Below are 115,343 nucleotides of genomic sequence, written 5' to 3'. Positions count from 1 at the left end.
ATACTGGATATATACTGAATCCGGAATATCAGTCAAATATCTTTCGATTTGGTTTATTATTGAAATATCGTTTTTTTCTATGTATTTTTTCAACCGGGCTTCAGACCCTTTGTTTTTACATAAAGTATGCAACGATGTATATAGCCTCTCAGGAAGCAGGGCTAAGGTTAACTGTTCATGATCCTGAACAAGAGGCAGTATGTCAATGCCATGAATTTCGTGCTTCGACAGCGCAATGGTATCTTCTCTTAACGCTATTCCGAGTCGTTCAATTTCCTCATGGTCATCTGCCGTATCATAAAACCTATGGACATCAGACTGAAGCATATTTACATTTTCCATAACAAAGGCTAAAGGCTTGATTTCACGGATTGCTCGGAAATACTCTTTTACTAAAGAATTGTTCAGGCAGACAACAGAACTTTTCTGTCTGTTGGCGTTTGAGAAGCCCTGACATGGCGGTCCGCCGATGACAATGTCAATGCCGCCGAGATCTGTACTTAATTCGGCGAAGTTACAGCCGACCACATTTGGTATCATGCGGACTTTACCATGATTTCTTAAATACGTCCTCTGAGCATTAGGATTATTCTCCGCCGCTGCAACTATATGAAATTTGCCTGTTTGTGCGAAACCCCAGCTTAGACCTCCGGCGCCCGCAAACAAATCGAGTGTTTTCAGCATATCATTTTTCTCCTGAAAAGAGTGTTATTTTCTCATACAGCTGTCTCAGCGTCTGCTGAGATATATCTTTTTTAAGCTCACATTCCCAGACCGTAATAACCCGCCAGCCTGATTGTTCCAGGCACCTTCTGTTCGCTTCATCTCGTTCACGATTGGCTTGCAGTTTTGGTATCCAGTAATCAGCGTTGCTTTGAGGAAGCACTGATTGCTTGCAACCGTCATGCATATGCCAGAAGCATCCGTTTACAAAAACCATAACCTTATATTTTGGCAGAACGATATCTGGTTTTCCAGGGTATCGTTTATCATTTTTCCTGTATCGCAGTCCACGAGAAAAAAGGTATTTCCTCACAATCTCTTCGCAGCTACTGTTTACTGCTCGGATTCTCGACATATTGAAACTTCTGGTTTCCTTGGAATGGTTATCTGGCATATATCCCCCATAAAACAGAAAATCAGTGCATCAGCGGTCTTTAGCTCCTCCGCTGCGCACCCATTCATCTATTTCATCAGTCTTGAATTTCCATAGCTTTCCGACTTTAGCGGATGGCAATCCCTTTTTTTCAATCCAGTTAAGAACCGTCTGTCGGGTAACTCCGAGATATTTACAAGCTTCTTTGAGAGAAATCCACCGTTCCTCATTGATGTTCTCCATATAACCTCTCCTTGAGCAGAATAACCCTAAAAATATAATACTGCAAAAGTTATAAAATATCAACTACTATTGTAAATTTATATACATTTGCGTATAGACTTCGCACCTGCTTGATGGTATTGTGTCATGCTGAAGGGAGGTAGTTGAAATGAAGAAAAAAACTGCCGGAATAGCCATAATCGCCCGTGTCGCTCTGTGTGCCGCTGTGTGGCCTTGGAGCGCCGAAGTCGAGGATTTACCCGCCGAGCCGGTGAAAACCGCCATAAGCGCCGAAATTGAGGCTCGGTCAGAAGAAACACCGCATATTATTATCTCTGATGATATGCATACCCCTACATCAGAGGATGTCGCAGAAAGCGAACCGCAAATAACAGAGATAACAGCAGTAGAAAAAACAGAACCAGCACCGAAGCCTGTGTCAAAATCCACACCAGCCTCCGCCGAACCAAAGCCAGGAGGTAGAACAGTCATTGACGGCAAGCCACATATATGGTTACCGGGCTTCGGGTGGATAGTCGACGAGGGCGGTGGAAGCGTCGGAACAATGGTCGGCAACCCAGGCGACGAGCTCACCGGTAACAAAGTTGGCATCCTGGGCGGCGCGACTGTCGGCAGCGACGGCGATATCAATAAGCAGGTCGGGATAATGGGCGGCGGTACAGTTGCCGAGGATATTTATGAGAACGGTCATAAAATCGGAATTATGGGCAGCGATGGATCTGCACCAAGCAGCACATCACCTCCGGCATACGCAGATCCGGAGATTACGGGTGATGTCATATACACCGAGCTTCAGCCGCCAGTAACAAAAGATAGCACTCCTCCGGCATATAAACCAAACGGAGAGCCATATAATCCATAAAACTTACGAGGAAGCACACTCAGCCAGTTAGACCAAGTGTGCTTCCTTTTCTGTTCAGGAACGCAGGGCTCTGAAGCTATGAGTTACATCTCCGAGTGTTCAGCTTCGGGGTATATAGTACGCTGTGAGTGCATATTTCACATCTTCTCATAAATCTGTTTAAGCTCCAAGCCGGTGATTTCACCGGCTTCCGCTTTGTCCTTATACTCCAAAGCCAGGGCGACAGCGGCGTTCCATTCGTCAGTGGAGAGCTTACCCCTTGCGTGTCGGGTCTTAAACTTGTTATATACTCTGTCGTACTCAAGGCGGGCGGGTGTTTTACCTTCTTTGCGCGCTTCCTTTTTGTGAGCCCCGACCTTCCGGCAGGTCTTCTCTTTTTCGCCCGGCGCAATATTGTTGCAATAGCATGTGTCGTATCCGCTGCTTAAGAGGAAAAAGTGTTTGCAGTTGTGGCAGCGGCGAGGGGCATTGCCGTTCATCAACCCTCTGAAAAAATCTGTGTGCAGGAATGAAGCGATGGATGTAAATACCAGCCTCTCGGCTATGATATATTTTTTCTCATCATCCGGACTCGGCATGGTGTTGTACTCAATCATGGCTTCGCGCGTTTGCATAAACATATACTCCGGAATAGGCGGCAGGAGTGAAGCCATCACCCTCTGCGCCTCTTTGTCAGAAAAGAATTTGTAGACGCCGAAAGCATAATGCTCTGCATTCCGCTTTTTCAGATTTTCAAAATAGTGATCTAGCATTTTTGTTATATAAAAACGAAAGCCGATAATCTCATCGGGAATCCTGCAAATGTTATTTATAAATCTGGCATAAATCTGATACTCTCGTGTCGTCGGTATGATTAAACGTTGAAATTCATCGGGGAAATCCCTAAACGCAATGGTCAGCGTGTTGTGCGTTAACTTGCTGTCTATATTCAGATGTTCATACAGCGGAAAGGTTAATACGGCGTCCTGATACTCGTTCAGTTTGTCCTGCACGGCGGTGACAAGAGCGAGATCTTTTTTTATGTTCGGGTCAAAGAAATGCTTAGCCATAAAATCAAGAGTCTCCGATGCCTTGCGCCGGAAGGTAAGCAGACGGTCATCGGCGACATTCAATACTTTCGTTGAAACCTGTCCGACAGGCAGGTTCTTGTCATCGAAGATTACACGGTCATTCCAGAAATGCACCGTGAACTCCTGTATCTTATTTTCCTTATCGCTGATAGGTCTGGTCTCTATCGCCATGTTCTTCTCACCCTCTTGTATCCGATAGATTTTCGCAATGTACCTGACATAACTCCGATCTCTTGTGCTGAAAAATCGTCTCTGTTATATTGATTGTATCCGATAAAAAAATATTAGTCAATCGGATACAAAAGAAAGGAGGTCACTATGTCACAGAACAAGCTAATCACAATGGACGCCGGAACGCTGCTCACAACCCCCCTGCCGCCGATGCGGTTCATCGCCAGCCAGCTCATCCCCCAGGGACTGCACATCCTTGCGGGAGCGCCGAAAATCGGTAAGTCGTGGCTGGCTCTGCAAATCTGTCTGCGGGTAGCGTCGGGTGAAACGCTGTGGAATTTTCCCGTTACGAGCGGGACTGTTCTCTATCTCTGTCTGGAGGACAGCTTCAGCAGGATACAGAACCGGCTGTTCGACATCACGGATGAAGCGCCGGATAATCTGCGTTTCGCAACAATGTCGGCGGTCATCGGCGAAGGTTTGGAAAATCAGACTGAGGATTTTCTGAAATTCTATCCCGATACGGTGCTTATTGTCATCGACACGCTCCAGAGGATACGGAAAGCGAGTACCGACGCCAACCCTTACGCCAGCGACTACCGCGACATCGGTATTTTGAAACAGCTGGCGGACAAGCATCGGATTGCAATCCTGCTCATCCACCATCTGCGTAAGATGAACGACGACGATCCCATGAATATGATTTCCGGCACGACAGGAATAAGCGGAGCGACGGATTCAAACTTCGTTCTGAAAAAAGACAAGCGCAGCGGGAACGCCGCCACGCTCTACTGTGTTGGTCGGGATATTGAATATCGGGAGCTGCAGTTGGAGTTTAATAGAGCGGCGCATGTTTGGAATCTGCTGTCCGACAGCATCACGGACGATTCGCAGCCGAGCGACGAAATTATTATTCATCTCTCTGCTGTTATGGAGCCTCTCCTTTCGTTCACGGGAACGGCGACAGATCTGGCAGGCAAGATTGAAAAAATGTGCGGAGCAGTTATTCTACCCAACGTCCTCATCAAGAAAATGATCCGCAATCAGGCGGAGCTTTCTGAGCAGGGTATCACATTTGAGATGAAGCGCACCCACGACAGAAAAGAAATCAGCATCCAATATGAGCGCGTCGGCTGCGTCGGTAATGACGGCAAAACAGATACAGCGTCAGTATCAAATTTGTCGACGCACCCGTCGCAGCCGACGCAAGGAGAAGAAATGTAACCAAGTTGGCTCACTTTGTATGCTGCCGTTACCGTACCTGAGAAAAGTGATCCATCTTGGCTCACTTTGCGGGCGTAGTCACCGAATTCGGAAAAAGTGATCCGCATGGCTCACTTTAATGTTCAGGATTGTTTCAGCCAAGAATCCTGCCAGCGGACAAAAGCTATAATCGGCATCAGCGAAAAATATACCAAATCGGGGGTGAACCATGGGGTCGAAAACCATGCAGGTTAAAGGCGCGTGGTCGGTGATGGTACCCCGCGCCGCAAACACCGCCCCGCAATGCAGGGCGGGGACGGTACCTTTTAGGTGTCGGTGATTGCCGTTTGGTACCTTCAAAAGTGTCAGTAAAAATGAGTAATCCGGAAATGTCCGCAGTATTACGGCATTCAGCCTGGGGTTGCAGGTACACGTTAAGCGGTACCTCCCTCAAAAACCAAACAGGAAGGAGAAAACCATGTTAGAACAAAGAATCAAGACAGGGCTGGCCATAACGCAGAAACATCTGTCTCTCTGTGATGAAAATCTCCGGAAAGCGGAGGTTAGTTCCCGCAATGCTTTCGTCGAAAAAGCTATCGAATACTACGCCGGATACTTAAATGCAGAGCAGAATTCAAGGTATTTTGAAAGCGCATTTGCTACCAAAGCACAGCAAAAGGTTGAGCAAATTGGGAAATCTCTTGGCACGGGACAGTTCAAAATTGCCGTCGAGCTGGCGCTGATTTCACACATTTTAGCGTCTCAAGCCAAGATATCGGGAGAAGATTTCCGGCGTCTTCGTGATAAATGCGAGTATGACATCAGGCGTTTGGAAGGTGTCCAGAAATTTGAAGATGCATATAAATTTCAGCACAGCGAGGACGTGTAGCTGTCAATATTTATGACAAGGAGGCTCACTATGCCATTTTTATTCAAAGGAGATTTCAGGGTCAACAGCACGATTATAGGCGGGGTTCAGTATGTCACCTTCAGCTTTTTCGATGGGGAAAAGCTCATTTTTGACAAGGTTGGCGACCTTATACAGCAGTCCTTTCGGGCAACCGAAGCCGGTAAAATTCCGAACAAAAAATCGGAGAATTGTATAGCTATTGAAACGGATTGATGGTATTGTGTGTTGCTGAAAGAGAGGTGTTTTGATGGAAAAAGAAATAGCGGCAATCTACTGCAGGCTCAGCCAGGATGATGGAGATCTCGGCGAAAGTGGCAGCATCCAGACCCAGAAATCCATACTCACACGGTACTGCAAGGACAACCATATAGCCATCGGCGATATATATTCTGACGATGGCTATACCGGACAGAACTTCAACCGCCCGGATTTCAGGCGCATGATGGACGACATCGAGGCGGGGAAAATCAATGTGGTCATTGTCAATGACCTGGGCCGTTTCGGCAGGGAGTATGCCGAAATGGGGCTCATCATCGAGCATTATTTTGAAGAAAAAGATGTTCGTTTCATCTCGCTGTATGACCGGGTGGACACGGCAAAAAGCAAGGACAACCTCATAATGGCGTTCACGAATGTTATGAACTCCTTCTACGCAAGGCAGGCTGGCTCCAAAACAAAAGCGGCTCACAGGGCGAGGGCGCTGGATGGAATGTACCTTGCCGGACATGCCCTCTTCGGGTATATGAAAGACCCCAATGACCGGCATAAGCTCATTATCGACCCGCCCGCGGCGGATGTTGTGAGAGAGGTTTTTCAGCTGTTCGCTGACGGCGTCGGCTATGTGCGCATGACGAAAATCCTGCGGGAGCGCAAAATCCTAAACCCCATGGCCTACTTCAATCAGAATAATCCCGACTACTTCAAGAGCGATTACTGGCGTAAGCCCTTCGACTGGCACGCCACTTCCGTGCGGTCTATCCTGATGAATCAGGCCTACATAGGGAATGTGGTGTTCGGAAAAACGAAAGTAAAAGGTCTCTTTGACAAGAAAAGAATCCCTGCCCCGCAGGAGGAATGGATTATCGTTGAGAACATGCATGAACCGATTATATCGCGTGAACTGTGGGATATGGTGCAGCAGCTGATGAAAAGTCGCAGGCGGGAAAACAGCAAAGGCGAGGTTCAGATGTTCGCAGGGCTGGTCAAATGCTCGAAGTGCGGCTCCTCCCTTAACGTCAACTTCGATAAGAAGAAGGGTAAGTACACCGGCTTTTCCTGCTGGGTATATAAGAACTACGGTAAGGATCGCTGCACGTCTCACGCCATTGGGTGGAAGACTATGGGGCAACTCGTGCTGGAGGATATCCGCCGGAATGCGAAAGCGGCGAAACTGGCGACGCCCAAATACAAGGAAATGCTCATCGCCGTCAAGACCGAAAAAAAGAAGCAGGAAACCGAAAAATGCAAGCGTGAACTCAAGACCGTGGACAAAAGAATCGCTGAATTGGACAAGATTCTGAACAAGCTCTACGAGGACTTGGCGCTCGAAAAAGTCACCGAGGAACGCTACCAAACCATGTCCAAAGGCTATGAAGCAGAGCAGTCTGGCTTGAAAGAGCGGCGGAATAAGCTGACGGAGATCATCACACGGGCGGAATCGGTATATGAAAATATCGAAAAATTCCTGCCGCTGATACAGAAATACACCGACATCACCGAGCTTAATACGCACATCCTCAACGAGTTGATACAGAAAATCGTCGTCTATGAAAAGACAGATAACCCTGACGGCAGCAAGAGCCAGCGGGTGGACATCCATTATAAGTTCATCGGGTATGTGGAGATGAAGGAAATGTTTGGGCTGCCTATGGTCATGGCGATGGCGAAGGATGTCGAGATTGACGATGCGCTGGTGGCCGAAGCAAAAGAACTGGCGAAAGACCTTGCCGGATGAATACCGATTGCGAGCAGAGGAATATTTTGGTATAATAAGTCTAAATAGCAGAACCTTCAGACGATTTTAAACCCATCGAATTCGAGGGGTTTAAAATCTTGAGCTACTTAAATTACTTCCCTGCGAGGTAATTTATTTTATATGCGGGGGTGGAAGTCATGAGTATTTTGTCAATATGGTTTTTCCTGATGATAGTACTGGTGCTGATGCTTTTGCTCAAGCTGGTTATTTATTTCGTCTGCCTTTTACAAAGAGAACTGTTAATACCGACAGATTTAGTAAGGCGATATTTGCCGTTGCTATGATTGCCTTTTTCCCTGTGATGATTATTTTGGCAGCGGCAAAGAAAGCGTAGGGGTTAGGTATGGCGAGGAGGATATGCCCGCGTTGCGGTTCGAAGAAAGCGGCAAAAATTTTATACGGCATGCCTGCAATGAGTCCTGAGCTCCAGGAACGGCTCGACAAAGGCGAAGTTGTTCTCGGTGGATGCCTTATTACCAACTGCGATCCGGTATATCACTGCAACAAATGCAAGAAGGATTTTGGAGCACCGACCGCTGACCTTGAAGCCGACGCCATCTCTTTTTATTTCAACATAGGCGGCTTTTTCGGCGACAATTACTTGATTATGATTATAAAATCGGAAGATGACGCCGCCGTAAACTTTTCTTCCGGAGCAGGATATCTGCCCGAAGAACCTACCATTAAAGAAACGCTCAGCCAGGAAGAGTGGCAGGCGTTTATGCATAAAGTCTTTCATTGCTATATCACCGACTGGAGGAAACGCTACGTTGACCCGCACATCATGGACGGAACGCAATGGGAGCTTGAGGTCAATTTTATGAACGGTAAGCCGATTAAGGTATATGGCAGCAATAAGTATCCTGTTCATTGGGACAAGTTTTTAAAAACGGTTAATTCGTTGGGATATCATATTTCATGACTGCGCCACGGAGTTAAAAATAAACTTGAGACAAGGAGAAAAGGGTTATGGCAAAGTATATGGTTACTGAAAATGAGGTTAAGAAGGCACTGGCTATTGACAGCTTCAGAAATATGACTAAAGACAAAATCATGGAGTTTGTTTCAGCAATTCCGAATATGGATAAAGATATTGCAATCAAAATTATTGAGCAGTTTCCCTCTTACACTGAATCAGCAAATAACATGCTTGCACAGTTAAATATCATATGCGATAACGCAATGAAGGCAAATGGCGAAAGCCAGAAGGAAGCAATAGAGGCCTATAAGAAAATTCTCGATGACCTTGGTGAACTCTTAAAAAAGAACTCAACTACTGCTGAAGAAAGAGCGCAAATAACAGAACAGATGATAACTGTTGCAGATCGTATCTCAGCAAAAGATACTGAGAACAAACATTTTCTCAATGATATAATCAAATACGGAGTCCCTATTATAGGGGGCGCGCTTGTGTTGGGGGCTGCAATCTTAGGCGTGAATGTTAAAGGTACTAAGATTCCTACTTTGAAAAAATTCTAAACGGTTGTCAAATTTCCGGAAGCACAGACATTGCTACAAGATAATTTATTTTATATGAGACGGACATACACAAAAGAATCAGGAAGACATGGTTGGGTTGAAAAATAATTATGGGGAGGGTACATGAGATGACTGCTACGACAATCAAAATTCATAACTGCAATAACATCACGAGCGGCGAATTAGAACTTTGTGATGATACGCTTAATATCCTGTTTGGCAGGAATGGCAGTGGCAAGTCCACTATTGCACGGGCTATTTACCTAAAGTCGCAGAGCAAAGAACTTACCGAACTTGCGCCATACGGTAGTGCAAGCGAAGCGACTGCACCATCAATTGATGGTGTAACCGATGGCAACATAGCCATTTTTGATGATAATTATGTCAGCCAGTATGTTTATCAGCCGGATTCTTTGATAAAAGATGCCTTCGAAGTACTGATTCGTTCATCAGAGTACGATGAAGCTAAGAAGAACATTGATGATGCCTTGACTAAAATCCGAACCACAATAACTGAGCGGCAAGGCATCGCTGAATTACGCAGTCAGATTGGTGTTTTGATTGATACAATCAAATTTACCAGTGGTAATAAAATAGCAAAGAGGGGCGGAGTAAAAGGCCTCCTTGAAGGAAAAGGCGCATACTTCAACCCCCACCCTGAACTAAGTGACTTGAAGCCCTTTTTGGAGGGAGACACTGTATCCAAGTGGGCAGCTTGGCGTCTGCAAGGATATGAGCAATTCGGGAACAAAAAACTGTGCCCCTATTGTTCTGCGGGTGATACAGAAAAAACCGAAACCATAAATCGTGTATTCGCAGAAAGTTTTGATAAAACGAGTGTTGAGGCGGCTTCGGCAATATCAAAAGCACTTGAGGCTCTCAGGCCGTATTTAGATGAAACAAAGATATCTGAACTGATGTCTTTGTTCGGTGTAAAAGATGATTTACAGGTGCTTGAAACGCAGCTCACAAAACTCTGCGCCGAGGCAAATTATTTGCACGGAAGGCTGACAGCGATTTTGTCGTTTAACGGATCATCTGTTGACAAAGACAATATTGGCGACTTGCAAACAAAACTTGCTGATATGAAGGTTGATTTTCGTGCTTGTGATACCTATTTTACAACGGAATTGACCAAGAATGAGATGGGTGCAGTCAATACTGAAATCGATGACCTTCTTACGAAGGTAAACGCCTTGAAAGGTGAGATTGGAAAGTACAATAAGTATATTCAGGATAAGATTAAGGACAGGAAGCAGGATATTAACGACTTTCTGAGCCTTGCTGGCTTTAAGTATACATTCGAAGTCGAAGTGAGTGGCGAAAATAACGCTAAGGCTCTACTAAAGTTCATTCTTCCTGACGGCAACCCCGGCAATGTACAGTCGCCAGGCAAACATCTGAGTTGGGGCGAAAAGCACTCTTTCGCTCTGATACTTTTTATGTTCGATGCTATTAGGAGCGATGCCAAGCTGATAATACTTGACGACCCGATATCATCATTCGACAGCAACAAAAAGTATGCTATCATAAACCGTCTTTTCAAGACCGGAGAACGAGGCAATAGTCTCTATGAGAGAACTGTCTTGATGCTCACGCATGACTTTGAGCCAGTCATCGATTATATTCAGACAAATTCAGGGCGGCAGACCCCGACTTCGGTTTGCGCTACTTACTTTGAAAATGTCGGTGGACAACTCCAGTGTACACCGATTCAAAAGGGTGACGACCTGATGTCCTCTGTAGTCCTTTTCAAAGAACTGGCTATGGACGGCAATATCGATATTGCAGCAAGAATCGGCTGTCTGCGGAAGTTTATTGAACATCAATTTAAGAATCCGCAAACGGAGTCAAACGCTTATAACATCCTATCCAGTCTGATTCACGGTCGTCCGGAGCCAACTTCAGATTCAGATGGTAAGATCAAACTGACTGATGAACAAGTTAATGAGGGTGTCGAATACATAAAAGGTTTTATCACAGAATTTGATTATGCGACTGTGCTTGGCCAATGCTCTGCTCAAAATCTGTTGAGCAGATACGGCAGGGAAACATCGGCATATATAAAAATGCTGATACTCCGCGCTTACACCGAGCAGAACAAAGATGCACGGGAGCGGCTACGGAAAAAGAATGATGTCCTCCGGAAATATGTTGACGAGACGTACCACATCGAGAACGATTATATATATTCTCTTGATGTGAGGCGCTTCAACATTGTTCCTGAAAATTATATCACAGACGCAGATATGTTTGTTACAGCTGAATTGGCGGAGTGACTTCGCAGAAATTTTAACCAGAAAGGAGACCAACTATGGAGTATCTCTTTAATAGTAAAGGTAATCATATAGCAAATTTAGTTAATGGGCATCTCCATGCTCCATCTGGGCAGAACATCGGACATTTTCTCACAAACGAGAAGATTCTGATTGATATGCAAGGAAAGTATCTGGGAGAAATTGTCCAAGGCAATAGGCTCATGTTCAATAAGACCTCGCCTTATTTGAATATGAATTTCGGCTCATACGGTAATTATGGCAATGTTGGAAATTACGGCAATCCGGGGAATTACGGCTCAATCGGGATTATAGGCGGCTATCGGGATGTTTCGTTATAATGCCGACCATCCTTCCTTAAGCTCGTACTACCAACTGAGTATAGAAAAGCTGTCTTTTTAACAATCATACGGAGGATTGAACATGTCCAATTTAAACGCGGAAGAATATAAAACATTTGAAAGCATTAAGCATGTGCGGGAAAACGGTACTGAATTCTGGTATGCTCGTGAGCTTGCTGAAGTTTTAGAATATGTTCAATGGAGAAATTTTCAGAAAGTAATTGACCGTGCTGTTCTTGCCTGCAAAAACAGCGGATTTAAGGTTAACGACCATTTTGCTGAGGTCAGCAAAATGGTCGACATAGGCAGTTTAACTCAAAGAAAAATTAAAGACTATGAACTTACACGCTATGCTTGTTATTTGATTGTTCAAAATGGTGATCCACGCAAGGAAATAATAGCATTGGGTCAAACCTATTTTGCCATTCAGACACGTCGTCAGGAAGTTCAGGATGCCTTTAATCAGCTTGACGAAAATAATAAACGATTAGTTGTTCGCGGCAATATTAAGCAATGGAATCAGCTCCTTGCTGAAGCAGCACACAACGCCGGAGTTCTTACCGATGAAGAATTTGCAATTTTCCAAAATGCCGGCTACATGGGACTTTATGGCGGCATGACTGTCTCAGATATTCATACGAAAAAAGGCTTAAAGAAAGATGACAAAATTCTTGATTATATGGGTAGCACAGAGCTGATCGCCAATCTGTTCAGAATTTCGCAGACGGAAGAAAAACTGAAGCGGGATGAAGTATCAACGGCTGCCGCAGCAAATAACACGCACTATGAAGTGGCTGAAAAGATACGCAAAGCAATTATTGAAATGGGAGCTACCCTTCCGGAAGACCTGCCGGTGCCGGACAAAAGCATTCGAACAATTGAGCGGGAGGAAATCCGTAAGCTCAGGGATTCAAAAAAGAAGCTGATGCTGGATGAATAGGTAAATATGCAATAATGTAGAAATGCCTTAATATACAAAAAAATTAATTAAAGGAGGGAGAAACAATGGCTGTAGAACACATTCCAACAGGAGAAGTCCATTCTGGTGTCAAAGGTGGCAAAACTGGCTGCGGAGTAGACACAACAAAGATCAGCGATCATTGGCAGAATACGAGCAAAGCAATTACATGCGATAAAAATGGGTGTAAGAATTAATCAGGTATCATACGGTTTAAACCCGTCGATTTCGGCGGGTTTAAACATACTACCTTACGAACAACCACCGGTCGTGGGTTCAATTCCCACCACCAGCTCCAAAAATATATTAAGGAGGTATAGAATGTTCAAAGGAATTTACACACCGATTGTAACTCCTTTTGCAGAGGATGAATCGATCGATTACGGGAAGCTGAAGCACAATCTTGACCTATTGGCGAAGACTGAACTTGACGGTATAGTAGTTCTTGGATCAAATGGCGAATTTGTCTATCTTACTCATAAGGAAAAGCTTGAACTTATAAAGTTCTGTATTGACAATTTTACCAAGGAAAAGAGGATAATCGTCGGCACGTCCTATGATTCCACTCTAGAGACGATAAACTTTTGTAAGGAAGCAGCAGATTTGGGTGCAGATGCAGCTCTTATTCTTCCTCCTCATTATTACAAAGGAAGTATGAATGAGGAAGTGCTCTACAATCACTTTATTGATGTTGCAGATGAATCGCCCATTCCTGTAATGCTTTATAATATGCCAGGGAACACAGGTATAAATATGTCATCAAAGTTAATAGCAAGACTAGCTAAGCATCCAAATATTGTAGGTATTAAAGATACATCAGGCAATATCGTTCAGCTTTCGGAGATAGTAAGGGATACTGACGATGACTTTATAGTATTTGCGGGGAATGCAGGCTATTTATTACCGGCACTTACCGTCGGAGCAAGAGGTGCAACAGTAGCTCTTGGAAACATACTCCCCAACCAGTGCTGCAAGCTGGTAAGTCTTGTAAAGGAAGGTAAGCTGGAGGAAGCTAGAGAGCTCCAGCTAAAGCTTATAGATATAAATTTCATGGTTACTGGGGGCATGGGAGTTCCCGCCCTTAAGGCTGCAATGAATATGCTTGGTTACCAGGGAGGAATACCGAGGAGACCACTGAGACATCTCGAAGAGGACAAAAAACAAGTAGTAAAAGCAGCCCTTGATAAGCTGGGCGTACTTTAATATATCAAAGGAGGAATACAAATGCCAATAATCCAGGTTGAAATGCTAAAAGGAAGAACTGTAGAACAGAAGAGAGCAATGGCAAAAAAGGTAACTGAGGCTTTGGTAGAGACAGTTGGATGTAAGACTGAGGCAGTTAAGATTATAATTAGAGAGATGGAATTTGAAGATTACGCACAAGGTGGAGTTCTTCACTGCGACATAAATAAATAGTGAATTGCAGCCATATTCAAATGGCTGTATGAGCGATCACAGATCGTCCAAAGGGCTGCCTTTAGGCAGCTTTATTTTTCGATCTCCACTTTTGCGATTTAACTTAATACAATATATTAATAAGAGAGGGGGATACAATAATGATAGGGGAACATTTACAATTGAGATATTTGTCTTGGCCAGATATCAGAGAGAAAATTGTTTCAGGCTACGATACGGTGATCATTAGTCTTGGAGCAATGGAGCAGCATGGGCTTCATCTACCGGAGTGTACAGATGAAACTATTGGTATAGGATTGTCATGCGGACTTGCAGAAAGATTGGGCAATGCATTGGTTGCACCCACTATAATCCCAGGGCTTTCAGAGCATCATATGGTGTTGCCTGGCAGCTTAAGCCTCAGACCTGATACATTCAAAGCTGTAGTTGAGGACTATGTGCAATCCTACCTAAGACATGGCTTCAAGAAATTCATCTTCTTAGCCTCCCATGGCGGAAACATGGATACAACGATCAAGCTCATAGATGATTTTAAGATAAAATTTCAGGACTCGGTTTTCTTGAATGCACTTACTCTGGACCGTTTGATAGCTATACTATCAAAAATTGAAAAGGAGAGCTCTATGCCCATTGGAAGCTGCGGTGGTCATGCTTGCGCCTTTGAGACATCGCTGATGCTATATCTTGCTCCTGAGTATGTAAGAATGGATAAGGCAAAACCAGGCTATGTCGGTCCTCCAACTAGAGAGTTGGTTGAAACCATGTTTAAACATGGAGTAACTGGGATATCAGAAATAGGAGTTCTGGGCGACCCAACCCTAGCTACGGAAGAATTGGGTAAAAAGTTCTTTGAAGCAACAGTTGAGGCCATGTATCAGAATATTTTAGAACAAACAAAGGAGGAATAACGATGTCTGAAATTGAAAAAAAGCTTGGTGAATTAGGTATTATACTACCAGGCCAGACAAAATCTATGGGTAACTATGTTACTGCGAGAAGATCAGGAAATATGCTTTACCTATCTGGGAATGGCCCAATGAGGGAAGGCAAGGTGGTCATGTCAGGAAAACTGGGGGCTGACCTCTCAATCGAGCAAGGCTATGAGGCTGCAAGGATAACTGCAATAAATATACTGGGAGTACTTAAGAGCGAGCTCGGAGACTTGGATAAAATCAAGCAATTTGTCAAGGTATTAGGCTTTGTTCAAAGCACAGATGATTTTTTTGATCAACCAAAGGTAATTAACGGTGCATCTGACCTTTTCGTAGAAGTGCTTGGTGAGAAAGGCAGGCATGCAAGGTCAGCAATCGGCACAAGTGTCTTGCCGTTTAACCTTCCGGTAGAGATAGAGGTCATAGTCGAGGTAGATTGACACGAAAAGCTTTTGGCATTATACTAATATAGTGACTGAAGTAACTATGCGCCCATAGCTCAGCCGGATAGAGTAGCTGGCTTCGAACCAGTTGGTCAAATTCAAATAATTGGTATATATAATTGCTACAGATATTGAAAAGACTGCATTGCAGGGATCCTGTCTGGAGGAGAGAATTATAACAAATCTCAAATCCGTGCAGTAGCGGTAGTGTAAAATATTTTGTGTATTCACCTTTGGATTAAGATAATTTCTTGGTAGAAAAGATTGAAAACACTAGGATTCAAGTTGTTAAAGTTCGATTGATCATCAGCTTAATTTAATCACAGCGCCAAATAGGCTGTCAAGGCTCACTTTCTTGACAGCCTTTGTATGCCTTTAAAGATTAAAGTGCTACTCTGCCTTCGAAGTAGATTGCAAAGTGATTTAGTATATAATCCCAGTTCCTGATTCTAGAGGTCCATTTTGCAGTAGCGTCAAACATAGCAAGATACAGGCTTTTCATCAGTGCTGCATCCGACGGGAATACTGACTTGCTTTTTGTTACCTTTCTTAGCTGCCTGTTGAAATTCTCCATGGCGTTTGTTGTGTAGATTATGGTTCTGACCTCTTCTGGGTATTTGAAGTATGCTGATAGTTCTGCCCAGTTGCTTCTACAGGATTTGACGCATGACGGGTATTTTTTGACCCATTTATCTTCGAACTCGTCCAGGTTTCTTAGCGCTTGTTCCTCGCTTGGAGCTTTGTAGATATCTTTTAGATCTCTCATTAGTTCTTTTACATCTTTGTAGCTGACATACTTTGTTGAGCTTCTTATCTGATGGATTATGCATCTTTGTATCTCTGTTCTTGGAAATACTGCATGTATTGCTTCTGAAAAGCCACTTAAGCCATCTATGGAGGCTATCAGGATGTCTCGTACCCCTCGATTCTTAAGCTCTGTTATAACGGTAAGCCAGAATTTAGAGGATTCATTTTCACCAACCCACATCCCAAGAACATCTTTCTTGCCTTCCATATTGATCCCGATTATGATATATACTGCCTTTTTGGTCACTATGCCATCCTGTCTGACGTTGTAGTGGATAGCATCAAGGAATATTATGGGGTAGACTGCTTCAAGCCCACGATTCTGCCATTCTGCTATGGTTGGCAGGATCTTGTTGGTGATCTGTGATATTAGGCCGTTGGAGACTGAAAATCCATAGATGTCTTCTATGTGCTTTGATATGTCTGCTACGGTCATTCCTTTGCCGTACATTGATATTATTTGCTCTTCGATATGGGATATATCGGTTTGATACTTTTTGACTATCTGTGGCTCAAATTCACCGTTCCTGTCTCGAGGGATGTTGATGTCCAATTCTCCAGTCTTTGACTTTAATGTCTTTGAACTGTAGCCATTTCTAGCATTTAAGACTCCTTGAGGCTTTGAACCTTTTGAGTAGCCTATTTGCTCATCCAACTCAGCTTCAAGCATCTGCTCGATCGTCTCTCCTAGCATGTCTTTTAGACTCTCGTAGATGTCGTCTACAGATTCTGGCTGGTAGAGCTCTAAAAACTTTTTGATTGCTTCTGTTCTCTTTGGATCTCTTTTGATTTTTGCCATAATTAAATACCTCCGGATTGATTTTATTTTATCTCAATCCAGAGGTATCTCATACACAAAATATTTTACAGTCTCAATACTAGTATAAATCTCCAGCTGCTTTAATTGTAATTTTGGTTGCATTACCAGGTAAGTAAGCAAGAGGAACATCCTCCATTTGAACAATTTGAAGTGTATCAGGGTTAGCCCCAGCATTTAGAGCTTCATCTAAAGCCATATTCTTTGCAAGTTCAAGTGTTTTTTCCCTTCCTAGCTCATCAAGGGAGAATACTTTTTCAATTTGACCACTAACTTGAGCAATAGCTGCTCCAATTGCATTTGCAACACCGCCTTTGGGATGTTTTATAACTTCTAAAGCACCTTTGAATTGCTTGTTAAATAATATACCTCCACCTCCAACTAGGATTACAGGTATAGGATCAGAACTGGTTTTCATTTTGTCAATTTCGCTTTCAACCATATCAATCATCTTGCTGTAAGCTTGTTCAACAAATGCTCTATCTAAGTGTTCAACGGCTTTTTTGTCGCCTATTTCAGCAATACCAGCCGCAACAGCAATATCAGTAGCAGTTATAACATCTCCTCCAAAAACCAATGATTTTTGTGTTATCTCAAATCCCACACTTTCTGGGCCAATCTTGATTTCTGATCCATTACCATAGATTATGGTACCTCCACCTAAACCTATTGATGAGATATCGGGCATTCTGAAATTTGTTCTGACCCCTCCAATTTCAACAGCAAGTGATGACTCTCTAGGGAACCCATTTGAAAGCACTGCTATGTCAGTTGTGGTCCCACCTATGTCAACTGTTATTGCGTTTTGTTTCTCTCCAAGGTATGATGCACCTCTCAGACTATTGGTTGGACCGCAAGCTACAGTAAAGATTGGATATTTCATAGTATACTCAATTGACATCAACGTACCATCATTTTGTGAAAAAAATACTTTTGCCTCTATGCTTTCTTTTTTTAGAGCGTTAATAAATCCCATTGCTGTAGCTCTTGCTACATTAATAATTGAGGCATTTAAAATAGTGGCATTTTCTCTCTCTAGTAGGCCCACACTGCCAATTTCACTCGATAACGATACATGCATATGTTCACCCATTACTTCTTTGATGATTTTCTCTGCTCTTTCTTCGTGATCTTTTGAGACAGGAGAGAAAACTGAAGTTACTGCAACAGAGTCAACTTTTCCGCTTAATTCTGAGGCGATTTTTTGAAGTTCAGTTTCATTGAATGGGACTATCTCATCCCCATTGAACTCATGACCACCTTCTACAAGATATACATGTTTCCCAATAACTTTTTTCAAATCATCAGGGATACCTGCTAAAGGCTGTATAGCTAATGTAGCTGGGGCACCAATTCTGATTATTGCTACTTCATTCAACTCTTTCCTTTCAACAATTGCATTTGTACAATGGGTTGTACCAAGCATGGCGTAATTTATTAAAGATCTATCCACGTTAGACTCATTAAGCAACCTACTAAGAGCCAAATCTATACCTTCGCTTACATCTCTCGTTGTGGGTGTCTTAAGAGAATGAATTACATTTGAATTCTGGTCAAGTAAGACAGCATCCGTATTTGTACCACCTACATCAATTCCAATTTTATAACTAGTCAATTCCATGTCCCCCTTACTTCTGAAGTTCTTCTACAGGTATATAGTCAGTATCATATCCAAAGTATCTCGGTCCTACAAGTTCAATACCCCTATCGGTACGCCATTTATTGTCACATGGGATACCTATGACTACACATCGGGCGCCATATCTGATACCTTCAGTAGTAATAGGCGTACCAGTTTCAGCATCCAAGACAGTTATAAGATCAGGCGTCATGCATAAAAGTTTCCCATCCGATTCAGCTAGTAGGTGTTCGTTCTGAAATTTCAATCGGCAGGTTCTATAGCTATTCTCACCTAAGCCTTGTATAAGGGCTTCCCCTTTAGCAAAACCACCTTCCGTCTTTCTTTCTATGTCTACAACTTTACCTTCGAATAATTTGTGGCCATTCAATAGTTCTAGCAGTTCATTGATTGGGTTCATATTGTCTTTCTTGCCTGTTGTGATTATTTCACCTATTTTTTGTTCCAATGATAGTGACTGTTTGATGGAGGAGTCCTTAACCTGTTTTCCAATCATGGGGTAGATTGAAATCATAACAGATCCTCCCATTGTAATTGTTGCAGTTCTTGCAATTTTCTCTGCCCATAAACCATCTACAGTATCAAGAACAATACTATTACCTTTCTCATCAGAAAGTACCATTGGGGTTGACTTAACACCATCTATATAGAAAGTAACCATTTGTAGTTCGGGAAAAGCTCTACCCATGCCATCTGCATCAACTACAGGCAAACCAAGCTCCGCTGCAAGAGCCAAGGGGAGTAGAGAGTTTACCCCTCCTGCCTCTATTGGCATTGTAGCTTTTATAGGTTTTTCCAGTATCTTTTCCATTGCTTTAAATGAGACAAGAGCTTCTTTCCCACTTGGAATTTTTTCAATCATCACAGTCGGAGCTCCCATCATAGCAGATGGAACTATTAAGTCATCGTCTTCGATATCATTAATATCCAATAACTTTATTGGTCCATATTTTTCAACAGCTTGGATAGCCATTAATTTACCAACATATGGATCGCCACCACCTCCTGTGCCAAGTAGGGCAGCTCCTATAGCTATGTTTTCAATTTCTTCTTTACCAATTAAGCGCATTAATTTTCCTCCTTAAGTATTGATTTCCCTTTAAAAGCAAGGTTCAATCCAATTTGAATCACAAAAGCAACAGCAAATGAGTCTAGACCAGATGCTCCTGTAAGACGAAGCATTCCTAATCCAACTGGCGCTGCAGTTGTCATAAAAGCAACAACAGAAGAAATTGCCCAGTTTGCTATACTTAACCAACGAACATCTTTTATTCTATCAATATTATCAAAACTGTATGCTTTTTTATTCATAAAATAATCAGCCGCGTATATACCACCTACAGGAGGAATCAATACACTTAGGAAACTTAGGAACATAATAAAATTATCATATATTCCCAATACGGCCAGACTTATTCCGATAACACCTGCACCTATTGTTAAGATGTACTTGGGTATTTTTGAAAAGATAATTGAAAAATTCAATGAAGCTGAGTAAATATTTGTATTGTTTGTTGTCCATTGTGCAAGGATTAGGACTACCATCGCACCTGTACCCCAACCAAGTCCTATAAAGATTGAGATAATATCAGTTTGAGATGTTGCTTTTGCCAATATGGCAGAAATTATAAGTACTACAACAGTTCCTACAAAATATCCAAAAGTAGATGATAAGATTGCATCTTTAGTTGTTCTTGCATATCTTGAATAATCTGGTCCGATTATTACTCCAACCGCAAGTGAACCAATAACCATTGAAATTGCTGTTCCAAGAGGTATTGGAGAAGCAGTGACAGGGGTATTCAATAATTCACCAAATGAGAAATTGTTAAGTGTTATAAATAATGACCCGAATAGAAGTATCCCTAATAGTGGAACTGCAACAACACTCAGTTTTTCAATGGCCTTATAACCAAACATAGCTGTTAAGGTCATTAATATTCCACCTAAAACAATCAAAATATTTGAGCTAACTGAGACGTTGAATACATTTAATATTACTTGTGCCAATGTATCACCGAAAAGATCAAGTTGGACTCCGAACCAACCGAATAATGCAATGGCAGTCACTAATGATACTAGCATTGCTCCTCTTTTTCCCAAAGAGTATGAAGATACAAGGGACATCGCCAATCCAGTTCTTGCTCCAACGACACAACAAATACTACTAAGTATTGCCAACACAAAAGAACCTACTAAAGTACTAATTATAGCCTGGCTAAGTGGCATACCACTACCAAGTGCTCCACCCAAAGCTGTTGCAGAAAGAGATATAACTCCTCCTATCCACACTAGCCCGAGCTTAAACCATCCATTTCTTTCGCTCTCTGGGACAGGCTGTTTCTCGTAGTCTTTGATAATGGATTTTTCCTTTAAGACTTCTTGTGTGGGGTTTTTTACATTTTCCATAAAATCGTCTCCATTCAATTGATTAAATTTTAAGAATCTTTTAAAAGCAATGGTAGCATTAGGTAAAATAGTAGTCAACACATGATAAAATAATAACGATAATCAATCGTTTTCATTCGGGGGAAAACGTTAGATATTAAGAAAACTTAAAATATAGAACCAAGATAGCATAAGCACAGTATTTTTAATCCACAGTGCTTTTAATCCATTGATAAACATATATTTAATATAGAAAGAGGAATATAGGGTATTAATTATAATCTCATACATTGGGGATCCGTGCAGTAATCCGTGCAGTAGATATGGTAATGGATGATAAAGGATACTATAATTTACCACTTTGCTCCCAACCGAAGGATTATTACCAATTGTAGATATGAAGAACATAAACCTTGGAAATGCTGATGATTATTGACATTGGAGGTGTTTGGAGGTATACTATTATAGTATCAAAATTCATGTGCGCCCATAGCTCAGCTGGATAGAGTAGCTGGCTTCGAACCAGTTGGTCGGGGGTTCGAATCCCTCTGGGCGTACCAATTACAACATTTGCAAGGGTTTTTATACCCTTGCTTTTTTCATTTTAGCCACCTTTTAGCCACCATGGGATTATTAATAATAAAAACCTTATCCATTTTCAGATAAGGTTTAAGGTTCTAATTGAACATTGCATCGAATGTTTTCACTGCTTCGAACTTGGTATCCTCGAGGGTATGAGCATAGATTTCAGTAGTCTTTATAGAACTATGGCCTAAAAGCCTTGAGACAGTTAGGAGCTGTACTTCATTCTCTATCATTCTCGTCGCATAGGTATGTCTTAGGCTGTGGAACTTCTTATGAGGGACTGCAGCCTTTTTTAATGCTCTCTCCCAGCTCCTCCGAAGATTCTTAGCTTCAATATAGGTTCCCGTGATAGAAGGGAAGAGTAAATTATTATCCTCATAAGCTGGGCCTAGCTTTAACTTCTCTTCTTTTACCAGGATATAAAGGTTCTTCAGCTCTCTTTTTAGAGTCTCAGGCAAAGGCACCTCCCGATTAGAACTTTTAGTTTTAGGTCTTGTTACCTTCAATTCATATTTATAGTTGTCTTCATCTTCGTACACTCTGACAGTCCTTAGGGATTTATTGATCCTGACGACATCTCCCTTGATGTCTTTCTTCTCCAGGGCTAAAATCTCACCCATCCTAGCACCGGTCATAAAGGCAAACAGGATTATATATTTCAACTTCTTATTACCTACTGAGTCAAGTATTCTTTTGATCTCTTCATCGGACAAAGTCTCTATATTAACATCCTGATCCTCGATATCATCCTCGTTCTCTCGCGGTAGTTTTAATCCTACTAATGGATTTCTTACGATATACCCCTCAGATAATGCGTACCTAAAAAACTTGCTTAAGAACTTATGGAGGTTCTCCAATACTTTATAACTCTTACCGGTCTCAATGAGTTCATTATAGTACTTGAGGATAATAATCTTACCTATCTGTGATACAGGTATCTTGCTGATCATTGAACCTTCAACGTAGTTCCTATAAGTTGACTCATGTCTTTCGAAGGTTGAGGACTTGTTTCCGCTGCTTCTTTCAACGGTCCAGAGCCAATCATGGATGGCCTTCTCCAAAGGGATGGATCCTAAGTCAGGATTGATGCCTTTTTCCAGTGCCAGAATATAATCCTTTTTGAGGCTCTCAGCTTCACCTTTGGATTTACCATAGAAGTTCTTATAAAGCTTCTTTCCCTCTTTATCGATTCCTATCAGGAGTCGGGTCCTAAAGTAGTCACTTCCATTGATATTGGTATTTACGATAGGTTTACGAGCCATTCACTTTATCTCCTTTCTTTAAAAGGAGAATAATTGCTTCTGGTAGGTCCTTTGCTCCGTATTTTGAAACATGATTGGAGGCGAGCTGTTGGACAAATTCCGGTGGATTATTAAGACCGTATTCAACAAGTAAATGTTTAATCTCGTTTATTGATTCAATTCTTCGTTTTTCTATCAATTCCGACCTGTGGATATCGTAAAGTCGATTGAATTGAGCATTACCGGTTTGTAGAACGTCGTCTATTATCTTAAACTCCTCCAGTATCCTTCGCTCATCTAAGTCTGATTCAGCTTTAACTCTTGCGAGATAGTTAATTATTATGTTTTGAATTAGAACAGAATTTGTTATTTTAACGCCTGGAAGCCCATTTGACAAGCTTTCTTTGAACTTATTAAATACTTCTAATATTTCAGGATCCAATTCGCTGAAATCAAAATCTGTCTCAAAGGTAAGTCTTTCATAGTCTTCGTGGCTGAGAAAAGAAGTAACGTCAACTTCTAATGCTTTTGCTATCTTCTCAAGTGTACCTTTATCTGGAACTCTATTATTATTCTCGTAGTTTGAGTAAGTAGACCTTGGAATTTTCAATATTTCTTCTGCCATCTGCTTTTGACTAATACCCTTTTCTTTTCTGATTTTTTTTATATTCGATCCAACTTGTATAAATTCATTCAACCTCATACTCTCGCCTCCTCAAGTAGAGAATATCAAAGCTGAGGTTCAATTACAAGAAAATAATTTCAAAAGTGAAACATTAATTTTATTTTTATACTTGCAGTATTCAATAAAGAATATTATAATCAAGTTAATAGAAAATATTCAATTACGAAACAGTATAGGAAAGAGGTGAATATTTTGAATTTCAAGGTAAAGATTTCACGAATTGAAAGAGGCTACAAACAAATCGACTTAGCCTCAAAAGTTGGGATAACGCCACAATATCTTAGGCTAATAGAAACTGGAAAAGCAAATCCAACAAGAGAAATCATGAAGAAAATAGCGGCTGAACTCGGAAGATCTGTTGAGGATCTATTCTTTTAACTAAGTAAGGGGAGGGTGTAAAAAATGAGTGATAAGTATTTACTTTCAGTAACTGAGGCTCAAACTTATTCTGGCATAGGAAAAAATACACTGTATGAACTAATCAGATCAGAGAAAATCCCTACTGTGAGGATAGGGCGTACGATAAAAATCCATAGGCTAGGCCTTGAACAGTTCCTCGATAAAGTGGCAGCGGAGAAATCAATAATTTAACCAATAGAGCGGTGTACTACTGCTAAAGGGGGACTATTAGCTATGCATTTAGAAAAAAACGATCTAAAGAGGCTTCGAAAAGAAAACAAAAGAAAGAAACGAGTTGAAGCTGCCATTAATAGACGTAAGGAACAAACCCTGGATACTAGAAATGAGTTTGGTATCAAGGATCCAACACCTAAAAGCGCTGTAATCAGAATTATTAAAGGAGGTAAACTTGATGGATATGAAACCTAGCAGAGAGCCTCCAAATGCGGTACTAATGCTGAAGCATCAAATAAATGAACTAGAACATATTTTGATCTGGAACCCCTTGGGATTCTTGGCACGACAGCTGCATGAGAGGAGTAGACCGAATGGAAAGAGTAAAGATCGATGAACAGAATGAAAAATTAATTAGCGCTCTGCAACTAGCAGCTGAGGGATTTAAAGTATTCCCTTTAATACCAGATCAGAAAACACCTATGAAGAAAGGTTGGCAAAAGCTAGCTACAAATGATCCTGTAGAAGTGGAGAAGCTCTTCAGATGGGGCGACATGAATATTGGGCTGAGGACAGGAGAGGGGCTCCTCGTAATAGACCTGGACGTAAAGGGTGGTAATGATGGTATAAAGACTCTCGAAGATTGGGAGCTATTAAATGGGCGATTACCTCCAACTAGGACTAGCAGGACGGCCTCAGGAGGACTACATCTGTTGTACAGAACATCAGAAGTAGTAAAGAATAAAACCGGTGTTCATATTGGGGTTGACATAAGAGGGGATGGTGGCTACATAGTAGCTCCGGGGAGTACAATAAATGGCAAGCCTTATGAATGGGTTGTATCTCTTGATATAGCTGAAGCTGATGACTTAGTTATGGATTTTCTCGAAGGCAAGAACCCTGGCCAGAAGTTTATTTTACCAACTATAATTCCGAGGGGTGAGCGCAATGATTTGCTTTTTAGATACGGGTCCAGTTTGCAAGCGAAAGGTAAAACTGATGATGAAGTCCGAGAGGAGCTTAAACGAGCAAATATTGAGCGCTGTTTGGAGCCATTAGAGGATAAGGAACTTGAAATTATAATCAATCAAGTATTGAAGTATGATAAGGGTTCTTGTGCTAATGACGATGAAGATATACTGCCTATATTTGAAGCAGATGGTAGGTATTATAAGTACGGTCCGAAAGGTTCGACTATTGAGATTTCAAATTTTATTATAATCCCTCAGCGGTTCATTGAGGTAGTTGACAACCCAAGTCTTGACGAGCTGGAGGCTAACGTTCAAATAATTGGGGGCAAAAGCTTCAAAAGGTCCTATCGAACCAGTGATTTTGATGACATGAATAGATTTCTCCAGGCTACAAACAGCCTCGAGGCGAGATTCACAGGCAATAAGACCGATTTACAATATATCAAGACAATAGTATCTAAGAACGTTGAAATTAGAATAACCGGATATGCTGTTGGAGGGATGCAGTACATTAATAAGAGCTGGTATTTCGTGACCGCAGAGGGAGCATTGACATGTGAAAACGCCCTAAGGGACGATTACATCCACGTTTGCGCCAATGGTATACAAACAGAACTCCTGAGTATCGAACCAATCGGTAGGGAGGAGCTTAGAGGTATTGCCGGTAGTTTGCTCAGTTTCAATTCTCAAGGAATCTCCGCCGGGATAATGGGCTATTTAGGCGCTTTGTTTTTCAAAGAGAGACTTTGGGCCACCCATAAAATTAAATTTTCACATCTTATCGTTTCAGGGGAAGCTGGATCAGGTAAAAGCCAGACGCTCGAAAACATTATAATCCCAATGTTAGGGATAGTAAGCGGTACTCACTCAGCGAGTGGAGTCACAAAATTTGTTATGGATAAGAACGTGAGCTCCAATAATACTTTATCTTACATCTTAGACGAATATAAACCAGACATGCTTGCTCCTCATATAATGAACGCAATTTCAAATATAGCAAGAGTGAGCTACGATCGGCTGAAATCATCTAGAGGAACAAGGAACCAGGAGCTTGAGGATCTTTATTTGACAGCTCCTCTATGCATGTTCGGTGAAGCCTCGACCTCTGAAACGGCAGTAATTGAAAGAAGCTTGCTTTTAACCTTTTCTAAAAAGGAATCGAGGGCTCATAAAGAGAATTTTGAAATCTTGAAGCATAGCAAAAGGCTTTCAAAACTAGGTAGGAGTTTGCTGAACAAGGCCTTGAGCCTCGATGATGAATCAATTGAAATCATACTCGTGAAGGTTGATCAGTACTTGAAAGCGAATTGCAGCATCAAGGATGAGCGGATAGTCAACACACTGCGCATTAATTATTTTGGGCTTACCATACTAAAATTGATATTTAATGACCTAGGATTAAACTTCGAAGAGGAGACAGGAACGAGACTGGTTGATTTATTTGATACTCTCCAAAACATCGTAATCGATGAGAACCTCGGCGGGGGTGACTCAACAAAATCCGCTGTGGATATTACTTTGGAGCTCATGAGCCAGGCACTAAAGAGCCGGAATTGGTTTCAGCAAGATTACATCGTCCATCGGGCGAGTAAATCAAGCCGCGTCATCGGCCTACGGATCCCTGAGCTTCATGCTGTAATGACTAAGTATATCAAAGAATATAATATTCAAGAGCGTTTCTTAAATCCTTATGATTTCAAAAAGCAAATAGCTAAAGCAAATTATGTAGTAGATTTGAGTAAAAAGTGGAATGTTACTATTCAAGGCCAGTCAACGAGTCGATGTTTTTTAACTATCGACTTGGACAAGGCGGAACTGGAAGGCCTTGAGCTGGACGGATTTGAATACCTTCTGAACATTTGTGAAGAGTTTTGAGCCAAATAGGGTCAAAAAAAGGTAGAAAAGGTAATTCGAGGGTAGTTTTTATCAAAAATGAGAATGGCTTTTTTCCAATAGGTTGAGGGGTGAAAAGGTAGAAAAGGTAAAAAAGGTAAAATTAAAAAATACAGACTATACGTGAGAGTTTCTCACAACAATAAAACTAAAATAAATCTTGTATATATACTACGTGTGTCTCAAAAAAAGTTACCTTTTCTACCCTTTTGGCTGTACCCGTTGGAAAATGAATATTTAAGACTACCCTAAAAACTACCCTAAGACTACCCAAAAGGTAAAAACTTCTCGCTTTAATGCAATGATGCAAACAACGAAAGGGGATGGAAGCAATGAAAGAAACTGAAGAATTACGAGGACTGAAACTGGAAAGAGCCAAACTGGATTCGAGGATCCAATATCTCTTGTGGCTACAAGTTAGTTGGAAGGGGAAGCTTAGCAGAGTAGAACCTCTATCTGATGAGTTTGAGAAAGTAGTCGAGGAGTTGGCAAGGATACCTAATCAACTTCGGGAGCTGCAGTATAAACGGCAGCCTATCCATTGGAGGATATGCAACATCGAGATGGGTGAACTATAAGTAATTATATAGCATCTGACATAAGCTACACCAAAGGAGGTAAACCCGTGGATATAAAGAAGAAAGGGGATACCAAAATGAAAAAAGTAAAAGACGAAATAATTATTCAAATCATACCGGCTCCTGCTGATATGATAGCAACTTATAATTCAATTCCAGACTTGTATGAAAGAGTGGTTTGCCTAGCTTTAGTAGAGGATGAGTACGGCGAAAGGACTGTTAAGCCAATGGACTGTATGTATGATGGCGAAATCAGTTTCTGCACTGAATCAGATAATTTCAAAGGTATAATTTTTTCAAAACTTCCTACTGAGGAGCTTGAAAGGATAGATTTGGAGAACAGAGAATAGACCCTTAGCGGAGGAGTGATTGAGATATATCTTCATAAAAGACTTGACGAAGATCTCCAGCAAGAACTGCTGCGAGAATATGAAGAGACGAAAGATGAAGAGAAGAAAGAACTACTGATCCTCCATAACTTAAAGCTTGTAAAGTATTTTAGCAGTAAATATACAAAAGTGGATAGTCCTGGCAGAGATGAAGAGGACCTCTTCCAGGAGGGAACTATCGGGCTGATCAATGCAATCAACACCTACGATCCAGAATGTGGAAAGTTTTCAGCATATGCTGCATTCTGCATTCGAACGGCAATATTTAATTATATGCGGGATAGAGCCTCAAGTCTTAGGATCCCAGCTCATAGAAGAGAGCAGTTGCATAAGATCATCAAAGCCAGGGAGGAGCTCCTCCAGGATCTTCAACGTCAACCTACGGATAAGGAAATAGCTGATCTATTAAATATCCCAGTGGATGAGGTGAGATATCTAAAACTTATTTCCAGAGAAACCCTAAGCTTGGATACTCCGATTGGTGAAGAGGAGGACATGCTATTAAGTGACACGATCGAGGATGCTACATCGCGATTTGAAGATACACTTTGCAGCAGTATATTCATTGAGGAGTTTTTTAAGAGTATGCAGCAGGAGCTGACAGCTGAGGAGTTTGAAGTAATAAGACTATCACTGGGTCTATTCTGCAGGATCCACTCATACAAAGAAGTAGCAGAAAAACTAAGACTTGACTCTCCTAAACAAGTTCAATCAATCAGGGAGAAGGGAATGCGGACTCTTAGGAAAAAAGTCTTTATCCAGGGCTTACTCAAGGATAGATCCGTCATGAGAGAAATAGAGAAGGAGGTGGATGATAGGACCAGATGGTATTCCTCGCCAACCTTTGGGGAAATGAAAACTCCAAGGGATCATACCTCCGGATCAGCAGTAGAGGACATAGTTATTAAAAGAATAGGATATCGGGAAAGATCCCTTGATAGTCTATATCAGAACGCAATTAACACAAACAAGAGGATGCAGAAAGAGAGAGATGAGGATGAGGCCAAAACTAATAATGGAGTTTGAGGGAATATTTGATAGAGTGGTTCATGAAGATGCATACAACTTGAAGGCACTATTCGTAAATGATGAGAGTGAGACTGTGGTAACAATCAATAAACTGTACGAGCCTGAATTGCCCCTGGCATTAGTCCCCAAGAGGACATACAAGCTAATACTAAACTGCAGAGTAATGGCCAGGCAGCAGTCAGAAGGGAAAGGATATTACTTCTCGAATAGTATATACATCAAGAGCATTGAAGATACTGAAACTGGGGAGAAGATTGTATCAAGGTATAGGAATATCCCTTTGGTTGGTGGCCAGGATTCTGGAGCTTGATTCCATAGGAATAAAATGAAAGATGATAGATTGATGTATGGTCAATAATATTCTCCGGAGAAAAACATTTCGTAAAGAAAATAGTATCGCGTATCTTCAGTACAAGTATTATTCTACGGTGCGTAGTAATCGAAATCAGTCTGGTTAATAGATCCTTGATCTGATCAAGTGCCTGTGGGTCTTAACATTATTGCATTGGTTGCCCTCTTACCCTAACCCAGGGGGGTCAAAATCTCTAGAGCCTTTTCCGTATAGACCGGGACCACGCCATCAGCAAGAAACTTTCTCCCAAAATGGGAGATATCTAAAGAGATGCTCTGTGCGCTGCAGATCCGGAGGAGCTCTTTGACTTAATAAAGTAGCAATTTTGGAGAATCGATCTGAAGCATATAGAAAGAGAAATCATCTGTAAATGTACAAAATTCATGAAAAGAATTACAAATACCAATAAAAAATATCAAAAAAGGTCGTTTTATTACAGAGATTCTTAATAATTAAGGAGTGATCAGAATGGCAAAATTTGCAGTTAAACCGATTGAGTCTCTTGAGATGGAGTTTGCTGATGGGACAGTAAAGGAAGCAATATTCACTAAGGAAGCGCTCTATTTGTTTCAACATGAATTTGGAGACATGGAGGAGCTTATAAAAACAGAACTACCTATCAAACCATACGACTTTATGTCAAAGGTACTATACAGCGGGATGAAGATGGCAGACAGGACTATTACGCTTGACGAGGCAAAGATGATCCTGATCGGGGGCGGTGAGGAGATCATGCATGAGATTGCTAGACTCTTGACTGATAATTTCCTTGCAACGGCAACAGAGGACCAGAAGGAGATGTTCATGGAGAAAATCAAGGAAACCAATAAACAGATAGAACAAGTCCTGCTCGAGGCTGCAGAGCTGGAGGAAAAAGCTAATGAATAGGATCCTGCAGATGATAAGGTGGTGAAAATATGGCAAGGGTAATAGTAAAGCCTCCGGAGCCATTAGAAATTGAGTTCTCTGATGGAACGTCAAAATTTGCGACATTCAACAACGAGGCATTCATTCTCTACACTTACGAGTATGGACCACTCAATCAAGCAGCATTTGCAGATATGATATCCAAGCCTTACGATTTCACAGCCAGGGTCCTACATTCTGGTATGATGGTCCACGATCGGAATGTTACACTCGAAGAGGCAAGGAATATAATCGTCTCCGGTGGAGAGGATCTCCTACTTGAGATATCAAGGCTTATGACAGAGAACTTCCTTACGGGAGCTGAAGCTCAGGAGCTGGATAATAAGTCAGTCAAGGCTATCACTTCACAAGCTCCTCCATCCACTGATCAAGGGATAGACAATGCTTTCTGGGAAACCCTATATTATAGCTATTGCATAAAACTCTCAAGGCCAGAGGTGGAGTTCTACAATAGCACAACAGCTAAGGTTCTTAGGATGCTTGATATCCATACCGGAGGATTAACAAGGAAGCAGCCAGTGGAACAGGTTTATTCTATGAGAGATTTCTTAAAATAAGGCGGTGAGTAAATGAGTTTCAGAGGATATAAACGGTCAATTAAACTTGAGTTTGACTATAATGAGGTTAAGGCCGGGGTGCCAAACGTCAGGAAACAGATGGCTATTTTGAACGCTGAGTTCAAAGCCTCTTCAGCTGAAGCTACAGCAAGCGGTAAAGCAGTGGATGCCTTGGGGGTTAAATTCGACTTCTTAAAAAATAAGATCTCAATACTCAAGAAGGAAGTTGAGCAGCACAAGGAGAAACTTGACCAGGCAAAGGCAGCTTATGGAGATAACACGAAGGCGGTCCAGAACAACACAACCAATCTTCAGATAGCAGAGGCAAAGCTGAAGGAAGCCAGGGCTGAGCTGGACGCAGTTATAAAGGAACTTGACAAACAAAAGACCATTCTGGGTAAGACTTCAGAAGAATGGAAAACCTTCGGGGATAAGGCAACAGAGATTGGTAAAGATCTAACTACTAAGGTCACCCTTCCAGTACTAGCAGCTGCAGCTGCTAGCTTCAAACTTGGAGCTGATCTAGAGGATGCAATGGGTAAGGCTAGGGCAGTCTTCAAAGGATTCTCACAAGATATGGAAGCGTGGTCTGAAAGGGCATTTACAAACTTTGGTCTTGCAAAGACCACCGCCCTCGACATGGCCAATGCTTTCGGAGCTCTGGCCAGCGGGATGGGAATAAACACTCAGCAGACAGTTGACTATTCAAAAGCATTAACGCAGCTCTCAGTTGACATGGTAGCTTTCCATGGTGGAAAGCTTGAAGTAGCTCAGACGGCTCTGACATCTATATTCACTGGAGAGACTGAAGCTCTTAAGAAGTACGGGATCGTAATGACTCAAGCAAACCTGCAGCAGTTTGCACACTCAAAAGGGATCAGAGAGAAGATCTCTGAGATGACAGAAGCGGAGAAGGTCCAGCTGAGATATGATTTTGTTATGGATAGATCAAGGGATGTCATTGGTCACTATAGCAAGGAGCAAGACAACGCTACAACTCAATTATTGAAGTTTCAGGAGGGGCTTAAGAAGCTGGGAGAGAGTTTTTCAGAACAGATCCTTCCGATGTTCCTGCCATTTATCGAATTTACAAATAACATGATAGAGAAGTTTTCGAATCTAAGTGATGGAACGAAGACTCTAATCGTAACTATCGGAGGTATAGCTGCAGTAATCGGGCCGGTCATTCTTGCTATTGTTGGACTTTTCAAAGCAATCTCTATAGTTAATGACGGAATGAAGGCAGCGAAAGGGCTCATGGACGTGGTCTCCGGAGCTGGGAAGGCTTTCAATACTCTGCTGGATAGTACGAGATTCCTGGGATTCTTGAAGTGGGCTGGTATCATTGCCGGAGTTGCTGTTGCATTGTTCGCAGTGGTGACAGCCATCAACTTCCTGATAGGTAAAGGAGGGGAAATGAACTCCTTTATAAAGAATATGTCAGACATGTTCGGGACAGTTACTAATGGGATAAAAGAAACTACTTCGTCCTTCAGTTCAGTTACCCCAAACTATGTGAATGGTAGCCATAGAAACGGTCTTGATTTTGTCCCTTTCGATGGTTATATCGCTCAGCTGCACAAGGGTGAAAGAATAGTACCAGCTGAAGAGAATCGAAAAGGCTCGGGAGATAATTATGTATTTAACCTAAATGTGCGGATGGATGAGATTGATGATGTGTCCAAACTGGTAAGAGTGTTTGATAATTTCAAACAGGCAAAGAGAGCAGGGGTAGTATAGAAAACCACAGTTCATTTGATTGTTAAGACACCCTAAAAAACCCTGGATATTTCATTGAAGAATCCATTCATCAATACGTCCAGCATGACGCTAAAAGGCTTCCACCTCTTTACCACTCTGTGGATTGCCACCGCAGAGAGGATTTTTATTTTAATTACTTGTTGACAGTAAAACATATCAATGCTATTATAAACATAATAAAACTAATATAAGAATATTAAAACGTAATATGAAAGGGGGTTAAGTTATGGGAATAGAAAATCTGCAAGACATCAACACTATCAAAGAGATAGCTGATTTTCTGAAAGTGCATCATAGTACGATCAGGAGAGCAATCGAAGCGGGCGAACTAAAGGCTCTAAAAGTAGGAAAATCATGGAGGGTTGAAAGGGAAGCTGTAATCGAATGGTTGAAGGATAAATAATGGAACCGAGGGAGGGAAAAGTTTGGAGAACTTAACGACAACTATTGAGGTTAGAGAAAAACTTGAGCAATATTTAAAGACTTTAACCCTGGATGAACTATGGGAGGGTCTGCTAAAAGCAGTGGAGTACATCAGATCGAATGAAGAATAACAGAAAAGGTATCCAGCAGCCGGCAAGCTTTGTCTGAATACCTTTAGAGAGCCCATCAGGAAGATGGTACTAAGCAAATTATATCATCCTTCTGATTCAAATCAAAGGAGGTTAATAAAATGATTAATGTTGTGCAGATGAACGACTTATACTCAGAGGAGATTCTAAAGGAAAAAAAGCAGGCAAGAGAAAACCAGATAAACAGACTTAAAGCACTAGGGATTGAACCAACTGAGGAGAACATTCAGGAACTTGCCCAAAAAGATAGAGAAATGACGGAAAGATTACTTGCGGAGACTCATAAGAAGGAATTAGAAGATAGAATAAAGGAAAAGGAATTAGAAAAAAGAACCTTTCGCGGTAAATTATTTGAGACGGAAGAAGAAGCAGAGTATCATCGAAAAAAATGGAGAGAGGCAGGAGTTATGGTAGATACGCTCGAAAAAATATATAGTAACTGCTACCCTCATGAGCTTCCTCTGTTAGTTATGAAGAGAATTGATGACTCAGTAAGGCTCAAGAACAACCCTATCTCAAATGATTTTGAACTTACTCTAAAATACTATCTCCTAGGTAAAGTTGACGGGATCAGATCAGAGAGAGCTAAAAGAAAAAACATCCTGACTTCCCCTCAAAATGATGAGAAGTTGGAGGCTCAATAAGTTAAAGGTCAAGGCTCGAAAGAGCCTTTTTTGCTTTTTCATATTTTATTTTCTTTATCTTGCCACAAGAGGGCATTATAGGGTATATTTTAGACAAGAGGGGGAGGTTGGATGAAACCAGCAGACTGGATTAATTTGATTGTTTCTATTATTGTTGGAGGACTAGCTATCTATAGCGCATGTACATCTAAAAGAGTTGAGAAAAACATCAGACGGATGCTCGATATTCAGTCATACAATAAAAATAGAAATCGAATGCTGAAAAATATGAATCATTGTATTCAGATTCTAATCGAGGATGATGCTATTAGCTTAACTAATATATCTGTGATACAGTCATCTATACATAAATTAAAACAGTATCCCAACATATTCACTCAGGAAGAGAAAACGAATATGGATTCAATAATAAACTCCCTTAAAGAAGAAGTAATAAGTGATACTAAGAAAAAGGTATTATTGGACAATCTGAATAATTTGAAAGCTAAACTAGACAAAGGAGATGCGATAATCGATGACGAAAAGTGATAAAGTTTTAGATCTTATTGTTAGCTTGATTAATCTTACCAAACGTTCACTGTATAAATGGGAAGTAGTATCTGAATATTTAGACAAGAACCGCAATGAAAGATTAAGACATTTCTTGATCTCTAGCAATGAGTATTATGATGCTTTTGAGCATGAAAGGCCATACTTGAGTGAGTTCAACTCATATTGCACCAAAATAGACACCGGTTTGATTTATTTATTCTCATTCTATGACAGATCAAAAGAGGATTACTATTATATATTAAGTGCTCAACAATCTAGTTCGGGCGAGATCATTGAATTAAATCTTGAACATCAACTTCAAGAGTCACTATCAAGTCTCAGATACCACATTAAAGACCAAATAGACTCTATCGACTCTTTCGTTGATTCAATTATCTCAAAGGGTAAGTATTTAGATGACAAGTAAGTTATCATACAGTAATAAGACAATAGAGCTATGTTCTAAGAAAAGATTATATAAGAATAGAAAATATTTGATTCAGCTACAAAGGTTAGCGCAAGATCATAAACTACCTAAGAACCTATTGGCCGGGATATATCTAATAGAAACGAACTTCAGGCCGATGACGATTAGGTATGCAGAATATGTTATGACCGTATTTGGAATGATACGGAATAAGATTTCTAAATCACCGTTCAAAAACTATACAATTGGACGATGCCAACTTGGGGTAGCTTATATTTTGAAATACTACGACAAATACACTTACAAGCATGTTAAGAAAATATACAGTTTGACTATTAGAGATTTTGGAAACATTATTAGATCGATGCACTATAAAGAAAATTTCAAGATATGTGCAGTTATGATTGAAGATATTTACAAACGAGCCTTAAGAACAACCGATGATTTTAATTTACAACTCAGAATTATCGGACAGGCATTTAATGGAAGGTACTCATATGGGTTATTGCTTGAAGAGGTAGTGAATTTTTTGAACAACAATGAATATTATAAAAAAATCTGCCAGGATTAATCTCCTGGCATTTTTGTGAAATCATAAATCGGATAGGAACAAGAAGATTTTAGCAAGTTACCAGCAAGTTAAACTAAAACGCAAAAACGTGTAAAAATAGACATTTTAACCACGCATCAAAATGCCCTACAAGGCCTCTGAAATTAGTTAGACATAGTAAAGTATGGCTGATTTACCCATGTTTTTGGGGCATGGGTAGTGGTGAGCTTGGCTCTAATAAATCTCAGATATCGACAAAGAGCTAATAGAAATTGATGAGAACCTGATTAGAAACGAGCTGCACTTTACAGAGAGAGCGGATCTCTTACTAAGAAGAAAGCAGATATACGAGGAGTTGTATCCGGAGACTAAGAGAGAAGCAACACTTAAGCAGAATCTACCGAAAGACGGAATCCGACTAACGGAAAAACCCTCATTCGTAGCAGACACCTCAGAAAAAACTGGCAGGAGTGAAACCGTCATCAAAGAAGAGCTCCAAATAGCAAAGAACCTTGAGCCAGAGGAAAAGAAAGTAATCAGAGAAGCAGACTTGCCAAAGACAGACGCTATACAGCTTGCGAGGATGCCCCAGGAAGAGAGAAAGCCGATAATAGACCTAATAGCCAAAGGTGAGGTTAAAAGGGTCAGGGAAGTCCAACCAGAGCCAGAGAATAGGAGGTTCATATGGAAAAAGTAGAAACTCTTACAATTCAAGAAGTATCCGAAATACTTGGTAGAAATCCTCAGTTTATACGTAGAGGAATCGCTCAGGGCACACTCCCTATAGGCGCAGTAGTCCGGGGAGAGGGAAAGGATTCCTTCATCATACCGAAACTCAGGTTTGAAAAATGGGTGAACGGCGATGACCTATAAAATCTTATCAAATAGTAGGAAATGGAGTAGTAAGAAATTAATGCCAAATTCTATTTATCCATTTGAAAGGAGGAATATCCGTGACAAAGTTAAAAGAAAGAGTAGTAGAAATCGAAATAGTTGATATTAACGATAAGGAGCTTGAGCGTATAAGGGAAGACTTTTTAGACCTGATGGTCGATAAGTTTATAACCTGGCATGCGGCGAGAGAAAAAGATTATCAAATGGATATCAGTTCAAGTAATGGGGGAAAAGATGATTAAAAGGATATCAGTGCAGGAAGCTCACAAAAGATCAGGTCTAGCCGTCAATAATTTATATGGACTACTAAGGTCCGGAAGATACAACTGGGGTGAAGCATTAGATCCTAAATTATCTGGAAATAAGAATTGGGTGTATCTGATTTATGAAGATTTATTTATGGATTGGCTAAGGGAAAGGAGTTAAAGGAAAGAAGATCTACAAGAGTTGGTTATACCTTAGATTATCAATAAAGGATGGGGATCATGAATTTTGAGATTAGCTTAAACTCAAACGATAGCCATAAAAATATCAGAACAAAGGGAGAAAATCTTATTGCATTGCCAGAGAATTATACAGTAATAGACATAGAGACTACTGGCCTAGATCAGAGATTCGACCAAATCATTGAGATTGGGGCAATTAAAGTTGTTAATAATGCTATAGCTGATACTTTTGAGTCTTTGATACAGCCTAATCCAGGTTTTGTATTAGGTGATGACGATGAATGGCATGAGGAGTATGTTGATGATTTTATTACTGAACTAACTGGAATAACTAATGAGATGCTCAAAGCAGCTCCTACCCCTGAGGAGATATTACCTGAGTTTGTAGCCTTTATTGGAAAAGATATTCTTCTCGGGCATAATGTTCATTTTGATATAAACTTTTTATACGATCTGTTGTTCGAAACATTAGGATATAGGCTATGTAACGATTTTGTTGACTTACTTAGATTATCGAGAAAAGTATACCCACATTTTGAAAATCACAAATTAGCTACATTGGCCAGTCAATTGGGAGTAAATGAAATTAAAGGCCACAGAGCATTGTCGGATTGTAGGATCACTCATGAGTGCTTTCAAGAGTTAATTCAAAATTTGTATGTTAATAACATTGATCTAAATTCCTTGTGGAAGTCAAGATCAGGGTCGAATAGAGCAATAGATTTACGTGATTTAAAACCAGAAGGATTTGCAGTAAACGAGGATCACCCAATCTATGATAAAAATTGTACTTTTACTGGCAAGTTGGAGCGCATGGATAGAAAAACAGCTGCTCAAATAGTTGTCAACCTTGGAGGCAAATGCCTAAATAGTGTAACAAAAGAAACGAATTTCTTAGTACTAGGTAATTTCGACTATTGTTCTAGCATCAAGAACGGAAAAAGTTCTAAGCTAAAGAAGGCAGAAGATCTCATATTAAAGGGGCAGGACTTGAAAATTTTAAGTGAGGATGTTTTCTATGACTTTGTTACAGGATGTTAGCTAAGGAGATATAGTTTTACCATGGTGCACATATATACATATCGATATGACCTCTCAAAATGCGATTGCAGCGATTAAAAATCAAGAGCCATCCAATGGGGCTCGCAATGCTACTAAATACTCAGGGTGGACCGAGGAACCCAGAATCCATTGAAGTAAGAATAAGTGTCACCTATAAGAAAACGAAGAATAATAATTAGGTGAACACATTGCAAACACTAGTACACAAAAGAATAATTTTAGCCACCTTTTAGCCACCATGACATAATTTATAAGGGTATAAGAAAACATAATATAACATATTAAACATTGAAAAATACACAATATAAAATGTGGTAATACATAACAATTAATCAAAACTCAATCCAGTTGGTCGGGGGTTCGAATCCCTCTGGGCGTACCAAAACAAAAAGCACTACAAGCTTCCTTCTTGAGAAAGCTGTAGTGCTTGATTTATTTTCAAACCTCTACAACATTTGAAACATAGTTTCCACTGGATCTAGTATCGGAAGCTTGGTTAGTTTTTTAAGCTCAGTACTCAAATATGGAAAATGAGTACACCCAAGGATGATTGCATCCGCACCAATAGTGTTGTAGAATTGAACTATATGATTTAGTGCAAACTTTTCTATTATAGCCTTAGCAGGAAGATTAGCTTCAATAAGTATTACAACTGGTAATAAAGCTATGCCAACCACATCGATCTCAGGATTGACACCCAGCATAATTTTCTCAATTCCTGAGGAGGTTTGGTTATTTGCAGTTAGCAGACCAACGAAACTGTATTTGGAAGCAATGGATTTATAGGCTGACAAAGGAGTAATTATCCTGATTTCTTCCTCTATGGAAATTGCTTGGAAATCCACAGCCGTACTCAAGGAGTTGCAATAAACTATAATAGTATCTCTGCCCTCATCCTTGATCCGTCGTACAAGCTTGCGAATATCCTCTGCAAGCTCATTAGGCGACAAGATCTGAAGGCTGGATTGCTCCTCGGGGGATGATGAAACCGGATACCCCTTAGCAGCTATTCCTTTTGCGGCGAAGAAATCCACTCCCATTTGTGTATCGACATAAGTTCCAGCTATGATACCAATTCCACTGCGGTCCATAAAGACACCCCTTCGTTAGCTGTTTTTGTGCATCAAGCGATTGTTGGCATTCACCCGATTACAATACCAGAGTAACACAGCAAAGTGACTGAATCAAGGTTGATTTTATCAAATATTGGCTTAAGCTTAACACTGTCAAATATAAAGCTGTGATATAATCAAATCAAATGCGAAGTGGGAGGGTAATTGAATGTCGATATTATTAAAACCCATCAAAACAGATAAAATAGTACTTAATAACCGCCTCGTCTTGCCACCTCTTGAGACTACAAAGGCAAATGAGGATGGTACTGTCAACAAAGAGTTGATAGATCATTATGATAAAATGTCTAAAGGCGGATGTTTCGGCCTTATCATAGTTGAGCATTCATTCATTTCACATCAAGGTAGAGCTAGTGAAGGTCAGCTTTCTGCAGCAGAGGATTCAAATATTCCCGGTCTAAGAAAGTTAACGGAAGCGATCCATTTAAACGGATCCAAGGTAATAATGCAGTTGAACCACTGCGGCAGCATGGGCAATCCGGTAATTACGAAAAGTGAAGTAATAGGACCTTCAAGCATAGTGAATCCTCGGAGCAAGGCACAAATGATGCCTAAGGAAATGACGAGGGATGATATCTCTGGAATTATCAGGGAATTCAGTAGTGCAGCGAAGCGGGCTAAATTATCGGGATTCGATGGAGTGGAGATACATTCCGCACATGGATATTTGCTCAACCAATTCTACTCTCCGATCACAAATAGAAGGACAGATGAATACGGAGGAGATATAAGAAACAGGATCAGGCTTCATTTGGAAGTGATCTCATCTGTTAGAGAGGAAGTAGGCGAAGAGTATCCGATCCTGCTAAGGCTTGGTGCTTCTGACTATAGGGATGGTGGAACCACGATCGAGGACAGCATTTTAGCTGCTGTGGAGCTTGAAAAAGCTGGCATAAGCATAATCGACATATCAGGAGGGCTTTGCGGCTATACACTTCCTAATAACTCAGCGCAAGGGTATTTCAGGGATTTAAGTAAAGCAATAAGGAACAGAGTAAATATACCCGTAATATTGACCGGAGGAATAATTGATCCGTTTTCTGCTGAGGAAATTGTTGAGCAAGGATATTCAGACTTGGTAGGAGTGGGACGAGCAGCATTAAAAGACCCAATGTGGGCATGTGAGGCAATAGAATTACTAAAAGGATAGAATAAATAGAACAAGATTAAGACTTAAGGAGCTGCATAATGAAAAAGAACGAAGCATTTTACATACTAATGGTCCTTGCCGGCTCAGTTCTTTGGGGGACCACGGGGACAGCTCAGCATTTCGCCCCGACTGGTGCATCTCCACTCTCCATAGGTGCAGTAAGGCTTGCTATTGGGGGGTCAGCTTTAGCCATTCTGGCATTATCAAAGGGTGCGGTCAAAGGCAAAGATATTTGGCTTAATCCAAATACCTTCATCTCAGCTGCAAGCGTGGCAGCATATCAGCTTTTCTTTTTTGCTGCTGTACTTAAGACAGGGGTAGCAATGGGCACAGTCGTTGCAATAGGAAGTGCGCCTGTATTTGCAGGTATTTTTTCAATGATTATGGGTAGAGAAAAACCTGACACAAAGTGGCTTCTTGCAACACTGGTATCGGTGGTAGGATGCATTCTTCTGATTACCGGTGGTCAGGAGCTTTCAGTGAACATAAATGGAGTGCTGCTAGCTCTTGCGGCTGGAGCGGCATATGCTGGCTACACTGCCTTCAGCAAACAATTGCTGGATAAGTACTCAACCTTCGCAGTAACGGGTGTGGTCTTCTTTATTGGCGCAATACTTCTTTCTCCGATGCTTGTTTTGTATGACCTTAGCTGGCTGAAATCCGTTCAAGGAATAGGGGTAGCTCTTCATTTGGGACTTCTCGCAACAGCTCTGGCATATGTCCTTTTTACTTATGGCCTGTCTGGGATTTCAATGCATAAGGCCGTGACCTTATCTCTTACAGAGCCTGCAACAGCCTCCATGCTTGGTGTATTCCTATTGAAGGAGCAGTTGTCTCCTGTATCGTGGATAGGCATAGCTCTCGTATTTGCAGGTTTAATAATTGTATCGGTTAAAAGGTCAGAAAAAAAGCTATAAATTTACAAAAAACCTTGTCATGCAATTGACAAGGTTTTTTTTTAGCCATATAATTATATCAACTAATAGAATATGATTCCAATGAGTGGAATTACCGGAGAGTGAAATAGATGCAAAGCGTAGATAGAATATGCAGGATCATAGAAGCAGTTGTCGACTCAAAGGACGGCATAGGTGTAATTGAAATAAGTGAGGCAGTTGAATTGCCTGCAAGTACCACCCACAGGATACTTTCGTCCCTTGTTGATCTGAACTACCTAGTACAGGACAGAATAAGCAAAAAGTACACCCCAGGAAGAGTTTTGTTTTCTATATCTGGAAAGCTTGTAAGGGAGAATTCCCTGGCAGAATTGGGCAGACCATTCCTCATGGATCTGTCTGATAAAACAGGGGAGACCGTACATTTTTGCGTGCTCGAGGATTACAAGACCTACCTGGTAGACAAGGTCAGATCAAATAAAAACCTTACACACACATCAAACATGAGCTTTAGGGATGAACCCTATATAACGTCCTTTGGGAAGGTTTTATTGGCTAATATGAGCGACGACAAAATTGAGGAATACCTTGCCAACACAACACCTGTAAGAAGAACCCCTAACACTATAACAGACAGGGAAGAGCTAAGGGCTGAATTTAAGAAAATCAAGGATCAGGGCTATGCCATTGACAACGAAGAAGCAGAGGAAGGACTGTTTTGCATTGCGGCACCTATCCGCGATTCAAAAGGCCAGATCTCAGCTGCAATGAGTATATCTGGTCCTGCCTTCAGGATAAAAGATGACTTTGATAAAAATCTGAAATTTGTATTGTCAGCCGCTGGCGAAATGACCAAGGCAATTGGATGGAAACTTAGCAACAAAGAAAGATAAACCTAACTAATACTGATCATATAGTTGAACAACTGGGGGATAATTATGGCAAAAAAATACAAGGTTCTATTGATAATGGTATTCGCTATGATATTGGGTTACCTGCCTTGGTATAACTTTTCAGCAGTATCTAGCTTCATCCAGTCAGATCTTTCTCTGACCACAGCAGAAATGGGTACCATTCTTTCTGTTTTTCAAGCAGGTTATGTACTGACTGTAATTTTTACAGGCTGGCTTGCCGATAAATTTGGAAGAAAGAAAATAGTTTCCATAGCGACCCTTCTTACCGGATTATTTTCAATATTGTTCTCTCTGTTGGCCACGGGCTTCGAGAGCACGTTGTTTTTCCGAATACTTACAGGTCTCAGTGCTGGAGCGATTTATGCACCAGGGATAGCTCTATTGACCAATTGGTTTGACAAAAAGGACAGAGGGATGGCTGTTGGTGCTTATACTGCTGCATTGACTATAGCATATGCCGGAGGCTACTTCATAGCTTCTCCCATAGCTGCAGCCAGCGGGTGGAGATCAGGGATATTCTGGACATCAGTGCCAGCCCTTATCGCAGGATTTCTGCTGATACTATTTATTGAAGAAAAACCAAAGGATACAACGAGTCCTACATCTCAAAAATCAAGCCTTTCCTCTGAAAAGATGATAAATAAGAAGTTCAAAAATACTGTAATAGCAATAGCAATAATAGCTTATGCCGGACACATGTGGGAGCTTTACACCTTCTGGGGCTGGATAGGTAATTACCTATCTTCGGTCATTTATCTCGGTGGTGCATCACAAGCCGAAGCCGTAGCCAATGGAGGGAGGATAGCGGCGTATGTAATACTTCTAGGCGCTCCCTCGGTATTTATAGTTAGTTACATGTCAGATAAACTTAACAAAATACGACTGATCATGGCAGCATCGATTTTCAGCATACTTGGTGAACTTGCATTCGGGCTTTTGAGCAGCATGAGCCCTGCCTTGGTAATAGCCATAGCTCTATGGGTAGGTTTTTGGGCCGTTGCTGATTCTGGGATATATAAGGTCATACTCACTGAATATGCCGATTCAGATAAAACAGCTACGCTACTTGGAGTACAGTCTGCAGTCGGTTTTGGTGCGACGATAATTTCTCCTTACGTATTTGGCAGAATATTGGGAAGTGTCAACAAGGGTCTTTCAATGACGATAGAGTACCCCAACTGGGGATTGCCTTTCATGATACTTGGAATAGGAGCTTTGGTATCACCTTTGGCGATGATTTATCTTTCAAGAGTTATGAGGAAATATGCTGAATAGAAAATGGATCAAGAAATGCAAAGTTGGCAGGCAAAAATTGGGAGGTGAATTTTAAGTCTGTCGAAGCTTTTAAGTGCTCAATAGAACCGCTAGTTACAATTTCAAAGGGAGGTATTAGATGAAACCGTTATTTGAAATCATGCAAGCCGACGAATTTGAACAAGTCGTTTATGGGTACGACAAGCACTCTGGATTAAAGGCATTGATATCCATCCACAACACTGCATTGGGACCTGCATTTGGGGGGACCAGAATGATGCCCTACGATAAGGAAGAGGACGCCCTGGCTGATGTTCTTAAGCTGGGTAAGGCTATGACCTGGAAAAATGCAGCCTGCGGAATCGACTTTGGTGGTGGAAAGGCAGTTATAATCGGAGATGCTAAGAAGGACAAAACAGAAGATCTCTTGAGAGCCTTCGGCAGGATGGTAGAGGGCTTGTCAGGAAGATACATAACAGGGGTCGATATTGGTACAGATGAAAACGATATGATCATCGTACGCAAGGAGACCAAGTACAATGTAGCACTGCCGGAATCCTATGGAGGAGGAGGCAGTACATCTGCAGCTACTGCATTTGGTTGTTTTGAAGGTATAAAGTCTGCTGTCAATGAAGTCTATGAGGACAAGTCGCTTAAGGGTAAGAAGGTTGCCATCCAGGGTGTAGGAAATATTGGGTCGGTTCTTGCAAAATACCTTATTGAGGCTGGTGCTGAGGTCATAGTAGCTGATGTCAATGAGGATTCAGTTGCTAGGCTTAGAAGCTCACTTCCTGTGGAGGTCGTTAAGCCGGATGAGATACTTGGACTTGATGTAGACATCCTTTCACCCTGTGCTTTAGGAGGCATACTTAACGACGATACTATCCCAAAACTAAAGTGCAGGCTAATAGCAGGTTCAGCAAACAACCAGCTTGCCGATGAGAAAAAACACTCTCAAATGCTAAAGGATGCAGGGATAGCATATGCGGTAGATTTCATAATGAGTGCAGGTGGTGTAATCAACAACTCGCACCAATTCATTGGCTACAATAGGGAAAGGGCATATAATCAGGTAGCAGGAATAGGAAATTCAATAACCAAGGTATTTAAGATCGCAGCAGAGAGCAACACCACAACCTATGATGCAGCTATGATCCTGGCTAAGCAGAGGATCGATAGTGCAATAATGAGAAAGAGCTATTACCTTAAGTGATATTAAAGATGTATTAAGTGATCAATTAGGAGGGATAACAATGGCAAAGAAAAAGAGCATATTGGATCTGTACAAAATGAAAGAAAACAAGGAGAAGGCAACCTGGATAACTGCATATGACTTCCCTATGGCATCCTTTGCTGAGCAGGCAGGTATGGACATGATCCTTGTTGGAGACTCACTTGGAATGGTAGTTCTTGGTTACAAGGGTACAGTTCCTGTAACTATGGATGATTGTATATCACACTGCCAGGCAGTAAGAAGAGGAGCTCCAAATACATTCGTGATCGGCGACATGCCTTTTGGCTCATACCACACCACTGACGGAGAAGCAGTTGCAAATGCTGTCAGGTTCCTTAAGGAAGCAGATTGCGACGCGATAAAGCTTGAGGGTGGAGTCAGAGTTGCAAGCAGGATAAAAGCGATTGCTGATGCGGGTATAGTAGTATTTGGTCATATAGGCTTAACTCCTCAAAGCGCCGGACAATTGGGCGGCTTCAAAGCACAAGGTCTTTATGTAGACAGTGCAAGAGATTTGATCAAGGATGCACTTGCTGTACAGGAAGCGGGAGCTCTTGCCCTATTGGTTGAGGCAGTACCACCTGAACTGACGGAGTTTATAGCCAAAAAGCTGACCATACCTGTATATTCTATTGGTGCGGGTCTTCCTTGCGACGGGCAGCTGATAATATGTGGAGATATGCTGGGCTTGTTCCAGGCATTTACACCTAAATTTGTTAAGAAATATGCCAATGTTGCTGAAGTGATCACAAATGCATTTAAAGAGTATGTGGACGATGTAAAGACTGAGAAATTCCCTGAAGACCAACATGTTTACCACATAAAGGACAGCATTGAAGACTTCCAGAAGCTATTCAAGGAGTTTGAATAATCAATAATAAAATCAGGAAATGGAGATGAGATGATGAGTGAATTATTACAACAAAGAAAAGACAAACTGTTTGGAAACCACGTATTGACAGTAACGCCTCTTCACGAAGATGGGACTATTGATGAAGAATCCACTAGAAATCTAGTTGACTATGTAATAGACAGAGGGGTACATGGTATACTGACCCTTGGAAGCACAGGAGAAGTATTCGCCCTTACTGAAGCAGAAAGAATGCAGTATGTGGAGATAGTTATAGATCAAACCAAGGGAAGAGTTCCCGTTGGAGTTGGTGTAAACGATTCTTCAAGTGACAGGGCTGCAATGCTTGCAAAGCACGGAGTGGAGCACGGTGCAGATTATATTTTTACAACCGGCCCATACTATCATCCTCACAGAAATGACGGCATCTATAGACACATAAAGCATATAGCTGATTCAGTTCCTGAGCATCCTATAATGGTTTATGATGGTGGAGCAGGAATCGAAATGGGACTGCCACTTTTAAAGAAAATGGCGGACGACATGCCAAATCTTCATTGCGCCAAGCTTTTCGTTCCATATGCACCTAAAATTGCAGCCTATGAAGAGGCAACAGGCGGTAAGCTTCAAGCGTGGTCAGGCCACGACCAGATGAACTACCTTATGCTTCTTTACGGAGCCAAGGGAATGACATCGGCTGCAAGCAACATCCTTCCAAGAGAGCAAACTGATATGTTCAACTTTATCCAGGAGGGCAAGATAGACGAAGCTAGAGAGATTTTCCTTGAGAAGCTGGCAACGATCAATTCATTTGCTTTCCCTAACGTTCTATCCTATATTCCTGCCTATAAAGCTGCATTGTACTGGATGGGAGTAATAAAGACTGACGTATGCAAGGTAGTAATGGAGCCGATCGATGAAATACAAAGAAGAGAATTGAAGGCTACCATGAAGAGGATAGGACTACTGTAACAGAGTTTACGTCTGATATTTAATATTCGCTAACAATTAATTTTAAGCGAGCCTATTATCGAAAGTTAATGAGGCTCGTTTTTACATATCCGAGTAAGAATTTATGGACTATTGTCTTTTAACCAAATGCTTGATAGAATCATCTGAACAACTAATTTTCTAAATTCAGCTGTTATATGCTTAAACAAAATAATCAGGGGGGATAGAGGATATGTCAGCGGAAATGGTATTAAAAAATGGTGTAATCTATAGTCTTGATGGTAAGAAAGCTGAATCATTAGCAATCAGTGAAGGTATAGTTAAAAAAATAGGTTCAGATGAAGAAGTTGAAGCATTAATAGGTGAGGACACTTATGTAATTGACCTTAAAGGTAAAGCTGTAGTACCTGGTTTCAATGACACCCATGTTCATTTAGTTGGTTATGGTGCTGCAATAAATGCCGTGGATCTTAATGGAGTAAGTTCAATCGACGAGCTTATAACTAAATGTAGGGACTTTATTGATGAGAAACAAATAGATCCAGGCAAATGGGTTTATGGCAGAGGATGGAATCAAAATTTATTTGAGGTTGACGGCAAGAGATTTCCGACTAATGAAGATCTGGATAAGATATCAACTGAACACCCGATTTTACTTATAAGAGTTTGTGGTCATATAGGACTGTCAAACTCGAAAGCTCTCCAAAATGTTGGTATAACAGAAGATACCTTTATAGCTGGAGGCTCATTTGATAAAAATTCAGAAGGTAAACCTAATGGAATCATCAGAGAAGCTTCCTTGGAGTGGTATAAGAAAAACATCGTACCAAAACCTTCTTTAGAAGACATTAAGATATCAATCCTGTCCGGAGCTCACGAGCTGCTGAAATGGGGAGTGACGTCGATCCACTCTGAGGACTCTTACGACTTAGGATACGGCGGAGACTTTATGGATATCTACAAAGCATATAGAGAACTGGAGGCAGAAGGAAGACTGCCTTTGAGGGTTTATCAAAAAGTATCTCTTCCGAAACATGAAGATATTGAGAAGTTTCTAAAGACAGGATTAAGAACTGGTGATGGCAGTAATTTCTATAGAATCGGACCAGTTAAACAATGGTGCGACGGAACAATGGGAGCAAGGACTGCAGCGCTTATAGAGGGCTATAGTGATGATCCGGAAAATAGAGGTATACTTGTCTATGAGGAGGAAGAATTGTACCAAAACATCTTGCTGGCTCATAATGCAGGTATGCAGGTTTGTCTTCATGCTATAGGGGATAGAGCTTTGTCGACGGTTTTAAGTGCTTACGAAAGAGTTATATCAGAATCAAATCTGCCACATAGACACAGGATCGTCCATTGCCAGGTCGGTAATCGTGAATTATATGAAAAGCTGGCTAAGTTGAACTTGAGTATTAATATTCAGCCATTGTCAACCGCATCAGACATAAGCATGATGAACTCAAGGCTGGGCTCAGATCGAGAAAAGGAATCTCACAATTGGAGAACTATAACAGATTTAGGAGTATGTATTTCAGCCAGCTCAGACGTGCCTGTCGAGCTTCCTAATGTATTCTACGGCATTCATGCTATAGTGAATAGAAAAGATCTGAATGATAAACCGGAAAATGGCTGGTTGCCTGAGCAAGCAGTAACAGTTGAAGAAGCACTTAAGATGTATACAATAAACTCTGCTTGGAACGCATTTGAGGAAGAAATCAAAGGCACCTTGACTGAAGGAAAACTTGCGGATATGGTTATATTAGACAAAGATCCTTTTATGGTAGATGCAGGCTCAATTAAAGATATTAGAGTATTGGCAACTCTGGTTGATGGAAAGATAATGTTTGGAGAAAGCAACATATAACTAAACATTAGCAAGATTCTATGTTCGTTTTGAGAGGTGATATCTAGTGTCAGAATCAAAGAGTCGGAAAATATTCAATTCAATTGCGAAGATATATGGAAGGTTCTATAATTATCAAAAAAGAAACTTCATAAAAGTTATCGATCAAGTTAAACCTGAAATAGATATTACCTCTTTCAATACAGTTCTTGACGTTGGATGCGGGACAGGGGCTCTCTGCTCGGTTTTAGCCTCAAAAGGCCTGGAGGTAAAAGGAATAGATCCAGCTGAAAGGATGCTTGAAGAAGCAAGAAGCAAGCCAGAGAATAGGTCCGTAAGCTTTATTCAAGGAAGTGTACTGGATGGTCTGCCCTTTGATGACAACAGCTTCGACATAGCCATTGCATCCCATGTGGCTCATGGAATGAAGGCCGACTCAAGGAAGAAAATGTATTCGGAAATGAGCAGAGTAGCAAAGGAATATGTAATAATACACGACTACAATGATAGAAAAACACCCCTCACATCATTTGTGGAATGGCTTGAGGGGGGCGATTATTTTCACTTCATTAAGCATGCTGAACCTGAAATGAAGGATTGCATGAAGGAGATGAAAAACTGCTTTTCTGATGTAAGAGTATTAAATATTGGCAAAACCTCAAACTGGTATGTATGTAAGCCCAACAAGTAACATCCTGTGAAATGATGTTAAATAAGGGGTATAATATTTACGAATGCATAACTAAGCAAAGTATGGGGGTATAGACCTTAAGAGCAATTTGGACGCCAATACTCTTAAGCGAGCCGGAGCGTAACCGACCTATTCAGGTCGGTTTTTTGATGTTGTAAAGAAAATAACCTAGCAAGGGAGATGAAAATGATGAAAAGAAATTGTATTATGAGATACTTAGTGTTCACTTTAGTGTTACTGATGACTTTTGGTGGAATTAGTCCGATAGCTTATGCGGGGAAACCTAGCACTATAACAGGTGTAGAAATTACAACACCGGATATTCCGGAGACCATAGTTGAAGGAGATTATATTGATTTTCAAGTAACCTCAAAATATGGCAGCTCAAAGGAAGTAATTTGGTCATATTCTCCAAATCTTAGCCTAATAAGCGGGCCTATCGTTGTAAAAAAACAGGTGGTAGCTACCTTTAGGTTCTCACAAACCACTCCTGCCACTTATACTGAATATGTAAAAGTAAGAGATAGCAATGGATACGAAGACACGCTTTGGGCAACCTTTACGATACCTGGTACAGCTCCTGAAAACAAACCTCCAGTTGCAGAAAACCTTGAACTAACTACTAATGAGGATCAGACCATATCTGGTACAATTTATGCTTTCGACCCGGATGGCGATAGCCTTACAACAGCAATTACCTATGGTCCATCACATGGATCAGCAAATATCCAAGGATTGAATGTCACCTATACGCCCGATCCGAATTATTATGGTTCAGATTCACTTGTAGTGACGGTATATGATGGCAGAGGGGGCGAAGATACTGCGAATGTCTCTATTACAATAATCCCTGTAGATGATCCACTAAGGTACGTTGCTCTTGGTGACTCTATCCCATCTGGAATTTACTACACAAGTTTGTGGAATTACCTCTCAGGAGGAACGAACTCTTACAGCTATGTCGAGCAGTTGGCGGACTATCTCAATGTTGAAGATGCAAACTTCGTCGACGCAAGCGTCAGCGGATACAACACCGTAGATGTATATAACCAGGTTGGGTCTATAACAAAGTCAATCATTGATGCTGACATAATTACATTGTGTATTGGTGCTAACGACATAATGGATGCAGCTGGAAGAAATACTTCAGGATTAATGAAATATTCAATTAACTGGGATTTGGCAGCTACAGGCAGAGACAATTTTGAATATTATTGGTGGAGGTTAATTGATAGGATTGAAAGTATGAATCCGGATGTAACTTTGGTGGTAATGACGATCTATAATCCATATCGTATTGCAGATTCGTATTACACCCAAGTTGATCCCTATTTCTCGAATAGCACAGGCAAACTTGGCCTCAATTATATAATTAAAAATACGATCCAGCTTTATGATTCCGGAGGGAAGGATATTTTTGCCGACACCTTCAAGTACAAGGTCGTCGATATTTATAAAGCCTTTAACGACTATTCCAATAAAGACAGTCTGACCGGATTCTATCGAAGCTTCTGCGATCCTCATCCGAACCAAACTGGTCAAAATCTTATATTTGCAGAACACATGAAGACCTTTTAATAGAATTGGATTCAACGATTCCGGTACCTTATTTGGGAAATTCCCATAAAGGTACAGGTACCTTTATGTTAGTTTATAAGTTCACAGTATGCTATAATGTTCACAAGGAGGTGCGTTATGAAGAAGATAAGGATTTTGTTTACTGTTATTATTATATTTTCCATGTTGATTGGAAATATCGCCTATGCAGTAGAGCCCATAAAGGTCTATATTGAAAACTCCAGACTTGATATGGAGGTGTCACCTCAGATCCAAAACGGAAGGACTCTGGTGCCGTTAAGGGCAATATTCGAGGCTCTTGGAGCAGATATCAACTGGGATCCTGTCACGAGAACAGTAACAGGTACGAAGGACGAAACCGTTGTGACACTTACAATCGACAGTAAAACTGCATACATAAACGGATCCGCAAAGGAGCTTGATGCTCCTGCAGTAATAGTCTCAGGCAGGACTATGGTCCCTGCTAGATTCATAGCAGAAAGCCTTGGGGCAGTGGTTGGCTGGGACAGTGATTCAAAGACCGTCCTTGTGAACTCAGACATAGACAAGATAATGCTTTATAAAATATTGAGGATAATAGATGGCGACACACTGGTAGCATCTAGGAATGGTGTCGAAGAGACAGTCCGACTTATAGGAGTCGACACACCTGAGATTTTCATAAATGGTCAGCAGGTCAATGACCCTCAGGCTATCGCAGCTCTTGAATACGCAAAAACAGCTCTTACGGGGAGATTTGCAGAGCTTGAGCTGGACGTCGAGGAAAGAGACCAATATGGAAGACTCTTAGCTTACATCTGGCTGGACGGTGTAATGCTCAACAAGGTCCTTCTTGAGAACGGAATAGCAAAGGTCGCAACATATCCACCAAATGTAAAATACCTGGATGAGTTTACTGTGTCTGAAAAGCTTGCTCAGGATAAAAAGCTGGGTATTTGGGGAGTACAGCAGATCCAACCTTTAGTACCGGACGAAGGTTTATTCAAGATCGACAAAACGAAAACACTCGTAGGGCCTATTGGAGATCCAAAGACATCTCAATTCATTGGAAGCATCAAAAGCGACAAGTATCATAAGCCTGGTTACACACATCCAGGCCCCATCAAGGATGAAAACCTGATATACTTTGAAAGCCTTGAACATGCAATAATGAACGGCTACAAGCCGTGTGGCTACTGCTTCTAAAGACACATCACACAAAAAGCACTTTTAAAGAGTGCTTTTTTTATGGGCAAAAATATAGTACAGCTATAATTTACAACGATATTTAGAAGTGATATAATTACTAAATGTTAATAAACTAAAGCGATAACAAGGCGCAGTGTAATCATTGGTCAAAGGAGTAAGGACATGAGCATATTACTTGAAACTAAAGCTCTCGAGATGCATTTTAAGGGATTAAAAGCTGTTAAGGATTTCGATTCGACAATTGAAGAGAACAAAATATATGGTTTGATCGGTACTAACGGCGCCGGGAAAACCACTGTAATAAACATGCTTTCAGGTGTACTTAAGCCAACTTCCGGCAGCATAATTTATCTAGGCAACGACATAACAGGTATTAAGCCCCATAAGATAGCTAAACTCGGAATTTTGAGAACTTATCAAAATCTAAGGCTTTTTAAGAAGATGACTGTCATTGAAAATGTCGTCATAGGAGCACAAATCCATAAAAACTACAATAATATGCAGGCGATCCTTCAGCTTCCAGGCTTCAAGAATGAAGAAAGAGAACTATATGATAAGGCAATGGATATGCTTAAGATCATGGGGATAGATTCCATGGCTCAACATACATCTGGTTCTTTGCCCTATGGAGCTCAAAGAAAGCTTGAGATAGCAAGGATATTGGCTGCATCACCGAAATTGTTGCTGCTTGATGAACCGGCAGCTGGTATGAATCCCCATGAAAGTGCCGAATTGATACGTATATTGAGAAATATCAGGCAGCAGTTCAATCTTACGATAGTCCTCATAGAGCATGATATGAAGGTAGTCATGGGATTATGCGATTATATCTACGCAATGGCCTTTGGCGAGGTCATAGCAAAAGGCTTGCCTGAAGAGATAAGGAATGACCCAAAGGTTATCGAGGCATTCCTGGGGAGGGCGAGAGAACATGCTTAAGATAGAAGATTTGTGTGTTAAATACGATTCCATTAGAGTAGTGCACAGTGTTTCGCTGGAGATAAATGACGGTGAGATCGTTGCAATGATAGGGGCCAACGGAGCAGGAAAAAGCACAATACTTAAGACTATATCAGGACTTTTAAAAGCAGAATCCGGGAAAATCACCATGGATGGTGAAGACATAACTCGTGTCGACAGCCACGTGATAGTCCAAAGAGGGATCATACAGGTGCCGGAGGGAAGGCAGATATTTACAAAGATGACAATAGAAGAAAATCTCAAGCTTGGAGCATTTCTGCAAAAAGACAAAGCAAAGGTTGAAGTGAACTTTGAAAGAGCCCTGACGCTGTTTCCAATTCTCAAGGAGAGGCTAAAGCAAATGGCAGGAACGCTTTCGGGAGGAGAGCAGCAAATGCTAGCGATCGGAAGGGCACTTATGGGAGATCCCAGGCTCTTGCTTCTTGATGAGCCTTCGATGGGATTATCTCCTCTAATGACTCAAAATGTCTTCGATGTACTTAGACAACTTAAAAACGATGGGATCACGATGCTCCTTGTCGAACAAAATGCATATGATGCTATGGAGATCTCCGATAGAACATACATCCTTGAAACTGGAGTAGTTAAAATATCAGGCTGGAGCAAGGAACTAATTGAGGATCCAGGGATAAAGAAAGCCTACCTGGGAGGTGAATACGATGCCTGATTTTGGATATTTTCTAAGCCAGCTGTTCAACGGTATAAAGCTGGGCAGCGTATATGCCATGGTTGCCATAGGTTATTCTATGGTTTACGGGATACTAAGGCTGATCAATTTTGCACACGGAGACATAATGACAGTAGGGGTATATACCATACTCGTCCTGTTTACGACATATGGATTGCCTTTATGGCTGACGATAATCATTTCGATTGCTCTTGCCATAATAGTCGGACTCACTGCAGAAAGGATAGCGTACAGGCCATTAAGAAGCTCAGGAGAGGAAACGACCCTGATATCGTCATTGGCTGTCTCAATACTTATACAAAATATCATAGTAATGGTGTTCTCTCCTCAAAGAGTAGCCTTCCATCTCCCGGAATACCTGTCTAAGCTTCACACATTTGGCACAGTAAGATTGTCGACGATGAACATCATAACCTTTGTTGCAGTATTTGTAATACTTATAGCTCTTTCATACATGATAAAGAATACTAGAGTAGGAATGGCTATGAGAGCATGCTCCGACAATATGAATGCAGCCAGGCTGATGGGTATAAACATAACCACAATAATCGTTATCGCCTTTGCCATAGGCTCGGCACTGGCAGCTCTTTCAGGCCTGATGCTTGCAGGTGAATATAAGACAATCGATCCCCTGATGGGATTTGTTCCAGGACTAAAGGCATTCTGCGCAGCTGTACTTGGAGGTATAGGGAGCCTTGGAGGGGCTGTATTGGGAGGTTTTATTCTTGGGATCATAGAAATGCTCTTTGCAGGTCTTATGCCTACAGAGATAACACCCTACAGGGATGCATTCGTATTTCTGGTACTGATACTTGTTTTACTTGTCAAGCCTAACGGAATCCTTGGTTCTAACGAAGGGGGGCGAAGCTGATGAAGCTAAGGGACAGTTATCTTTTCCGGCTCATCTTATTCGTGCTTGTTCCATTGGCAGTAATCATTTACGCGGGCCTTGACAGCGGCGGATATTATGCTGGACTTATAAATTTGGTTGGAATAAACATAATTCTCGTGGCCAGTCTAAATCTGGTCAATGGATTCTCAGGGATGTTTTCAATGGGTCATGCTGCTTTCATGGCTATCGGAGCCTATACCTCTGCGACCTTGACATTGAATGCGGCACAAAAGGCAACATATATGCCTGGTCTCCCGGAGTGGCTGATGAACCTGGTTCTTCCTTTTCCATTGGCACTTCTGGTGGGAGGGTTATTCGCAGCGGCAGTGGCAATTCTCATAGGATTTCCCGTATTGAGATTCAAGGGGCATTACCTTTCTGTTGCAACGATAGGGCTTATAGTGATCGTAAGGGCGGTATTGGACAACGAGGACCAGTTTACAAACGGAGCCAGGGGAGTAACCGGACTGCCCTCATACGCATCAACGTGGATCATTTTCACAATAGCAATCCTGGTATTATACCTCCTTCACAGACTGATCAACAGCGCCTATGGCAGAGGTCTTATAGCCATGAGGGACGATTACGTAGCAGCGCAGACGCTGGGTGTAAACCTGACTACTAAAAAACTTTCAGCCTTCTGCATAAGTGCATTTATAGCAGGAGTTGGAGGCGGCTTATGGGGTCATATGCAAAGCGTAATTTCAGGTAAGTTCTTTTATATCGACTACAGCTTTAAAATAGTACAGACCTCTATAATAGGGGGGATGTCATCTTTAAGCGGATCAGTTGTCGGGTCGATCCTCATGACTTACATCCCGGAATTTTTGGCACCGCTGGAGAATGGTCTAAGGATTTTCGGAACGAGACTCCCTGAGCTTTATGGGATATCAAACATCATACTATCATCCTTCCTAATAGTCCTCATTATCTTTAGAAGGCAGGGGATCATGGGCTATAGCGAAATTATAACTGAAAGCATATTCTCGATCAAAACCTACAAGAGCATATTCGACAAAAATGAATACCAGATATTCATAGAATCACTCAAAGGCAGCTTAAAAAACATGGGCAGTATTCCGGCACGAATAAGTGCAAGGATCTCAAATAATAAAAGAAAAAAGAAGGGGGAGTAGAAATGAAAAGCAAAATGACTAAAAGAACAGTCTCCATTTTGATAATATTGACAATGGTACTGTCAATGGCAGGCTGTGGAACCAAAGAGGAAGCCGGTGCAGAGACAATAAACGTAGGTGCGATTTTCAATCTGACAGGCGGGCAGGCATCTATCGATGAGCCTTCATACAACGGCTTCAAGCTGGCAGCCGATGAAATCAATGCTGCCGGAGGGGTAAACGGCAAGATGATCAATGTCGTATCCTATGATGGAAAGACAGAACAAACAACTGTAGCCAGCAATGTTAAGAAGATGATCGACGTCGACAAGTGCGTAGTCATTTCTGGATTGTCAGATTCCAACTACGCTTTGGCAGCAGGAAACGTAGCACAGGAGAATGGCATCCCATTCATCACATCAGGTGCAACTCTTCCAACTTTGCCTGATCAGGTCGGAGACTTCGCATTCCTGGCTCCATTTGGCGACGACATACAGGCATATGCGGCTGCTGAGTATGCAATCGATGAACTGGGAGTAACAAAGGCATATATGCTGATCGACCAATCAATGGAGTTCACAAAGACACTTGCTTTCTTCTTTGAGGAAAGATTCATTGAAAAGGGTGGAGAGATAGTACTTAAGGACAACTACATGAACAAGGACCCGGACTTTTCAGCTCAAATCGACAGATTCCTGGCTAATCAAAACGGAGCTGAAATACTATTCATTTCAGGTGTTCCAGATGATGCAGGAGTTGTAGTCAAGCAATTCAGAGATAAGGGTGTAACTCTTCCTGTAATCAGTGGAGACGGCTTCGATACTCCACTTCTTATTGAAGTAGCCGGACCAGCTGCTGAGGACACTTATGTCGCAACTCATACCTCCCTGGAAAACACAGCTGAAAAGGTACAAAACTTTGTTAAGGCATATACCGATGAGTATGGAAGAGCTCCTGAAAATGCATTTGCAGCTCTTGGTTACGATGCAATGTACCTTATTGCAGATGCTCTCGGCAGAGCAACTGACGTAACTGATCCAACAGCTATCCGTGACGCAATAGCTCAAACCAAGGGTCTAGAAGTTGTCACCGGAGTAATCACCTATGAGGATGGCAGCCATGTTCCAAATAAATCGGTAACCATAAATAAAGTCGAAGGCGGAAAATTCGTATTCCAAAAAGAAGTCAGCATGTCCAACTAATTTATTTTCATGACGACAATAGAAAGGGGATGGTCAATCAATGGCTAATCACGAACTATTAAAGCTTACAGCAAACCAGGTCAAGGCAGGGGGATATGACAAGGCAATACTTGCTATAGGATCATGTGAGGCCCATGGCAAACATCTTGCTGAGGGAACGGACACCATAGTGTCATATAAACTATCGTGCATGATCGCCGATAAGGTAGATGGGTTGCTTGTGCTTCCACCGGTAACTGTAGGGTACAGCGCACACTACGACACCTTTCCATTTACCATATCCCTGGGATATGATACTATCACACAAGTTATTTATGACATAATTGAGTCTGTGCTAAGAAACAGCGTAAATAGAATCTTCCTTATGAATGGTCACGACGGAAACATTGCTCCCTTGGAGATCGCATCGAGGAAAATAAAAGAAAAATACCCACAGGCAAGGATCGCAGCACTTCCTGCATGGTGGGTAACTGCAGGAGACCTGCTGCCAGAAGGAACCTTCGAGGTTTGGAATGGCCTTGGACATGCAGGAGAAGGCGAGTCCTCGATTGCTTACTACCTTTTCCCGGAATGGTGCGAGAAGGAGCTGGCAACATGTGTTATTCCTGACAAGCTGCCAAAGTATGTTGAAATGAAATGGGATTTTGCAGAGTTAACAAATACAGCTCAAACCGGTGATGCGACAAAAGCGACTCCGGAAAAAGGTGAAAAGATGACTAAGGTCCTGGTCGATGCCGTTGTGGAAGCAATCAAAGACCTGGATGCCAGAAACTGGGATTATACATCCACAGAATCAGAATCAAAGCTATAAAATAATATGAAAAGGCACCTCCTATAGCAGAGGTGCCTTTTTTATGGGATTAAGTGCAAAATTGCCGGGTATAACTGGGCGCATTGTACTTCATTTAATCTAAATCAAATCAATCGACCTAGTAGACCAATGAAAATCCGATAAGTAATCAAACAACTCTTTCTTATCGCCCTTCTCGAATAGCTTGACTATTTCCTCGTGTTCTTTATTCATTTCTTCGGATATATAGTAAAGCTCATCCTCATTATCGCTGAAATACGTATATCTATCCAGATTTTCCTTCAAATTATGAAGCATAGAAACAAGCTGCTTATTATCACATTTACTTATGTAAACACTATGAAAATTCTCCTGTTGTTCACAGTAATAAGGGTAGTTTTTGAACCTGATAGCTACATTTGCTAATTCAATATGCTCTCTCATTTTCTTGAAATCATCCTCTGTCATATAAGGAAGAGCAAGCTTAGCAGCAAGAGCATCCAAATGAGCCAGTATTTCATAGGAATCAAGTTTTGTTTTCTTATCAAACTTAGTCACTGTATATCCCCTGCGAGGGATCTTTTTTAATACTCCGCTTGCCGTAAGCTCTATTAATGCCTCTCGAGCAGGAGTTCTGCTTATGTTCAAAGCTTCGCAAACCATTGATTCAGTAATCACGACATCAGAGGAAAATTCACCATTTTGTATCTTGGACAATATTCCTTTCATAGCCATTTGTCTCAATGAAGTTATATCCATATAAAAATCCCCCAGCCTTTAGATAGAAATTAGTTGCACTTGTTTAGAATATATCACAGGTATACATTAAATACAATATAAAGCATTTAAAATGAAATATACATGTATACATACAAAATGTGAAAATTTATACAATTAATTAAAATGGCTTAATATACAAATATAAAAATAAATAACCTCTTAGAACACAGGTATACATTGACTATAATTGTCTTGCATGTGCAAATACATATATATATAATCGAGTTAAACAAGCGCTTGAATTACAATCTGGTTTTCAACATATTTCTCAAGGAGGTCAACCAATGGAAAAGAAACCCTACGTAATCGTAGAATGGAATGATGTAGATACTGAGGCAACTGGATGGCTTTGTGCTTACAACTTCGTAAACCACTATTGTGGCGGAGGAACACGTATGCATCCGACAGTAACCAAGGAGGAAGTAGTAAGACTTGCCACTACCATGGGATACAAGTATAAGGCAGCAGAATCTCAAACCACAGGAGGATGTAAGGGCGGGATAGCTTATGATTATAAAGCTCCAGATGCAAAGGATGTGCTTAGAAGATACCTAATAGCTATGGCACCTTACATAAAGGCCGGCGTATCCATTGGTGGGGATCTTGGAGTCGATTATGGTGATGTTCTCAGGATTCTTGATGAAATAGGCATAGGATTGCCAGCGACCAAGGAAATGAAAAGCGATCCAAAAATCATTCAAGGGATCATAGATCATGACAAACTTTGCGATATGACTTACGACGGCTTTAAAATGTACGACATGATAACCGGGTATGGTTGTGCTGCGGGCTTAGATGAGGCATGGAAGATAAAATCAGGAAAAGAAGGCGCAACTGTTGTGCTTCAAGGATTTGGATGCGTAGGAGCATCCATGGCAGTCAGCCTTGATAAAATGGGCTATAAGATAATTGGAATAGCAGATGCAAATGGATTTGTCGTATGCGAGGAAGGACTCGATGTTAAGAAACTGGTTGAGACAAGGAAACCTAAAGGTGAGCTTGATCCAGAAGCTTTTGAACCTCATTATAAAGTACTGAAGAATTCAGAGTGGCTTGATGTGGATTGCGACATCCTTGTACCAGCTGCACTTGAGGACGTAATCAATAAGAGCAACGCTCATAAAGTAAAAGCTAGCCTTATTGTAGAAGCTGCAAACATACCAACTACAAGTGAAGCAGATGATATCCTCAATGAAATGGGAGTCGATATCTGCGTTGACTTTGTCACAAATCTAGGCGGAATAAGAATCTATGACGTGGCTGTCTTTGGACTGGTACCATGTGAACCTGAAGCTATCGTTAAGGATACCTGTGACCTTGTTAGAAGAAATACTCGTAAGGTATTTGAAAAGGCTGCTGCAGAAAACAAAACAACAAGACAGGTCGCAAGAGAACTATTTGTTCCTGATACTTTTGATACCCCGGATATTTAGGAGGTTGATCATGGAAAGACTAACAATCAACAGCGAGTCATGCAAAGCATGTGGTTATTGCATTGCTCAATGTCCTAAAAAAGCACTTAGCATGACCGGACCTATAAATCGGTCTGGATATACAACGACAGAGGTTGAACATGAAAAATGCATTACTTGTGGAGTTTGCTTTAATGTTTGTCCTGATTACGTCTATGAAATAATAATTGAGGAGGTTTAGAAGTGGCAAAACAACTTATTAAAGGAAATGATGCGATAGCAGAAGCGGCTGTAAGGGCAGGATGCCGTTTCTTCGCTGGCTATCCGATAACCCCTCAAAGTGAGATCCTTGAGTATCTATCCTGGAGGCTGCCAGAGGTTGGTGGAGTATTTGTTCAAACAGAGTCAGAGCTCTCTGGGATCTCAATGGTATACGGCGCGTCATCAACAGGCGCAAGAGCATTCACAAGCTCATCTGGTCCGGGATTCAGCCTTATGCAGGAGGGCATATCATACATGGCATCAGCTGAACTGCCATGCGTAATAGTTGACGTTCAACGATACGGTTCAGGACTTGCTGATATCTACACAGGGCAGGGAGATTACTGGCAGGCAGTTAAGAACGGAGGACATGGAGATTACAGGTGCATTGTCTATGCTCCTAACTCAGTGCAGGAGTCAGTAGATCTTATGATCAAAGCCTTTGAGAAATCAGAGGTATATCGAAATCCTGTAATAATTTTAACTGATGCTTCGATTGCACAGATGATGGAGCCAGTGGAATTTCCTGAAATGATGGAGCACGATCAGAATAAATATGAATGGGCGTTAAAAGGTAAGGGTGAAGGAAAAAACAATAGACACACGTCTGTATTGTATTACAAACCAGACTATGACAGCTATCTTAGAAACAAATACGACACAATTGCAGCAGAAGAGCAGAAATGGGAGGAATTTAACACAAAGGATGCTGATTTGATTCTTGTAGCTTATGGGATATCCTCGAGGATCTGCGAAGAAGTGATCGAGCAGGCGGAAGTTGAAGGGCTTAAAATTGGACTTATTCGTCCTATAACTCTATTCCCATTCCCAACAAAGGCATTTGAAATGAAAAAACCTTCAAAGGGATATGCATCTGTAGAAATGTCATGTCTTTCCCAAATGATCGAGGATGTCGCTCTTGCTGCCAAAGGAGTACCGACATATCCGATACGCGGAGGCATGAAGCTATATGAAGCGGAAGATATTCTAAATGAAGTAAAAAACATCTTGTCAGGAAATGCAAAGGAGGTGTATTGAGGTGGAAAGAAGGAGATCAGAAATTCTTTATGTAGATAATAAATATTGTGCCGGTTGTGGACATGGAATAGTAAACAGACTGGTTGCTGAGGTCCTTGAAGAAATGGGAGAAGATAAAGGAGCTATCTGCGCTGTGGCTGTTGGATGTTCTTCCTGGATGCCCGATACATACGGAGTCGATATAATTCAGGCTCAACACGGGAGAGCTGCCGCAATAGCAGCAGGAATAAAGCACTGCAGACCAAACAGCATGGTATTTTCATATCAGGGTGATGGAGATGCTCTTGCAATTGGAATGTCTGAAACAATGTATGCAGCGATAAGAAATGACAACATAACAGTGATCCTGATAAACAATAATAATTTTGGTATGACCGGTGGTCAGATGTCGCCAACAACCTTGGAAAATCAAAAGACAACAACAACTAAATTCGGAAGAGACGTATCAAAGACAGGTAAGCCCGTGGACATAATGAAATTGATGGGAACTCTTGATGTTGCTTATCTTGCCAGAGGTACGATGACGTCAAATAAGGAGATATTGAAAACCAAGAAATATATTAGAAAAGCCTTCGAAGCTCAAAAAAACGGAGCAGGCTACAGTATGGTAGAAGTTATATCTCCATGTCCATCTAATTGGAAACTGACACCGCTCGAGTCTTGTGAGTATATCGACAATGTTGTACAAAAGGTTTACCCACTTGGGGAATTCAAGGTCGGAGGTGCAGAGCAATGAACTTAGTGTTCGCAGGATTTGGAGGACAGGGAGTTTTGACGGCAGGTCTGATAATAGGGAAAACTGGCATGGATCTAGGGAAAAATGTAACCTGGATACCCTCATACGGGAGCGAAATGAGGGGTGGAACAGCTAACTGCAACCTAAAAATTTCAGATCAAAAAATATCGAGCCCATTTGTAAATAAAATTGATGTGTTGATAGCTATGAACATGCCTTCGATTAAAAAGTTTGAAAAAAAGGTATCTCCTGGCGGTACAATAATCGCAAACAAAACCTTAGTTGAAGATCATAGCTTTAGAAAAGATGTCAACGTCTACTTGGTAGATGCAACAGTAATTTCGGACCAAATGGAATACTCAAAAGGAGCAAATATTGTTATGCTTGGGGGTCTAGCCTCAGCCGGGGTCCTATTTGATGTTGAAACAGTCAGACGTGGAATAGAGAGCTTTTTCTCTATGAAGGGACACAACAATCCTAAAAATATGATGTGCTTTCAAAGAGGATTGGAAATGACTCATAAAAGCTAGTGAAGGAGCGAAAACAATGGATATAAGGAAGCTGCTTAAACCAAAAAAAATCGCGGTGGTCGGAGCCAGTGAAAAATTTGGCTTCGGAGGGGATACTTGTAGGAACATAATCCAATATATGAGTCCAGAAGATTACTTTTTTATTAACCCTAGGAGAGAAGAGGTTCTTGGAGTTAAATGTTATAAAACTATAAGCGATCTCCCTGAGCCAGTAGAGCTACTCGTTATTGCAACTCCAAAGGAGACTGTTGAAGATTTGCTGAGAGAAGGCTCTAAGAAGGGTGTAAAGGGAGCAGTGGTATTCGCAAGCGGTTATGGAGAAGTAGGGACCAAAGAAGGCGAAGAGGCTGAACAAAGTCTTAAAGCCCTTTGTGAAGAGCTTGATATCGCTTTGATGGGTCCAAACTGTGCAGGTTACATCAACTACATCGACATGATATATCCATATGCCTTTATTTCCAACGAAAGAGAAAGAAGAGGAAATGTGGGAGTCGTATCACAAAGCGGTCAATTAGTTCTATCTATGATGGAATCTCAAAGCATAAGGTTTTCATACGCGATTTCATCAGGAAACGGAAAAATCACGACAATTGAGGATTATCTTGACTTTCTGGTGGATGACAAGGACACTAATGTAATTGCTCTTTATATGGAGGGCAGTAAGAATCCAAGGAAATTTGCAGAGGCACTAAAAAAGGCAGCACTAAACAGAAAGCCTGTCGTGGTCCTAAAAACTGGAAGATCAGATAAAGGCCAAGCTCTTGCTGCGTCTCATACTGGAAGCTTATCTGGCAGCGACAAGGTATTTGATGCGCTATTTGAGAAATTTGGAGTCATAAGAGTCGATGACCTTGAAGAGTTGATGTCTACTGCTCAAAGCCTGGCGGTGCTTAAAAGGCTTCCTAAAAAATCAGGGGTAGCATCGATAAGTCTTTCAGGAGGAGAAACTGGTATTTGTGCAGACCTTGGTCAACTTGTTGGGATCGAATATCCGGATTTTTCAAAAGCAACAGTAGAGAACTTGGAAAATATTTTACCTGGATATGCAACAGTAAACAATCCTTTGGACTCCACAGCAACACTTTCTTATGATACTGATAAATTTGCCTCGGTATGTGAGACCGTAATGAAAGATCCGTCTATCGGAATTGTTTCGATTGGTTATACCTTGCTCGAAGAAATCGCTGACAATGCAATATTCTACATGTCAGAAGCTCTAGAGAGAGTAATGAAGGAGCCTTGGTCAAAGCCCTGCGTAATGCTGCCATTTGCCGAGAATACAAGAAATGCTGAGTACGTATTAAAATTGGAGCAAAGCGGAGTTCCCGTATTGCCAACTTCGCTATATGCGTTGAAAATAATCAAGAACATACTAAAATTCTCGTTATATAACATAGATGACCATGATCTCGAGCTGGCATTATTTAATAATGAGGGATCTATAGGCGTATTAACAGATGATAGTAATGTAGAAAAAGTCCTGACTGAGAGTCAGAGCAAGAAAATCATACAAGATTATGGGATAGCATCAAGTGTGTTTAAACTAGCTCACTCTAGAGAAGAAGCTGGAGCGATCTTCAAAGAGCTTGGTTTGGACAAGGTAGTTGCGAAAGTAGACAGCCCGGATATTCTTCACAAATCGGATTCAGGGTGTGTGATCCTTAATATAAAAACTGCTGAAGAAGCAATGGATGCATACGATGAGATCATAAATAATGCACATAGGCATTTTAATGATCCACGCATAGAGGGTGTTCAGATTTGTGAAATGGTCCCAAAAGGAATTGAGGTCATACTTGGAGTAAATAATGACCCACAGTTTGGGCCGGTAGTGCTTGTTGGACTCGGTGGAATATTCGTTGAAATATTTAAGGACACATCAATGGCCCTGGCCCCCATATCTTACAAAGAAGCTGAGAAGATGATAAAGAGCCTAAAAAGCTATCCTTTATTGGAAGGCTATAGAGGTTCTGCAAAGGGAGACATAGCTGCGTTGGCTGAATCAATCGTCAAGGTTTCAAAGCTTGCAGTTGAGCACGACAGTTTAATGAAAGAACTTGATATCAACCCAATATTTGTATATGAAAAAGGTGTTTGTGCAGTGGATGCTCTCTACATCAGAAAATAAGGAGGTATGTGTATGAGTAAACTCAACAAATTTTTGGCGATATTGTCACTGGGAGTAGCAGGTGGATCGATTTATCTGATTCCGTACATAAGGTATGTATTCTATGATTGGCAGCTCGAAGCATTAGCAATAACAAATACCCAGCTTGGAATTTTGTCAACTGCCTATGCAATAGGATGTATGCTGCTTTACATTCCTGGAGGTATGATCGCAGACAGGCTTTCTACTAAAAAGTGTATCCTGGCTTCACTTATAACCACGACAGTATTGACTGCAATTTTGGCCTTCGCATCAGGATATGCCATAACATTGGCTATTTGGTTCTTATTTGCCTTCACTACAACCTTTGTGTTCTGGGGATCGTTGATGAAGACTATAAGAATGATAGGTACGGAAAAAGAGCAGGGATTCATGTTTGGACTTTATTACCTAGGAAACGGTATAACAGGAGCTATCGTAAATTCCATTGCATTGAGGCTTTCCGAAATGGGGATCGATGGTACACAAAAATTCATGATATGTGTCCTGACCTATGCAGCGAGTACTTTATTGGCAGCATTGTTGGTATTTATATTCGTCAAGGAAAAACTGTATGTGGGTACTGATGTTACAATCAACGAGTTTAAGATGGACCAGGTAAAGGAAGTAATGAAAAACCCTACAGTATGGGTATTCTCTTTCATAATATTTGCAGCATATACAGTTGGCTACAGTGGAGGAACAATGTTCACCCCTTATTTGACGGAAGTAGTCGGTATAACACCTGAAGAATCAGGGCTCTTATCGATAATCAGAACATATATTTTCTATATTCTGGCACCGTTAAGCGGATATGTTGCTGACAAGGTATTTAAGTCAACAAGCCGTTGGTTCATTATCCTGTTCACTATCCTGGCTGCCCTATACTTTGGAGTTCTTGCAATTCCTTCGACTATGGACGTAACTCTTGTAAGCTACTACACATTGTTGCCAGGTCTGTTTGGGCTAGCACTATACGGGATCATGTTCTCAATAGCCAGTGAAACAAAAATACCTGCCACCGTAATGGGTACAGCAGTTGGAATTGCCTCAGTTATTGGTTATTCACCAGACTTTTTCATGTGGACATTGTTTGGCAGCTGGCTTGATAAATTTGGTGGTGCAGGCTACACTTACGTATTCATTTATCTCGGAATGGTAAGTTTGGTGGGAATTTTCGCATCTTACTATATCAGGAAAAGAGCAATAGCAGCAAACAAGATTCCTGCAGAATTGCAACCTGAATAATAATTTAATAAATCCAGAGCTGATTTTTGGCATCTCTGGGTTTTTTTGTCTTGTAAGGGTAATATCAAAGTAGTAATAAGCATTTAACGATCATAACTTTCTAAGGAGGTTTTTTAATTGGCGAATTTTCCAAACGGCAATATTCTTCATGTAGACCTGACAGAGTCAAAAATCTACAAAACTGTGCTGCATAGTGATACATATAGGCTCTACCCCGGAGGTTCAGCACTGGGGGTATACCTGGCAGCAAAGAATATCAAGCCAGGAATTGACCCTCTGTCTCCGGAAAACTGCCTTGTGTTTTCAGTTTCAGCGCTCACAGGACTTCCAATAAGCGGCATCAGCAGGATGAATGTTACAGCTAAGAGTCCCCTTACAGGAGGGATAGGAGACAGTCAATCGGGAGGTTTTTTTCCAGTCCATCTTAAAGCTAATGGTCTCGATGCGGTCGAAATAGTTGGTAGGGCTAAAAAACCTGTGTATCTTTACATAGATGGAGACAAAGTGGAAATAAAGGATGCTGAAGCTTTATGGGGTAAGGTAACCGGTGAAGCTGAAGCTGTAATCAAACAAGAGCTTGGCAGAGAAGATATTGAGATCGCTCAAATCGGGCCAGGCGGCGAAAACATGGTCAAATTTGCATGTATAATCAGTATGTGCAATAGGGCGAATGGAAGGAATGGAATGGGTGCAGTAATGGGATCAAAAAACCTTAAGGCGATAGTAGTCGCTAAAGGAAAATCAGCAAAGCCATACGATCCTGACAGATTCTATTCACTTTCAAAGAGCGCATCTAAGCTTATTGAAACAAACGGAGATGTTTCTGAACTTGGAAAATATGGAACAGACGGCGGGCTTAAGTCACTAAGTGAGAAAGGCTTTCTTTCAACTAAGAACTGGACATCCGGCAACTTCCCGGAGGGAGCTTCTGAAATCAATGGCATCAATATGTACAACACAGTATTAAAGGAAAGAGATACATGTTTTTCATGTATAGTTAGGTGTAAAAGGGTGGTTGAAATACCTGGCAAGGTCGACCCTGTGTATGGAGGTCCTGAATACGAAACTGCAGCAGCCTTAGGATCTTATTGCGGCGTGACAAGCCTTGAGGATGTATGTATAGCAAACCAGCTCTGTAACATGTACGGACTTGACACGATCTCTTGTGGAGCTACAATAGCATTTGCAATGGAAGCCTTTGAAAAAGGGATAATAGACGAAGCTGTAACAGAAGGGATCGATCTGAGATTCGGCAATGGCAAAGCTGTTAACACCTTAATAGAAAAGATTGCTAAGCTTGAAGGATTTGGTGAAAAACTGGCTCAAGGCAGCTATAGATACGCAGAAAGCCTTGGAGAAGATGCGCTAAAGCTAACTTCTACTGTAAAAAATCAGGAGCTTCCTGCTCACATGCCACAATTCAAGCCTTCTGTTGGATTGATCTATGCAGTTAATCCATTTGGTGCAGATCATCAATCCAGCGAGCATGACACAGTTTTGGTACTCCCTGAGGATAGCCTTGAGAGAAAAAGGCTGGCTAAGCTGGGTATTCTCAATGGGTATAGAGATACGTTCAAAATGGATCACGGCAAGGTAAGATTTGCATACGAGACGCAGAAATTTTTTTCCATGCTTGATTCCCTTTGCTTGTGTCAATTCGTATGGGGAGCTTCTTGGGAATTATTCGGTCCGGATGAGCTCATCGAGCTATGCAAGTCGGGGATCGGATGGGAAGTATCCATCGAAGAACTCCTGGAGATAGGAGAGAGACGAATAAACATGATGAGAGCCTTCAATTCAGCAGAAGGATTCACAAAAGATGATGATAGGCTTCCAGACAAAATGTACATACCATTAAAGGGTGGACCTACTGAGGGTGTAGTGTTAAGTAAATCGGACCATGAATCAGCATTAGAGATGTATTATGAGATGGCTGGATGGGACAAAGCAACAGGTAATCCAACCGATGATACGTTAATGAAAAACTCGCTACAGTGGTTAATTAAGGAGTAATAAGCCTATGAAGATATTACTTAATAATGATCCATTTGAGGTCTCAGAGGGGACAACAATAGAAGATCTGACAGCAATCCTTGGCTATATAGGTTCAGTTGCAGTTTTTGTAAATGACAAGCAACTTTTGATGTCTCAATATAAAGGTTTTGAGGTCTACAATGGTGACAGGATCTTGATAATCAAACCCCTGTGTGGGGGCTGATCGTCAAATAATAACTACCGGCTAAGCCGGTAGTTATTATTTTATTTAAAACATACTTTTGGAGTTGGATTCCGGATTTATTTCTTGAGGCTTGTAATCAATCATAAAATAGGGGCAATTTTTCCAAATATATAATATCATCCCTTTCAGCAGAATCTCCCTCTGCAAGTACAGCTGCTTTGGCTACAACCTCAGCCCCTGCCTTCTCTGCCAATTTCTGCAAAGCCTTTAGCGATTCGCCCGAGGAAATTACGTCATCCAATATAGCTACCCGTTTACCTCTTATCCTCTCAGTATCGTTCTTATCCAAATATAGCCTCTGAATCCTTTGAGTGGTGATCGACTCGACCTCGATCTCTAGGGGATCGTCCATATATGACTTAACTGATTTTCTGGCAACTATATATCTAGGGTGGCCAAGAATCCTGCAAACCTCATTAACAAGTGGAATCCCTTTAGCTTCAGCGGTAATTATGTAGTCGATTTTAGGCAGCCTGTCTGCAATCAAAGGTGCTGCTGCGGTAACCATCTCGCAATCGCCAAGAATAACGAAGCTTGCGATCGATAAGCCTGGCTTGATTTTGATAATGGGTAGTTTCCTTATTAACCCTGCAACTCTCAATTCGTAATATTTCATATTCCCTCCATAAATAAATTTTCGACCTCTACTATATAAAGACTAACACAGTCCAATAGTATCTAAAACAATTTTTTGAAAATAAAAATAAATACTACTTGACTTCATAAAACCCAGACCATATAATCTTATACTATAAACCAATGAAGTGGAGATCAAACCGTTTAAGCACCAATAGAGAGCAGGTGATGCTGGAAATCCTGCGGAAAGCTGATCGGCAAATGGACCACTGAGGGCGAGGTGAAAGATTTATTATTTAAATCGAGTATCTGAGATGTAGGCCGGCATTATCGGCAAGGGATGTGTTGGCATTCCAGAATATTGATCATTCTATCATTTGAGTAGAGTGGTTGATTATAATAATTAAGGTGGTATAGCAGATTTGATCTGTCCTTATTTGGGGACGGATTTTTTGTTTTTTGTTTATACTTGCCTGGTTGCCAATACAAGAATCACATAAAAAGGAGAGATGTAAAGTGAAAAAAGCATTGGTAATGGTTATGGCAGGTATTTTGGGACTAGGTATTCTCACAGGGTGTACAACAAGCGCTGCATCAGAAAATCAAGAGGTTTATAAGGTCAGTATAGTGCAGCCAATGGATCATCCATCTTTGAATCAGATCAGAGATACCATAATTTCGGAGCTAAACGCACAAGGGTTGAGTGAGAAGATAGAAATTTCTTTGCAAAATGCAAATGGAGATATGAATCTACTTCAAACCATCATGCAAAAGCTAGTTGGAGAAGGTGTGGATATGATAGTTCCAATTGCTACTCCATCTGCTCAGGCGGCAATGGCAGCAACAGGTCAGATACCAATAGTATTTTCAGCTGTAAGCAATCCTGTAGAAGCTGGTCTTGTAAAGAGTTTTTCTGAAACAACCGGAAATATTACAGGAGTATCAAATTCAATTCCAGTGGCAGATATTTTTGAGCTTTCAAAGATACTGACTCCTGGAGTGAAAGTATACGGATTTATCTACAACAGCAGTGAAATAAATTCTGTTGCAAGCATAGGAAAGGCCAAATCATATTGCGACGAAAATAATATTACATACAAGGAAGTCTCAATAACAGGTACAGCAGATCTGCAGCAAGCAGTATTATCACTTACTGATGAAGTAGATGCATTCTTTACCCCAAATGACAACACCATTGCCTCAGCCATGGCTACCTATTTTCAAATAGCATCTGATGCAGGTATACCCATCTATGTCGGAGCAGACTCAATGGTCAGGGACGGCGGCTTGGCTACGGTAGGCATAGACTACACTATACTTGGCATACAAACCGCAAATATGATAGCAAGAATAATCGATGGTGAGAAAATATCTGAAAACCCAGTAGAACAAATTGTTGAATATGCCAATATAATAAATTCAGATGTTGCGGACGCTCTTGGGATACAGGTTTCGGAGTCTATAAAAGATAATTTTATTTTTATTTCAAAATAGTGCTTGACTTCACAAAACCCAGCCCATATAATCTAATACTATAAACCAATGAAGTGGAAGTCAAATTGATCAAGCGCCCAAAGAGAGCAGGTGTTGGTGGAAATCCTGCGGAGATGCTGTTCAGTAAATTCCCCACTGAGGGCGAGGCGAAAGATTTGCTTGCAAATCGAGTATCTGAGATGCAGGCCTGCATTAAAGGCAAGGAATGTGTTGGCATTCTAGCGTCATTAATAAATTAAGGTGGTATAGCAGATTCGGTCTGCCCTTATATTAAGGGCAGACTTTTTTGTATATTTTACCTGATGCCAACAAACAAAAATTACAAAAGGAGAGATGTAAGATGAAAAAGATGTTGGCAGTATTATTGGCAGGTATTGTATTATTAGGGGCTTTGACAGGGTGTTCTGCAACAAAAGATCCAGTGGGAAATGAAAAATATAAAATAGGCATAGTCCAACCGTCAGAGCATCCTTCGCTAAACCGCTCAAGGGACTCCATAGTATCTGAGCTGGAAAAGCTGGGAATGGGAGATAAGGTTGAAATTACATTGCATAACGCTAACGGAGACATGAATCTCCTGCAGTCCATAATGCAGAATCTGATGAGCGAAAAAGTAGATATGATAGTAGCGATAGCAACTCCTGCGGCACAGGCTGCTCTATCTGCCACCAGAGACGTTCCAATAGTATTTGCAGCAGTAAGTAATCCAGTTGAAGCAGGTCTGGTAAAGGACCCTACAAAGCCGGACGGCAATATAACCGGGGTTTCAAACTCCATCCCTATTGCAGATATAATTGGTCTTTCTAAAGTGCTTACCCCAAATGTTAAAACCTTGGGATTGATATACAACAGCAGCGAGATCAACTCAGTAGCCAGCATTGAAAAAACAAAGGCCTACTGCGACAAGGAAGGCATAGCCTACAAAGAAGCAGCGATAACCAGTACAGCTGATATACAGCAGGCGGTAGCTTCATTAACCAATCAGGTTGACGCTTACTTTACTCCAAACGACAACATGGTGGCCTCGGCAATGACCATATACTCTCAACTAGCTACAGATGCAGGGAAACCCATATATGTAGGCGCGGATGCAATGGTTTCGGATGGAGGACTTGCAACGGTCGGAATAGATTACAACCTTCTGGGAGAGCAGACCGGTAGAATGATCAGCAGGATAATAAACGGTGAATCTATAGGTGACAATGCTGTTGAAACTGTATCAGAATACGCAAAGATCATAAATGTCAGTATTGCAGATAAGCTGAATATAACTATTCCAACTGAGCTTGAGGGAGAATTCGTAGTAGTCGGGAAGTAGAGAATAGAAAGGAAAATCGAAATGACACTTTTAACCGGATCGATAGAACTTGGCCTAATATACGGAATACTGGCACTTGGAGTATATATAACCTTCAGGATACTGAATATCCCAGACCTGACTGTGGAGGGAAGCTTTGTATTGGGAATGGCCATAACTGCAGTCCTTACCGTTGCAGGACATCCAATGGTAGGGTTAATCGCAGCTATAGTATTAGGAGCGCTGGCAGGTACTGCAACAGGAATCCTTCAGACAAAGCTTATGATAAATCCAATATTGGCGGGAATAATTGTCATGACCGGTCTTTACACAGTAAATATTGGTATAATGGGCGGTAAAGCCAATATGCCAATTCTAGGGAGCGATACGCTTTTTAATACCTTTCTTGACAAAACCATTACCGCAGCATTGTCCGCTCTTATTATTGCAATACTAGTAAGCGTCTTCTTTAAGACGAGGCTGGGTCTGGCAATCAGAGGGACCGGGGACAATGAAGAGATGGTTCGAGCTGCATCGATCAACTCCGACTTTACTAAGTGCTCAGCTCTTGCACTGGGAAATGCACTTGTTGCACTTTCGGGAGGCTTGATTGCCCAGTACCAGCAGTTCGCAGATATAGGGTCAGGCTCTGGAATTGTAGTTATTGGACTTGCTTCAGTAATAATCGGAGAGGTTCTGTTAGGAAAAAGAGGAGTCAGCTTTGGATTGTTTTCTGCAATCGGCGGCTCGATTATATATAGGATAATAATAGCTTTTGCTCTGAAAATAGATCTTTTCCCAGCATACGCATTGAAGCTTATATCAGCCGCTGTGGTAATGGCAGCACTTTCGGGACCTTATTTGAAAAAATCGCTCAAGCATAATTACAGAATCAGGAAAATAGATCAGAAAATCCAGCACAAGAGCAGCTTGGTTAGATCAAACCAGTAGAATGGAGGTTGAGCTCAAATAAAATGCTAAAAATAGAAAATATATTTAAAACTTTTGAAGAAGGAACTGCCATTGAAAAGAAAGCTCTTAAAGGATTGAACCTCCATCTGAGAGAAGGTGACTTCGTAACAGTTGTTGGGTCAAATGGAGCGGGAAAGTCAACGTTATTCAATGCAATAAGCGGCAGATTCCAAATAGATAAAGGCTCGATCTATTTAGACAGAGAAGACATAACAGGATCAGCAGAGTACAAAAGAGCGAGGAGCATTGGTCGCCTTATGCAGGATCCAATGAAGGGAACAGCCCCCACATTGTCAATAATTGAAAATCTTTCGCTGGCCTACAGCAAAAGGTCGAAAGGCTTGTTTGCAGGGCGGAAAGAAGAAGTTAGACACTTTGCCGAGCTCCTTGAGTCTCTTGACCTTGGTCTTGAAGGCAGGATGAATACCCCGGTTGGCAATCTCTCCGGGGGACAAAGACAGGCTGTCACGCTTTTAATGTGTACGATATCTTCACCAAAGCTGCTATTGCTGGATGAACATACAGCAGCCCTAGATCCGGTAAATGCTAAAAAAATAATCGAGGTCACTGAAAGAATAGTCGAAAAATCGAAGCTGACGACTATGATGATAACTCATGACATTCGGGAAGCTCTCAGAGTTGGCAACAGAACCATAGTAATGGATGATGGCGAGATCATCCTGGATCTTGAAGGCGAGGAAAGAAGCAAGTTTACTCTCGAGAAGCTTATGACTTTTTACAAAGGCTCCAGGGGAAACGAGCTTTCTGACGACAGGATATTGTTGTCCTAGTAAGGGAATATGTACACCGGGGATTAATGGCATAAGTTCATAAACCTTTATTTTGTAACATTTATTCCATATTTAATTTCTCGTTTTCTATTGTAGAAGGGGTGTATTTTTGATAATATATTTATCGGTTAGATTATTATCAATATTACCATCAGCAGAGGAAATAAGCCCTCAAAGCTGATAAAAATACAAGCATAACGAAAAGGAGAAGTGGAGATGCCAAAAAGCAGAGCAGTCAGTGCAATAATAATGATCGTGATTTCAGCCTTAGTATTGTTCGCGGGGAATTCCATGATGGGTAAGGGCATGGCAGCAGGACTTGCAGACGGTACATATCAGGGGTTAAGTGATGCAGGAATGCATCCCGGCCTAATAGTAGAGGTAGTAGTAGCAGGCGAGCAGATAACCGAAGTCAAGGTTCTTTCCCACGGAGAGACTCCGGGGATAAGCGACCCTGCAATAGCGGGAATGCCTGCTAACATAATAGCAGCTCAATCAACAGAAATAGATGCAATATCAGGGGCGACAATGACTTCAAACGCTATCAAGGAAGCAGTTGCAAATGCTCTTGCGGCAGAACCGGGGTACAAGGTACCGGTGACATATGCCGACGGAACCTATGAAGGCTCAAGTGACGCAGGAATGCACCCTGGTCTTAAGGTATCAGTAGTAGTAACAGACGGCAAGATCTCGGAAGTAAAGGTCATTGCTCATGATGAGACGCCGGGAATAAGCGATCCTGCTATATCGGGAGTGCCTGCAGCAATAGTCGAGTCAGGCTCACCGGCAGTTGACGTAGTATCAGGAGCTACCTACACGTCGACAGCCATAATAGAAGCAGTTCAAAATGCATTGGCATCTGAACCTGTTGGAGCAGAAGAACCGGCAGATGAACCTGCAGAAGAGATAATACCTGCGGACAGGGTATATGTAGATGGAGTTTATGAGGGCTCAAGCGACGCAGGAATGCACCCAGGTCTTAAGGTTTCAGTTGAAATAGTCGGCGGTAAGATCGCAAGCGTCAAAGTCATAGCACACGAAGAGACAGAAGGTATAAGTGATCCAGCTATATCAGGAATGCCACAAGCAATAGTTGCAGCCAATACACCGAGCGTTGACGTAGTATCAGGAGCAACCTATACATCTATGGCCATAAAGGAAGCTGTTACATTGGCACTTGAAGGAGCAATTGCACCTACAGTATATGTTGACGGAGTATACGAAGGCACGAGTGATGCAGGGATGCATCCGGGACTTAAGGTATCTGTTGAAGTAGTGGGCGGAAAAATTGCAAGTGTTAAGGTAATAGCACACGAGGAAACTGAGGGAATCTCTGATCCTGCGATAGCAGGAGTTCCAGCTGCTATAGTTGAAGCCAACTCACCTGAGGTAGATGGAGTATCGGGAGCAACATATACTTCAATGGCAATAAAGGAAGCCGTAGCATTGGCACTAGAAAACGCAAAATAAATATTTTGTTAAACCTCTGCAGTGAGATAAGCTGCAGAGGTTTTTTATTGCATTAAAATGATCCATATGGTTTAATATTGTTACAGATGGAACGAAATAGAACCGTTGGAACGCTGACAATACCAACAAAAATAATAATGGAATAAAATCGAACCATTTCTGATATTTTCTTGACTAGCAATTGGAGCGAAAATAGCTAAATACAGTCATTTATGAAAGTGGCATGAGAATTGCATACAATATAAGAGGAGGGATCATATGAAAAGCAGAAAAGTAAAGCTGACCTTTACAAAGGACATTCCTCATCTGACGTTTAGGACATTATCCGTGCTTCACGACCACAATGCGCCTATTATCTGGATGGAGGTATACACCTATGTCTGCTATCTAAATATCCACCCAATATCCGACGATGCCTGGGATGCTATAAAGAGGGATCTGTACCAATTGGACAGCTTCGAAAAGGTAGAGGAAATAGATCTTCTGCCCTTTGAAGAAAAGGATACGGAGATGAAAAATGTCATCGACATAATACCTCATGGCGTGGCAGTACTAAGCAGGAGCGGAGATATCAGATACATAAACAACTTTGCAGCTGATAGGGTATTCCACTCGGAAGGGAAGGATATCACCGGAGTCGACATAAGGAAATACCTGACGGAATATGAAGTATTGCTGGAAGGGCTAAAGAAGGACAAAGGGAAAAAGCCCATATCGAAGGAAAGACTTCAAATAGGGAATATGCTCTTTGAAACCAGTCTTCAGTACATAAAGAGCAAGGAGAAGGGACCTACCGGATATTTGGTATCATTCTATGATGCAGACAAAACAAGCGTATTTAGCCGCTACGACAACCCGATTTCCTTTGACGACATCGTCGGTGAAAGCAATAAGATGCTGGATGTCATAAACCAGGGCAAGCTTTATTCCTCATCAGATTCACCGGTTTTAATAACTGGAGAGAGTGGGACTGGAAAAGAGCTCTTTGCAAGAGCGATCCACAACGAGGGTACGAGAAAAGGAAAGCCCTTTATAGCCATCAACTGTGCTGCGCTTCCGGATCAACTTCTGGAAAGCGAGCTATTCGGATATGAGCCGGGTACCTTCACGGGAGGAACTAAGGATGGAAAGGCAGGGATATTTGAAGTAGCTGTGAACGGGACCATCTTCCTCGATGAAATTGGCGAAATGGCACCTCACCTTCAGGCAAAGCTTCTCCGAGTATTACAGGAAAAAAAGGTAAGAAGAGTTGGAGGAACCAGAGAGATACCCATTGATGTAAGGCTTATTTCAGCCACCAATCAAAATATCGATGAGATGGTGAGGAACAAGGAATTCAGGCTGGACCTGTTATTTAGGATCAACATCTTCAATATCTCGATACCGCCCCTAAGGGAGCGTAAAGAGGATATCCCCATACTCATCGAACATTTTTTAAGGATCCATTCAGAAAGGTATGGCAAGTCAATATCTGGCGTTGACCAAAGGGCAGTAAGAAAGCTAATCAACTACAACTGGCCAGGAAACGTAAGAGAGTTTCAAAATGTGCTGGAAAGAGCAGTAGCACTGTCATCGAAGCGAGAAATAACAGAGCAGGACATAATAATCAACTATGATCTCTTGCCTGAAGGTATGGCGACTGGTGCTTCGCTTTCAGAGAATGTAGAGAATCTCGAAAAACGACTTATTGCACAAGCTATTGAAAACACAAAGAGTATCAGGGAAGCAGCAAAAGAGCTCAAAGTTACTCATACGCTGCTTATAAACAGGATGAAAAAGTATGGCATAAGCAAGAGTGGTTAACTATTCACTATTCACTGTTCACTATTAACTATTTACTAATATAAAGGGAGGATACAAATGAACAAGGAAAAAATGAGCAAAATGAATTTCTCAACAAGAGCAGTACACGCAGGGTACCAAAAGAATGAATTTGGCGCACTGGCAACACCTATCTACCAAACATCAACATTTATCTTCGATTCAGCAGAGCAAGGCGGCAGAAGATTTGCGATGGAAGAAGAAGGCTACATATATTCAAGACTTGGAAACCCAACCTGCACTCAGGTTGAAGAGAAGCTTGCAAACCTTGAGAATGCCGAAGCAGCAATCGTTATGTCATCAGGTATGGGAGCTATAACCTCTGTTATTTGGACACAGGTTGGCGGCGGAGACCACATCGTAGCAGCTAAAACTCTTTACGGCTGTACCTTTGCATTCCTTAACCATGGAATATCAAAGTTCAACGTTGAAGTAGATTTTGTTGACACTTCAGATCCTGAGAACGTAAGAAAAGCAATGAAGCCAAATACGAAGGTTGTTTATCTTGAGAGCCCTGCAAATCCTAACATGAATCTTTCTGACCTTGCTGAGATAGCTAAGATCGCTCATGAGGTTGAAGGCTGTATCGTAGTTGTAGACAACACATATTGTACACCATACCTTCAAAGACCTATTGACCTTGGCTGTGATGTAGTTGTTCACTCAGCTACCAAATATCTTAACGGCCACGGAGACGTCATAGCAGGCTTTGCAGTAGGTAAGAAGGAATTCATTGATCAGGTAAGACTAGTTGGCGTAAAAGACATGACTGGAGCTTCAATGAGTCCATTCGATGCATGGTTGATAAACAGAGGAATGAAAACTCTTGATCTAAGAATGGAAAAGCACTGTGCAAACGCACAGATCGTAGCTGAATTCCTTGAGGCACATCCAGCGGTCGATAAAGTTCTCTACCCAGGACTAAAGAGCTTCCCACAATATGAACTTGCTAAGAAGCAAATGATGCTTCCCGGAGCAATGATCGCTTTCGAGCTTAAGGGCGGTTTCGAAGCAGGAAAGACACTTATGAACTCAGTTGAGCTTTGCACCCTTGCAGTAAGCCTTGGTGACACAGAGACGCTTATCCAGCATCCGGCATCAATGACTCACTCACCATACACGCCAGAAGAAAGAGCAGAAGCAGGTATTTCTGAAGGACTTGTAAGACTTTCAATTGGACTTGAACATGCTGATGATATAATAGCAGACCTTAAGCAAGCATTAGATCAAATAATCTAATAAGCATATTTGATTTAGTCGATGGTAGGCGGGGAGTAACTCTCTGCCTACCATTTTAATAATACAGTATTGGGAGGGTAATTTATGGCAAAAAGAATGCAGACTATGGATGGAAATACCGCTGCTGCTCACGTGGCATATGGATTTACTGATATAGCAGCGATATATCCAATAACTCCATCATCAGATATGGCTGAACACGTTGACGAGTGGTCGGCCAACGGCAGGACCAATATATTCGGACAAAAGGTTTTGGTTTCGGAGCTTCAATCTGAGGCAGGTGCAGCAGGAGCTGTCCACGGTGCGTTAACAGCAGGAGCCTTATCATCTACATATACAGCAAGTCAGGGATTGTTATTGATGATTCCAAACATGTATAAAATAGCAGGCGAGTTGCTGCCGGGAGTATTCCACGTAGCTGCCAGAGCACTTTCAACTCATGCCTTGAGCATATTTGGAGATCACCAGGACGTTATGGCCGCAAGACAGACAGGCTTTGCTATGATGGCTTCAGGCAGCGTCCAGGAAGTAATGGATCTTGCGGGAGTTGCACATCTTGCAGCAATAAAATCCAGCGTGCCATTCCTTCATTTCTTCGATGGCTTCAGAACCAGTCATGAGCTTCAAAAGATAGAGGTCCTGGAATACGAAGACCTTGCAAAACTAATAGACAAGGAAGCTCTTGAAGAATTCAGAAACAGCTCGTTGAACCCGGAAAGACCTTTCACAAAGGGGACCGCCCAAAACCCGGACATCTATTTCCAGGGAGCTGAAGCATCGAACCTTCACTACGAAAGAGTTCCTGGGATTGTAGAGGAATACCTGAATGAGATAGGCAAGCTTACAGGCAGAAAATACAGCCTGTTTGACTATATCGGACATCCTGAGGCTGAGAATATAATCGTGGCTATGGGCTCTGTCACAGAGACTATTGAAGAGACGATACATTATCTGCTAAATAAAGGGGAAAAAGTTGGTGCAATAAAGGTAAGGCTTTACAGGCCATTCTCAGCTGATCATTTCCTAAAGGCTTTGCCAGCTTCTGTCAAGACCATTGCCGTACTGGATAGAACTAAGGAAAAGGGTGCTATTGCAGAGCCTTTGCATTTGGACGTCAAGGGAGTGATTTATGACGCTGGATTGGATATTAAGGTGATCGGCGGCAGATATGGTCTTGCATCCAAGGATACTACACCATCACAGATCAACTCAGTATTCGAAAATATGAAGCTTGAAATACCAAAGGATCGCTTTACTATAGGTATAATCGACGATGTCACCAATACATCGCTCGAGATAAAGGAAATCATAAAAACTGAGCCTGCAGGAACAGTAAAATGCAAATTCTGGGGCTTTGGATCCGACGGAACAGTTGGCGCCAACAAACAGGCAATAAAGATAATAGGCGACAACACTGATATGTTTGCGCAGGCATATTTCTCATATGATTCCAAAAAATCAGGTGGTGTTACGGTGTCTCACATAAGATTTGGTGACAAACCAATTAAATCTACCTATCTGATATCAGAGGCTGATTTCGTATCATGCTCCAAACAGTCATATCTAAAGCAATACGACCTGTTAAAAGGACTTAAGAAGGGCGGAACATTCCTTCTCAATACAATTTGGGCAGCCGAGGAGCTTGAAAGCAACCTGCCTGCAAATATTAAAAGATACATTGCAGAAAATGAGATAAAATTCTACACCATTAATGCGACTAAGCTAGCAAACGATATTGGTCTGGGCGGAAGAATCAACATGATCATGCAGGCAGCCTTCTTTAAGCTAGCAGAAATAATCCCGCTGGATGAGGCTAAGAAATACCTTCAGGAATCCATACTGGAAGAATATGGAGCCAAGGGTGACGATATAGTAAAGATGAACTATCTGGCACTTGATAAAGGCTTTGAAGGAATGTCTTTGATCCCAGCACCTGATTCATGGAAAACAGCATCGGATCCTGTTCAGGAGCAGGAGGAGCTTCCTGGATACATCAAGAATATTAAGATACCTATGGACAGATTGGAGGGAGATTCTCTTCCTGTCAGCGCATTCATGGACAGGATCAAAGGAGAAATGCCTGCAGGAACTGCAGCCTATGAGAAACGTGGAGTAGCTGTAAACGTACCTTCATGGACTGCAGCAAACTGTATCCAATGCAACCAATGTTCGCTTGTATGCCCCCATGCTGCAATAAGACCTATCCTGGTAGACTCAAATGAAATGGAGATCAAGCCTGAAGCATTCGATACTATTCCTGCCAATGGAAAGGGACTTGAGGAACTTCAATTCAGGATCCAGGTATCCAGTCTTGATTGTACAGGCTGTGGTAACTGTGCAGAGGTATGTCCATCCAAGGTCAAAGCTCTTGTAATGTCTCCTTTTGAGACGGAAAATGAGGTCCAGTCTGAGAATTGGAGATTCGCAATAGCAGTAAAGAACAAAGACGAAATGATGGACAAGTACACAATAAAAGGAAGCCAATTTAGACAGCCAATGCTTCAGTTCTCGGGAGCTTGCGCAGGTTGCGGTGAAACTCCTTATGCAAAATTGATAACACAGCTTTACGGGGACAGAATGCTTATAGCCAACGCATCGGGGTGCTCCTCAATATGGGGCGGTTCATCACCTTCATCAAGCTTCTGCCCGAACCAGGAAGGCAAGGGACCGGGCTGGGCAAGCTCGTTGTTCGAAGACAACGCTGAGTACGGCTATGGAATGGCACTTGCAAACAGAAAGATCAGAGAAAAGCTGATGCTATTAATGCAGGACTTCCTTGCACTGGAGCTGGATTCAGAGCTGAATGAGATTTTCAAGAACTGGATAGCGACAATGGAGGATCCGGATGCTTCGAAGCTTGCTTCATACAGGATAATATCCAAGGCAGGAACAGTTACAGGTAATGATAAGGCTGACGATATCCTGGCAGAAATATTCAGCAGAAAAGATTATCTGACTAAAAAATCCGTATGGGTATTTGGCGGGGACGGATGGGCTTACGACATCGGCTATGGTGGACTGGACCACGTTTTAGCTTCAGGAGAAAACATCAACATCCTGGTAATGGATACTGAGGTTTACTCCAACACCGGCGGACAATCGTCCAAATCGACGCCTACAGGTGCAGTAGCTAAATTTGCCGCTTCTGGCAAAAAGCTGAGGAAGAAAGACCTGGGTATGATCGCTGCCAGCTACGGCTACGTTTATGTAGCCCAGATAGCACTCGGTGCTAATATGAACCAGGCTCTCAAGGCAATAAAGGAAGCAGAAAGCTACGATGGACCATCGCTTGTAATCGCGTATTCACCTTGTATAAATCATGGAATAAGAACAGGTATGGGAACAACCATAAGACAAGAGGAAAAGGCGGTTAAAGCGGGATACTGGCATCTTTACAGATTCGATCCAAGATTGAAGGATATGGGTAAAAATCCATTCCAATTGGATTCCAAGGAACCTACAGAATCCTTCCAGGACTTCTTAAGCTCAGAGATAAGATACACTTCTTTGCAGAAGACATTCCCGGAAATAGCTGAAGTGCTGTTTGCTGAAGCAGAAAAGGATGCCAAAGAGAAGTATCAGAAGTACGCTGAAATGGCGAAATAGGAATAAGCCGGGATGGGAAACCATCTCGGTATTTTTTTGTCAAATTAAGTGCCAAATAATGCCGTATACTTTGATAATTGCAAAAAAAGGGTATATGATTATAATAAATCGTCGCATACCGTTTACCCATTAAGGAGGTAATAGAAAATGTCAAATTATAAAACGCGGCGGATACTATCATACATACTTATCCTTGCGATAACTCTAAGTTCAGGCCCAGGCTACATAGCTATGGGTGAAAGCCTATACACAAAAGCATCCTCCTGGGCACAGCCTGAGATACAGAAAGCTTCAGACAACGGGCTTCTTCCGGCGATGCTTAAGGGAACTGATATGACAAAGCCCGCCACCCGTGAGGAGCTTTGCGAGCTGGCAGTGCTTCTCTACGAAAAGCTTGGTAAAAAGACCCTGACGCCGACATCTCCAAATCCATTCACAGACACTAGGAATACCAATATTCTAAAGGCATACAGCATCGGTATCACAACCGGTACTACCCCGACGACCTTCTCTCCTGCTCAGACAACAACGAGGGAGCAGGTGGCGACCATGTTTGGAAGAGCCATTAAAGGACTATTTCCGAGCCTAGATTATTCTCATACTGCTGACCCTGTTTTTAAGGACCAGGCACTTATAGCAAACTATGCTATAGACCACGTCTTGTTTATGAATAAGGAAGGTATAATAAAAGGTTCCGACGGTAATTTTATGCCTAGGCCAATAACCGAAGATAATAAAAGGACCGGATATGGAACTACCACAAGGGAACAAGCAATTGCAATCTCAGTAAGGATATTCACCAACTACTCAGATGCACCGGTTGACCCGCAAGCAGGAATGAGCAGTAAAGAAAGACTTGCTCTTTCGTTTATTGCAGGAACCCCAACATTCCATACTGACAAACAAAAATTTGATCTTATAGATTTTGAAAAAAGAGTATTCAGGCCGACGTATTATCCAAAGCTGACTCTAAAAGCAGGAGACCCTCTGACTTCAGCTGGATCAAGGACCTTCGGTACAGGACAGTTTGCTGCAATAATTGACAGTGCAGGCTCTAAAATACATCCGTTCCAAATATCTCTGCCGCCTGATATTCTAAATCAAACCAGTCAAATAGTATGGCAGGTATCGAGAATACCATTTGATGGAGCTCCCACAGGCTTCTTTGCAAGAAAACAGCCTGGCATAGTACTTTCAGGTACGCTTCCTAAAACTTCAACAAGCTTTAATATCGACTTTGGGAAGATAGACAACAGCATTTTGCCATTGATCAAACCGATAAACTTATTCGGAAGCAACACGGAGCTTGCCTCACTTAATTTTCCGATTTTCAATCCTCCTGATATCGATTTTCCTGATATTGATTTGCCCGGCATGGGATACGACTTCAACGACCTGCTTATAACAGGTGAGGATAAAGTGACGGGCCCAGTCACTTACTACGTCAGAGCGTACCCGGTCGACGGCCTTGGTAAAAGTATTGGCGACACAGGCACCGGGCTCCCGGTACTGTACGGAGAACAACTTGCAGGTAGAGTAAACCTATTGCAGTCAGCATTGCTAAATACTTTCAAGCTTAAGGCTGCTTATAGACCAGGGGATGTATCCTACGGCAAGGAGTTTGCTAATACCTTCTCAGATTCCAGCGAAGTTGGCTTTGGATCACAGGATGCTAAAAGGTATTCTTTCCTGCCTGTAGATATTCCACAAGCAACTCAGAAGCTGATACTGCAGGTTATGCTTACAAAGCCTTCAACTGATTATGATGATTGGAAAGACCCGGCAGGCTTGGTGTTTGAGAAGACGTATATGCCGGACGATCCTAAGTTCATCGCCTTGAAAGGTACTAATCCATACGGCCTGGAGGTAGATTTCTCCAGTTTGATCCCACCGATTGAAGATCTGGGTGGAGAGAAGCTTCCTTATTATGTAAGAGCAGTAGCCCTGATGAAGGGTGGACAGCCTGGGACCGCAGTTGCACGATATACTAACCATATAACAGTCAGTTACGGTGATACTGGACAGATCAAGTTTCTTGAACACGTACAGATAGATCCAAAAATACCGAAGGTCGTATCTGTAAGCTTCCAGCCCATTAAGTGGGAAGAAGCAAATTGGGCTATGCACTATGTAGTTATGGAGCAGCCAACCTATAAGGACGTTTTCGGAGATATGGGCGGAATGTTAGGTTCATTGGCAGATAAACCCTATGAACCCTACAAGGTTGGTACTAAGCTTGATTTCACCCCTCAGCCTGAAGAGAAATCATGGTGGGAAGAGGCATGGGATGCAATCAGTGAATTTGTTTCAAATGTAGTTGAGCTCGTAAAAAGCGTTGTTAACTGGGTAAGCTCTACCTTCGACAAAATCAAGTCAGGGCTGATAAGCGCTGTCTTATCCATAATAGATTTACCTGAGCCGTATAACTCTGCCTTGAAAACAGCTTTAACGGCTTTAGTAGATTATGGTCTGGCTTCTATAGGAATACCGCCCTCACTGCCTAACTTTGACGATTTAGCCAATATGGGTGTAGACTATCTTGCGACAGTAGCCATGGAGCAGGCAGGTGTACCTGCAGAAGATTTTATCAAAGAAGGAGTCAAGGACCTGGCAGAAGGAATTGGGGAAGAAATCAAAACTTCCACTAAAGGGGGAGGACAGCCGAATCCTCTTGATTGGGACTTTGTGAAATTTGACCCGGATTACCTTTACAGACCTGCTTATATTCTAGTGAAGATAAAAAACACATACAATGACCCTACACCTAAAGGCAGATTGTTCTTTAGAGCAGACAAACAGCTTGATTCAGGGCTTATGGGCAAGGACCAGGCAACTTCATTTATTATCTCAGCAACAGGATCAACCTATATACAGGTATACAAGCCGATATATGGCTTAGAAATACCGCAGCTGGCACCAGGTCAGGAGATAACCATACCCTTGATCCTTGAGGAATACATTGGAGCCCCTCTTTACAACGGCGGTCCAAATATAACTAAGAGCGTCTTCAGTCAAATGTACTATAATGTAGGGAAATATGATTTCTACGTAAATTTGGAATATGACCTTCCTCCGATCCAGGAGGCCATCGAAGAAGGTGGTTACACTCAAGAGGCAATCTACTCCTACAGCACTACAGGAACCTATATCACATTCCAGACTGAGCCATATGTAGCAAAATAGAATGAACTTACAATATGGGCAGGAAGATCAAAGCTTCCTGCTTTTTATTTTGCCAATATATCGAAGAGTTCTGGCGTCATAAAATCTTTTGAAGTATAATAATCCTAATATGGCAAAGTAATAAAGCGATATAGCAGAACTCATACTAAAGACTGCGGAGGGAGATGATATAGTGAGGATAAAAAATAAAACTGCATTCATAACAGGGGCTGCATCTGGCATAGGAAGAACTACGGCCTTAAGGCTTGCAGATGAAGGGGCATCGATATATGCATTGGATATCGATGAGATTGGGCTAAAAAGCCTTATTTCTGAAATACATGGGAATAAAGGAACAGCGGAATTCTTCAAATGCGACGTATCTGATGAGAGCTCAGTCAGAGCAGCGGTCACAAATGCCATAAAGCTATATGGGAAAATAGACATACTTGTAAATGTCGCAGGGATCCAGATTACAAAATCCCTTGTAAATACAAGCTGGGAGGACTACAAAAAAATGATGGACATAAACATGGGGGGGACCTTCCTTACCATGAACATCATACTTCCCATCATGAAAGAGGCAGGGAGTGGTGCGGTAGTTAATGTTGCTTCTGAGCTTGCAATAGTTGGATACCCTGAACTGGCTGCATACACTGCAACAAAGGGTGCAATGGTAGCAATGTCAAGATCTGCATCTCTTGAGGCAATAAAATACGGGGTCAGGATCAACTGTGTCTGCCCGGGAGCAACTGATACTCCTATATTCTGGGAGGGAGAAACAGATCTCATCAAGATGCAGAAGATGCTGGATCAGGTAGCAATGGAGAAACCGATCGGAAGGCTTATAACAACGGATGAGGTGGCAAACGGCATAGTATTCCTTGCTTCGGACGAAGCATCTGGAGTAGTAGGAACTTGTCTTGTCATCGATGGTGGCTTTACGGCACAATAATAATTGGAGGGGAAATAATGGACAGAGAAGTTTTGTACGAAGTAAGAGGACCAAAAAATATAACTGAAATGACGGCAACTGAGCTGGAAGGAAGACTAAAGGAAACCGATATGATAGTTTTTTCCTTTGGTGCCATTGAAAACCATGGGAAACATCTTCCCTTAGGTTGCGATTCATTCCAGGGAAATACTCTGGTAAAAAGGGTTGCGGAGAAATTAGCTGAAAAAGGAATGCCTGCCGTGCCCGGATTTGCATTTCCATTTGGCGTTCAGACCAATCAGTTTGAACGAACTGAGAACTTTGGAAACTGCTACGTAAGCCAGAGCACACTTATTCAGATGACAAAGGAAATAGTGATATCACTTTCAAAGAGCGGATTCAAGAAATTCATATTCTGCGTGAGCCATGCCGAGAATCTTGCTTCAATGCATGTGGCTGCCAAGGATCTGGCTGAAGAAAATTGCCTGATATGCCTGGTAGTCAATTGGATACCTCCAATGAACGACGAGTGGCCAAAGTTCCTGGTAAATCCTGAACACCAGGGGCATGGAGGAGAGGATGAAACGTCCTGTACAATGGTAGCTGTGCCTAAGCTTGTAAACCTTGATGATCTTCCGGGATGGTACCCGCCTGAATACGAAATGAAGGTAAAGATGGATGGGCTGGAGTACTATGGCGGAGCTGTTGGGATTTATTCCCCTCTTGGCACCTCACAATGCCCTGGCTACGTAGGCAACCCTGCGGATGCAACTATTGAAGCTGGTGAAAAGTGCTATGAGCTCTACTCTGAATGGATATCGCAGGTAGTTAAGAAATACCTTGGATAAGGAGGGTACCATGGAGGAGCTAAAAGCAAAAAAAGTAAAGCTTGGTCCTTTGACCGTATCCCAAGTCTGCTTTGGAACTGAGCATATCAACCAAACCATACCTGAGTATGGCGGAGATATACTAGTCGATGCTGCTAAGCTTCATGGAGTCTTTTTCTGGGATACTGACAATGCCTATGGAAGTCAGACCCAGGTTGCAGCAGCCCTAAAGAAGATAGAGAGAGAAGAAGTAGTGATATGCTCAAAGACCTACGGCAGGACCTGGGAGGAAGCGGAGTTCGACCTTGAAAGAACCCTCACAGAGCTTGATACAAGTTATCTAGATATTTATCTGTTGCACGAGGTTCCAGCCTGGACCCTTGATAAAAAGAAAAGCGCACTAAATTATTTAATAAAAGCCAAAAAAGAAGGGAAAGTTAAGGCCATAGGGCTATCAACCCATTCCGCATCCATCATAAGCGAAGCTGCCGATATCCCTGAGATTGAGATAGTCTGCGCCCCCTTCAACAGAGAAGGCTCAAGGATCGAGGAAGGCGGCCTCGATGCTATGAAAATAGCTATGAAGAAGGCTCATGACACCGGAAAGGGAGTATACGGGATCAAGGTCCTTGGAAAGGGCGAATTGACCTATGACATAGAGGGTGCGTTAAAGTGGGCGATGAGTCATGACTTCATCGATGTTTATAATCTTGGAGTGGCTAATCTTTCAGAGCTTAGGCAGAACCTCAATGCAGTCAATTTAATTTCTGAAGGGAGTGATAGTTCAAAATGAAGACCACGATAAAAAATGGGCTGGTAATAACCTTCATAAACGAGGGCTATCACTCGATCAAGATGAAATATGCAGATATACTTATCGAGGATGGGCGATTCGCTAAAATAAGTGAGTCTCTTCCTGAGGAGGGAGAGGTGATCGATGCTGCGGGGAAATGGATACTTCCAGGCTTTATAAATGTTGGCTCAAGTATAGCAGCATCTGTGCTAACCCAAGGACTTATTCCTGACTACAAAAGACACAACTGGCAAGGTTCTTTGGTCTACTCAAGAGTAAATCCAATTATGGATCTGGCTGAAGAACAGCTGGATGAGCAAGATAAATACTCTGTCATGAAATATGGAATGCTAAGGGCTTTGTCCTCAGGGGCTTCATATATTGTCGATATGAACAGACCTTCCTTTGTAAAAGCTGCCAGTAAGGCTGCAGAGGATCTGGGAATAAGGTCAAAAATCATATCTATGAATACTTCATGCGGCTTTCCACAGGCTTCCCATGAAGGCCTTCTCGACTGCAAATTTCCTGAAGGTGGAGCATTAAGAGGTGACTCATCTGAAATTAAGGGCTTATACTCAATAGAGACGACCTCTGATGAACTATGGGAGGAGTTCAGAGGCTTGAGGGATAATGACCCGCTTGTTCTATATGGTGCTTACAGCAACTACGAAAAGCAGTTAAGCTGGATAAGGTACGGGAAATCACCTATCGCGAAGATTAACGACAGCGAAGCCCTTTCTAATAAAACAGTGCTTTTACAAAGCCTTTTTACTGACTACTTCGACAGGGAGCGGCTTAGGACGGCAAGCTCCAGTGTATCCATATGTCCTTCAGACTCAATACACGACGGGATCCACCCTCCGATAGTCACTCTACTTAAGCAGGACATAAATATCTCAATATGTACCGGCATAACAGGCCATTCAATGCTTGAGGAGATGAAGCTCGCTGCCTTTGGCTCAAAGCTTGATACAGGATCAGCATCGCAGTTCCAGGCATCAGATGCCTTCTATGCTGCAACAGTCGCAGGATCAAGAGCTATTGGCGAACCGGATACAGGGAGGATCGATATAGGTTTTCATGGGGATCTATTGATCTTAGATCCAAAGAGATATACACCTGCAAATTACCCACTGATCTCCTTGATTTATAAAGGCGAATCCAGAGATATTGAAAAGGTAATTATTGGAGGCAAGACTGTATTTGACTATGATACTCATAGCGAAGAGATTACAATGCTGGGAACGAAAGTCCAGAAAATCGCCGAAAGAATTTGGGCTTCTGCAAGGAAAAATATTCTATGAAAACCTTTTCTATGATAATGTGATATTGCATTAAATTCAATATGGTAGTATAATACTCAGCATATAGTCCAAAAAGGAGGTCTTAATCTTGATTTATCAGTACATCAAGAGCCAGCGGAAGTTTGGTTTTCTTAAAGAGAACAAGGCTTCCAAATACACCAGGTGTTCCTCTCTGAACTAAATATTATAAAAAACCAGGGAGGAATAAAAATGAAAAAAGCATTGTCCGTACTACTTATATTATTACTTACAGTATCTGCATTGACCGCATGTGCACCTAAAGCTGAACCTGCACCTGCTCCTCAGCCGGCAGAGCCTGTATCAGAAACGCCAAACATAGACAGAATCAAGGAAGCGGGAGTACTTATTTTAGGAACAGAATCAACCTATCCACCATTCCAGTTCATAGTTATAGAGGGCGGAAAATCAGTTGGTGTCGGTCTTGACGTTGACCTGGGTAAGCTTATTGCTGATAAGATAGGGGTAGATTTCAAGACATCTGAGATGGCATTCGACTCACTTATACCTTCATTACAGGCCGGAACCATAGACATAGCAGGCTCAATGACTCCTACTGATGAAAGAAAGCTAGTGATTGATTTTTCTGAGCTTTACTACGAGTCAACAAACACCTTTATAGTACTTAAAGAAAATGCAGCTGCATTTGGAACAAAGGAAAGCTTCAGCGGTAAAACCATAGGAGCGCAGATGGGAACAGTCCAGAACAGCTTAGTGGTTGAGGAGTTTACAGATTCAAAAAACCTCATATTACCAAAAGTCAGCACCCTGATCCAGGAACTAAAGACAGGAAATATTGATGCAATATGCGTTGAAGCACCGGTTGCAGACTGCTATGTATCCGCAATGCCTGATCAACTGGCGATCGCAGAATTTTCTGTACCTGACGCCGGCGGTGGAGTAGCAATTACAATGGCAAAAGGAGCAGAAGACCTCGCAGCAGTTGTTAATGAAGTGCTTTTAGAGGCTATGGCTGATGGGACAGTAGAAAAGCTATACGACCACAATATTGAACTGGCTAAGGACCAAATAGTAAACGACTAATAAAAGAAAATCCATGCGGACCGATCGATTCCCGGTCCGCTTGTTCTTATTCAATCTAGGGGGACACCAATGGAACTAAATTTTTCATATCTTTCCAAGTATTTTCCGATGTTTATTAACGGCTCCAAAACTACTCTCATACTCTCCCTGACAACAGTTGTCATAGGTATGTTCTTTGGGGTCATACTTGCTGTGATGAGACTTTCAAAGTTCCATCCGCTTTCTTTTCTCTCAAAGAAGAAGGGTAGAAACGCTCCTTTCTATGCGAAAATCAATCCTATAAGCTTTATATCTGCAGCTTATGTTGAGTTTGTTAGAGGAACGCCACTTCTTGTTCAGATATTCTTTGTTTTCTATGCACTGCCTCAGATGGGGTTCAGGATACCCAACATATCGGGACTTGGTTTTGACTTCCCCAGGTTTGCTTCAGGCATTCTGGCCTTAGGACTTAACTCAGCTGCTTATATAGCTGAGATAGTAAGGGCAGGAATACAAGCAGTCGATCCGGGGCAAACTGAGGCAGCTTTATCCCTTGGAATGAACAAATGGCAGACTATGAAAAATGTCGTTCTTCCACAAGCAATCAAAAATATATTGCCTGCTCTCGGTAATGAGTTTGTAACGCTTATTAAAGAATCCTCCATCGTTATGGTAATAGGTATAACAGAGTTGATGTTCAATACCTCCCAGGTATACAGCAGCTCCTATAGATACTTCGAGTCACTTATAGTAGCTGCATTGATCTACTTTACTATGACCTTCACCACATCTAGACTGATCGGAGTTCTGGAAGGGAGGATGAGAGCAAGTGAAAGATAATAAATCCAGTACTCCCATAATCGAAGTAAAAGAGCTGACCATGAGCTTTTCAAAGGAGGATGTACTTAAGGGAATAAACTTGACCATTGAAAAAGGCGAAGTGGTAGTAATAATCGGAGCAAGCGGCGCAGGGAAATCAACTCTTTTAAGATGTTTGAACAGACTTGAAACCCCAACAGGAGGAGACATCCTCTTCCATGGAGAATCGTTAGTTAGCGCAGGACATAATCTGTATAAGCTGAGAGAGAAGATGGGCATGGTATTCCAGCAATTCAATCTTTTCAACAACAAAAATGTACTGGATAATATAACCTTGGCACCGATGACAGTAAAAAAGATGAGCAGGGAAGAAGCAGAAGCGCAGGCGATGAAGCTGCTGGAAAGAGTTGGATTGACCGACAAGGCGAAAGCCTACCCATCCCAGCTATCAGGTGGCCAAAGACAGAGGATCGCTATTGTAAGGGCTCTTGCAATGAATCCTGACGTAATGCTCTTTGATGAGCCCACCTCAGCTCTCGATCCTGAAATGGTAGGGGAGGTTCTTGACGTTATGAAGACCTTGGCCGAATCTGGGATGACGATGGTAGTGGTTTCTCATGAAATGGGATTTGCGAAGCAGGTGGCAAATAGAATAATTTTCATGAACGACGGAGTTATCGCCGAGGATGGGACTCCTGAGGAAATATTCAACAATCCTAAAAACGAAAGATTAAAGGACTTTTTAAGTAAAGTACTTATATAAAAAATGACAGGCCAACTTGGCCTGTCACTTTTTCTGATACTATTATTCAACTACTTCTGCTGGATCAGTAATTTCAGCAGTCTCGGTCTCCTGGTCCCACTCAATTTCCAAGCCCATATTTTCAATGATGAATCTCAAAGGAACGACTATTCTTCCTTCAATTACTTCAGCATCAACTTCAAGCTCGACAGGTTCATCGTTTACAGTTATAGTGCCCTCAGAAATCACGAAAATAATTGTAGTACCACCATAAACTATCGTTGCAGTCTTAGTATCATCATCCCAGTCTACTTCAGCCCCTAAAGCAGTCGATATGGACCTTATGGGGACCAACAGTCTGCCTTCCTTTATTACAGGAGGAACATCAAACTTAAGGTTTTTTTCTGGCATTAATATATTTTCTGCAGGTAGGACCTTGATATCAGGATAACCCTCAAGGGCTTCTGCATTAAGCATCAACGCATTCCATTCCTCCAACGTATATTTCTCTCTCATGACTTGCTGCATCTCACGGATCTTAAGCTTCATCAAGCTCTTGATCTCACTAAACTGCTCTTTAAGTGTACCAAGTTCCTCTAAAAGTGTCGCAATTTCTTCATCTTTGTCCGATCCCTCGAGAGCTTCTAGCTTAGCCTCGATTTCTTCGATTTTTGATTCCAATTCATCTTTGCTAAGTTCAAAGGTTAGTTTTTGAATCTGAAGTTCCTTCTTGATCTTTATCCATTCTTTCTTTGGACCCTTGCCTTCTTCGTCGTCTTCTTCTTCCTCAATTTCGACCTCATCTTCTAATTCGATTTCTACATCCTCATCAGCAAATGCCATAGCAGGTAGTGTTAGTAACATGGCCAAAGACAAAATAAGTGACAACAAAACAAGCATTTTTCTCATTCTTTTCCCCTCCTTAATAACCTATCCCCGTGCAATAAAAAAAGCTCTGAAAGGGTCACCAATCAGAGCCATGATTTCATACATGTTCTACTTTATGGCAACCCGGCTGCCCTAGTCATTAACCTTAGGCCCGTGGCTTTGCGTCCATTGCTTTCACAATGTTTGCCCTTTCAATTTGTGATTAAATAATACAGCTACGTCGTTTAAATGTCAATAAATTTCGTAGTAAAGCATTAAAATGTTGGCATAGCTGAAAATAAATAATTATTAAGACTGGAGTTTCCCCTGAGCCTTGAGGCTGTTCAGGAAATACGGCATCTGAACTCTCCACCATGGCCAATCGTGGTCCACATCGGTACCCCAGAAGTCGATCCACGCAGGTACTCCCTTGCTATCCAGGATAGCCTTCAACAGCTTGGTATCTCTTATGGTATCCTCTTCCCATTTTCCCTGTCCAGTACAGACAATAATATTTCCATTCCTATACGCTTCGAGGTATTTTGGGTCATTGAGGTTGGCGAGGTAATCCACTGGGGAATTGAAGTACACATCGGGATCAGATAAATTGTTTCCAACGAAGAATCTAGCATCGTATAGTCCGCTTAAGGCGATCATAGAGTCAAAAATATCAGGATGTCTAAAATAAAAGTTTGCACTGTGATAACCCCCCATACTGCAGCCGGTAGTCATAAAGCCTCCCTGCCAGCCACTGTGAGCCCATACAAACGGGACGAGTTCGTTAATGATATAGGAGTCGTAGGCATTGTGCATCCTCGCCATATCACCAGGCCACATACCTTTATTGAGCCACGATTCCTGATCAACGCTGTCGGGGGTATAGAACCTGACAACACCCTCCTCAATAAGGCTGCTGCATGCCTCGATCATTCCAAAATCCTCATATTCGTAAAAGCTGCCCCCGGATGAAGGGAACACAATAATGGGCTTACCAGCATGTCCGTAACTTTTGAAGGCCATAGTCCTTCCCAAACTGGAGCTGTAAAATTCATGGTATTCTATTCTCATATCATCGACCTCCAGTCTATATTAATTCCCGTTCAAGGATATACTCAGCAGCACTTCTCAATACATCAAAATCAGGGGACCGGAGAACATAGGCATAATTTCCCAAAGCGCCTGAAAATACAGTTGCAATCTGTCCTTGGGATACCATGATATCTGAAAATCTCAACCCAATGTCTTCATTGCTGTGCACCTGCTTAGATCCAAGTTTATCCTTTATACCAACGAAACCGCAGTGATACTTTGGCTTTGAAAGCTCTTCAATGGTCTTACCGCTTACCATTTTTGCATATATATTAAATATATCTATATCATTTGCATAGTTGAACATATCCACCGAAAGACCTCCGGGAGGTCTGGCATTTACCTCAAGAGCAATTAAGTCACCGTCGCTTTTTCTAAAAAATTCTATGTGGAAGAACCTTCCTCTAAGTCTGAAGGCCTCGACGGCAGTTTCCCCAAATTCCATAAGATCCTCGGGTATCTCTCTTTGGTTGTAATAAAACTGGTCCAGTCCGTCATTAACCGTTTCCATAACACCGGTACCGAATACAAATGAATTAATAAACACAAGGTTTCCTTCAGGATCAACAAGCCCGTCAAATGAGTGGATCTCACCCTGGATAAATTCCTCCATAATGTAGTCCACAGGTGGCTTTGTATTGAAGAAACTTTCAAGCTCCTCAAAGCTTTTGATCTTGTATGTATTAGAGGCACCTACACCACTGTCAGGCTTGGCACATACAGGGTATCCTACCTTCTTGATAAGCTTTAGTGCCTCATCAATAGTTTTGACTAAGCCACCCCTTGCTACAGGGATCCCTGCTCTTTTGAATACATCCTTCATCTTCGATTTTCTTTTTATCTTAGCCATATCACGATTTTTAAAGCCGTCGATATTAAAATCAGTCCTAAGACTTGCATCCTGCTCCAGCCAGTACTCATTGTGAGACTCCAACCAGTCAATTTTCCCATATTTAAAGCTAAGGAAGGCACAGGCTTTAAACATCTGATCATAATCTTCCATATTATCGACCTTGTAGTACTCAGTCAAAGCATTCTTAAGAGATGTATCCAAGCTGTCATAGATTTCAGAGCCTATACCCAGCACATTGACACCCTCAGCTTTCAATGCGACAGCAAAGTTTTTGTAATTAGGTGGAAAATCTGGGGAAATAAATACATAATTCATGGCGATCTCCTTTCTTTAGCGATATAGTTTCAGGTATATTTCCAAATATTATATCACCTAAAAGCGTGAAAGCAATATGAAATTATTGTAATTATTTATTAATAACAAGCTTTCTTGATCAGCTTTCAGTAAGTTTATTCATAAGCTCTCTGACTCTAGGCTCATCCTTTACATTGGTCAAGACCACCAAATAGTCTTCAGCTTTTATCTCTGTGTTTCCATGGGGAGTTATATCTATTCCTTCACGCCTGATCGCAATTATAAGCGTACCAAAAGGCATTTCCAGTTCTCGTACCTTTTTGCCCTCTATTGCTGCACCAAAGTGGACGATGCTCTCGAAGGTAATCATTTTATAGGAATCCCTTTCAGACGACTCAGCCTGTTTTGCTTCCAGCTGCAGCTCCAGCAGCGATTCATATATTGGGGTGCTTTTTAACAGATCTGCAGTAACATATGCAGTGATGGAAACCACAGTAAGTGGAAGCAGATGACTGAAAGATCCTGTCATCTCAATGAGAAGTATTATCCCAGTTATCGGAGCCCTAACTATAGCAGTGAAAAAACCCGCCATTGCAAGAGCAACAAAGTTAAAAAATAGCTGTGGATCAATCCCTGCACCGCTGATAGCTAAATTTCCAACTATACCACCGAGTAGAGATCCCATTACAAGAAGAGGGAAAAAAATGCCTCCTGGAGCGCCAGATCCAAAGCTTATCATCGAGAAAATGAACTTTACAGCGAGTACAAGCAAAAGCCACTGCAGGCTTGAAGAAGGTCCGAGCTCCTCGATTATATGATCTCCACCGCCAAGAACGATGGGAAACAGCAAACCAAATACTCCTGCAAAGAGGAATGGAAGTATAAACTTCAGGTTAGTATTATAAGTTCCAATTCTTTTATACAGCTTCAATGATTTAATGATTATGAAGTTATAAAAGGCTCCCGCCGAACCAACAACTACTCCAAGCACAAGGATAATCCAATAATTATCGAGAGTGAAGGTATTATCCAGATTAAAGTGAAAAATCGGGGTCAATCCAAAAAAGAAGCTGGCTACTAAATCTGCAGCCACTGCGGACACTATTGTTGCAAGTAGAACGATTGGTGAGAAGTACTTAAATACTTCCTCGAGTGCAAACATTACACCTGCAAGGGGAGCATTAAAGGCAGCTGACAAACCAGCACTTGCACCGCTTGCTATAAGAATTTTTTTCTCGGTTCGAGTTGAAGCTATCCTATTCCCGACACCATGTGCAGTTGCTGCTCCGAGTTGTATGCTTGGGCCTTCACGACCAACAGATAAGCCTGCAAAAATTGCGATGATACCCCCTGCAAACTTGGCAAGTAGAGTTGAAAGCCATGGGTTCTTGAAATAACCCATAAGCTGACCCTTCACCTGAGGGATACCGCTTCCGCTAATGAGAGGATACCTTGTGACAAGCTGACCCACTAGCCAGCCTAGAAAAGCAAGGATTAAAAATAAGGGACCAATAAGCAGTGGGTTGCTTCTTGCAAAGCTATACATCGTAAGGCTAAATTCCCCGGCATATGTAAGGCATATCCTATATAGCACAGTAACAAGTCCAGCACTAATACCAACGACTAAGCTCTTAGCAATTATTTGAAGCTTCCTGTTGTGTGTGTTTACTACCTTGTGATAATTATTATTTGACATTTTATCTATCTCCTTTTTGACCATATAATTTTATCACAAATTTTTCAGATTTTCACAAAACTTTTCCCATTTGGGTATATATAACATGAAGAAACAAGGGAAGTGAAAGATAGGAGGTAGCTTATGGACAGGATACTCGTTCCAATCGACGGCTCCCCAACATCCAGGAAAGCTGCAGATATGGCGATCGATATAGCTAAGAAGTATGGCAGTGAATTGATCTTTATAACGGTTGCCAGAAGACCTGAGATAATCGGGACAGGCAGCAGCGGATACGGTGGTGCTTACAACATGGATATGCTGACGGAAGAGCTTCAGAAACATCAGTCAAAGATACTGGATGAATTTATCGAAAGACTTGATTTGACCGGAATTAAGACAGAAAAGAGGATGGCTGTTGGAACCCCGGCGGAAGAAATAGCAGATGCAGCCGAAGAGCTGGGAGCAGACCTGATCGTAATCGGCAGAAGAGGCTACTCAAGAATCAAAAGATTCTTCGTAGGTTCGGTCTCTCAAAGAGTCATATCAGAAGCACCTTGCCCAGTACTTGTTGTCAACGACGATACTGCAGAATAGAACCCTGGAACCCTCCAGGGTTCTTGTTATGATAATATCGATCTAATGGGTATATATTTAATATATAAAGTACTGTCTTGATGGTTCCTGGAAGGAGGGATTATTATGAAAAAGATACTTGTACCAGTCGACGGTTCGCCGACATCTCTAAAAGCAGCTTCAAAAGCAGTTGAGGTAGCAAGAAAGTATGATTCTGAATTGATTTTCATGACAGTAGCAAGAATACCGGAAAAGATAATAAGTACAGGCGACAGCGGACTAGCTAGCAGCGGCTATGGCGCATATGACTTGGAGAAAATAGGGGTTGAGCTCAAAGAAAACCAGTTGAGGATATTAGATCATTCCATTCAGCATCTTGACCTTGAAGGGATCAAGTGGGAGAAAAAAATGGTAGAAGGCTTCCCATCAGAAGAAATTGTAGACATGGCAAACGAATTGGGAGTTGATCTAATAGTCATTGGCAGGAGAGGTTATTCAAGGATCAAAAGATTCTTTACAGGCTCTGTATCCAACAGAGTAATTTCAGAAGCTCATTGTCCGGTCCTCGTTATAAACGACGACCAAGCTGAGTAAAATTTCCCCGGGGAAACCCGGGATTTTCTTTTAGCAGCTTCAATTACCGGACCTCATATAACTTTGTTAGTATTGTCTAAGTGTTTTGAAACTGATAAACTAAAAGCAGAAGAAGGGGGAGGGATTTACTATGGAAATAAAAAGATTTGGGAGCAATGGAAGATACTCAAGCGCTGTCGTGCATAACAATGTATTGTATCTTTGCGGTCAAACCTGTGATGAAGAGATCATGAATGTAAAGTTTCAGACTCAAGTAGTACTTAAGCAGATAGACGAGCTGCTAAACAGCCATGGCTCAGATAAGGAGCACATACTATCAGCTACCATATACCTTAAGAACATAAAAGATTATGATGCAATGAACGAAGTTTGGGATGCCTGGGTAGCAAAAGGACAAGAACCTGCACGAGCATGTGTAGAGGCAAAGCTGGCAGACGAATCCATACTTGTCGAGATATCAATAATAGCAGCAATTAAGTAAAAGGCCATTGAGGCCTTTTTTTCATGTCATTTTGCATATTTGATTAAAGCAGTGGTAGAATATTGTTATAACTAAGCTAGAGGTGTTTTACATGCGAGATATCGACAACATGGTAGTACAAGCAAAGGACGATCCAAAAGCTCTTGAGGACTTCATTAGATCTCAGGAGGGATTCATCATCAAAGCAGCGTCCAGAACTTCAAAGCACTACGTAACCAAGAGTGATGACGAATGGTCGATCGCTCTATCGGCCTTTGCAGAAGCTGTAGAGAAGTATGAGCTTGGGAAGGGAAGCTTTATGGCCTTTGCTGAGCTGCTAATAAGACGAAGACTCATTGACTGGTTCAGGATAAATGGTCGAAACAATGAAGAAATCCATGTTGAAGATATAGAAAATGAGCCGGACACTTCAAGAGAAACTGAGGAGCTTAAGCTGGAAATATTGGCACTTGAATGCGTTCTAAAAGAATATGGAATATCCTTCATGGATCTGACCGATGCATCTCCGAAAGCACAAAAAACCAAAGATGCTTGCCGTAAAGCGATAAATTGGATGATCTCCAATCCTATGATCATAAGCCAGATGAAGGAAAACAGTCAGCTGCCAATAAAAATTATTGAAAACAATTCGGGGGTACCCCGAAAAATTCTTGAAAGACACCGAAAATATATAATAGCAGTGGTAGAAATACTGACTGGAGATTATCCGTGGCTAAACGAATATGTAAGGATGGAGGGGAGGTAGTAATGAAGGCAGTTATACTTGAAGCAAAAAACGGTTACGCAGCAGCACTAAAAGACGATGGTACAGTAGTTAAAATAAAAGATGAAAACTATAACGTAGGAGATGTAATAAGAATGAAAGAGAATAAGCCATTATTCAATAAGAAATGGGGTACTTTGGTTGCAGCATTGCTTATTTTTGCAATGGTTGGGACTACAACTTATGTAAATGCAGCACCTAGCTTTGATGTATATGTTGAAGATGAGGGTGGAGACTATGATTTTCTATTTAGAGTAAATAAATTTGGGAAAGTAGTAGAAGTACTTGTTGGGGAAGATAAAAATGAGCAGATCGAATTAAATGATGACGAACTTGTTCTAGAAGGAATGGGGATTGAGGAAGCAATAGAAGCGGTTTTGCTTGATCAAGGATGGGACGATGAAAGTATTGTAACTGTAGCTGCGAAGAATATTGATGATGCTGAGAAGCTTGCTCAGAGAATCAGAGAAAGAATAGCTGAGGAAGAAGGCGAAGGCGAGCTAGATAGAGAAAGAGAAGAGAAAACAATAGAATCTATAAGCAACGAAATGGTAAGAGAAGCTAAAGCTGAAGGAATTGCTCCTGGAAAGATGAACATAATCAATAAAATTTTCGAAGAAGCAGATGAAGATTTTGAAATCGCCATTGGTGATAAAACATTTGAAACAAAAGACCAATTTATTCGAGAAGTAAGAAGAACTGAAGACACTAAAGAATTAATGAAAGATCTAATGAAAGCATATTCAGGATCTAAAGGCAAAGAATCTGCTCCTGGACAACTAAAGAAAGAAGCTGAAGTTCAAACACAAAATAGAAACACTGAGGAAAATACTGAAGAGAACCAAGAAATGAATACCAACATCCCTGAAAATAACCCTGGTAATAAGGGTGGCAATGGCAAGGGTAACGGAAACTAACAGCCAACGATAAAACCCCAATAAATGCACCACCATATTAAACAAAGCCCCGCTTTCCTTGTGTCGGGGCTTTGTTTATTTGACAAATCATCCATTTTTAGCTAAAGTAATGAGTAGAGTCAATCAATCTTAATCAGGGGGAAATTAGATGGCCGCAAGGAATGAGAACAACAAAATGATAAGTATAGCAGCTGCAATATCATACATATTGATGGTATTGGCCAATTTCATGGCAAATGCACTCCCATTAAATGGATTATTTACAGCAGACATTACCAATAAGCTTTACCCGAATTTATTTACTCCAGCAGGTTGGACCTTCTCCATTTGGGGCTTCATATATTTTATGCTGTTATTATACATTTTATACAGCTTAAATATAATAAAAGCTTTAAATCCCATTGAAGAACCACAGGTGCTTGAAAAGGTAGGAATTCTCTTTACTATATCCTCAGTCTTAAACATTGCCTGGCTATTCGCATGGCATTATGACGTAATCGTATTGTCCGAGATATTCATGATCGGACTATGGGTAGTTCTGTCGTTGATACACAAAGAGGTAAGAAGTACAAAATTGACAAAGCTTCAATATGTTTACGTGAAGTTTCCTTTCAGCATATACTTTGGTTGGATAACAGTTGCACTTGTAGCTAATACTGTTGTAATGCTGGTCAGCCTTGATTTTGGTTTCTTCGGTCTTCCTGAAGTAGTATGGGTTAAGTATGTGATAGTAGCTGGTGCAATATTTGCAGGCTTCTTGGGCCTTAAGTTCAAAGATATTGTATATAGCTTTGTACCAGTATGGGGTTATGTCGGGATATTAATGAATCATGCACTGCCATCAGGTCATGGCAACCAATACGAGGACATAATAACACTTTTATCATATACAACAGTGGGACTTATTTTAGTAATGTTTGTAGCCCTTGGTAATATCAAGAGGAGGGCTAAAGTTGGAACAAGAAGAAGGTTAACATAATTTGATAAGTGACAATTGACAATTGACGATTGACAATTAAATACCAAAATCCTTCAATTCGTTCTGAATGACAAAAATTTTGACTGTCATCCTGGACGTTTTCGAAGGATTCTTATTTTTGCAAAGCTATTCCGTCATCCCGACCGAAGTGGAGGGATCTCAATCTTAAATTTGTTGCTACCTACTACTAACTACCTACTACCTACTACAAAATAGATACATCTAAATCTATCTGGGTATAAATAAACCGCACGGTGACATAACCAAATGGAAGAGGAGTGATTTTATGAGCGATCGTATACTTCGCTTCCGATGCATCAAGCTACACAACCGGCCAATACCTCGCAGTTGACGGTGGCTGGACAGCGATATAAAGATAGCTAAGAGATAAGAGCGAAGAGCTAAGAAGTAGGGGCGACCATTGGTCGCTCTTTCTGTCTGCCATAAACACAAAAATCAGGATCCTTCACATTCGTTCAGGATGACAAAAATTTTAGCTGTCATCCTGAGCGTCAGCGAAGGATCCTTTATTTTGCTCTTGCTTAGAATTAAAGGTTTTTGGATTCCAATTGTCCATTGTCAACTGTCAACTGTCAATTGTCAATTGCTCTTCGATCATCTTCCTAGCCTTAACCCTGCTTTCCTCTGTCCCATCGACCCTATACATATTCGTAATGACCTTCTTCACCTGAGTGGGCTTGTCAGAAAGAATAACTATCCTGTCCCCAAGCTCGACCGTCTCATCAAGGTCATGAGTGACAAGTATACATGTCCTCATTTCACACGCAATTAGTTCCTTAAGAAAATCCATGGAAGCCCTTTTATTGGCAATATCAAGAGAACTGAAGGGTTCGTCCATAAGAAGTATATCCGAAGGGTAAGCAAAGGCCCTGAGCATTCCGATGCGTTGCTTCATACCACCTGAAAGCTTCTTTGGATAATAGTCCATGTACTCCTCAAGTCCAACCTGTCCAAGATATCTTTTAACAGTCCATTCCATCTTTTCTTTATCCATCTTCCCTTTAAGAACGAAGCGGATATTATCACCTACAGTTCTCCAGGGGATAAGCCGATCCTCCTGGAACACGAAGGACAGCTTCTCGTATTGAAATCCCTCGACCTTACCAGAGTCAGGCTGATCAAGCTCTGAAATAATATTAAGAAGAGTCGTCTTTCCACAGCCTGATGGACCAAGGATAGCCGTGGTCTTGAATTCCTCAAATTCAATTGTTATATCATCGAGCACCTTAAGCTCATTGTAGCCCTTACTAATATTTCTCACAGCATACATACTCATCACATCCATCCCTTATTCCCCCAGGCAGCCTTCATCTGCTCCATTATTACCCTCAGCACCCAGGATATAAGGAGAATAACTATTATCCAAGCGAATACTCCGTCAGTATTAAGATAGGTTTTTTCAAGCATAAGCCTTGTTCCGATGGCAAACTTAGGTTGAGCAAGAACTTCACCTGCAACGACCATCTTAAGGGACGTACCAAGGGTAGATTCACTTACCCGCTCGATCCCAGACAGGATGGAGGGTAGGTATATATCCCTTGCCATGGTCTTTCGATCCACCACAAAAATATGAGCCATTTCTATAAGGTCCTCGTCCACATTCACGATCGAATTATACACAGCCTCATAAAGAATAGGGAACACCATTACAAAACCAACGAATACAGGCACAAGCTGGCTGTCCAGCCAGATAAGGGCAAGGATGATTATTGCCATAATAGGCACCGAACTTAAGAATGAAAGCACCGGTTCCATCAACTCTCTAAAGAATGGACTCAACCTTGAAAGAGCTCCAAGAGCTACGGCAATAAGAAGCGATGCTCCAAAGCCTGCAACGCACCTTAAAAACGTATAGCCAATGATACTTAAGAAATCACTGTCTGAGGCTATCAATACAAGGCGTGAAAGAGTAGACCCAACGCTGGGAACAATAACCTCGTTGTCCACCAGTAGGGAAAGGAGCACCCAACCTCCTATCAAGGTGATCCAGGCAGCTATTCTTAAACCCCTTTTACCTGTAATATAATCCTTCATCCGGGAGCTTTCCTCCTATAAAGTCAGGGGCAAATTCCATAACAGCCCTGTAATAAGCCTCATATTCAGTCCTTGAATCCTCTATTGAAAAGTCGCCTATATTCATTCTATCAATACCCGATATTATTGCACCCTTACCAGTTCCAAGCTCAAGCTCCTCGGAAATATCTCCAAGCTCTTCGGGATTATCCAAAGCCCACTTGATGCTCTCATCATAAGCTTTCAAGAAGCTTTCAACAAATTCAGGGTGCTCCTCGATAAGACTCGTCTTTACAACAAGGCTTGCCTGGGGATAGCCCTTATCAACCTGCATATACTCAGCCCAAAGTGAGTTCAGATCAAACAATACCTTTACCTTTCCTTCGGACTTGCCAAGCACTCCTGATACAGCAGGCTCAGGAAGTATTGCAAGGGATGCCTTCCCACTTAAAAGATATGGTCCAACCTCAGCTGCAGATGCCAGGTAGTTAAGTGTCAGATCTGAATCCGGCTCAATGGCATCCTTAAGAAGCAGCATCCTGAAAACAAGATCAGGTGTAAGTCCTTTTCCAAAGGTAGCGATCTCTCTTCCGGTAAGCGCTCCTAAAAACGGTGCATCCTCAGTTCCAATAAGGTAAAGATTTCCCCATGTGGAAGTGCCAGCTACAGTATAACCTAGACCCTTGTTGTATGCGGTTGCAGCAAGAGTGGAGGGGATCATGGCAATATCTGCTTCGCCCTTCATTATTGACGAGGTCAATAGATCTGTAGACCTTAAAAGGTCGTATTGTATGCTGTAGGCAGGATCAACCTGTGTATCATCCTTCATCATCCTTGCAGCAGTAAGGGCAGTAACACCCTCCATAAATGCAAACCTAATATTAATCTTTTCTGCGGGCTCTTCAACAGGTTCTGGTGCTTCAGGCTCCTCACTTACAGGAGGCTCTTCGGGAGCAGGAGCAGGGGATGCGGGGGCACACCCTGTGACAAGTCCAACAGACAATAACAGTACAAGCATAAGGCTTAAAAATCTCTTCATAATTTATACACTCCAGTCAAATAATATATGTTTATTATATCACAAAAGCCCCGGTAATGGACCGAGGCTCATTGGATTACTTCTTAGTGGGATCAAGTTCCCAGGCATGATGGTCAGTGTGCAATAGCTCATGTGATTTATGTGAAAGCGGACTTCCAAAGAACTCTTCATAAACCTTTGTGATAGATGGGTTCTCATGAGAGAACCTTAGATTACTCACCTGGTCTAAGCCATAGAGAACCTCAGCTCTTTCCTCGGCAAGCTCCTTACCGTCCCAAATAGGCTGTCCGCCACCACCGGCACAGCCGCCGGGGCAAGCCATTATCTCTACGAAGTGATACTCAACCTCCCCTCGTCTAATGGCCTCGATCAGCCTTCTTGTATTTCCCAGGCCGCTTGCAACAGCTACTTTTAGGGTAGTGCCTGCAATCTCAAAGCTCGCTTCCTTCCAGCCTTTTCTTCCACGAACATCCTTAAATGCATCAGGAGCAGGGTTTTCGCCTGTTACCAGGAAGTATGCGCTTCTAAGCGCAGCCTCCATTACTCCGCCTGTAGCTCCGAATATTACAGCAGCGCCTGAGCCTATTCCAAGAGGAGTATCAAGAGGCTCCTCGTCAAGGTACTTGACTGTGATATGCTCAGACCTAATAAGTCTTTCCACCTCACGGGTCGTAAGTACAACGTCTACGTCTTGACCAGCTCCGGCGTCGCTTAACACAGGAACTCCAGCCTCGTATTTCTTGGCAGTGCATGGCATTATGGATACGCTGAAGATCTTTGACGGATCAACATTCAAAATCTTTGCATAGTAGCTCTTTGCTATTGCACCAAACATCTGCTGTGGTGACTTCGCAGTTGAAAGCTGATCGACCATATCCGGGTACTGGGTCTTTATAAATCTTATCCAGCCCGGGCAGCAGGAGGTAAACATTGGGAAGGTCTCATTCTCTGCATTTTTCAGCTTTTCAAGGAACTCGCTTCCTTCCTCCATTATAGTAAGGTCTGCAGTGAAGTTTGTATCGAAGATATAGTCAAAGCCAACTCTTCTAAGAGCTGCAGCAAGCCTTTCAACCGTCGCAAACTCCCTTGAAAGTCCAAGGCCTTCGCCCCAAGCTGCACGAACTGCAGGAGCTATTTGAACTATTGTTACCTTGTCCTTATCAGCAAGAGCCTCGAACACCTTGTCTGTGTCATCTCTTTCCCTTAGAGCTCCTACCGGACAGTGGGTGATACACTGGCCGCAAAGTGCACAGTCAGACTCTTCGATCCTTCTGTTAAGTGATACGTCAACGTTTGTCCTAGAACCAGTGTTGGCAACATCCCAAACCTTAAGGCTTTGGACATGGTCGCACACCTGGATACATCTCATGCACTTAATGCACTTCTCGTAGTCCCTTACAAGAGGGAAGCCCTCAGTCCAGCGGGCATGAGGCATTTCCAGTTTAAAGGGACTCTCTATGATATTCAGATCATTTGCTATAGTTTGAAGGCTGCAATTTCCGCTTCTAACACAGGTGGTGCAGGTTGCATCGTGCTGTGAAAGTATAAGCTCAACGTTGTTCCTTCTGGCATTTCTTACCTTGGGGCTATTGGTGTGTATTACCATGCCCTCTTCAACAGTATTGTTGCAGGAGGTGACTAGTCTTTCAACTCCCTCGACCTCGATGACGCATACCCTGCAGGCACCGATCTCGTTAAGGCCCTCAAGATAGCAAAGGTTAGGGATGTCTATATGGCATTTCTTCGCAGCATCCAGAATTGTAGTTCCCTCCGGCACAGTAACAGCGCGGTTATTGATAACTAGATTTACCATCTTTCGATCCTCCCTCCCTTAAATACTCCAAAGCCAAAGTGGTCACATCTCAAGCAGCGTCTCGACTCCTGCATAGCCTCCTGATCACTCATGCCAAGCTCAGAAAGCTCAAAGTCGTCTGATCTCTCCTCAACAGGTCTTTCCTTCATATTGACCCTGCCGCATGGAACCCTGTCAGCTATCCTTGGCTCAGGCACTTTGACCTCTGCAATTATCTCATGATGGAAGCCAAGGTAATTGTCTATATTTGCCGCTGCAACCTTGCCGGCTGCAATAGCCTGGATTACAGTTGCAGGACCTGATATACAATCTCCGCCTGAATATACGTCAGGCATTCCAACTACACCTGCAGTATTAAGGGCATCAATAAGGCCTCTTCTTACCGGGATTCCTTCCTTCTCAAACTCCTTGGACTCAATACCCTGTCCTATGGCTATAACTACCACATCACATGGTATTCTCACAGGTGCTTCCTTGGCATCCACAGCCTTTGGTCTTCCGCCATCGATCTGTCCTACTATCTGCGGCTGTACCCAAAGTGCAGTAACCTTGCCATCCTCACCCGTCTCGATCCTCTTTGGACTGTAAAGCTCATAGATCTCGCAGCCTTCAGCAACTGCCGCTTCGATCTCTTCCTTCATGGCTGGCATATCAGCCTTTCTTCTTCTGTATACTATATCTGAGCTCACAGCTCCAAGCCTTACAGCTGATCTTGCCACGTCGATTGCTACGTTTCCGCCTCCAAGAACGACTACTCTCTTGCCCTTAGCGTCTGGATAATATCCGTCACCTGCATCCCTTAGGATATCTACCGCAGAATAAACTCCCTCGGCGTCCTCGTTCTCAAGACCAATCTTTTTGTCAGTTTGAGCTCCTATAGCTATATATATGCTGTCGAACTTTTCCTTAAGATCCATTACTGACATATCCTTACCTATAGTAACTCCAAGGTGGACCTTCACTCCATGGGAGAGCATAGTCTCAATTTCCTGATCAAGTATCTCACGAGGCAGACGATAGTTTGGAATTCCATAACGGAGCATTCCTCCAAGGTGTTTCTTCTGCTCATATATCTCAACCTCATGACCCATAAGGGTGAGGTAATATGCCGCACTCAAACCGCTTGGACCTCCGCCGACAACAGCGACCCTCTTACCTGTAAGAGGAGCTCTCTCTGGAAGTGGAACATTTCCGGCATTTTCAACCGCATATCTCTTAAGACCCCTAATGTTGATTGGGTCATCAACCATGTTTCTTCTGCACCTTGTCTCACATGGATGCTCACAAACGAATGCACAGGTTGCAGGCATTGGATTGTCCTTCCTTATAAGCCTTATTGCATCCTCGTTTCTGCCCTCAGCAATAAGGGCTATGTAGCCAGGAACGTCAACTCCTGCAGGACATAGGGAAACACAAGGTACCGACTGATAGATACCAAAGTTGCAGCGGTTCCTCAGTATATGCTCCTCATAGTCATCTCTGAAGCCCTCGATCCCCTTAAGGACCATGTTTGCTGCCTCATAGCCTATAGCACAATCAGCTGTGTAATAAATACTCCTAGCAGTCTTCTCTATAAAGTCGATAGTCTCCATAGTAGCCTTCCCGTCAAGCACATCCTCCAACAGATTCTCAAGCTGTCCAAGGCCTATCCTGCAGGGCACGCACTTGCCGCAGGTCTGGGCATGGGCCATCTTTAAGAACGAGGAAGCAAGGTCGATAGGGCACAAGCCCGGTGGAGAAGCAGTAATACGCCTCTCAAGATCCTTATACATCTCCTCAACAGTGGCCTGAGCCATATCCTTGGTGATGATACTAAGTCTGCTCAAATAAATCAGCTCCTTTCGCTTACATTCATACCGTTAAATATATAACAATATATACTTAAATAATATACCTGAATAAAGCATATGTCAAGTTAAATTGACAGACAATTGACGAATAGAAATGTGTAAAAATGCAATAATTAGTGTCTCTAAATATATGGAAATGCTGCAAACGCTATCATATAAAGAAATATAATTAACAAACACAATATCTCATTTAATCGAAAATGATGACAAATATATAACAAACATGCAGATTCTGTATTCATGCTTAGTCATCCTGAACAACGTGGAGGAATCTATGCTTTTTCTTTTTTTTGCTTCTGCTAACAACTAACCACGACTTACTAATAGTTAATCTTGTCCTGGTTAAATCTTTTCAATTGTGCATTGTGATCTGTGAATTGTGAATTCTCTTCTAATCTACTGCTACCTACTACCAACTACCTACTACCTACTTTTTTGGGTATATATCAACCAAAGAACCAACCCGACTCCTGACCCCTAATCCCATTATTCCCGAAAGGAAGCGATCCAAGTGTCAACAAACAAACAGCCTAACCCTATTCTTGCATTGTTTATCATCCCAATAGGCGGACTGGTATTTTTGAATTTAGGATTTCTAATGACAGGCCTTATTCGTTTTGTCTTAGCAAGACTACTTATCAGCGGAGGAGAGGAACCAGCAAGATGGGTCCCAATCGCCATCCATATCAGTACAGCTGTTATCTTTCTAGTTGCATCAGTATTAATACTAAGAAGTGAAAGACTTAAGGATGTATATAAAGCAATGTTTTCAGTGGTACCAATAGCTGTGCTGCTGGTTTATACTGGTATGTTCCTATTTGAATGGCCTATAGCAGTATATGCAGTAAGTATTGTGATTGTAACTGCCATATCATTTTACTTATTTAAAACAAAAAGACCCTGGATGTACTATTACGCCCTGTTCCTGATTTCCTCAGCCCTGCTTTACATGCAAATCACCGGGATAGACATTTAACCCCTGATCCACCACTGTCATCCCGACCGAAAGTGGAGGGATCCAAGTTTTTACTTTTTGTAGGGGTGTACCATTGGTCGCCCGTTATTGTCATCCTGAGTGTTGTAGGGTCAGACGACCCTGTCTGACCGCAGGGATCTCATCTTTTATCTTTTGATTTTAATTGTCAACTGTCAATTGTCCATTGTCAATTGTAGAAAGGAGGCCTAACCCATGAACCCCAAAGTTGAATCCTACATAAGCATACTAACTAAAAAAGATGCCGGTATTAAACCAACCTTTGATGAACTGACAGACGAGCAGCTCTACCACTTCTGCATAGAGGAGGATCTTATCGACTCAGAGATCGCCTACCTTTACAACGTAGACATGGAGGATGTAGCCAAGAGAAGATACAAAGCTTACCTGAATCAGTTGCATCTAATACAAGAAAAGCTGCTGCAGGATCACTTCGTAGTAGCCAAAGGAGACGAAGCAGAAAAAGATATAAGCTCCATAGCCTCTGAAAACAATAAGAAGATAATACAGCAGATCCACAATCTTTCAAACACAGAACTGGACGAATTACTCGACTATTTGATCACCAACAATAAAAAACTCAAAATGGTGAACCTCAAGTAACCCGACCACTGTCAACTGACTACTATCTACTTTCAACAAACCACTTTCAACTTTCAACCAACAACTATCAACTATCCACCATCCCTGTCATCCTGAACAACGTGAAGGATCTTAGCTCTTGGTTCTTGGTTCTTAGCTCTTAGCTGTTTTCTCCTCTGGAAACAAATGTGACATAAGACAACAATTATATTTACAATAATAAAACCTGATGCTAATCTTAAATTAATGGAGAAAGGTATGGGGGTACCATCTCTTATTATCCTGTTATCGATGGAACGCCGTATGCGATGAAAGTCGCACGTACGGTGTGGACCTTAGCGAAATCCGAAAGGATAGCAAGGGATGAAGCAAATGCAATAAGACTAGGTTGGAAGTATGGATCAGATGATTGGACCTGTCCAGAAGGATACAGAATGCCAACTGCTGATGAGTATGAACAGATCAAGCATGTTATTCTGGAAGAAGATTATGCACAATTCAGCTACTGGCATTCAATTGCAATCGCAGTAGGTGGGTGAAACTGCAAGTGGAATGATGCCTGGTGCGGGCAGCCCTCGATTGAAACAATGGTAATACCAGCAGGGGATAACACAGAAGGTAGCGACGGCGGAATGATGTGTGGAGATTATCAACAGCTTCACATCTGTATAGCAGAAGACAGTAACTAAAATGGGATGCCTGGGGAACCGGGCATCTTTCTTTTTAATTGTTTAAAGAAATGCAAAACCTATATTTACACATTTGTAAAATATTGATACCCTATAGGTAGAGTGCGGTATGGGGGTACCAGTTCAAGTTGTCCTGTAATCGATGGAACGCCGTATGCGATGAAAGTCGCACGTACGGTGTGGACCTTAGCGAAATCCGAAAGGATAGCAAGGGATGAAGAAGAATTGGATGGAATAGAATTAACAATAGGTAGTACGCTATCTGGAAGCATAGACTCAGAAACAGATACTGATCTTTATCACTTCACAATAACGGATGAAGACATATATCTAATGTTCACTACCAGTGATTTTGATGCCGAATTAACACTTATGGATACTGATATGAATGAGATCCAATATGATGATGACGGAATTGAATTTGCTGGTGATGCACAAATCGTTATAACTCTAGGTGTCGGTTCATACTACCTTGAAGTAGGTGGCTGGAGTTCATCAACAGGATCTTATCAGGTAACATTACAATTGGATTAATAGCTAATCCAATTTAATCAGGAGATATCACTAAGATATCTCCTTTTTAATTCTTACCAGGCTTCATACCTACATACTAACCACAGACCTCTTTCAATTAACAACTAACCCCTTTCAACTAACCACCAACCACTTTCAACTATCCCTGTCATCCTGAACGACAGTGAAGGATCTTAGCTCTTGGCTCTTGGCTCTTAGCTCTTAGTTCTTGGCTCTTATCTCTTAACTGTTTTCTTCATTGGAAATATACGTGACAAGCATCGAAAACTATGTTTACATGTCCATAGTACCTTGATAATCTAATGTATAGAGCAAGGTATGGGGGTACCAGCTCTAATTATCCTATTATCGATGGAACGCCGTATGCGATGAAAGTCGCACGTACGGTGTGGACCTTAGCGAAATCCGAAAGGATAGCAAGGGATGAAATTGAGTGGAAATATGGATACGAAGCAGAAGTTAGAGAAGTCCCGACCTCAGGTTCAAGATACATTACTGCTTGGTCAGCTGCATATATTTATGAACCCGAAATAGGTGATAAGCTGATTTCTGGTATCGCGTATTATTTCATTAGCTATAACGAAGCAACAACTGTAACACCATATGTATATGAGTCGGATAGCAATGACGTTGAAGGAACAATGGTATGGACAGGAGATACTATTAATGTCGATGGTGGTCAATGGGTAGAAATCAGTATTCCAAATAATGAGAAGGTAACTATTGAAGAAGGTAAATATTACTGGATAATACTTGAAATGAGCAGTGATGGTGAAAGCTACCTGGGCTACTTTGATACTCAAATAGGGCAGCCCTACAGACAAAGAGAGAACCCTGGTGAGTGGTACTTTGCAAGCTCCTATGCTCTTCAATGCAGAGTAGAGGGATTTGTAGTTACCGAACGTTAGTAGGGTAGTAATTCTATGGTAGGAATAGGTTCTGGTAGTTTGTGCCAGAACCTATTTTTATATGCCAAAGACAATCTACATTATTGACATAATACGTCAATACAGTAGTATTTAAATAGAGTGGTTAAGAATAACACTTCAATTACCGCATGGGGGTGCGGTTTAACATTTATCCTGTTATCGATGGAACGCCGTATGCGATGAAAGTCGCACGTACGGTGTGGACCTTAGCGAAATCCGAAAGGATAGCAAGGGATGAAGAATTTACTACTTATTTTGAAGATTTTGAGGAAGATAACGGAGGTTATTCCTCTACAGGTGACTGGCAGTATGGGACGCCGATTACATGGCCCAGTAGTGCAGCGTCAGGTTTATATTGCTGGGGAACTAATCTTAATGGCAACTATTCTGCACTCTCAAATTCTATTCTTAGAAGCCCTGAAATCGATATGACCGGTGTGGCAATCGGTTCAGAAGTTCAAATCAAGTGGAAACAGGCACTACACATAGAGCCTTCAATTTGGGATCATGCAACTGTATCATTCTCAGTTAATGGTGGAACGTCCTGGTCAACAATTTGGGAACACACAGAAAGTACCGTCCAAGTAAACTGGACTGAGTACACCTATACAATTCCTTCATTTACTGGAGATCAAATTGAACTCATGTGGCTACTTACAGATGATGGGATAGTTCATTACTCAGGACTATATGTTGACGATGTTTATGTAACAGTAGTTGAATAAGTAATATAAAACGACTTCTGGGATCAGGTTACCAGAGGTCGTTTTATATCCTTTGACCACCAACCACTTTCAACTGTCAACCATCCCTTCCTGAACGACAGTGAAGGCTCTTAGCTCTTGGCTCTTAGCTCTTAGTTCTTGGCTCTTAGCTCTTAACTTTTTCTTCATTGGAAATATACGTGACAAGCATAAAAAACCATATTTACATGTCCATAGTACCTTGATAATCTAATGTATAGAGCAAGGTATGGGGGTACCAGCTCAAGTTATCCTGTAATCGATGGAACGCCGTATGCGATGAAAGTCGCACGTACGGTGTGGACCTTAGCGAAATCCGAAAGGATAGCAAGGGATGAAGAAGTAGTAGTAACGCTTGGGGAGCCAACAGCTCTTCGATTCGTAAATGATAGTGGATTCAATGCCCTTTCTACAGAAATAGAGATCGAAGGAGCATTATTCAATGAGCATGCGGCAGACTCATCCTACTGGGAAATAGATTTAGGAACGTCAGGTCTTGGACTGCTGGATATGCTTGTATCAGAAGATGGAACATCCATAAGAGTTAGATTCCTCAATGATCCGGCTGATGGAACTATAGAGTTTAAACTTCTAGCAGGCGGCAATACAGAGGGCATTGAAACAAACACAGTTACACTGGATGTTTTTAGTGAAAATGATGGAGGGTATGTTACGTCAGGAACAGACGACTGGATATACACTACACATTCTACAGAAGAAGATTATCCAGGCTATAATGAAGAAGTAGGTACAATGAGCTGGAGAACCAATACTTACACAAATAACATGTTAATTAGCCTTACTACTCAGCCTGTGGATCTTCCTGATTCAGAGTCAATTTCTATTGAATGGCTGCAAGCTTGGAGAACCGAAGGCGGCTGGGACTATGTAAATGTGTACTATAAGCTGGATGACGGCAGCTGGAACCTATTAAGCACCAATTCAGGCTATAGCACTTGGCAGCAGATGAGCTATGTAGTGGGAGTAGACCCTGATGCTGAGACTATCACAGTCAGATGGGAGTTCACAACTGATTGGTCTGTAGTTAGACCTATTGATGCTGTCTACGTCGACAACTTGGCGATCACACCATACGAAGCTCCAGATGTATAACAGCTGAGAAAGACACACACTCGTCAAAAAAGCTCCGGTTACCCATTCCGGAGCTTTTTCTTTCAACCTACAACTGTCAACTGTCTACCAACTACCTACCACCTTCAACTTTCAACAAACAACTTTCAACAAACCACTAACAACTAATGTAGCTTTCCATCAACTTAAGGGTATATATTCCTTGCAGGTTTAATGTTTTCCTAACCACTGTCAACTAACCACTGTCCACTGTCCACTGTAAACAAACCACCACCCACCCAAAGGAGGTAATAGCCATGCTATTTAAAAACAGAACGGAAGCCGGGCAAAAGCTTGCTGAGCTCTTATCCGACTATGCCTCCCAGGATGTTGTAGTCTACGCACTTCCAAGAGGTGGGGTAGTCCTTGGCGCTGAAATCGCCCGAGCCATCAATGCCCCACTGGATCTAATAATAACCAGAAAGATCGGGCACCCTTCAAACCCTGAATATGCAGTATGTGCACTGGCAGAGGATGGGGCACCCATATGCAACCAATCAGAGCTTGAAAGACTTGGACATCATTGGCTTGAAGAAGAGAAACACAAAGCAAGGGAAGAGATCCAACGAAGAAGAAAAGAATACCTTGGAGACACAACCCAAAAAGAAATTAAAGGAAAAACAGCAATCATTGTAGATGACGGCATAGCAACAGGCCTTACCATGATAGCTTCCATTGAAGAAATGAAGATCCATGAACCTAAAGAGATAGTCGTAGCAATACCAATAGTTCCTTACCTAACCTCCCTTAAGCTAGAAGGCATGGTCGACAAAGTAGTCTGTGTAGAAGCAACTCGAGACTTCCTTGGAGCAGTGGGAGCCTACTACGAAGACTTCACCCAGGTCGAAGACGAAGAAGTCAAGCGCATACTTAAAGAATTAAATAACTAAACACCAAATCAATCAGCCCTCCCTTCAAAGAGGGCTGATTTTTAGTGCATTTGAAGGCGATATTTGTCATTAATATTTTGAAATTAAAATAAAAATGATATATAATCAACTTATGTCATTTATCAAATGGCAATATCACCTTAATACAGGAGGAACATTATGGATGATAATATAAGTACATATATAAACAGCGGAATGATAATGGAAAAGATCAGCGATATTACAAGAATCGTCGATCCCCTTAAAAAGAAAGTCATAAGCTTCAAAGAAAATGATATCTCCACCGAAGACATTAAATGCTTTGATTTTTGGGAGAAAGGCCAGGTTTGTGAAAACTGCATATCCATGAGAGCCTACAACGACAATGCCTCCTACGTAAAGATAGAGTACAACGATGACAAAATGTATATGGTAACTGCATTTCCATATAACATTTCAGGTAGCAAAGTAATTGTCGAAATACTAAAGGACATAACCAACTCAATGTTTTTAGAATCCAGTGAGCATCCCGGCTTAGAAAGATCCGGCATCGCTGCGCTTATAGACAGTATGAATAAACTTGCATTTGTAGATCCTCTCACTGGAGTATACAACAGACGCTACATAATGGAAAAGCTTCCCGTGGATATACTGAATTCAACGCTTCTCTCCAGAGAAATTTCAATAATTATGGTTGATCTGGATTTCTTCAAAGAAGTAAACGACAACTACGGACATTTAGCAGGAGACAGCATTTTGAAGAATTCAGCACAGCTGCTTTCAAATTGCCTGAAAAGACGCAGCGACTGGGTAGCAAGATTTGGCGGCGAAGAATTCCTGGTTTGTTTGCCGGGTTCAAATCTTGATACCGCACTAACTATAGCTGAAAATATGCGGAAGTCACTGGAAGAATCAACTATACCCTTTGAAGGCAAAGATATCGGCATAACTGCAAGCTTTGGTATTTTCAGTGGTAAGATAACAGGAAGAGAAACTGTAGATGAGCTGATAGGCTATGCTGATAAAAAGATGTACCTGGCGAAAAAGAACGGAAGAAACAGAATAGAATATTAGAAGAACAAGCTGGCAAGATGATGATACAACACATAGTTGTGCAGGTCTTGCTATTTTATTTTAAGATAATCAGATAAAAATAAATTAAATTGATTACCAGTTCGGAATATGCTACAATATAAACGTTCAGTCAACGAATGAATAATTATATTTAAGGAGCTACCAAATGAAAGAAACCGGATTCTTCTTACCGACACCAAAATATAAAGAACTAATGATCTTGGAGATAATTGAAAAAAAGCCTGATACCACCCAAAAAGAGATCGGGAAAGAAATTGGAGCAGCAGCTTCAATGGTAAATGCTTATTTAGACGAATACGAATCCCATGGCTATATAAGACGCGAATATATAACAAGCAAAACAGTTAACTACCATATTACTCCAAAGGGACTAAAGAGGAAGAATTTCCTTAACATAAGTTACCTGGAGCAGCTTATGGATCTTCATAAGCTTGCACGAGAGGGAGTTGAAAACTACCTTCAAGAAATATCGAAAAAGGGATTTAAGAAAATACTTCTTTATGGAGCAGGGGAGGTCGCCGAGATAATTCTTGGAGTAATCAAGTTTGGATCATCAGTAGATCTGGACATACTTGCAGTAGTAGATGATGATCTTGAAAAGAGAGGTAAGCAAATCGTAGGTTATCCAATAATATCAGCTGTTGATATAAAAAAGTATGACCATGACGGTATTTTCATCTCAAGTTATACATATGAAGATATAATAAAGCAACAGCTAATTAAAAAAGGCTATGAAAAAGAAAAGATACTAACATTCTTTACAGAGAATATTTAATAAATATATTGTAATTCTATTCTTAGGGTGAGTGTTATGAGAAATAAATCCAGAGGATTTACTTTAATAGAATTGATAATTATGATTACCATACTGGGAATTATTGCTTCAATTTCTTTTTTGCGGTTACCAGGGCTAAGAAGCAAGGCTGAAGAAAACGTGTGCGCTGCAAACAGAAAGACTGTAGAAAGAACGTACATAACTCTATTGACTGAGCAAGAGATTGATCATGTGAATATTATATTTAATAAGTTTCTTATTGAAAACTTTGATGAAATATGTCCAATTGCTGGTGTTATTAGCTATGAATATAGAGTCGTAAAATGTAGTATACATAGTGCTGGTAGTGAAGACAAGAAAAACGAAGATCCACCAGATGAAGAAGTTCCCTGGTTATGATTGGATGTGTATATCGACGTGAGTATGGTGAAAGGATAAAGAGGCTGTAAAGCAGTAATATCAACGGTTTCAGCATAACAGCTAAATGTACTAATGTTACAGAAGCATTACACGTCTAAGCATCCAATCAAGATATAGAATTATGCAAGATATAGTGCTAAAAATCAATCAAATCACTACATATAGAACAAGAAAATAAGGTGTTCTGAACACCATAAACATACATTTACAAAGAGCAGGAGGAACTATCATGGTTTACTTAAAAATTAAAAGATTAATAGATATCATACTTTCGTCGTTAGGACTTATTATATTATCTCCTGTTTTTTTAGTACTTATTATAGCAATCAAGGTTGACTCCCCTGGACCTGTTCTCTTTAAACAGAAGAGAGTCGGGATCCATAAGAGTCATTTTCATATATTGAAGTTTAGAACGATGCGTATTGATACGC

Annotated in this window: 121 protein-coding genes, 1 tRNA gene and 1 riboswitch (2 of these 123 only partly in view); of the genes, 100 read left to right on the top strand and 22 right to left on the bottom strand. The window is 41.6% G+C overall.

Annotation, left to right across the window (positions count from 1 at the left end; translation table 11 throughout):
- The 3 genes from AC4PHB_RS07870 to AC4PHB_RS07860 all read right to left on the bottom strand — a co-directional run.
- Positions 1 to 684, bottom strand: the start of a protein-coding gene (locus AC4PHB_RS07870) for a DNA cytosine methyltransferase (RefSeq protein WP_492135903.1). It extends 909 nt beyond the left edge of the window; only the first 684 of its 1,593 coding nucleotides appear in the window; its start codon is at positions 682 to 684; the stop codon falls past the left edge of the window.
- A 1-nt stretch (position 685) separates the two neighbouring features.
- Entirely contained in the window at positions 686 to 1,078 is a 393-nt protein-coding gene (locus AC4PHB_RS07865) for a very short patch repair endonuclease (protein ID WP_492135902.1), read from the bottom strand.
- 69 nt (positions 1,079 to 1,147) lie between these two features.
- A complete protein-coding gene (locus AC4PHB_RS07860; RefSeq protein ID WP_492135901.1) occupies positions 1,148 to 1,339 on the bottom strand; it encodes a helix-turn-helix domain-containing protein in 192 nt (63 codons plus the stop codon).
- Between the two features lie 250 nt (positions 1,340 to 1,589).
- On the opposite strand from AC4PHB_RS07860, the gene AC4PHB_RS07855 reads away from it, so the two are divergent.
- Positions 1,590 to 2,201 (top strand): hypothetical protein, encoded by a 612-nt coding sequence (locus AC4PHB_RS07855; RefSeq protein ID WP_492135900.1) that lies wholly within the window; start codon positions 1,590 to 1,592, stop codon positions 2,199 to 2,201.
- A gap of 137 nt (positions 2,202 to 2,338) precedes the next feature.
- Here the strand turns inward: AC4PHB_RS07855 and AC4PHB_RS07850 are convergent, their stop codons facing one another.
- Positions 2,339 to 3,442 carry a DUF6076 domain-containing protein gene (locus AC4PHB_RS07850; protein ID WP_492135899.1) on the bottom strand — a complete coding sequence of 368 codons (1,104 nt, stop codon included), beginning with the start codon at positions 3,440 to 3,442 and terminating at the stop codon, positions 2,339 to 2,341.
- A gap of 147 nt (positions 3,443 to 3,589) precedes the next feature.
- On the opposite strand from AC4PHB_RS07850, the gene AC4PHB_RS07845 reads away from it, so the two are divergent.
- The 15 genes from AC4PHB_RS07845 to AC4PHB_RS07775 all read left to right on the top strand — a co-directional run bounded on the left by AC4PHB_RS07845 (position 3,590) and on the right by AC4PHB_RS07775 (position 15,372).
- Complete coding sequence (locus AC4PHB_RS07845) at positions 3,590 to 4,666, top strand: AAA family ATPase (RefSeq protein WP_492135898.1); 1,077 nt, start codon at positions 3,590 to 3,592, stop codon at positions 4,664 to 4,666.
- 457 nt (positions 4,667 to 5,123) lie between these two features.
- Positions 5,124 to 5,534 carry a hypothetical protein gene (locus AC4PHB_RS07840; RefSeq protein WP_492135897.1) on the top strand — a complete coding sequence of 137 codons (411 nt, stop codon included), beginning with the start codon at positions 5,124 to 5,126 and terminating at the stop codon, positions 5,532 to 5,534.
- Between the two features lie 30 nt (positions 5,535 to 5,564).
- Positions 5,565 to 5,768: a hypothetical protein gene (locus tag AC4PHB_RS07835; RefSeq protein ID WP_492135896.1), complete on the top strand. Its 204-nt coding sequence runs from the start codon at positions 5,565 to 5,567 to the stop codon at positions 5,766 to 5,768.
- A gap of 34 nt (positions 5,769 to 5,802) precedes the next feature.
- Complete coding sequence (locus AC4PHB_RS07830) at positions 5,803 to 7,509, top strand: recombinase family protein (protein WP_492135895.1); 1,707 nt, start codon at positions 5,803 to 5,805, stop codon at positions 7,507 to 7,509.
- A 175-nt stretch (positions 7,510 to 7,684) separates the two neighbouring features.
- Positions 7,685 to 7,864, top strand: a complete 180-nt coding sequence (locus AC4PHB_RS07825) for a hypothetical protein (RefSeq protein ID WP_492135894.1) — start codon at positions 7,685 to 7,687, stop codon at positions 7,862 to 7,864.
- 9 nt (positions 7,865 to 7,873) lie between these two features.
- On the top strand, positions 7,874 to 8,452 hold the full coding sequence (locus AC4PHB_RS07820) for a hypothetical protein (protein WP_492135893.1): 579 nt from the start codon (positions 7,874 to 7,876) through the stop codon (positions 8,450 to 8,452).
- A 47-nt stretch (positions 8,453 to 8,499) separates the two neighbouring features.
- Entirely contained in the window at positions 8,500 to 9,009 is a 510-nt protein-coding gene (locus AC4PHB_RS07815; protein ID WP_492135892.1) for a hypothetical protein, read from the top strand.
- Between the two features lie 128 nt (positions 9,010 to 9,137).
- The gene (locus tag AC4PHB_RS07810; protein WP_492135891.1) at positions 9,138 to 11,288 is read left to right on the top strand and encodes an AAA family ATPase; all 2,151 of its coding nucleotides are present in this window, start codon (positions 9,138 to 9,140) and stop codon (positions 11,286 to 11,288) included.
- A 35-nt stretch (positions 11,289 to 11,323) separates the two neighbouring features.
- Entirely contained in the window at positions 11,324 to 11,626 is a 303-nt protein-coding gene (locus AC4PHB_RS07805; RefSeq protein WP_492135890.1) for a hypothetical protein, read from the top strand.
- 82 nt (positions 11,627 to 11,708) lie between these two features.
- Positions 11,709 to 12,566 carry a DNA damage-inducible protein D gene (dinD, locus tag AC4PHB_RS07800; protein WP_492135889.1) on the top strand — a complete coding sequence of 286 codons (858 nt, stop codon included), beginning with the start codon at positions 11,709 to 11,711 and terminating at the stop codon, positions 12,564 to 12,566.
- A 65-nt stretch (positions 12,567 to 12,631) separates the two neighbouring features.
- Entirely contained in the window at positions 12,632 to 12,781 is a 150-nt protein-coding gene (locus AC4PHB_RS07795; RefSeq protein WP_492135888.1) for a hypothetical protein, read from the top strand.
- A 124-nt stretch (positions 12,782 to 12,905) separates the two neighbouring features.
- Positions 12,906 to 13,787 (top strand): 4-hydroxy-tetrahydrodipicolinate synthase, encoded by an 882-nt coding sequence (gene dapA / locus AC4PHB_RS07790; RefSeq protein WP_492135887.1) that lies wholly within the window; start codon positions 12,906 to 12,908, stop codon positions 13,785 to 13,787.
- A 21-nt stretch (positions 13,788 to 13,808) separates the two neighbouring features.
- On the top strand, positions 13,809 to 14,000 hold the full coding sequence (locus AC4PHB_RS07785; RefSeq protein WP_128425382.1) for a 4-oxalocrotonate tautomerase: 192 nt from the start codon (positions 13,809 to 13,811) through the stop codon (positions 13,998 to 14,000).
- Between the two features lie 140 nt (positions 14,001 to 14,140).
- Entirely contained in the window at positions 14,141 to 14,908 is a 768-nt protein-coding gene (locus AC4PHB_RS07780) for a creatininase family protein (protein ID WP_492135886.1), read from the top strand.
- Positions 14,909 to 14,910: 2 nt separating this feature from the next.
- On the top strand, positions 14,911 to 15,372 hold the full coding sequence (locus AC4PHB_RS07775) for a RidA family protein (RefSeq protein ID WP_492135885.1): 462 nt from the start codon (positions 14,911 to 14,913) through the stop codon (positions 15,370 to 15,372).
- A 385-nt stretch (positions 15,373 to 15,757) separates the two neighbouring features.
- On the opposite strand, the gene AC4PHB_RS07770 is transcribed toward AC4PHB_RS07775, so the two are convergent.
- The 4 genes from AC4PHB_RS07770 to AC4PHB_RS07755 form a co-directional block, all read right to left on the bottom strand.
- Positions 15,758 to 16,981: an IS256 family transposase gene (locus tag AC4PHB_RS07770; RefSeq protein ID WP_492135884.1), complete on the bottom strand. Its 1,224-nt coding sequence runs from the start codon at positions 16,979 to 16,981 to the stop codon at positions 15,758 to 15,760.
- A gap of 79 nt (positions 16,982 to 17,060) precedes the next feature.
- Positions 17,061 to 18,614 carry a hydantoinase/oxoprolinase N-terminal domain-containing protein gene (locus AC4PHB_RS07765; RefSeq protein WP_492135883.1) on the bottom strand — a complete coding sequence of 518 codons (1,554 nt, stop codon included), beginning with the start codon at positions 18,612 to 18,614 and terminating at the stop codon, positions 17,061 to 17,063.
- A 13-nt stretch (positions 18,615 to 18,627) separates the two neighbouring features.
- Positions 18,628 to 19,707 carry an S-methyl thiohydantoin desulfurase family protein gene (locus AC4PHB_RS07760; protein WP_492135882.1) on the bottom strand — a complete coding sequence of 360 codons (1,080 nt, stop codon included), beginning with the start codon at positions 19,705 to 19,707 and terminating at the stop codon, positions 18,628 to 18,630.
- Entirely contained in the window at positions 19,707 to 21,047 is a 1,341-nt protein-coding gene (locus AC4PHB_RS07755) for a purine-cytosine permease family protein (protein WP_492135881.1), read from the bottom strand. Before AC4PHB_RS07755 ends, AC4PHB_RS07760 begins: the two co-directional genes overlap by 1 nt.
- 462 nt (positions 21,048 to 21,509) lie before the next feature.
- Here AC4PHB_RS07755 and AC4PHB_RS07750 point away from each other — a divergent pair.
- Positions 21,510 to 21,586: transfer RNA gene (locus AC4PHB_RS07750), tRNA-Arg, on the top strand.
- Between the two features lie 117 nt (positions 21,587 to 21,703).
- Here AC4PHB_RS07750 and AC4PHB_RS07745 read toward each other — a convergent pair.
- Together AC4PHB_RS07745 and AC4PHB_RS07740 are read right to left on the bottom strand one after the other, a co-directional pair.
- The gene (locus AC4PHB_RS07745) at positions 21,704 to 22,873 is read right to left on the bottom strand and encodes a tyrosine-type recombinase/integrase (protein WP_492135880.1); all 1,170 of its coding nucleotides are present in this window, start codon (positions 22,871 to 22,873) and stop codon (positions 21,704 to 21,706) included.
- Positions 22,863 to 23,555 carry a helix-turn-helix domain-containing protein gene (locus AC4PHB_RS07740; RefSeq protein ID WP_492135879.1) on the bottom strand — a complete coding sequence of 231 codons (693 nt, stop codon included), beginning with the start codon at positions 23,553 to 23,555 and terminating at the stop codon, positions 22,863 to 22,865. Before AC4PHB_RS07740 ends, AC4PHB_RS07745 begins: the two co-directional genes overlap by 11 nt.
- 174 nt (positions 23,556 to 23,729) lie before the next feature.
- On the opposite strand from AC4PHB_RS07740, the gene AC4PHB_RS07735 reads away from it, so the two are divergent.
- The 21 genes from AC4PHB_RS07735 to AC4PHB_RS07635 all read left to right on the top strand — a co-directional run bounded on the left by AC4PHB_RS07735 (position 23,730) and on the right by AC4PHB_RS07635 (position 37,672).
- On the top strand, positions 23,730 to 23,915 hold the full coding sequence (locus tag AC4PHB_RS07735; RefSeq protein WP_492135878.1) for a helix-turn-helix transcriptional regulator: 186 nt from the start codon (positions 23,730 to 23,732) through the stop codon (positions 23,913 to 23,915).
- A 24-nt stretch (positions 23,916 to 23,939) separates the two neighbouring features.
- Positions 23,940 to 24,128 carry a helix-turn-helix domain-containing protein gene (locus AC4PHB_RS07730; RefSeq protein WP_492135877.1) on the top strand — a complete coding sequence of 63 codons (189 nt, stop codon included), beginning with the start codon at positions 23,940 to 23,942 and terminating at the stop codon, positions 24,126 to 24,128.
- A 42-nt stretch (positions 24,129 to 24,170) separates the two neighbouring features.
- Entirely contained in the window at positions 24,171 to 24,365 is a 195-nt protein-coding gene (locus AC4PHB_RS07725) for a hypothetical protein (protein WP_492135876.1), read from the top strand.
- A gap of 119 nt (positions 24,366 to 24,484) precedes the next feature.
- Positions 24,485 to 26,956: a bifunctional DNA primase/polymerase gene (locus AC4PHB_RS07720; RefSeq protein WP_492135875.1), complete on the top strand. Its 2,472-nt coding sequence runs from the start codon at positions 24,485 to 24,487 to the stop codon at positions 26,954 to 26,956.
- Between the two features lie 350 nt (positions 26,957 to 27,306).
- Positions 27,307 to 27,552 (top strand): hypothetical protein, encoded by a 246-nt coding sequence (locus tag AC4PHB_RS07715; protein WP_492135874.1) that lies wholly within the window; start codon positions 27,307 to 27,309, stop codon positions 27,550 to 27,552.
- Between the two features lie 47 nt (positions 27,553 to 27,599).
- Entirely contained in the window at positions 27,600 to 27,902 is a 303-nt protein-coding gene (locus AC4PHB_RS07710; RefSeq protein ID WP_492135873.1) for a hypothetical protein, read from the top strand.
- Between the two features lie 15 nt (positions 27,903 to 27,917).
- Complete coding sequence (locus AC4PHB_RS07705; protein WP_492135872.1) at positions 27,918 to 28,967, top strand: sigma-70 family RNA polymerase sigma factor; 1,050 nt, start codon at positions 27,918 to 27,920, stop codon at positions 28,965 to 28,967.
- Entirely contained in the window at positions 28,939 to 29,280 is a 342-nt protein-coding gene (locus AC4PHB_RS07700; RefSeq protein ID WP_492135871.1) for a hypothetical protein, read from the top strand. Before AC4PHB_RS07705 ends, AC4PHB_RS07700 begins: the two co-directional genes overlap by 29 nt.
- A 510-nt stretch (positions 29,281 to 29,790) precedes the next feature.
- Entirely contained in the window at positions 29,791 to 30,210 is a 420-nt protein-coding gene (locus AC4PHB_RS07695) for a hypothetical protein (RefSeq protein WP_492135870.1), read from the top strand.
- A gap of 29 nt (positions 30,211 to 30,239) precedes the next feature.
- Positions 30,240 to 30,806, top strand: a complete 567-nt coding sequence (locus tag AC4PHB_RS07690) for a hypothetical protein (protein WP_492135869.1) — start codon at positions 30,240 to 30,242, stop codon at positions 30,804 to 30,806.
- Between the two features lie 12 nt (positions 30,807 to 30,818).
- Positions 30,819 to 32,546, top strand: a complete 1,728-nt coding sequence (locus tag AC4PHB_RS07685; protein ID WP_492135868.1) for a hypothetical protein — start codon at positions 30,819 to 30,821, stop codon at positions 32,544 to 32,546.
- A 247-nt stretch (positions 32,547 to 32,793) separates the two neighbouring features.
- Positions 32,794 to 32,970, top strand: a complete 177-nt coding sequence (locus AC4PHB_RS07680; RefSeq protein ID WP_492135867.1) for a helix-turn-helix domain-containing protein — start codon at positions 32,794 to 32,796, stop codon at positions 32,968 to 32,970.
- Between the two features lie 22 nt (positions 32,971 to 32,992).
- Positions 32,993 to 33,121, top strand: a complete 129-nt coding sequence (locus tag AC4PHB_RS07675) for a hypothetical protein (protein WP_492135866.1) — start codon at positions 32,993 to 32,995, stop codon at positions 33,119 to 33,121.
- A gap of 119 nt (positions 33,122 to 33,240) precedes the next feature.
- Complete coding sequence (locus tag AC4PHB_RS07670; protein ID WP_492135865.1) at positions 33,241 to 33,783, top strand: hypothetical protein; 543 nt, start codon at positions 33,241 to 33,243, stop codon at positions 33,781 to 33,783.
- A gap of 111 nt (positions 33,784 to 33,894) precedes the next feature.
- Positions 33,895 to 34,311, top strand: coding sequence for a hypothetical protein (locus AC4PHB_RS07665; protein ID WP_492135864.1), 417 nt, complete (start codon positions 33,895 to 33,897; stop codon positions 34,309 to 34,311).
- A 587-nt stretch (positions 34,312 to 34,898) separates the two neighbouring features.
- Positions 34,899 to 35,312: a hypothetical protein gene (locus AC4PHB_RS07660; RefSeq protein ID WP_492135863.1), complete on the top strand. Its 414-nt coding sequence runs from the start codon at positions 34,899 to 34,901 to the stop codon at positions 35,310 to 35,312.
- A gap of 334 nt (positions 35,313 to 35,646) precedes the next feature.
- Positions 35,647 to 35,988, top strand: a complete 342-nt coding sequence (locus tag AC4PHB_RS07655; protein ID WP_492135862.1) for a hypothetical protein — start codon at positions 35,647 to 35,649, stop codon at positions 35,986 to 35,988.
- Positions 35,976 to 36,164, top strand: a complete 189-nt coding sequence (locus AC4PHB_RS07650) for a hypothetical protein (RefSeq protein ID WP_492135861.1) — start codon at positions 35,976 to 35,978, stop codon at positions 36,162 to 36,164. Before AC4PHB_RS07655 ends, AC4PHB_RS07650 begins: the two co-directional genes overlap by 13 nt.
- 80 nt (positions 36,165 to 36,244) lie before the next feature.
- Positions 36,245 to 36,427: a hypothetical protein gene (locus AC4PHB_RS07645; protein ID WP_492135860.1), complete on the top strand. Its 183-nt coding sequence runs from the start codon at positions 36,245 to 36,247 to the stop codon at positions 36,425 to 36,427.
- On the top strand, positions 36,420 to 36,611 hold the full coding sequence (locus tag AC4PHB_RS07640) for a hypothetical protein (RefSeq protein WP_492135859.1): 192 nt from the start codon (positions 36,420 to 36,422) through the stop codon (positions 36,609 to 36,611). Before AC4PHB_RS07645 ends, AC4PHB_RS07640 begins: the two co-directional genes overlap by 8 nt.
- 59 nt (positions 36,612 to 36,670) lie before the next feature.
- A complete protein-coding gene (locus AC4PHB_RS07635; RefSeq protein WP_492135858.1) occupies positions 36,671 to 37,672 on the top strand; it encodes an exonuclease domain-containing protein in 1,002 nt (333 codons plus the stop codon).
- A 467-nt stretch (positions 37,673 to 38,139) separates the two neighbouring features.
- On the opposite strand, the gene AC4PHB_RS07630 is transcribed toward AC4PHB_RS07635, so the two are convergent.
- A complete protein-coding gene (locus AC4PHB_RS07630; protein ID WP_492135857.1) occupies positions 38,140 to 38,784 on the bottom strand; it encodes an aspartate/glutamate racemase family protein in 645 nt (214 codons plus the stop codon).
- Positions 38,785 to 38,974: 190 nt separating this feature from the next.
- Here AC4PHB_RS07630 and AC4PHB_RS07625 point away from each other — a divergent pair, with 190 nt between their 5' ends.
- The 17 genes from AC4PHB_RS07625 to AC4PHB_RS07545 all read left to right on the top strand — a co-directional run bounded on the left by AC4PHB_RS07625 (position 38,975) and on the right by AC4PHB_RS07545 (position 57,070).
- Positions 38,975 to 39,976, top strand: coding sequence for an NADH:flavin oxidoreductase (locus AC4PHB_RS07625; RefSeq protein WP_492135856.1), 1,002 nt, complete (start codon positions 38,975 to 38,977; stop codon positions 39,974 to 39,976).
- A gap of 38 nt (positions 39,977 to 40,014) precedes the next feature.
- Positions 40,015 to 40,893: an EamA family transporter gene (locus AC4PHB_RS07620; protein ID WP_492135855.1), complete on the top strand. Its 879-nt coding sequence runs from the start codon at positions 40,015 to 40,017 to the stop codon at positions 40,891 to 40,893.
- Between the two features lie 110 nt (positions 40,894 to 41,003).
- Complete coding sequence (locus AC4PHB_RS07615) at positions 41,004 to 41,765, top strand: IclR family transcriptional regulator (protein WP_492135854.1); 762 nt, start codon at positions 41,004 to 41,006, stop codon at positions 41,763 to 41,765.
- Between the two features lie 45 nt (positions 41,766 to 41,810).
- Entirely contained in the window at positions 41,811 to 43,061 is a 1,251-nt protein-coding gene (locus AC4PHB_RS07610) for an MFS transporter (protein WP_492135853.1), read from the top strand.
- Positions 43,062 to 43,179: 118 nt separating this feature from the next.
- On the top strand, positions 43,180 to 44,253 hold the full coding sequence (locus AC4PHB_RS07605) for a Glu/Leu/Phe/Val family dehydrogenase (protein ID WP_492135852.1): 1,074 nt from the start codon (positions 43,180 to 43,182) through the stop codon (positions 44,251 to 44,253).
- Positions 44,254 to 44,293: 40 nt separating this feature from the next.
- Positions 44,294 to 45,145 carry a 3-methyl-2-oxobutanoate hydroxymethyltransferase gene (panB, locus tag AC4PHB_RS07600; protein WP_492135851.1) on the top strand — a complete coding sequence of 284 codons (852 nt, stop codon included), beginning with the start codon at positions 44,294 to 44,296 and terminating at the stop codon, positions 45,143 to 45,145.
- Positions 45,146 to 45,178: 33 nt separating this feature from the next.
- A complete protein-coding gene (locus AC4PHB_RS07595) occupies positions 45,179 to 46,096 on the top strand; it encodes a dihydrodipicolinate synthase family protein (protein WP_492135850.1) in 918 nt (305 codons plus the stop codon).
- 211 nt (positions 46,097 to 46,307) lie between these two features.
- On the top strand, positions 46,308 to 47,945 hold the full coding sequence (locus AC4PHB_RS07590; RefSeq protein WP_492135849.1) for an amidohydrolase: 1,638 nt from the start codon (positions 46,308 to 46,310) through the stop codon (positions 47,943 to 47,945).
- Positions 47,946 to 47,991: 46 nt separating this feature from the next.
- Complete coding sequence (locus tag AC4PHB_RS07585; RefSeq protein ID WP_492135848.1) at positions 47,992 to 48,615, top strand: class I SAM-dependent methyltransferase; 624 nt, start codon at positions 47,992 to 47,994, stop codon at positions 48,613 to 48,615.
- Between the two features lie 186 nt (positions 48,616 to 48,801).
- Entirely contained in the window at positions 48,802 to 50,193 is a 1,392-nt protein-coding gene (locus AC4PHB_RS07580) for an Ig-like domain-containing protein (RefSeq protein ID WP_492135847.1), read from the top strand.
- Between the two features lie 117 nt (positions 50,194 to 50,310).
- Complete coding sequence (locus AC4PHB_RS07575) at positions 50,311 to 51,378, top strand: stalk domain-containing protein (protein ID WP_492135846.1); 1,068 nt, start codon at positions 50,311 to 50,313, stop codon at positions 51,376 to 51,378.
- Positions 51,379 to 51,543: 165 nt separating this feature from the next.
- Positions 51,544 to 52,320 (top strand): ABC transporter ATP-binding protein, encoded by a 777-nt coding sequence (locus AC4PHB_RS07570; protein WP_492135845.1) that lies wholly within the window; start codon positions 51,544 to 51,546, stop codon positions 52,318 to 52,320.
- Positions 52,313 to 53,029 carry an ABC transporter ATP-binding protein gene (locus AC4PHB_RS07565; RefSeq protein ID WP_492135844.1) on the top strand — a complete coding sequence of 239 codons (717 nt, stop codon included), beginning with the start codon at positions 52,313 to 52,315 and terminating at the stop codon, positions 53,027 to 53,029. The genes AC4PHB_RS07570 and AC4PHB_RS07565 overlap by 8 nt, the downstream gene beginning before the upstream one ends.
- Positions 53,022 to 53,921, top strand: a complete 900-nt coding sequence (locus tag AC4PHB_RS07560) for a branched-chain amino acid ABC transporter permease (protein WP_492135843.1) — start codon at positions 53,022 to 53,024, stop codon at positions 53,919 to 53,921. Before AC4PHB_RS07565 ends, AC4PHB_RS07560 begins: the two co-directional genes overlap by 8 nt.
- Positions 53,921 to 55,078: a branched-chain amino acid ABC transporter permease gene (locus tag AC4PHB_RS07555; RefSeq protein ID WP_492135842.1), complete on the top strand. Its 1,158-nt coding sequence runs from the start codon at positions 53,921 to 53,923 to the stop codon at positions 55,076 to 55,078. Before AC4PHB_RS07560 ends, AC4PHB_RS07555 begins: the two co-directional genes overlap by 1 nt.
- A 2-nt stretch (positions 55,079 to 55,080) precedes the next feature.
- A complete protein-coding gene (locus AC4PHB_RS07550) occupies positions 55,081 to 56,259 on the top strand; it encodes an ABC transporter substrate-binding protein (protein ID WP_492135841.1) in 1,179 nt (392 codons plus the stop codon).
- A 40-nt stretch (positions 56,260 to 56,299) separates the two neighbouring features.
- The gene (locus AC4PHB_RS07545) at positions 56,300 to 57,070 is read left to right on the top strand and encodes a creatininase family protein (RefSeq protein ID WP_492135840.1); all 771 of its coding nucleotides are present in this window, start codon (positions 56,300 to 56,302) and stop codon (positions 57,068 to 57,070) included.
- Between the two features lie 99 nt (positions 57,071 to 57,169).
- Here AC4PHB_RS07545 and AC4PHB_RS07540 read toward each other — a convergent pair whose 3' ends face one another.
- On the bottom strand, positions 57,170 to 57,808 hold the full coding sequence (locus AC4PHB_RS07540) for a GntR family transcriptional regulator (RefSeq protein ID WP_492135839.1): 639 nt from the start codon (positions 57,806 to 57,808) through the stop codon (positions 57,170 to 57,172).
- Positions 57,809 to 58,113: 305 nt separating this feature from the next.
- Between AC4PHB_RS07540 and AC4PHB_RS07535 the strand changes: the two genes are divergently transcribed.
- From AC4PHB_RS07535 to thiS, 9 genes are all read left to right on the top strand, one after another.
- Positions 58,114 to 59,262, top strand: a complete 1,149-nt coding sequence (locus tag AC4PHB_RS07535; protein ID WP_492135838.1) for a Glu/Leu/Phe/Val dehydrogenase dimerization domain-containing protein — start codon at positions 58,114 to 58,116, stop codon at positions 59,260 to 59,262.
- Between the two features lie 10 nt (positions 59,263 to 59,272).
- On the top strand, positions 59,273 to 59,482 hold the full coding sequence (locus tag AC4PHB_RS07530; protein ID WP_492135837.1) for a 4Fe-4S binding protein: 210 nt from the start codon (positions 59,273 to 59,275) through the stop codon (positions 59,480 to 59,482).
- Positions 59,483 to 59,484: 2 nt separating this feature from the next.
- Entirely contained in the window at positions 59,485 to 60,540 is a 1,056-nt protein-coding gene (gene vorB, locus AC4PHB_RS07525) for a 3-methyl-2-oxobutanoate dehydrogenase subunit VorB (protein ID WP_492135836.1), read from the top strand.
- Position 60,541: 1 nt separating this feature from the next.
- A complete protein-coding gene (locus tag AC4PHB_RS07520) occupies positions 60,542 to 61,276 on the top strand; it encodes a thiamine pyrophosphate-dependent enzyme (RefSeq protein ID WP_492135835.1) in 735 nt (244 codons plus the stop codon).
- The gene (locus AC4PHB_RS07515) at positions 61,273 to 61,806 is read left to right on the top strand and encodes a 2-oxoacid:ferredoxin oxidoreductase subunit gamma family protein (RefSeq protein WP_492135834.1); all 534 of its coding nucleotides are present in this window, start codon (positions 61,273 to 61,275) and stop codon (positions 61,804 to 61,806) included. Before AC4PHB_RS07520 ends, AC4PHB_RS07515 begins: the two co-directional genes overlap by 4 nt.
- 16 nt (positions 61,807 to 61,822) lie before the next feature.
- The gene (locus AC4PHB_RS07510; RefSeq protein WP_492135833.1) at positions 61,823 to 63,934 is read left to right on the top strand and encodes an acetate--CoA ligase family protein; all 2,112 of its coding nucleotides are present in this window, start codon (positions 61,823 to 61,825) and stop codon (positions 63,932 to 63,934) included.
- A 12-nt stretch (positions 63,935 to 63,946) separates the two neighbouring features.
- Complete coding sequence (locus AC4PHB_RS07505; RefSeq protein ID WP_492135832.1) at positions 63,947 to 65,200, top strand: MFS transporter; 1,254 nt, start codon at positions 63,947 to 63,949, stop codon at positions 65,198 to 65,200.
- A gap of 117 nt (positions 65,201 to 65,317) precedes the next feature.
- The gene (locus AC4PHB_RS07500; RefSeq protein WP_492135831.1) at positions 65,318 to 67,213 is read left to right on the top strand and encodes an aldehyde ferredoxin oxidoreductase family protein; all 1,896 of its coding nucleotides are present in this window, start codon (positions 65,318 to 65,320) and stop codon (positions 67,211 to 67,213) included.
- Positions 67,214 to 67,220: 7 nt separating this feature from the next.
- On the top strand, positions 67,221 to 67,418 hold the full coding sequence (gene thiS / locus AC4PHB_RS07495; protein WP_492135830.1) for a sulfur carrier protein ThiS: 198 nt from the start codon (positions 67,221 to 67,223) through the stop codon (positions 67,416 to 67,418).
- Positions 67,419 to 67,515: 97 nt separating this feature from the next.
- Here thiS and AC4PHB_RS07490 read toward each other — a convergent pair whose 3' ends face one another.
- On the bottom strand, positions 67,516 to 68,055 hold the full coding sequence (locus AC4PHB_RS07490) for a phosphoribosyltransferase family protein (protein ID WP_492135829.1): 540 nt from the start codon (positions 68,053 to 68,055) through the stop codon (positions 67,516 to 67,518).
- A 476-nt stretch (positions 68,056 to 68,531) separates the two neighbouring features.
- Here AC4PHB_RS07490 and AC4PHB_RS07485 point away from each other — a divergent pair, with 476 nt between their 5' ends.
- The 17 genes from AC4PHB_RS07485 (at position 68,532) to AC4PHB_RS07405 (ending at position 90,348) form a co-directional block, all read left to right on the top strand.
- Entirely contained in the window at positions 68,532 to 69,509 is a 978-nt protein-coding gene (locus tag AC4PHB_RS07485; protein WP_492135828.1) for an ABC transporter substrate binding protein, read from the top strand.
- 53 nt (positions 69,510 to 69,562) lie between these two features.
- Positions 69,563 to 69,748 (top strand): hypothetical protein, encoded by a 186-nt coding sequence (locus AC4PHB_RS07480; protein ID WP_492135827.1) that lies wholly within the window; start codon positions 69,563 to 69,565, stop codon positions 69,746 to 69,748.
- A 101-nt stretch (positions 69,749 to 69,849) separates the two neighbouring features.
- Positions 69,850 to 70,827 carry an ABC transporter substrate-binding protein gene (locus AC4PHB_RS07475; protein ID WP_492135826.1) on the top strand — a complete coding sequence of 326 codons (978 nt, stop codon included), beginning with the start codon at positions 69,850 to 69,852 and terminating at the stop codon, positions 70,825 to 70,827.
- 21 nt (positions 70,828 to 70,848) lie between these two features.
- Positions 70,849 to 71,757 carry an ABC transporter permease gene (locus AC4PHB_RS07470; RefSeq protein WP_492135825.1) on the top strand — a complete coding sequence of 303 codons (909 nt, stop codon included), beginning with the start codon at positions 70,849 to 70,851 and terminating at the stop codon, positions 71,755 to 71,757.
- A 23-nt stretch (positions 71,758 to 71,780) separates the two neighbouring features.
- Positions 71,781 to 72,569, top strand: a complete 789-nt coding sequence (locus AC4PHB_RS07465) for an ABC transporter ATP-binding protein (protein ID WP_492135824.1) — start codon at positions 71,781 to 71,783, stop codon at positions 72,567 to 72,569.
- A gap of 216 nt (positions 72,570 to 72,785) precedes the next feature.
- The gene (locus AC4PHB_RS07460) at positions 72,786 to 74,039 is read left to right on the top strand and encodes an FMN-binding protein (protein ID WP_492135823.1); all 1,254 of its coding nucleotides are present in this window, start codon (positions 72,786 to 72,788) and stop codon (positions 74,037 to 74,039) included.
- A 258-nt stretch (positions 74,040 to 74,297) separates the two neighbouring features.
- Positions 74,298 to 75,842 (top strand): sigma-54 interaction domain-containing protein, encoded by a 1,545-nt coding sequence (locus AC4PHB_RS07455; RefSeq protein ID WP_492135822.1) that lies wholly within the window; start codon positions 74,298 to 74,300, stop codon positions 75,840 to 75,842.
- Positions 75,843 to 75,899: 57 nt separating this feature from the next.
- On the top strand, positions 75,900 to 77,099 hold the full coding sequence (gene megL / locus AC4PHB_RS07450) for a methionine gamma-lyase (RefSeq protein WP_492135821.1): 1,200 nt from the start codon (positions 75,900 to 75,902) through the stop codon (positions 77,097 to 77,099).
- 84 nt (positions 77,100 to 77,183) lie between these two features.
- On the top strand, positions 77,184 to 80,705 hold the full coding sequence (nifJ, locus tag AC4PHB_RS07445; RefSeq protein WP_492135820.1) for a pyruvate:ferredoxin (flavodoxin) oxidoreductase: 3,522 nt from the start codon (positions 77,184 to 77,186) through the stop codon (positions 80,703 to 80,705).
- Between the two features lie 147 nt (positions 80,706 to 80,852).
- The gene (locus AC4PHB_RS07440; RefSeq protein WP_492135819.1) at positions 80,853 to 83,888 is read left to right on the top strand and encodes an S-layer homology domain-containing protein; all 3,036 of its coding nucleotides are present in this window, start codon (positions 80,853 to 80,855) and stop codon (positions 83,886 to 83,888) included.
- 172 nt (positions 83,889 to 84,060) lie between these two features.
- Complete coding sequence (locus AC4PHB_RS07435; protein ID WP_492135818.1) at positions 84,061 to 84,822, top strand: SDR family NAD(P)-dependent oxidoreductase; 762 nt, start codon at positions 84,061 to 84,063, stop codon at positions 84,820 to 84,822.
- Positions 84,823 to 84,839: 17 nt separating this feature from the next.
- On the top strand, positions 84,840 to 85,649 hold the full coding sequence (locus AC4PHB_RS07430; protein ID WP_492135817.1) for a creatininase family protein: 810 nt from the start codon (positions 84,840 to 84,842) through the stop codon (positions 85,647 to 85,649).
- A 10-nt stretch (positions 85,650 to 85,659) separates the two neighbouring features.
- The gene (locus tag AC4PHB_RS07425) at positions 85,660 to 86,421 is read left to right on the top strand and encodes an aldo/keto reductase (protein WP_492135816.1); all 762 of its coding nucleotides are present in this window, start codon (positions 85,660 to 85,662) and stop codon (positions 86,419 to 86,421) included.
- A complete protein-coding gene (locus AC4PHB_RS07420; RefSeq protein WP_492135815.1) occupies positions 86,418 to 87,725 on the top strand; it encodes an amidohydrolase family protein in 1,308 nt (435 codons plus the stop codon). Before AC4PHB_RS07425 ends, AC4PHB_RS07420 begins: the two co-directional genes overlap by 4 nt.
- Positions 87,726 to 87,935: 210 nt before the next feature.
- Positions 87,936 to 88,787, top strand: a complete 852-nt coding sequence (locus AC4PHB_RS07415) for a transporter substrate-binding domain-containing protein (protein ID WP_492135814.1) — start codon at positions 87,936 to 87,938, stop codon at positions 88,785 to 88,787.
- A 69-nt stretch (positions 88,788 to 88,856) separates the two neighbouring features.
- Positions 88,857 to 89,606: an amino acid ABC transporter permease gene (locus tag AC4PHB_RS07410; protein ID WP_492135813.1), complete on the top strand. Its 750-nt coding sequence runs from the start codon at positions 88,857 to 88,859 to the stop codon at positions 89,604 to 89,606.
- 16 nt (positions 89,607 to 89,622) lie between these two features.
- Positions 89,623 to 90,348, top strand: a complete 726-nt coding sequence (locus AC4PHB_RS07405) for an amino acid ABC transporter ATP-binding protein (protein WP_492137756.1) — start codon at positions 89,623 to 89,625, stop codon at positions 90,346 to 90,348.
- A 42-nt stretch (positions 90,349 to 90,390) separates the two neighbouring features.
- Here AC4PHB_RS07405 and AC4PHB_RS07400 read toward each other — a convergent pair whose 3' ends face one another.
- The 4 genes from AC4PHB_RS07400 to AC4PHB_RS07385 all read right to left on the bottom strand — a co-directional run bounded on the left by AC4PHB_RS07400 (position 90,391) and on the right by AC4PHB_RS07385 (position 95,126).
- Positions 90,391 to 91,236: a copper amine oxidase N-terminal domain-containing protein gene (locus AC4PHB_RS07400; RefSeq protein WP_492135812.1), complete on the bottom strand. Its 846-nt coding sequence runs from the start codon at positions 91,234 to 91,236 to the stop codon at positions 90,391 to 90,393.
- A gap of 93 nt (positions 91,237 to 91,329) precedes the next feature.
- Positions 91,330 to 91,413: riboswitch (cyclic di-GMP riboswitch) on the bottom strand.
- A 90-nt stretch (positions 91,414 to 91,503) separates the two neighbouring features.
- Positions 91,504 to 92,262 (bottom strand): esterase family protein, encoded by a 759-nt coding sequence (locus AC4PHB_RS07395; RefSeq protein ID WP_492135811.1) that lies wholly within the window; start codon positions 92,260 to 92,262, stop codon positions 91,504 to 91,506.
- 16 nt (positions 92,263 to 92,278) lie between these two features.
- Complete coding sequence (locus tag AC4PHB_RS07390; RefSeq protein ID WP_492135810.1) at positions 92,279 to 93,451, bottom strand: ATP-grasp domain-containing protein; 1,173 nt, start codon at positions 93,449 to 93,451, stop codon at positions 92,279 to 92,281.
- Between the two features lie 118 nt (positions 93,452 to 93,569).
- On the bottom strand, positions 93,570 to 95,126 hold the full coding sequence (locus tag AC4PHB_RS07385; protein WP_492135809.1) for a ClC family H(+)/Cl(-) exchange transporter: 1,557 nt from the start codon (positions 95,124 to 95,126) through the stop codon (positions 93,570 to 93,572).
- 123 nt (positions 95,127 to 95,249) lie between these two features.
- On the opposite strand from AC4PHB_RS07385, the gene AC4PHB_RS07380 reads away from it, so the two are divergent.
- From AC4PHB_RS07380 to AC4PHB_RS07350, 7 genes are all read left to right on the top strand, one after another.
- Positions 95,250 to 95,702, top strand: a complete 453-nt coding sequence (locus AC4PHB_RS07380; RefSeq protein WP_492135808.1) for a universal stress protein — start codon at positions 95,250 to 95,252, stop codon at positions 95,700 to 95,702.
- 105 nt (positions 95,703 to 95,807) lie between these two features.
- On the top strand, positions 95,808 to 96,275 hold the full coding sequence (locus AC4PHB_RS07375) for a universal stress protein (protein WP_492135807.1): 468 nt from the start codon (positions 95,808 to 95,810) through the stop codon (positions 96,273 to 96,275).
- 130 nt (positions 96,276 to 96,405) lie between these two features.
- Positions 96,406 to 96,756, top strand: coding sequence for a RidA family protein (locus AC4PHB_RS07370; RefSeq protein WP_492135806.1), 351 nt, complete (start codon positions 96,406 to 96,408; stop codon positions 96,754 to 96,756).
- 91 nt (positions 96,757 to 96,847) lie between these two features.
- Positions 96,848 to 97,501, top strand: a complete 654-nt coding sequence (locus AC4PHB_RS07365) for a hypothetical protein (protein WP_492135805.1) — start codon at positions 96,848 to 96,850, stop codon at positions 97,499 to 97,501.
- Between the two features lie 2 nt (positions 97,502 to 97,503).
- Entirely contained in the window at positions 97,504 to 98,436 is a 933-nt protein-coding gene (locus AC4PHB_RS07360; protein WP_492135804.1) for a hypothetical protein, read from the top strand.
- A gap of 148 nt (positions 98,437 to 98,584) precedes the next feature.
- A complete protein-coding gene (locus AC4PHB_RS07355; protein ID WP_492135803.1) occupies positions 98,585 to 99,415 on the top strand; it encodes a TspO-related membrane protein in 831 nt (276 codons plus the stop codon).
- 293 nt (positions 99,416 to 99,708) lie between these two features.
- Positions 99,709 to 99,789 (top strand): hypothetical protein, encoded by an 81-nt coding sequence (locus tag AC4PHB_RS07350; protein ID WP_492137755.1) that lies wholly within the window; start codon positions 99,709 to 99,711, stop codon positions 99,787 to 99,789.
- A gap of 212 nt (positions 99,790 to 100,001) precedes the next feature.
- Here AC4PHB_RS07350 and AC4PHB_RS07345 read toward each other — a convergent pair whose 3' ends face one another.
- The 5 genes from AC4PHB_RS07345 to AC4PHB_RS07325 all read right to left on the bottom strand — a co-directional run bounded on the left by AC4PHB_RS07345 (position 100,002) and on the right by AC4PHB_RS07325 (position 106,127).
- Positions 100,002 to 100,721: an ABC transporter ATP-binding protein gene (locus tag AC4PHB_RS07345; RefSeq protein ID WP_492135802.1), complete on the bottom strand. Its 720-nt coding sequence runs from the start codon at positions 100,719 to 100,721 to the stop codon at positions 100,002 to 100,004.
- A complete protein-coding gene (locus AC4PHB_RS07340; RefSeq protein ID WP_492135801.1) occupies positions 100,712 to 101,470 on the bottom strand; it encodes an ABC transporter permease in 759 nt (252 codons plus the stop codon). Before AC4PHB_RS07340 ends, AC4PHB_RS07345 begins: the two co-directional genes overlap by 10 nt.
- Entirely contained in the window at positions 101,448 to 102,488 is a 1,041-nt protein-coding gene (locus tag AC4PHB_RS07335) for an ABC transporter substrate-binding protein (protein ID WP_492135800.1), read from the bottom strand. Before AC4PHB_RS07335 ends, AC4PHB_RS07340 begins: the two co-directional genes overlap by 23 nt.
- A 76-nt stretch (positions 102,489 to 102,564) precedes the next feature.
- Entirely contained in the window at positions 102,565 to 104,301 is a 1,737-nt protein-coding gene (locus AC4PHB_RS07330) for an NADH-dependent [FeFe] hydrogenase, group A6 (protein WP_492135799.1), read from the bottom strand.
- Positions 104,295 to 106,127, bottom strand: a complete 1,833-nt coding sequence (locus tag AC4PHB_RS07325; protein ID WP_492135798.1) for an NAD(P)-binding protein — start codon at positions 106,125 to 106,127, stop codon at positions 104,295 to 104,297. The genes AC4PHB_RS07330 and AC4PHB_RS07325 overlap by 7 nt, the downstream gene beginning before the upstream one ends.
- Before the next feature lie 535 nt (positions 106,128 to 106,662).
- Between AC4PHB_RS07325 and AC4PHB_RS07320 the strand changes: the two genes are divergently transcribed.
- The 12 genes from AC4PHB_RS07320 to AC4PHB_RS07265 form a co-directional block, all read left to right on the top strand.
- On the top strand, positions 106,663 to 107,127 hold the full coding sequence (locus AC4PHB_RS07320; RefSeq protein WP_492135797.1) for a hypothetical protein: 465 nt from the start codon (positions 106,663 to 106,665) through the stop codon (positions 107,125 to 107,127).
- A 213-nt stretch (positions 107,128 to 107,340) separates the two neighbouring features.
- Positions 107,341 to 107,748, top strand: coding sequence for a hypothetical protein (locus AC4PHB_RS07315; protein ID WP_492135796.1), 408 nt, complete (start codon positions 107,341 to 107,343; stop codon positions 107,746 to 107,748).
- Positions 107,749 to 108,035: 287 nt separating this feature from the next.
- Positions 108,036 to 108,266 carry a hypothetical protein gene (locus AC4PHB_RS07310; protein WP_492135795.1) on the top strand — a complete coding sequence of 77 codons (231 nt, stop codon included), beginning with the start codon at positions 108,036 to 108,038 and terminating at the stop codon, positions 108,264 to 108,266.
- A gap of 309 nt (positions 108,267 to 108,575) precedes the next feature.
- Positions 108,576 to 108,950, top strand: coding sequence for a hypothetical protein (locus tag AC4PHB_RS07305; protein ID WP_492135794.1), 375 nt, complete (start codon positions 108,576 to 108,578; stop codon positions 108,948 to 108,950).
- Between the two features lie 302 nt (positions 108,951 to 109,252).
- Entirely contained in the window at positions 109,253 to 109,858 is a 606-nt protein-coding gene (locus AC4PHB_RS07300) for a hypothetical protein (protein WP_492135793.1), read from the top strand.
- A gap of 200 nt (positions 109,859 to 110,058) precedes the next feature.
- On the top strand, positions 110,059 to 110,604 hold the full coding sequence (locus AC4PHB_RS07295; RefSeq protein WP_492135792.1) for a hypothetical protein: 546 nt from the start codon (positions 110,059 to 110,061) through the stop codon (positions 110,602 to 110,604).
- A 231-nt stretch (positions 110,605 to 110,835) separates the two neighbouring features.
- Entirely contained in the window at positions 110,836 to 111,735 is a 900-nt protein-coding gene (locus tag AC4PHB_RS07290) for a hypothetical protein (protein ID WP_492135791.1), read from the top strand.
- A gap of 275 nt (positions 111,736 to 112,010) precedes the next feature.
- A complete protein-coding gene (locus AC4PHB_RS07285) occupies positions 112,011 to 112,643 on the top strand; it encodes a phosphoribosyltransferase (RefSeq protein ID WP_492135790.1) in 633 nt (210 codons plus the stop codon).
- A gap of 159 nt (positions 112,644 to 112,802) precedes the next feature.
- Positions 112,803 to 113,696: a GGDEF domain-containing protein gene (locus AC4PHB_RS07280; RefSeq protein WP_492135789.1), complete on the top strand. Its 894-nt coding sequence runs from the start codon at positions 112,803 to 112,805 to the stop codon at positions 113,694 to 113,696.
- 166 nt (positions 113,697 to 113,862) lie between these two features.
- Positions 113,863 to 114,492: a winged helix-turn-helix transcriptional regulator gene (locus AC4PHB_RS07275; RefSeq protein WP_492135788.1), complete on the top strand. Its 630-nt coding sequence runs from the start codon at positions 113,863 to 113,865 to the stop codon at positions 114,490 to 114,492.
- Between the two features lie 36 nt (positions 114,493 to 114,528).
- Positions 114,529 to 114,891: a prepilin-type N-terminal cleavage/methylation domain-containing protein gene (locus AC4PHB_RS07270; protein ID WP_492135787.1), complete on the top strand. Its 363-nt coding sequence runs from the start codon at positions 114,529 to 114,531 to the stop codon at positions 114,889 to 114,891.
- Between the two features lie 250 nt (positions 114,892 to 115,141).
- Positions 115,142 to 115,343, top strand: partial view of a sugar transferase gene (locus tag AC4PHB_RS07265; RefSeq protein ID WP_492135786.1) — the 5' portion only. The gene runs 422 nt beyond the window's last position; 202 of the gene's 624 nt are visible here — the first part of the coding sequence; the start codon lies at positions 115,142 to 115,144; its stop codon lies off the right edge, out of view.

This window comes from Gudongella sp. QWL-04 (assembly GCF_058683975.1).
Note: the sequence above shows the minus strand (reverse complement) of the source record. Positions and strands in the feature narration are given on the sequence as shown.

Excerpts from the sequence above, each read along its gene's own strand:
- AC4PHB_RS07865 (WP_492135902.1), bottom strand. The coding sequence starts at position 1,078 with ATGTCGAGAATCCGAGCAGTAAACAGTAGCTGCGAAGAGATTGTGAGG.
- AC4PHB_RS07860 (WP_492135901.1), bottom strand. The coding sequence starts at position 1,339 with ATGGAGAACATCAATGAGGAACGGTGGATTTCTCTCAAAGAAGCTTGT.
- AC4PHB_RS07850 (WP_492135899.1), bottom strand. The coding sequence starts at position 3,442 with ATGGCGATAGAGACCAGACCTATCAGCGATAAGGAAAATAAGATACAG.
- AC4PHB_RS07845 (WP_492135898.1), top strand. The coding sequence starts at position 3,590 with ATGTCACAGAACAAGCTAATCACAATGGACGCCGGAACGCTGCTCACA.
- AC4PHB_RS07840 (WP_492135897.1), top strand. The coding sequence starts at position 5,124 with ATGTTAGAACAAAGAATCAAGACAGGGCTGGCCATAACGCAGAAACAT.
- AC4PHB_RS07835 (WP_492135896.1), top strand. The coding sequence starts at position 5,565 with ATGCCATTTTTATTCAAAGGAGATTTCAGGGTCAACAGCACGATTATA.
- AC4PHB_RS07830 (WP_492135895.1), top strand. The coding sequence starts at position 5,803 with ATGGAAAAAGAAATAGCGGCAATCTACTGCAGGCTCAGCCAGGATGAT.
- AC4PHB_RS07825 (WP_492135894.1), top strand. The coding sequence starts at position 7,685 with ATGGTTTTTCCTGATGATAGTACTGGTGCTGATGCTTTTGCTCAAGCT.
- AC4PHB_RS07820 (WP_492135893.1), top strand. The coding sequence starts at position 7,874 with ATGGCGAGGAGGATATGCCCGCGTTGCGGTTCGAAGAAAGCGGCAAAA.
- AC4PHB_RS07815 (WP_492135892.1), top strand. The coding sequence starts at position 8,500 with ATGGCAAAGTATATGGTTACTGAAAATGAGGTTAAGAAGGCACTGGCT.
- AC4PHB_RS07810 (WP_492135891.1), top strand. The coding sequence starts at position 9,138 with ATGACTGCTACGACAATCAAAATTCATAACTGCAATAACATCACGAGC.
- AC4PHB_RS07805 (WP_492135890.1), top strand. The coding sequence starts at position 11,324 with ATGGAGTATCTCTTTAATAGTAAAGGTAATCATATAGCAAATTTAGTT.
- dinD (WP_492135889.1), top strand. The coding sequence starts at position 11,709 with ATGTCCAATTTAAACGCGGAAGAATATAAAACATTTGAAAGCATTAAG.
- AC4PHB_RS07795 (WP_492135888.1), top strand. The coding sequence starts at position 12,632 with ATGGCTGTAGAACACATTCCAACAGGAGAAGTCCATTCTGGTGTCAAA.
- dapA (WP_492135887.1), top strand. The coding sequence starts at position 12,906 with ATGTTCAAAGGAATTTACACACCGATTGTAACTCCTTTTGCAGAGGAT.
- AC4PHB_RS07785 (WP_128425382.1), top strand. The coding sequence starts at position 13,809 with ATGCCAATAATCCAGGTTGAAATGCTAAAAGGAAGAACTGTAGAACAG.
- AC4PHB_RS07780 (WP_492135886.1), top strand. The coding sequence starts at position 14,141 with ATGATAGGGGAACATTTACAATTGAGATATTTGTCTTGGCCAGATATC.
- AC4PHB_RS07775 (WP_492135885.1), top strand. The coding sequence starts at position 14,911 with ATGTCTGAAATTGAAAAAAAGCTTGGTGAATTAGGTATTATACTACCA.
- AC4PHB_RS07770 (WP_492135884.1), bottom strand. The coding sequence starts at position 16,981 with ATGGCAAAAATCAAAAGAGATCCAAAGAGAACAGAAGCAATCAAAAAG.
- AC4PHB_RS07760 (WP_492135882.1), bottom strand. The coding sequence starts at position 19,707 with ATGCGCTTAATTGGTAAAGAAGAAATTGAAAACATAGCTATAGGAGCT.
- AC4PHB_RS07755 (WP_492135881.1), bottom strand. The coding sequence starts at position 21,047 with ATGGAAAATGTAAAAAACCCCACACAAGAAGTCTTAAAGGAAAAATCC.
- AC4PHB_RS07745 (WP_492135880.1), bottom strand. The coding sequence starts at position 22,873 with ATGGCTCGTAAACCTATCGTAAATACCAATATCAATGGAAGTGACTAC.
- AC4PHB_RS07740 (WP_492135879.1), bottom strand. The coding sequence starts at position 23,555 with ATGAGGTTGAATGAATTTATACAAGTTGGATCGAATATAAAAAAAATC.
- AC4PHB_RS07730 (WP_492135877.1), top strand. The coding sequence starts at position 23,940 with ATGAGTGATAAGTATTTACTTTCAGTAACTGAGGCTCAAACTTATTCT.
- AC4PHB_RS07725 (WP_492135876.1), top strand. The coding sequence starts at position 24,171 with ATGCATTTAGAAAAAAACGATCTAAAGAGGCTTCGAAAAGAAAACAAA.
- AC4PHB_RS07720 (WP_492135875.1), top strand. The coding sequence starts at position 24,485 with ATGGAAAGAGTAAAGATCGATGAACAGAATGAAAAATTAATTAGCGCT.
- AC4PHB_RS07715 (WP_492135874.1), top strand. The coding sequence starts at position 27,307 with ATGAAAGAAACTGAAGAATTACGAGGACTGAAACTGGAAAGAGCCAAA.
- AC4PHB_RS07700 (WP_492135871.1), top strand. The coding sequence starts at position 28,939 with ATGAGGCCAAAACTAATAATGGAGTTTGAGGGAATATTTGATAGAGTG.
- AC4PHB_RS07695 (WP_492135870.1), top strand. The coding sequence starts at position 29,791 with ATGGCAAAATTTGCAGTTAAACCGATTGAGTCTCTTGAGATGGAGTTT.
- AC4PHB_RS07690 (WP_492135869.1), top strand. The coding sequence starts at position 30,240 with ATGGCAAGGGTAATAGTAAAGCCTCCGGAGCCATTAGAAATTGAGTTC.
- AC4PHB_RS07685 (WP_492135868.1), top strand. The coding sequence starts at position 30,819 with ATGAGTTTCAGAGGATATAAACGGTCAATTAAACTTGAGTTTGACTAT.
- AC4PHB_RS07680 (WP_492135867.1), top strand. The coding sequence starts at position 32,794 with ATGGGAATAGAAAATCTGCAAGACATCAACACTATCAAAGAGATAGCT.
- AC4PHB_RS07670 (WP_492135865.1), top strand. The coding sequence starts at position 33,241 with ATGATTAATGTTGTGCAGATGAACGACTTATACTCAGAGGAGATTCTA.
- AC4PHB_RS07665 (WP_492135864.1), top strand. The coding sequence starts at position 33,895 with ATGAAACCAGCAGACTGGATTAATTTGATTGTTTCTATTATTGTTGGA.
- AC4PHB_RS07660 (WP_492135863.1), top strand. The coding sequence starts at position 34,899 with ATGACGATTAGGTATGCAGAATATGTTATGACCGTATTTGGAATGATA.
- AC4PHB_RS07650 (WP_492135861.1), top strand. The coding sequence starts at position 35,976 with ATGGAAAAAGTAGAAACTCTTACAATTCAAGAAGTATCCGAAATACTT.
- AC4PHB_RS07640 (WP_492135859.1), top strand. The coding sequence starts at position 36,420 with ATGATTAAAAGGATATCAGTGCAGGAAGCTCACAAAAGATCAGGTCTA.
- AC4PHB_RS07635 (WP_492135858.1), top strand. The coding sequence starts at position 36,671 with ATGAATTTTGAGATTAGCTTAAACTCAAACGATAGCCATAAAAATATC.
- AC4PHB_RS07630 (WP_492135857.1), bottom strand. The coding sequence starts at position 38,784 with ATGGACCGCAGTGGAATTGGTATCATAGCTGGAACTTATGTCGATACA.
- AC4PHB_RS07625 (WP_492135856.1), top strand. The coding sequence starts at position 38,975 with ATGTCGATATTATTAAAACCCATCAAAACAGATAAAATAGTACTTAAT.
- AC4PHB_RS07620 (WP_492135855.1), top strand. The coding sequence starts at position 40,015 with ATGAAAAAGAACGAAGCATTTTACATACTAATGGTCCTTGCCGGCTCA.
- AC4PHB_RS07615 (WP_492135854.1), top strand. The coding sequence starts at position 41,004 with ATGCAAAGCGTAGATAGAATATGCAGGATCATAGAAGCAGTTGTCGAC.
- AC4PHB_RS07610 (WP_492135853.1), top strand. The coding sequence starts at position 41,811 with ATGGCAAAAAAATACAAGGTTCTATTGATAATGGTATTCGCTATGATA.
- AC4PHB_RS07605 (WP_492135852.1), top strand. The coding sequence starts at position 43,180 with ATGAAACCGTTATTTGAAATCATGCAAGCCGACGAATTTGAACAAGTC.
- panB (WP_492135851.1), top strand. The coding sequence starts at position 44,294 with ATGGCAAAGAAAAAGAGCATATTGGATCTGTACAAAATGAAAGAAAAC.
- AC4PHB_RS07595 (WP_492135850.1), top strand. The coding sequence starts at position 45,179 with ATGAGTGAATTATTACAACAAAGAAAAGACAAACTGTTTGGAAACCAC.
- AC4PHB_RS07590 (WP_492135849.1), top strand. The coding sequence starts at position 46,308 with ATGTCAGCGGAAATGGTATTAAAAAATGGTGTAATCTATAGTCTTGAT.
- AC4PHB_RS07580 (WP_492135847.1), top strand. The coding sequence starts at position 48,802 with ATGATGAAAAGAAATTGTATTATGAGATACTTAGTGTTCACTTTAGTG.
- AC4PHB_RS07575 (WP_492135846.1), top strand. The coding sequence starts at position 50,311 with ATGAAGAAGATAAGGATTTTGTTTACTGTTATTATTATATTTTCCATG.
- AC4PHB_RS07570 (WP_492135845.1), top strand. The coding sequence starts at position 51,544 with ATGAGCATATTACTTGAAACTAAAGCTCTCGAGATGCATTTTAAGGGA.
- AC4PHB_RS07565 (WP_492135844.1), top strand. The coding sequence starts at position 52,313 with ATGCTTAAGATAGAAGATTTGTGTGTTAAATACGATTCCATTAGAGTA.
- AC4PHB_RS07560 (WP_492135843.1), top strand. The coding sequence starts at position 53,022 with ATGCCTGATTTTGGATATTTTCTAAGCCAGCTGTTCAACGGTATAAAG.
- AC4PHB_RS07555 (WP_492135842.1), top strand. The coding sequence starts at position 53,921 with ATGAAGCTAAGGGACAGTTATCTTTTCCGGCTCATCTTATTCGTGCTT.
- AC4PHB_RS07550 (WP_492135841.1), top strand. The coding sequence starts at position 55,081 with ATGAAAAGCAAAATGACTAAAAGAACAGTCTCCATTTTGATAATATTG.
- AC4PHB_RS07545 (WP_492135840.1), top strand. The coding sequence starts at position 56,300 with ATGGCTAATCACGAACTATTAAAGCTTACAGCAAACCAGGTCAAGGCA.
- AC4PHB_RS07540 (WP_492135839.1), bottom strand. The coding sequence starts at position 57,808 with ATGGATATAACTTCATTGAGACAAATGGCTATGAAAGGAATATTGTCC.
- AC4PHB_RS07535 (WP_492135838.1), top strand. The coding sequence starts at position 58,114 with ATGGAAAAGAAACCCTACGTAATCGTAGAATGGAATGATGTAGATACT.
- AC4PHB_RS07530 (WP_492135837.1), top strand. The coding sequence starts at position 59,273 with ATGGAAAGACTAACAATCAACAGCGAGTCATGCAAAGCATGTGGTTAT.
- AC4PHB_RS07515 (WP_492135834.1), top strand. The coding sequence starts at position 61,273 with ATGAACTTAGTGTTCGCAGGATTTGGAGGACAGGGAGTTTTGACGGCA.
- AC4PHB_RS07510 (WP_492135833.1), top strand. The coding sequence starts at position 61,823 with ATGGATATAAGGAAGCTGCTTAAACCAAAAAAAATCGCGGTGGTCGGA.
- AC4PHB_RS07505 (WP_492135832.1), top strand. The coding sequence starts at position 63,947 with ATGAGTAAACTCAACAAATTTTTGGCGATATTGTCACTGGGAGTAGCA.
- thiS (WP_492135830.1), top strand. The coding sequence starts at position 67,221 with ATGAAGATATTACTTAATAATGATCCATTTGAGGTCTCAGAGGGGACA.
- AC4PHB_RS07490 (WP_492135829.1), bottom strand. The coding sequence starts at position 68,055 with ATGAAATATTACGAATTGAGAGTTGCAGGGTTAATAAGGAAACTACCC.
- AC4PHB_RS07475 (WP_492135826.1), top strand. The coding sequence starts at position 69,850 with ATGAAAAAGATGTTGGCAGTATTATTGGCAGGTATTGTATTATTAGGG.
- AC4PHB_RS07470 (WP_492135825.1), top strand. The coding sequence starts at position 70,849 with ATGACACTTTTAACCGGATCGATAGAACTTGGCCTAATATACGGAATA.
- AC4PHB_RS07465 (WP_492135824.1), top strand. The coding sequence starts at position 71,781 with ATGCTAAAAATAGAAAATATATTTAAAACTTTTGAAGAAGGAACTGCC.
- AC4PHB_RS07460 (WP_492135823.1), top strand. The coding sequence starts at position 72,786 with ATGCCAAAAAGCAGAGCAGTCAGTGCAATAATAATGATCGTGATTTCA.
- AC4PHB_RS07455 (WP_492135822.1), top strand. The coding sequence starts at position 74,298 with ATGAAAAGCAGAAAAGTAAAGCTGACCTTTACAAAGGACATTCCTCAT.
- megL (WP_492135821.1), top strand. The coding sequence starts at position 75,900 with ATGAACAAGGAAAAAATGAGCAAAATGAATTTCTCAACAAGAGCAGTA.
- nifJ (WP_492135820.1), top strand. The coding sequence starts at position 77,184 with ATGGCAAAAAGAATGCAGACTATGGATGGAAATACCGCTGCTGCTCAC.
- AC4PHB_RS07440 (WP_492135819.1), top strand. The coding sequence starts at position 80,853 with ATGTCAAATTATAAAACGCGGCGGATACTATCATACATACTTATCCTT.
- AC4PHB_RS07430 (WP_492135817.1), top strand. The coding sequence starts at position 84,840 with ATGGACAGAGAAGTTTTGTACGAAGTAAGAGGACCAAAAAATATAACT.
- AC4PHB_RS07425 (WP_492135816.1), top strand. The coding sequence starts at position 85,660 with ATGGAGGAGCTAAAAGCAAAAAAAGTAAAGCTTGGTCCTTTGACCGTA.
- AC4PHB_RS07420 (WP_492135815.1), top strand. The coding sequence starts at position 86,418 with ATGAAGACCACGATAAAAAATGGGCTGGTAATAACCTTCATAAACGAG.
- AC4PHB_RS07415 (WP_492135814.1), top strand. The coding sequence starts at position 87,936 with ATGAAAAAAGCATTGTCCGTACTACTTATATTATTACTTACAGTATCT.
- AC4PHB_RS07410 (WP_492135813.1), top strand. The coding sequence starts at position 88,857 with ATGGAACTAAATTTTTCATATCTTTCCAAGTATTTTCCGATGTTTATT.
- AC4PHB_RS07400 (WP_492135812.1), bottom strand. The coding sequence starts at position 91,236 with ATGAGAAAAATGCTTGTTTTGTTGTCACTTATTTTGTCTTTGGCCATG.
- AC4PHB_RS07395 (WP_492135811.1), bottom strand. The coding sequence starts at position 92,262 with ATGAGAATAGAATACCATGAATTTTACAGCTCCAGTTTGGGAAGGACT.
- AC4PHB_RS07390 (WP_492135810.1), bottom strand. The coding sequence starts at position 93,451 with ATGAATTATGTATTTATTTCCCCAGATTTTCCACCTAATTACAAAAAC.
- AC4PHB_RS07385 (WP_492135809.1), bottom strand. The coding sequence starts at position 95,126 with ATGTCAAATAATAATTATCACAAGGTAGTAAACACACACAACAGGAAG.
- AC4PHB_RS07380 (WP_492135808.1), top strand. The coding sequence starts at position 95,250 with ATGGACAGGATACTCGTTCCAATCGACGGCTCCCCAACATCCAGGAAA.
- AC4PHB_RS07375 (WP_492135807.1), top strand. The coding sequence starts at position 95,808 with ATGAAAAAGATACTTGTACCAGTCGACGGTTCGCCGACATCTCTAAAA.
- AC4PHB_RS07370 (WP_492135806.1), top strand. The coding sequence starts at position 96,406 with ATGGAAATAAAAAGATTTGGGAGCAATGGAAGATACTCAAGCGCTGTC.
- AC4PHB_RS07365 (WP_492135805.1), top strand. The coding sequence starts at position 96,848 with ATGCGAGATATCGACAACATGGTAGTACAAGCAAAGGACGATCCAAAA.
- AC4PHB_RS07360 (WP_492135804.1), top strand. The coding sequence starts at position 97,504 with ATGAAGGCAGTTATACTTGAAGCAAAAAACGGTTACGCAGCAGCACTA.
- AC4PHB_RS07355 (WP_492135803.1), top strand. The coding sequence starts at position 98,585 with ATGGCCGCAAGGAATGAGAACAACAAAATGATAAGTATAGCAGCTGCA.
- AC4PHB_RS07345 (WP_492135802.1), bottom strand. The coding sequence starts at position 100,721 with ATGGATGTGATGAGTATGTATGCTGTGAGAAATATTAGTAAGGGCTAC.
- AC4PHB_RS07340 (WP_492135801.1), bottom strand. The coding sequence starts at position 101,470 with ATGAAGGATTATATTACAGGTAAAAGGGGTTTAAGAATAGCTGCCTGG.
- AC4PHB_RS07335 (WP_492135800.1), bottom strand. The coding sequence starts at position 102,488 with ATGAAGAGATTTTTAAGCCTTATGCTTGTACTGTTATTGTCTGTTGGA.
- AC4PHB_RS07330 (WP_492135799.1), bottom strand. The coding sequence starts at position 104,301 with ATGGTAAATCTAGTTATCAATAACCGCGCTGTTACTGTGCCGGAGGGA.
- AC4PHB_RS07315 (WP_492135796.1), top strand. The coding sequence starts at position 107,341 with ATGAACCCCAAAGTTGAATCCTACATAAGCATACTAACTAAAAAAGAT.
- AC4PHB_RS07310 (WP_492135795.1), top strand. The coding sequence starts at position 108,036 with ATGAAAGTCGCACGTACGGTGTGGACCTTAGCGAAATCCGAAAGGATA.
- AC4PHB_RS07305 (WP_492135794.1), top strand. The coding sequence starts at position 108,576 with ATGAAAGTCGCACGTACGGTGTGGACCTTAGCGAAATCCGAAAGGATA.
- AC4PHB_RS07300 (WP_492135793.1), top strand. The coding sequence starts at position 109,253 with ATGTATAGAGCAAGGTATGGGGGTACCAGCTCTAATTATCCTATTATC.
- AC4PHB_RS07295 (WP_492135792.1), top strand. The coding sequence starts at position 110,059 with ATGAAAGTCGCACGTACGGTGTGGACCTTAGCGAAATCCGAAAGGATA.
- AC4PHB_RS07290 (WP_492135791.1), top strand. The coding sequence starts at position 110,836 with ATGTATAGAGCAAGGTATGGGGGTACCAGCTCAAGTTATCCTGTAATC.
- AC4PHB_RS07285 (WP_492135790.1), top strand. The coding sequence starts at position 112,011 with ATGCTATTTAAAAACAGAACGGAAGCCGGGCAAAAGCTTGCTGAGCTC.
- AC4PHB_RS07280 (WP_492135789.1), top strand. The coding sequence starts at position 112,803 with ATGGATGATAATATAAGTACATATATAAACAGCGGAATGATAATGGAA.
- AC4PHB_RS07275 (WP_492135788.1), top strand. The coding sequence starts at position 113,863 with ATGAAAGAAACCGGATTCTTCTTACCGACACCAAAATATAAAGAACTA.
- AC4PHB_RS07270 (WP_492135787.1), top strand. The coding sequence starts at position 114,529 with ATGAGAAATAAATCCAGAGGATTTACTTTAATAGAATTGATAATTATG.